The following is an 89,297-nucleotide window of genomic DNA, read 5'->3' as shown; positions in this document are numbered from 1 at the left end:
GTCATGAGAAAGCCCATATAAATGGGTAATGTACAAGTTGCTGTAGAAGCATGTTTAATTCGTCTGATCACAGATACTTTATAAAGTATTTTAATACTTTTTTGAATCCGTCAATGCGTAAGTCCTAACATTATTCCACAACAAGAGCTCAAGCGCCCACGTGTGGATGTTGTGATTCAAGCCACCAGTGTTTATCGAGATCAATTTGATGGTTTTATGCGTCTACTTGCTGGTGCAATGGCAAAACTTTCAGCGCTAAATGAACCCAATAATCAGCTTTATCAAAATTCACAACAGATACAGCAATCATTAATTGCTCAAAAAGTTGATCCTGAACGAGCTAAAGCGTTATCACAACTTAAAATTTTTAGTAATGAACCTGGAGAATATGGCTCAGGTTTAACGAAAAAAACCTTGTCCTATGATGATTGGGAAAATGATCAAGAATTAGCTAATACCTTCTTAAATAATCTGCAATATGCCTATGGCGATAAAACGTGGGGTGAGCAAGCACCAGTCAATCTATTCGCTGAAAATTTAAAAGGCGTTGATGTTGCCATTATGTCACGTTCTTCAAATGTGCATGGCGTGTTATCGACAGATCATCCATTTGAATATTTAGGTGGATTATCTTTGGCAATTCGTTCCGTTCAAGGGAAATCACCGGAATTACTCATTACAGATTTACGCCAAAATAAAGCTGAAGTCACCTCATTGAAAGCTTATTTGTCAGATGAATTACGTACCCGTTATTTAAATCCTGAGTGGATTAAAAGTATGCAAAAGGAGGGTTATGCTGGCACATTGGAAGTAATTAATATGACCAATAATTTATATGGCTGGAATGTGACTGACCCTTCAGTTGTCCGTGCTGATCAATGGAAAGATATGTATGAAACTTACGTTCAAGATAAGCGCGAACTTGGTGTAAATGAATGGTTCAAACAACATAATCCATCTGCGCAACTCCAAGTATTAAATCGTATGGCGGAAGCGATTCGTCAAGATTATTGGCAAGCTGATGATGAGACAAAACGAGAAATTGCAGAAAAAATTCAAGCGTTGCAAGAACAAGTGAATTTGCCTTTAGAGTCTGAAAAGCTTAATGAATTTACCCAAAGTATTTTGAAGCAAAATGACAGTGTACCACTAGAAAAAAATGCACAGATGACTGTAGTAACTGATCAAGTAAATCTTGAAAATTCATCTGAAACAAAACGCACAGCCGATGAGCAAAATACTCAAAATCAGCAAGCTATAGGACAAGGTTTAAACCCAACAACACAGACTTTGAAAGCGGCCGATGCCAATCAGTCTGCTCAAGATCAACATCCATCTTCTATAGAAATACAAACACCCAAAATAGATCAAAAAAATACTCAGAATCAGGCACAACAGAAAGTCAAAGGTCAGGCTTTGGAACAAGTCCAGAAAAAGTCGGAAGTACAAGATTATGCTTGGGTTGGTGCCTTCATACTGAGTTTATTGATTGGATTTGGTTTTTTTAAACAATTTATGCAACAGCGAAAAAAATAAGAGGAAATTTATGCAAATTTTAGAAGTCGAAAGTTTGATTTATCAGGCTTCAAAACTTTTCTTATGGCCTGTGATGTTGCTCATCCTTATCTCATTGATTTTTTCATTGGTTTCTTTGGGTAGCTTTATTATGGAATGCGTGTTCAGAACCTCTAAACGTTATCGATCGATTTTGATGAAATATGCAGAACAAAATCAATTTCAAGCCTCGACTGATGATTTAGAACTTTGGATTATTAAACGTTTGGAATGGCTAAGAATTGTATCCCGAACTGCACCGATGTTGGGACTGATCGCAACTATGATTCCAATGGGTCCTGCATTACTCGCTTTATCTTCAGGTCAAGCTGAACAAGTGGGGCAGAATATGGTGATGGCATTTTCTTCAGTAATTTTATCTTTAGTTTCGGCTTCTATATGTTTTTATATTTTGGTTATCCGACGTCGTTGGTTGCTTGAAGAATTACGTGAGTATGAAAAAGAATTTGAAAGTCTTCATCAAGGGGAAGCTTAATGCGATTTTTGGAACAGGATGAAAGTGATGATCCTATGCTTTCTGTTGTGAATTTGATTGACCTTTTTTTAGTTATTATTGTGATTCTAATGATGTTGGTAGTACAAAACCCGCTAAATCCATTTTCAAATAATAATGTCGTTGTAATTGAAAATCCTGGTGAAAAAAATATGAAAATTTCATTTAAAGAAGGACAAGAACTTAAACAATATGAATCTACAGGTCAAATTGGTGAGGGCGAAGGAAGTAAGGCAGGGGTAACCTATAAACTGAATGATGGCCGAATGATTTACGTGCCTGAATAAAATGTACGTGTGATACAAACTCATCTATTAATCTAAAGTTTAACATTTGATCTATTTTTCTAAATATTAATACATAATTTGCGGACTAAAATCATCAACTGAAAGAAACTTTTTGATACACATTTCAAGCGATACACAGGCATCTTATAGTCAACCATTGATTTAATGGTTGAACTACTAAAAATGCTTGTGCCTGCTAAAGGTAGACTATCCAAGTTAAGTGAAGAAAATCAGGCTTTACTCCGTCTTAGCTATTGGCGTGTCAGAGCCTACTGCTTCACAAATCTTCCACGATGTAGATGATTGCCTGATCAAGTCCAATCTATTTAATTTACCCGAGAGTCTGCCTGAAGGCGAAGGTATCGACTGGAACGTGGTGATCGTAGATGCCACAGCAACTCCAACATAAAGACCTAAAAAAACAGAAGAAAAGCTATAGTGGCAAGAAGAAGGCACATACATTTAAAGTTCAAGCCATTATCTATTATAGAACACAGCAATTTCTGAGTTTATGCACGAGTCGTGGTGCTGTACATGATTTCGAGCTTTTCAAACGCAACTTGAATCCGATTCCTAAAGGTGCTTTTATTCATGCAGATGAAGGCTATCATGGAATCTATGCAATGTATCCAAATAGCTCATTGCCTCTAAAAGCAAAGAGATGCTGCAAACTAGATCCCGAGCTAAAAGTTTACAATTGAGAAATCAATAAAGAAGAATTGGGATTGAACATGTATTCGGCAGTTTGAAAGCCTTCAAAGTCCTTGCGGCGCGATATCGTAATCGAGTCAAAAGACTAGGTTTAAGATTCAATTAAATTGCTGGAATCTATAACATGGAACTGCATAAAAATGAATTATGAAAGAATTCTATTGTTGAATGTCTTTATCTAAAAAATTATATACCAATTTATCAAAGATAGATGTTTTAAATACAACTCAGAGCTTTGCTGTATTCAAAACAGATTCAAAAGAAATCTCAAGTTTTTATGAAAATTAACTACATACCCCACCAGTAATCGGCTGATTCCTATTTTCTAAGTGCTTGACTGAACTTGCAATACTGATTGAAAGTTGATCAATGGCTTTTTGCGAAACAGTGACTAAAGTGTTTAAGTCTTTATTTTTTTGTGGAATTTCTTCATAAAAACTCATCCGACAACTGAGTTGATGACGTTGAGGTAATGTTTGAGCGTTTTTGGGTATGGATAAGGGGCGATTAGGATCATCATATCTTAAAGTCCAAGTCGCATTCATGAGCATAAAGCGTTGCTGATTTGATTTTTCGATGAAATCAAAGTTAGAAAAATCTAAGGCAATTCGATAAGCTGCTTGTCCACCAGTCATACCACTATTATAACGATCCACTGCACCTAATGTTTGCTGTAAACGCGCAGAAACAGCATCTCTCAATTCAGCCGATAAAGTAGATGTCCAACGATCATCGAACAATACTTTAGCCTGCCCATTTTCTTGTTGAATTACCAATGGAATTCGGTTTAAACGATCGGATAATCCAACAGGAAGCACCTCAATCATCCTCACTTTTTGATTTGACGAAGATGATGTTAGCGTTTGAGTGCTCAATGAATAGAACTTAGGCGTAGGGGATGAAGAGCACCCACTGACGATGAGTGCAAACAAACCAACACTCAAGCTTGAAAGGACTTTTAGGTAGCAGCGTTGCTGAGATTTCAATAATTTATTCTCTGTCATCTTTCTTCGGCTCCGCTGTTTTTCCACGAATCAATGACTCAGGATTTTGTTCTATTTGATCTGCCATTAACTGCAATGAAGCTGCGGCACGGGTAATTTGTTGTAAAGCACGACGTAGATCTTGTTGTAATGGTGCATCACTTGCCAAGATGGTTTCAGAAGACTGAACTGTTTTACGAACATCATCCAAAGTGGCTTGTAAATTAGGCGCAACTTTGCCATCCAGTTGATCGACCAAACTTTTTGAAGATTGTATAGTTTTATCTAAGTTTGCCAAGGTTTGACGAACGTCCTGACCAATTTCAACCAATGGAAATTTAGATACATTATCGGCGATTTGGGACACTTGTGCTTGAAGGCCTTTTAATTCTGTAGGAGTTGTTGGAACTTCAACTACACCATCATTTCGACGGATTGCAGTGGCATATTTAGCTTTAGGGAAAAGATCAAAGCTAATGTAGTTTTGACCTGTAAGTAAATTGCCAGTCCGCATTTGAGCTCGCCAACCACGCTCAACAAATTGCTTGAATACTGTACCTTGCGGGTCCAACTCATGACCTCCAGCAATACGTGAAGGATAAACTTCAGCATCAACACGCATTCGAATTTGCGAGTGATTATTGTAGAACTCAGTGTTGATTTTTTTCACAGTACCGACTTCGACACCCATGAAATCAATTGGAGCTCCTACTGATAAACCTCGCAATGACTCATTGAAATACATTACGATCCGTCTTGGATTAAGATCAGGCTCTTTAAGCGCAAGCTTTTCAGAGTCAAATAATTCAAATTTCATTTTATTCGGAGCAGGAGCTGCATCAGAATTTTCAGGATAACCAAATGCGATCCCTCCCGAAATGATGCTTGCCAAAGATTGTGTGTTTAAACTAAAGCCCGAAGCATTCAAATTGACATCTACACCACTGGCTTGCCAGAAACGCGCATCTGTGGTGACAAATTTGTCATAAGGTGACTTAATGAAAGTTTGAAGTTCAACGCTTTTTCCATCATCAGCCAGGTGGTATGAGGTTACTTGTCCAACGTTGATTCTTCGATAATAAATAGGTGAACCGAAATCGAGCGAACCTAAATCTTGTGCCTTTAAGAAAAAGATTTTTCCAGGAACATCGGAAGTCACGACGGGTGGAGTTTCTAGCCCTTTAAATGAAGTGGTTTTGACATCTGATTTACCGCCATCTACTTCAATATATGCGCCAGAAAGTAAAGTATCGATACCTGAAACCCCACTTGCACCAATACGTGGTCTCACTACCCAAAAACGTGAATCTTGCGTGGCAAAATTACTGGCATCTTTCCGAAGTTCAATTTTAGCAATGATATGAGACCGATCTTCCGAAAGGTCAATTTCGCGTACTAGACCCACATTGACTTGACGATAACGAACTGTAGTTTTGCCAGCTTCAATGCCTTCTGCAGTCCTAAAAGAAACCTCAATAACAGGACCAGTATTCAAATACGCCTTGAGAGCTAATGAAAATGCAATGAGTAATGCCACAATTGGAATAATCCAAATGAGAGAAGGTTTCCATTTGCTACGTTTCTTATCAGGTACACCGACCTGACTCAGAACTTGTTCATCATGAGGATGACCATTACTCGATTGGTTTTCTGACATAGTTATTGATCTTATTAAATCGTAATGTGGTTGTTGTTTGTACGCTTCATCATATGAAGATCAAGCAAGAAGTGAAAGGGTTTTATGTAAATCTCAATGTTCTGTAGCGTCATTTTTTTTTCATGCTGACTCAGAATTGAAACGTAATAGTTGTCCCAAATGATTCTAGGATCAAAACTCAGTGAGGCTAACATGGTCAAAACCACAACTGCACCAAAAGCGACTGCACCTGTGCCTGCTAAAATAGTTGCCAATGATTGAATTTGGATTAGTGCTGCTAGCATGGCGACAACGAAAACATCAATCATTGACCAACGGCCAATAAACTCCACGACTCTATACATGATCGAGCAATGCTTCGGTGAGAGGTGAATTTTTTTTGAGGCTTGTAAATGTACAGCACTGAGCAGGAGAGCAAGGATGACCAATTTCAGTAGTGGAATAAATATACTGGCAATAAAAATAACGGACGAAACGAAATAGTCACCACTTTTCCAGAAATAGATGACTCCACTCATAATCGTGTCTTGTTGACGACCAAGAATAGATTCTGTAATCGTCATCGGTAAAACATTGGCTGGTATATAAAGGATACTTGCTGCAATTAAATAAGCTAAAGTTCGTTCTAAACTTCGGGTTTTACGGGTATGTAATGGGCTATCACAACGAGTACAGCGGGATTTTCGTGCTTGTTCGATGGCAGACAAAGATGTCATGCGGTTGAGTGTTCCACAGCAATGACAAAGTGTGAGCTCAAGATCAATTGCACGCGGTGCAAGCGTTTCTAATGAGACAGGTTTCTGCACAGGGTGTGGCGAATGCTTCATCTGATCGGGTTGATTCGTATGAGTTGAAGTGATGGTCATGAGATTTGATTTCCATCAATTGCGCTCCATAGATCTTTGATTTTGATTGATACCAAATAGACCAACAAGACACTTAAAATGGCAAATGCCCATAAGGCAATTCCAGGAATCACAACCACCATACCCACTAATTTCACTAAGGTGACCAAAACGCCGATCAGAAATACTTCAACCATTCCCCAAGCTCTCAATTGAAAAAGTGACCGTAATGCGAGTTTAAGTGATGCATACTGTTGGGTTGCAATAATATTTTTATTGGACATTGCCATCAAAAGAATATATCCCATCAGAAGTAAGTAGGCCAAGGGGACAATAAAAGTGGTCATCAGAATAAGAAAGCCTACAAAAGCACGATCTGCCTCGAACATTGCCCAAGCCGCACCCAATAATGTGGTTTCTGAATAAATGCCTTGGAGTTCAACTTTAACAATTGAAAAACTATTGGCAATCGCAAAGATAATTAACGCAGTACAGACTAAGGCCAACAGTGTGTTAAATGTTGGAATTTTACGATAGAGCTCGGAACCGCAAGCCGAACAATAGGCACGTTCATTCTTATATAAATCGGATTTACGAAAGAGAGTATCGCACTCTTCACAAGCAACATAATTTTGATTGATTTGCACCATTCTTAAATCAGGGGCGCGTTTAGAATCCGATACAGTTTCTACATTCGTTTCAGACATCGTTGTCTCAACTTTTTCATCAATATTCTTGGTTTTTTTTATTTCTCCTTATAGTTTATATCGAGATTCAATAGGTTTGCCTATGATTATTTTGTTGAATCGAGATACATACCTTTTTGGTTTGGCTTATCAGTGTGTAGTCATGTAACTCAACGAGGGTATAAAAGGGGTTGAAGTGCTCATTGATCAGCATTTGTGTAGTCAAAATGAGGGTGAGTTAAGTTTATATGATGAAATTAAATTAATATTAAATTCAATGATTCAGCGTGAAATTCAAGATACAGCGTGTGCTTCACATAAACTTCATATATCAAGAACTACACTTTATTTAAATCATAAAGATCGATTGCTTAGTTTGGGATGACTGTATGTTGAAAAGCCTCATGCAATGGCTGGATAGTTGGTCCGTAAGCGTACCACATGATGCATTGACCTCTGAGAGTAAACAGATTCAATGGCTCAGAATAATTCCTTTTATCCTACTGCATCTTGCTTGTCTGGCAGTGTTTTGGGTCGGGTTTTCTTGGTTTGCTTTTGCATTTATGTTGTTTTTTTATTTTATTCGCATGTTCGCAATCACGGCTTTTTTTCATCGTTATTTGTCACACAAAACTTTTCAAACTTCGAGATGGCTGCAATTTATCTTTATTTTAATTGGCACAATGAGTGCGCAGCGTGGACCATTATGGTGGGCAGCACATCATCGATATCATCATCGTTATACAGATACTCCTCAAGACCCACATTCATCAACGCATGGATTTTGGTATAGCCATGTTGGTTGGTTTTTAAATGAATATAATTTTTCAACGCGTAAAAGTGTCATTAAAGATTGGCTGAAGTTTCCGGAGCTGATTTGGTTAGATCGTTTTAGTTTGATGATCGTCTTAATAACGGCTATCGGAATTTATGGTCTTGGGGAATGGGCTGCTTGGATGTGGCCGCATTGGGGAACCAGTGGTTTACAGTTATTGGTATGGGGAGGCGCAATTTCAACTGTTCTGCTTATTCATGCCACATTGTGCATTAACTCACTGGCTCACCATTATGGAAGCCGAGATTTTGAGACGAATGATCATAGTCGCAACAACTTATTTTTATCTCTAATTACACTTGGTGAAGGCTGGCACAACAATCATCATTTTTATGCAGGAAGTACGCGCCAAGGGTTCTATTGGTGGCAGATCGATGTGACCTATTACATCTTAAAATGTATGTCATGGTTTGGCTTGGTTTGGGGAATGAAACCCATACCAGCTCGAGTCTATGAAGCAAGTAAAATTACGCGTTCGAAAATGGCCAAACGCCAACATTCTCAAGTTCAGTCAAAGGAATCAAGATGAAAATTGCAATTATTGGATCGGGTATTTCAGGACTTTATACAGCTTGGAAGTTGAGTAAGTTGCATGAGGTGACCGTATTTGAAAAGAATAATTATTTTGGGGGACATACTGATACTCATCAATTAAAGATCGATGGTGAGCAAGTTGCAGTGGATAGCGGATTCATTGTTTTTAATGAACACAACTATCCTTTATTTTGTGAGATGTTGAAGGAGCTTGGTGTACAAGCTCAAAGCAGCGATATGGGGTTTTCAGTTAATAATCAGGTCACAGGACTGCAATATAACCCTTCCAAGAAATTCTCATTATTGTTCAAACCACAGAATTTTTTAAAGACCCGCTTTAGAGCGATGCTGTCCGATTTATTCAGATTTTATGCAGCAAATAAAGATCTTGATGTGGATGAGACCGACCCGCATTACACTATTGAGCAATATCTTAACGAGCATGGATACTCGGATGCGTTTAGGCAAGAGCATCTCTATCCGATGTGTGGTGCATTATGGTCATGCCCAGTAGAGCAAGCAGGTCAAATTCCATATAAATTTGTAGTCAGTTTTTTTCAACATCATCGTATGTTGCAACTCAAAGATCGACCACAATGGTTAACTGTAAAAGGTGGGTCTTCTAAATATATTCGTGCAATTCAAACTCAAGCAAAGCACATTCATTTTAAAAAAGTAGAGGTGAAGTCAGTTAAGCGCTCAGCAAATGACGTGAGTATTGAAACGGGACAGGGGATTGAACGGTTTGATTGGGTGGTATTTGCAAGTCATGCAGATGACACATTGAAGTTGCTCGCTGAACCAACGGTTAAAGAATCAGAAATATTAGAAAAGTTTCAGTATCAAGACAATCATATGGTGTTGCATTCAGATACCAGCATTATGCCAAAATCAAGACGTCAGTGGGCAAGTTGGCATGTGCATGTCACACCGAATAGAGCGGGTCAAGTCACTCCATTTCAGCAAAATAGTGTCCATTATGGATTTAGTTATTGGATGAATCAGCTACAAAATTTGAAATGTGAAACTCAGATTTTTGCGACATTAAATCCTAATTTTGATTTAGATCCAAACAAAGTCTGGGTTCAGCGTCACTATCGTCATCCTGTATTTAATGCGGAAGCTATTGCAGCTCAGTCAAGATGGTCTGAAATTAACGGTTTAAATCGGACCTATTTTTGTGGTGCTTATTGGGGATGGGGCTTTCATGAAGATGGTGCAAGAAGTGCGTCATGGGTGGTTGAAGCCTTATTAAATTCATCAAATCAAGCCGCTTAGGAGTACTTATGCAGCTGTATCCACTTGCAATTGCAGTTGCTGACATTCGTCATCGCCGTTACTTGCCTAAGCCTTATGCTTTTCAGAGTCAGCTGACGTATTTGTGGTTTGATCCAGAACAGCTCGAACACTTCGCGCAAACTTCGATACTTTGGTCAACGAAAAAATGGAACTTGCTGAGCCTCAATCCTGATGACTTCTTGGCAAACTATCAAGGCACGATTCGAGAGAAGGTTCTGCATGTATTGGAAGAGCATACCTTAGAAGAACAGATACAGATCGCTGAAATTCGGGTGTTGGCTTTGCCGCGCACGCTTGGCTTCAGATTTAATTCGGTAGTTTTTTATTTTCTATTTAATGCCCAGCAAAAATTACAGTTCATTCTCAGTGAAATCACCAATACACCCTGGTTAGAAAGACAGGTATATGTTCACGATTGTCGCACCGGGGGGGAGCAGCATTCCGAATATACGAGCTTCCACTTCCAGTTTGACAAAGCTTTTCACGTGTCACCCTTCATGCCAATGGATCTGAAGTATCAATGGACGTTTAGTTTGGCTGAAAAACAAAATTATGTGCTTATGCAATTGTTTAAAGAGGAAAAATTACAATTCGATGCATCAATGCGTTTTGAGTTAACCCCCATCACACTTCCTTCACAACTTCATCGCTATGCTGTTTTTAAACTATTTGAGCCGATCAAGATGGTTGCAGGTATTTATTATCATGCCTTTAAGCTTTGGATAAATAGAGTTCCATTTTATCGGCATCCCAATAAAACGAAGGACAAGCTGTGATATGAAATCATTGTTAATGGGAGAGCAATCTTCACTACCGCTGGTGTTACGTCATTTACTGAAATTAAAACACGGCCAAATTCATTTTAAAGGGATTTGGGAGGGTTCAGTCGGTGAGGTGAGTGATTTAGACGCCGTAATTGAGGTCCATGATGCAAAGTTGATGGATCTACTTTTTCGTCATGGGGTTCTTGGTGCAGCAGAAGGTTTCATTCAAGGATATTGGACGACACCAGATTTAGTGAAGATTGTGCGAATTCTTGCGAGAAATCGCGATATTTTAGATCGTATGAACCAAAGTGCCTTAGCAAAGGCAAGTCAACTCTTGCTCAAAACTTGGTATGCATCGCGTAAAAACTCATTGGAAGGTAGTCGCAAAAATATTGCTGAGCATTATGATTTAAGTAATGACTTTTTTAAGTTATTTCTTGATCCAAGCATGATGTACTCCAGCGCGGTATTCAAAGATCAATTCATGACTTTGGAACAAGCATCCGATTATAAAAAAGAAATCATATGCCAAAAATTGAAACTTCAACCCATGGATCATTTGGTTGAAATTGGCAGTGGATGGGGTGGTTTTGCGATCTATGCTGCGCAAAACTATGGTTGTAAAGTGACTACTATTACCATTTCTCAAGCTCAATATGACGAAGCTAAAGCTAGAATTGACGCTGCGGGTCTGTCTCATCGTGTTGAAGTTAAATTAAAAGATTATCGTTTACTTGAAGGTAAATTCGATAAATTGGTTTCAATTGAAATGATTGAAGCCGTTGGTGCTCAATATCTATCGACATATTTTGAAAAGTGTAGACAGCTGTTAAAACCTAATGGTTTGGCGCTTATTCAAGCCATCACCATTGAAGATGCGCGATATGAAAAGGCATTGAGTACGGTCGATTACATCAAAAGATACATTTTCCCAGGTAGTTTTATTCCTTGTATCAGCGTGATGACCAACGTTGCATCAGAACAAAAATTACGTCTAAAGCATCTTGAAGATATTGGTTTAAGTTATGCACAAACGATTCACTGCTGGCGTGAACGTTTTCTACAACAGCGTGAGCAAGTTTTAGCACTGGGCTTTGATGAAAACTTTATTCGCATGTGGGATTTTTATTTATGTTATTGCGAAGGAGGTTTTCTCGAAGGCGTCATTAGTGATGTGCACTTATTGTTTGAAGCAAGTCCATACTAAATCAGTGAGAGGACACCTCGATGTTGCTCAATTTATTTGTGATGAATGTTTTCCTGATGCTTTGTGCATGGATTTGGGTGACATTTAATCATCGTGCAGGTTTAGTCGATGTCATTTGGAGCTTTGGAATAGCTTTAAATGTCCTCATCGCAGCAAATGTAATGAATGAAGCCCCTACATCTGTTCGCATTTTTCTAGCGATCGCGAGTGGTCTTTGGTTCCTCCGTTTAGCATGGCATTTATTCAGACGATATATCCGAGAAGATGCTGAGGACACGCGTTATGCCAATATGCGCCGTGCGATGGGAGACTTTCAACATTTAGGTTTTCTTCTCTTTTTTCTATTTCAGGCTGGGTTGATCTCCTTATTCTCATATCCAATGATCAAATTGCTCAGTATACCTGCGATGCAGTGGAGTAACTCGACAGAACTGCTGCTGATGATTTCAGGATTAATCATGCTGGTTGCATTTATTGGTGAGGCACTCGCAGATCATCAGTTGTATCAATTTAAATTGAACCCGAATAATCGTGGCAAAACGATGGATCAAGGGTTATGGAAATATTCACGCCATCCGAATTACTTTTTTGAATGGATACATTGGTTTGCTTATCCAATCTTAGGTATAGCGGCGGGAACGCCTTGGTTGTGGATCTATCCGGTGTTGATGTGGCTCTTTTTGTACTACATCACGGGTATTCCATTTAGTGAACAGCAAGCGCTCAAAAATCGTGGTGCAAACTACAAGATGTACCAACAAAAAACATCAATGTTTCTTCCTTGGCCACCGAAAAAGTAGGTAATTACATGGATTCAATCGTTCAACAATCGTTAAAACTCATTGAAAGTGGCAAAGTTCCAGATCAAGTTATTCGTCTTGGTATCCAAGCACTTTGCAAAAAACGTCTTGAGCAAGAAGGTCGTTTTGACCCTGTATTCGCTTCACAGCGTTATATGGATGTATTAAGAGACTTGAAAAAAAGTGAAATCGCGATTGATACAGACAAGGCAAATGAACAACATTATGAATTGCCTACAGCATTCTTTCAGGCCGTGTTGGGCAAGCGTTTAAAGTACAGTGCCAGTTTATTCCATGATGCTAAAACCAGTTTAGATCAAGCTGAGGAAAATGCCCTGCAGGTCTACTGTGAACGTGCGCAATTACAAGATGGTCAGGACATCTTAGAAATAGGCTGTGGTTGGGGATCACTCAGTTTGTATATGGCAGAGCATTATCCAAATGCCAACATTACGGTAGTATCAAACTCCAATACTCAACGTCTTCACATTCAACAACAAGCCAAAGAAAAGCAATTTAACAATTTGACAGTCATCACCTGTGATGTAAATCAACTCGAGTTGGAGCAAAACTCTTTTGATCGTGTTGTATCCGTTGAAATGTTTGAGCATGTTCGAAACTATCAGCGATTATTTGCCAATATTAGCCAGTGGCTCAAAGCAGATGGTTTATTGTGGTGTCATATTTTCTGCCATCGATTTATTCACTATCCATTTGAAGTTAAAAATGATTATGACTGGATGTCTAAATATTTTTTTACAGGCGGTTTAATGCCTGCTGTTTCGACTTTCCTGCACTTTCAGGATCATTTACAGTTAGAAAACCAATGGCAATGGTCTGGACAACAGTATGAACATACAGCCAATGCATGGTTAAATAATATGGACCAAAAAAAGGACTTACTTAAACCACTATTTAAGCAAACTTATGGTCAAGATGCGGAAATCTGGTGGCAACGTTGGAGAATCTTTTTCATGGCTTGTGCAGAACTATTTGGTTATGACAAAGGTCGTGAGTGGGTGATTGGCCATTATTTGTTTAAGAAGCGAGCTGTTTGAAGTTCAAACTAAGCTTAGCGATAAGGTGAAGAGGGTACATGTCCATGATGAGGCTATTTAGGGATAAACGCGATCATCCTTTGGGTGAGGTGTTTAACCGCTATTATTGGCTACAAATTGGTCTTATTGCCTTGTCTATTGTGATTGGGATTGGTTGCAGTGCTTGGGTCATTAAAGGAACATTGCTGACCACAGCGCTCGAACAGGAGATGGAGCATTACTGGCAGCGTATGGAGCGTAATCCAGAAGCTGCTTTACCCGACACTAAAAATTTATATGGATATCGTTGGTCCGATGACGAGTTAGCCCCCTCTGAATTTCGTAATTTAAAACTCCAATCGGGTGTACATCGACACTATATCGATGGTAAAGACCGGATGACGGTTTATGGGACACGCAATGGTGAACACGTTTTTTTAGTGTTTGGTGAAAGTAATGTTAATAAGCTTATTTGGCTGTTTGGTTTAGCGCCACTCATGGTCAGCTTATTTTTGCTATACAGTGTGCTGTGGTGGTGGAATCGCCGTGCACGCCGCTTTTTTTCGCCCATCACACGCTTAGCCAATGCACTCGAACATATCGATTGGGAACATCAGAATAATCGAGCATCACCATTTAAAGAAATTAAAACAGATTCTAATTTGGAGGCTGAATATCTCAAGCAAGCACTTGAAAAATATCATCAAGTTTTAAGCGAATTCATTCAGCGTGAAAGAGAGTTTACTGGCGATGTTAGTCATGAACTTCGAACACCGCTCACAATATTGAAGGGAAATGTACAACTTTGTCAGGCCCGTTATGGTGATAACAAATCTTTTACTCGATTGCAAAACACAATCGAAGATATGCAGTTATTGGTCGATACACTTTTGGCGATTGCTCGAAATACCACAAGCAATTTACAAAGTGAAAAAACACGCTTATCAGAACTGCTTCAAGATGTTGTAAGTGACTTGAATAGTGTCAGTTTGGCAAAAGGAATGAGTATCGATTTAAACATCGAAGTTAATGAGGTCAAACGTCATTTATATCCATCGATGACAAAAATGGTGTTTAGCAATATTTTAAGAAATGCATTGAATTACTCTCAAGGTACAAGCATTAATGTCATTCTCGAAAAAAATAAAGTGTTGGTCGCAGATAATGGGATCGGGATTGATTTACCGAATAACTCTAAGGTGCAAGAACTAACGAATCAGCAGCTGCAACTCGATATCAAAGGTCATGGTATCGGGCTACAACTGGTTCAAAAATTATGTAAACAACTTGGCTGGAGAGTAGAGTTATTTGATCGTGAATACTATTTGATGACTCATCCAAAAGTTGACTTGTCACTCAGTTCAGGACTGATTGTGGTCGTTTACTTGAATGATCAGCCTCCAAAATAGTGTATTTGGGGGAATTTGATCTGAAGTGCGAATTCAGTAGTAACTAATTTTATTCAACTGCGATCTTTAGACCTACCCCTGAAACGGTGTGTATTAATTTTTGTTCAAACGGCTTATCGACCATTTTTCTTAAATTATAGATATGGCTTCTGAGTGCATCGCTTTCTGGTTCTTCATCCCCCCATAACTCAAGCATGATCTCCTGTTTAGTGAGCACTTTAGGTGAGTTTCGCATAAGTAATTTTAAAAGTTTGAATTGAATAGGTGGCAGATCGATCATTTGACCTGCACGTGTGATTTGCTGTAAAGCAGGGTCTAATGTAAGATCGTGAATTTTGATTTGGCTGTTAGATACTTCTCCTAATGAGCGTTTGATCAGTGCACGAACACGATAAACCAATTCATTAAAATCAAATGGTTTGACTAAATAATCATCTGTACCTGCTCGGAAACCTTTTAATTTATCATCCAAAGTATCACGAGCAGTCAGCATCAGTACCGGGAGGTCGAGTCCCTGTTCATTGCGAAGCCATTCACACAGGTCATACCCTGTACCGTCAGGTAAATTAATATCTAACAGTAGAATATGATAAGGATGTTGCTTGAGCAGTTGACGTGCCACATCCAAATTACGCGCATGATCAACCACAAAATTATGCTCTTCTAAAAATTCACATAATGTTGAAGCAAGTTCGTAATGATCTTCGACCATTAAAATAAAATGTTTAGTCATGGCGACACGATTAGTCCAATAATTGCTTTTTTAAAGTATCACTAAATGGAGACGAACCCAGCCAAATATTAAAATAATCATTGGCATTCATGTATTGAACTTTACCCAAAATTTTTTGATTTAGACTCAAAGTTAAAGTCTGGGTCGTATGGGTATAGCTTAGACTGTAAATATCACCAGATCGAACGGGTTGATACAATTGTGTGATCTGGTCAAGCTGTTTCAACGTATTGGCTTGTTTGACATTTCGTTTGAGAAAGTGCGTTGCAGCCTTTTTAAAAGCCCATTCTGGAATATTTTGAGTATAAGCAAAGTCCATGCGAATATCTTGATTCTTCCAAGTGCTTTGACAATTTTGAGCGAAATAAGTTGCTTTACCGACATTTTTTTGTCCGACTTTGAGGTCTCCTTGACCACACTCACGCACACTTTGTGCATGCGCGAGTGGTAAGAAGAATAGACTCAAAGCAGAGAGGGTCATTATTGCGATTTTTTGAAAGGTAATAACCATGCGTATAACCCTCCAGCATATGGTAGTGAGCGAAATAAGCCATCAGCTGGGTCCCAAAAGTCTTGTTGGAACACAATTTTGTCTTGCTCATTGATTTTTATTTCACTGATTCCATGTGATTCCATGCTTCGAGTTGTACCGAAGATTTTAAAATCATATGCCATACGCCAATGCACATAGGCTGAGTCGTCAAAATGTGATGTGTTGAGCAATTTGACTGAAACATTACTGACACGGTTGTTCATACCTTTGAAATGTTCGACTAGATTTTCACGCTTACTAAATTGTGAAAGTGTGTCATTGATATATAAACTGTCAGCATACAGATTGCTTGCTCGGTTAGTGAATTCAGGTGTACCTAAGGTATTGAATGCACTGGTAAAACGAACCCCTATATCTTGAGCTTTGGCAGGCGTCATGGTGATGCCTTGAACTGTCGATCTTGCTTGAGCATAATCATCAGAGTAACTTGGGATGCTTGCACAGCCTGATAAAAAGAGTAGAGGAAGGCTCAATGTCGCAGCCACAATTTTTTTGACGTGTTTCATGATCTCAATCCACTAATTTATTCTTATTTTTTAATCTACTGGCAATCTTGTGAAATGGATGTGAAATTAAAATATGAGCTGTGATCGATGAAAGGTATTTGTGTTAAAGGGAGTTCCGTTGAACTCCCTTTAACTTTGTTTTATTTAAATTTCCAAGTGTAATCAATGTTGACACGCATTTCGTCATCCGACTTAAATGCCATACCTACTGGTGGGATATCGTTACGGTAGCGACTATAACGTGTACGAATATTTAAACCTTCGAGTTTACCCGTTGGAACACGATAGCTGAGCTCGAAATCAAGAGCATCTTGTTCAAACGTCTGATTGTCGGTGTTACGAATTTCAATATCATCGCCTTTACTATAACGAGTCATAAACTTTAGACCTTTCAATGAAGTGTCTTTAAAGTCATAGTCATAACGTGCGTGATAGACTTTTTCATTAATGTTGGTGAAATCAGCACTCATACTATCTAAGAACACTGCTGGCTCTGAACCCGCTAAGGTCGGAAGAGCTGTATCACTAAAAGACTGCATATAGCCCAAACTGAAAGTATGATTGTTACGGTTAAGCCCAAAAATACCGCTCAAATGTTGATTTTCAATATGTCCTGCACGAGCTTCACCTGAGTCTTCACTCACAAACAGGCGTACATCCCCTAATAAATGCCCAATACCTATATCATGTTTGCTTTTTGCACCAATGAAATTTTGGTGATAAACATCATGAAGGGTGGCATGAAAGAGTTGCGCACTAATTTGATCGTTAAATTTATATTCAGCACCAAGCATGTGTAAGCCAGATGATTCGGCAGCAGTCTTAAATCGATTATTAGGATTGCCAACTTTAATTTTTTCATAATCTGTTGAATCACGTTGATTCACACGATCCACATACAGGGCATGAATTTTCAAATTATCCACTTCATTGATTTGAAGATGTGTACCTCGATAATTTTGCTGGAATAAACGAGCTGGTGAAGAGAACAAAACAGGGAACATTGGTGCGAGTGTACCCCCATGTAAAGTCGATTTGCCCACTTTCGCTTTTGCCGTCCAGCGAATTTCTCCATACTGATCAGCTTTACCTGATGGACTGGTTGGCAGTAATCCCGAAGCTGCATAATCGTCGGCATCACTGCCTAAAAGATTAAAACCTGCCAGTGCCATAATGTCTAAACCTAGTCCTAAGGTACCTGGTGTATAGCCTGAATTAGCTTTAAAGATAAAACCTTGAGCCCAGTCTTTCTGATCTTTACCTGATGCATCTTGTGTATATGCGCGATCAAAATAAAAATTGCGAGCTGTTAGATTGACTGATGAATCATCTATAAATGAATTTGCTTGCGTTGTTGATAGAAATCCAGACGCAATTACCCCTAAAAAGATTGCAGAAAATCTCATTATTGTCCCTATATGAAAAGTGGAGCTAGACGTCTTGTCTAGCTCTAAAGTATTTAAAAAATGATTATGCAGATGTTGGTTGTTGGAAATGCAATTGTGCAGTTTCTTTATTTTTGAGTTTTGAAATGCTTAATACCATGATAATGGCTGCAACGAATGCCAACGCATAATAACCGTAAAGTACAAGTGATGAGATACCACTGTCGAGGAAAGCACCTGCTACCAGTGGAGACAAAATACCGCCTACACGACCAAAACCAATCGCATAACCTACACCAGTCGCACGAACATCAGCATCATAGATTGCAGGAGACATCGCATATAGACCTGCGACACATCCGTTTGACATCATGCCAAGGAATAAAGCAAGAATGAAAGCGATCATGAGTGAACCAGTACTGTTCACAAATAACCAGATCAAGATTGCAGTTAAGGCAAGGAAAGCCGCTTGAACATAGTAAATACGGATACGTGAACTAATCAGACCTAACAGCGCAGCACCAAACATACCGCCAGCACTAATCAGGACACCTGCTGTTACACCTTGTTCAGTGGTCATCCCATTTGCAGATAAGATTTTTGGTGTCCAACTCATGACGAAGTAGAAACCAAACATAACGAAGAAGAAGCTAAACCAGATACAAATCGTTTGAAGTGCCAATTTAGCGCTGAACAAACGTGCCAAACCACTCTTTGCTTGTTCGCTGGTCATAGTGACCGTAGGAAGTTGCTGTAATGGGGTAATATTGATTTTCTTTGCTAAAACATTAATACGTTCTAGAGCATTTTTTGGCTGTTTAACCAAAAGGTAATCAAGTGATTCTGGTAAGGTGAAATAAGACACGACCAACATGAATAAAGTCGCTAAACCACCTGTTAAGAAGACTGCACGCCATCCGAAATTGCTGATAAGCGCAATTGCAATAATCCCACCAACGGTTGCACCAATCGCGTAACCTGTACATTGTAAGCTGACTGCGAGACTTCTCCAACGCAGAGATGCGTACTCACTTGCAATAACATTACTACTTGCGAGAATACCGCCGATGCCTAAACCAGTCACAAAACGCATCATGCCAAGTTGCATTGCAGTCTGAGCAAATGATGCTGCAACCATACTTACTCCAGAGATAAGTAGGCAAAGTAAGATGAGTGGGCGGCGACCGATTTTGTCAGCCCAAGGTGCAAGAAATAGTGAGCCAGCACCCATACCAAATAAGCCAGCACTCAATAGTGCACCAAGTTCAGCGCCAGTCAGTCCCCACTCGGCAGAAACAGATGCAGCAGTAAAGGCCATGACAAGAACGTCAAAGCCATCAATAACATTTAATAAAATACAGATACCGATAACAAACCACTGAAACCCATTCATGGTCTTGTTATTCATTTCCTCACGCGGGTTCTGAACCATTTACTTTCTCCATGGAATAAGACCTCATTGAAAAGCACTACGTGTGGCATGTGATTACATGTCATAAACGTAGGCAGACTTCAGAAGTCATCCTAGTAATGTTTAAGGTGTTCATCGCAGTCAGAACCCGTCCATATTCTGGTATTGATGAAATAATCAACACGTCTGCAATGTGCATGAATTTAGCATTATTGGATCCAAATTCAAGCAAAAAAATATTAACTTAGATATATTTTAGATTAAATGGATCCATATTTGCGAAGAAGTACTTGAAAAATATACTAAAGTACTAGGGATTAAAAAAATGAACGCCTCAGTTAAAGAAAGGAAAAAAATCTTAAAAGTTCATTCGAATCTTCCGAATTTTATAAAATAGCGCGCAAATCATGAGCTACTTGTTTAAGCTGGGGCAAAATATTTTGGATTAAATATGTTTCTGTAATTCTGTGGCTGGATCCGATACAGTTGAGTGCGGCTACAGTATTACCTTGCATGTTGAGAATAGGGACAGCTAAAGCAATAATTCCCAATTCATGTTCTTCTGTAGAAATGCAATAGTCTTGTTTTTGAACAGTTGCAATAGTGTTTATAAACTTTTGATGATCTATGATGGTAAAAGGCGTTAATCTCTTGAGTGGATATTGTGCAAGCCATTGATTAAGTTCATCATGGCTCAATCTTGAGAGTAGTATTTTACCTGTAGAGGTGGCGTAGGCTGGAAGGCGATTACCTAAATGAATACCCAACGGACTCATTTTAGATGATTCGTTCTGTTGAGGAACACTTTTCGCAACAGGTACGACTTCATGTTCATCGAGTACCGTGACTGAATAGCTCAGTGCAGTTTTGATACTGAGTAAATTCAGCATAGGTTGAGCGACTTTTGGTAAATATGCAGAGCTTAGATAAGCACTTGAAAAGCGTAAAACTTTGTAGGTGAGCCAATAAAAATGTTCATCTGTGTCTAAATAACCTAAAAACTTTAAAGTTCTTAAATATCGTCGTGCTGCGCTGCGACTCAATCCTGTACGTTCAGCAATTTGGGTGACATTTAATTTTTGACGTTCAACACCAAAGCACTCTAATAGATTCAAACCTTTAGCAAGGCCTGCAATATAATCATCATATTGAATTACTTCTTTATTTTTAGCATTTGAAATCAATTCATTGCGCATGATATTGCTCTGATTTACACCCTTGAATTCTGATATCTTGTCCGATGATCGGTCATTTGTCACTAAATTCGGTCGTATTTAGGGCTAAAGTCTAGTACCTCAGTTGGAATTTCATTAGGTTTTACAAAAGGAAAAAAATTGAGGGTGTTTGCAATATGGAAATTTTAAAAACCAAAGTCGCGATTATTGGTTCAGGTCCAGCAGGTTTATTACTCGGTCAACTGCTATATAAAGCGGGTATTGATCATATTTTAATTGAACAGCGTAGTGCTGAATATGTTGCCAGTCGTATCCGTGCTGGGATTTTAGAGCAAGTTTCAGTAGATTTATTGACCGAAGCTGGTGTAGATCAGCAACTGCGTGAAAAAGGGTTACCTCATCAAGGTATTGAAATTCTAACCAATGGTGAAAAGCACCGTGTTGATTTAACGCAGTTGACGGGTGGTAAACAAGTTACGGTATATGGCCAAACTGAAGTCACCAAAGATTTAATGCAGGCTCGCACAGCAGCTCAACTCACTTCATACTACGAATCAGCTAACGTTCAAGTACATGATTTCTACGGTCAACCAAGTGTTACTTTTGAGCATAATGGTCAGCAAGTTAAAGTTGAATGTGATTTTATCGCTGGTTGTGATGGTTACCATGGCGTGTGCCGTGCCAGTGTGCCAGAAGACAAAATTAAAACTTTTGAGAAAGTCTATCCATTTGGCTGGTTGGGGGTATTGGCAGATGTACCTCCTGTTGCGGATGAACTAATTTATGTGCAATCTGATCGTGGATTTGCATTATGCAGTATGCGTTCTAACACGAGAAGTCGCTATTATCTACAAGTACCGTTAACGGATAAAGTTGAAAATTGGTCAGATGAGCAATTTTGGGAAGAGTTAAAAAATCGTCTAGATCCTGAAAGCCGTGAAAAGCTTGTGACTGGTCCATCAATTGAGAAGAGTATTGCGCCATTACGTAGTTTTGTCACTGAACCAATGCGTTTTGGTAAAATGTTCTTGGCGGGTGATGCTGCTCATATTGTACCGCCAACAGGAGCTAAAGGTTTAAACCTCGCTGCATCTGATATTGCGTATCTTTCTCAAGCTCTCATTGAATATTATCAAACGGGTTCTGAGCAGGGGATTGAGCAGTATTCTGAAAATTGCTTAAAACGTGTATGGAAAGCAGAGCGTTTCTCTTGGTGGATGACTCATTTATTACATCGTTTTGAGACAGAAACCGAATTCGAGCATAAAATCAAACAAGCTGAATTAAGTTATATTCTTGGTTCAGAAGCAGGGCAAACTACGCTTGCTGAAAACTATGTTGGACTACCACTCCAAAAAGCGAGTTAATCCTCTACGTTAAGCTTAATCCATTGGCTATTTTTTAGCGCACACCAAATTGCTCCACAATTTGGTGTGTTTTTTTATTAAACAAATTGTCTAAATTCAATCGAGGTTTGCTGTAATAGGGGCAGAATATACTGAATTAAATATTCCTTACTGGTTTTACCTGTCGGTGACACAATGTTCAATGCTGCGACAACATCAGCACGATGATTGTGAATAGGTACAGCCAAAGCATGTACGCCTAACTCATGTTCTTCAGCTGAGTAACAATATTCATCAGCTCTAACTTCTGCTAATAATTTTATAAATTTCTCATTATCGGTATACGTATATTTGGTGAGTGCTTTGAGTGGATATTTTTCCAACCATTCTTGTTGTGCTTCCTTGGATAAATAACTTAATAAAATTTTCCCTGCAGATGTGGCATGAGCGGGTAGTCGGTTACCTAAATGTAATCCATAAGGATTAACACGATCAGTCTGTTGATGCGCTGCACTACGTGCAATCGTAATAGCTTCGTAGCCATCTAATACCATCACGGAATAAATGAGAGAGGTTTGCTGAGTAAGTAAATTCAACAATGGCTGAGCAATTTTAGGCAGCTGTGCACCACTTAAATATGCACCTGAAAATTTTAAAATTTTAGGTGTTAAATAATAGTAATGACCATCAAACTCTAAATAACCTAAATATTCTAAAGTCATTAAATGTCGTCTTGCAGCGGCTCGAGTCAACCCTGTTTTTTCTGCAGCCATGGTCACATTTAAACGGTGACGGTCATTTGCAAAACAATCTAGGATAGCCAGTCCTTTGCTGATACCTGCAATAAAGTCTTCGTGACGAATCCACTTTTTATTATCTGGATTTTGAAGTTGTCTGTTCCTTGAGTCTGATTCTGTAGACACAGCATTTTCCTTGCTATTTTAAAAATTGAATTATTGATGCTGATTTAGAATCTTGAGCAATATACTCAAGATATTGTTCGATCATCGAACAAAAAATCTGTAAATCGTACAAAAACCTTTTTTCAAGGTAGCTCAAGCTTTTTAATTTATCAAGAATGGAGTGACGGAATCCAAGCGATTTAGTTGCATATTTCAATCTCCGTCCAGATTGAAATTGCGCTAATCGTGGATTCCCCAAATATTAAAATATGTTGTACAGAGGGAGTTGTTGGATGATCGATAAATCGTCACAGTCTTTAGTTGAAGCTTTATCCCAAATTAAAGACGGTTCAACCATTATGATTGGTGGGTTTGGTACCGCAGGTCAGCCTGCTGAACTCATCGATGGCTTAATTGAACTCGGTATTAAAGACTTAGTGATCGTCAACAACAACGCAGGTAATGGTGATTACGGCTTGGCTAAACTGTTACAAGCAGGCGCTGTACGTAAAATCATCTGTTCTTTTCCTCGTCAGTCTGACTCTTATGTCTTCGATGAACTCTACCGTGCAGGCAAAATCGAGTTAGAACTTGTACCGCAAGGCAACTTGGCTTGCCGTATTCAAGCGGCGGGTATGGGCTTAGGTCCAATCTACACACCAACAGGTTTTGGTACTTTGCTCGCTGAAGGCAAACCAACCATGAGTTATGAAGGTAAAGACTACGTTTTAGAAAATCCAATCAAAGCTGACTTTGCGTTAATTAAAGCGCATAAGGGCGATCGCTGGGGGAACTTGGTGTACCGTAAATCTGCACGTAACTTTGGTCCAATTATGGCCATGGCAGCAGATATCACCATCGCGCAAGTATCAGAAGTCGTGGAACTCGGTGCCTTAGATCCTGAACACATCATCACCCCTGGGATCTTTGTACAACACGTTGTACAAGTTCAACCTGCGCAGTAATTTGAGATTGGAGAAATAAAATGAGTTATCAAAAATTAACCCGTGATCAAATTGCTGAACGTGTTGCACAAGATATTCCTGATGGTGCTTATGTCAACCTTGGCATTGGTTTACCGACAAAAATCTCGAGTTACTTACCTGCTGACAAAGATGTCTTTTTACATTCTGAAAATGGTTTATTGGCCTTTGGTCCCCCCCCTGCGGAAGAAGACCGTGACCCTGAGTTAATTAACGCGGGTAAAGAGTTTGTGACTTTATTAGAAGGCGGAGCTTTCTTCCATCATGGTGATTCATTTGCAATGATGCGTGGTGGTCACCTAGATATCGCTGTACTCGGTGCTTTCCAAGTGGCAGAAAATGGTGATCTTGCAAACTGGCATACCGGTGCACCTGATGCCATTCCTGCTGTGGGTGGTGCAATGGATTTAGCCGTGGGTGCGAAGAAAGTCTTTATTACCACCGATCATGTCACTAAAAAAGGCGAACCTAAAATCGTTGCTGAGCTGACTTATCCTGCGACAGGTTTGAAATGTGTGGACCGCATTTATACGGACCTTTGTGTGATTGATGTGACGGCAGATGGCATGAAAGTCATTGAGAAAGTTGAAGGCTTATCTTTTGAAGAGCTTCAATCGATGACGGGTGCCAAACTCATTGATGCCACTCAGGCTTAAGACTGGTTTTAGGATCTTATACTATGAAAAACGCATATATCATTGATGCCATCCGTACGCCTTTTGGTCGTTATGCCGGTGGTTTGGCGCCTGTCCGTGCGGATGACTTAGGTGCAGTGCCATTAAAAGCGTTAATGGAACGTAACCCTTCTGTGGATTGGAATGTCGTCGATGACGTTTTATTTGGCTGTGCCAACCAAGCCGGTGAAGATAATCGTAACGTCGGTCGTATGTCGGCGCTTTTAGCAGGGATTCCTTATACAGTACCTGCAACCACAGTCAACCGTTTATGTGGTTCATCACTCGATACTGTAGCAATGGCCGCGCGTGCCATTAAAGCTGGTGAAGCTGACGTGATTGTGGCAGGTGGTGTTGAATCTATGTCACGTGCTCCATTTGTGATGGGTAAATCTGAGAGTGCATTTGGTCGTAGTCAAAAGATTGAAGATACCACCATGGGCTGGCGTTTTATCAACCCGAAGCTTAAAGAAATGTATGGTGTTGAAACCATGCCGCAAACGGCCGAAAACGTGGCTGAACAGTTCAACATTAGCCGCGCTGATCAAGACCAATTTGCTTTAACCAGCCAACAACGTACGGCTGCAGCGCAAGCACGTGGTTTCTTTGATCAAGAAATCGTGCCTGTGACTATTCCACAGCGTAAAGGTGATGCGGTTGTGGTGGCAAAAGATGAACATCCTCGTGCATCAACCACTTTAGAAGCGTTAACTAAGTTAAAACCTGTTGTAAAAGCAGACGGTACAGTAACCGCAGGTAATGCATCAGGGATTAACGATGGTGCTGCTGCGATTCTGATTGCGTCTGATGCAGCTGTAGAAAAATATGGTTTAAAACCTCGTGCCAAAGTGATTGGTGCAACCACCGTTGGGGTTGAACCTCGCATTATGGGCTTTGGTCCTACACCTGCGATTAAAAAACTGTTAGCACAAACCGGTTTAACACTAGAGCAAATGGATGTGATTGAGCTGAACGAAGCGTTTGCAGCACAAGCATTGGCGTGTACACGTGACCTAGGTTTAGCCGACGATGATGCGCGTGTAAACCCAAATGGTGGTGCAATTGCACTGGGTCATCCATTGGGTGCATCAGGTGCGCGTTTGGTGACGACTGCTCTCAACCAACTAGAGGCAACTGGTGGCAAATATGCATTGTGCTCTATGTGTATCGGTGTGGGTCAAGGCATCGCTTTAATTATTGAAAAAGTTTAACAGCAATTTTTGGACAGACGCTTTATGGTGAAACACATGATGAAGCGTAATAGGGATAAGTTATGAGTCAGTTATATGCAAGTTTGTTTTATCAGAATGATGTAAATATCATATTTAGTGATGAAGCACTCGTAAAATATATGTTGCGTGCAGAGGTTGCACTGGCTCAAGCTCAAGCTGAAGTTGGTGTTATTCCCTTAATTGCTGCTGAAACGATTCAACGTGTTGCAGAACAAGAAATTCATTTCATTATTAATTTTGATCATTTGGCACAGTCCAGTGGTCTCGCTGGCAATATTGCAATTCCATTCGTAAAGCAATTCACTGCTGCTGTGAAAAAAATCAATGAAGATGCTTCTCGTTATGTGCATTGGGGTGCGACCAGCCAAGATATCATTGATACGGCCTTTATGCTGCAAGCTCAAGATGCGTTACAGCTGATCGAAAAGCAACTTATTCAAGCTATTCAGGCAACTAAAAAACTGACGATTCAATACCGTGATCAGGTGATGATTGGACGTACATGGTTGCAACAAGGTTTACCACTTACCTTTGGACATAAAACAGCACGGTGGCTCTCTAGTTTAGATCGAGATTTAAAGCGTGTTCAGCAGTTACAGCAACATGTCTTAACAGCACAGTTAGGGGGTGCGGTAGGTACTTTAGCTTCACTAACTGAATATGGTTCGGCTGTAGTGAGTACCTACGCACAAAAACTTGGTTTAAATACGCCCGTATGTACATGGCATGGGGAGCGAGATCGTGTAGCCGACATTGCACATGTACTTGCAACGATTACAGGAAACTTGGGCAAGATGGCCCGTGACTGGTCACTCATGATGCAAACAGAAATTGCAGAAGTGTTTGAACCGAGTGGTACTGGGCGTGGAGGGTCATCGACGATGCCTCATAAGCGTAATCCTGTTGCAGCTGCTTCAATTCTAGCCGCTGCAAATCGCGTCCCTGCATTAATGTCAAGTATCTACCAAAGCTTAGTACAAGAACATGAACGAAGTTTAGGTGCATGGCATGCTGAATGGCTAGCGTTACCAGAGTTATTTCAACTGACGGCGGGCAGTTTAAGTAGAGCAATCGATGTATTTACGGGATTAGAAGTAGATCCTGAAAATATGTTCAGAAATTTAGAGTGCACGCAAGGATTAATCATGGCTGAAGCACTGATGATGTCACTCGCACCTCAGATGGGTCGATTGAATGCACATCATCTTGTGGAAGCTGCTTGTAAGCAAGCAGTTGCCGAACAACGACACTTACTCGATGTTGTACAAAATAATCCAGAAATATTAGCTATTTTTGATCTAGATCAACTCCGTCAGATTTTTAATCCGCAACATTATCTAGGAAATACTCAAGCACAAATAGATGCGGTACTAGAGAGCGTTCAAGGAAGTACACCATAATGACATTAATCAATAATCGTAATGGTCAGCAGCTTGCGGTCTATCGTTTTGGTGACGATACAAAACCAAGCATCATTTTTTCAAACTCACTGGGCACTGATCATGGCATGTGGCAAGCCCAAATTGATTATTTTTCCAAAGATTATGATGTGATTTGCTACGACACACGTGGTCATGGAAGAAGTAGTGTCATTGAAAATACCACAATCATTGATTTAGCCAATGATGTCCTTGATGTACTCAATCATTTCTCTATAGAAAAAGCGCATTTTTGTGGTATCTCCATGGGGGGAGTTACTGGGATACAATTAGGCATAATTGCACCAGAGCGTTTTAACTCTATTACCATTGCAAATTCAGCAGCAAAAATTGGAAATGCCGAGGCATGGTTGAGTCGTGCAGATGCGGTTGAACAAAATGGTTTGGCTGATATCGTCAGTACTACACATACGCGTTGGTTTAGTGAACAATTTGATTATTTACACGATGTGACAGCTCAAAAAACCATTCAGAGTTTGTCTGTCACTCAGCCTAAAGGCTATGCAGCCTCTTGTCGTGCTTTAGCTCAGACGGATTTACGCAATCAACTTGGAAAAATTATTGTGCCTTGTTTGGCATTATGTGGCGGCTTAGATCCTGTGACCACAGTGAATGATGGTGAGTTTTTAAAACAACATATACCTGACTGTCAACTTGCAGTCATAGATGCATCGCATTTATCCAATATTGAGCGACCAGTTGAATTTAACAAAGCATTGCTTGCTTTTATTCAGTCTTAAGCACATCTGAACATCAAATAATTTCAATTTTAAAGAGGAACAACCTCATGAATGATGAAGAACGTTATAAGCAGGGGCTAGAAGTCCGTACTGAAGTCTTGGGTGAAGCCCATGTCGGGCGTTCACTTGAAAATTTAAACGAATTTAATGCTGATTTTCAAAACTTTATTAGTCGTTTTGCATGGGGTGAGGTTTGGTCAAGACCAGGACTGCCAAGACACACACGTAGTTTGGTGACGATTGGAATCTTACTTGCATTGGGGCGTGAAGCAGAGCTCAGAATGCATATTCGTGCTTGTTTCAACAATGGCGTTACCAAAGATGATCTTAAAGAATTATTTTTGCATGCGTCTTTATATGCAGGACTTCCTGCAGCCAATGCTGCAATGCATATGGCAGAAGAAGTATTTGCAGAGTTAGGCATTTCGCCTGAGAAAATTAAATAAACGGACGATATTTTAAATTGAATAAGGAGAGGTTCATGTCTCAAATTCTGATGGGTGCTTATGCACAGCGAAATACAGATGATCATCCGCCAGCATATGCGCCGGGATATAAAACCAGTGTATTACGTTCGCCGAAAAATGCACTGATTTCGATTGCGCAAACATTAACCGAGGTTACTGCACCTCACTTTAGCGCAGACTTATTGGGTCCTAAAGACAATGATTTAATTTTAAATTATGCAAAAGATGGTTTACCTGTTGGTGAACGCGTCATTATTCATGGTTATTTACGTGATCAATTTGGTCGTCCTGTCAAAAATGCTCTGATTGAAGTATGGCAAGCAAATGCCTCAGGACGTTATCGCCATCCAAATGATCAGTATGTGGGAGCTATGGACCCTAACTTTGGTGGTTGCGGTCGAATGCTCACAGATGAAAATGGATTCTTCATTTTTAGAACGATAAAGCCAGGACCTTATCCGTGGCGTAACCGTATCAATGAGTGGCGTCCAGCACATATCCATTTTTCTGTGATGGCAGATGGCTGGGCACAGCGTTTGATTTCCCAGTTTTATTTTGAAGGCGATACATTAATTGATAGCTGTCCAATTTTAAAAACTGTTCCTTCAGAACAACAGCGAAGAGCTTTAATTGCGCTCGAAGACAAGAGCAACTTTATTGAAGCAGATAGTCGTTGCTATCGTTTTGACATTACTTTACGTGGTCGTCGTGCGACATATTTTGAAAATGATTTGACTTGATAGGGAGCATCAGGATGAATGGCTGGAAATTTGAAGAATTACATGAAACACCATCTCAAACAGGTGGTCCATATGTCCATATTGGATTAATGCCTAATCAAGCTGGTATAGAAGTATTTGAGCATAGCTTCAATAATCAAATGGTGAAAGATGGCACTCAAGGTGAACGTATTCGCCTCGAAGGGCAAGTTTTTGACGGTTTGGGTTTACCACTTCGCGATGTACTCGTAGAAATTTGGCAAGCTGATGCCAATGGTGTTTATCCAAGTCAGCAGGATACGCAAGGGAAGCAGCCAGATCCAAACTTTTTAGGTTGGGGTAGAGCGGGTGCAGATTTTGACACTGGTTTTTGGAGCTTTGATACCATCAAACCAGGTGCTGTTCCTGGACGTAAGGGTTCACAGCAAGCACCACATATCGCGCTGGTTATTTTTGCGCGTGGTATCAATTTAGGTTTACATACTCGAGTTTACTTCGAGGATGAAGCTGAAGCGAATGCGAAAGACCCAATTTTGAATGGTATTGAGTGGGCGCCACGTCGTCAAACACTCATTGCTAAGCGTGAAGAGCGTGATGGTCAGATCGTTTATCGTTTCGATATTCGTATTCAAGGTGAAAATGAAACTGTATTCTTTGATATTTAAACTTTGAACAAGAAATTAAAAAGGTCAGTGATTTCACTGACCTTTTGTTGTTTCTATCAATAGATTTTGATGAAACAACTTATCTTAACAATACAAAGTTATATATTCGTGAGCATAAATTATTGAGGCTCTTTTTGTAAAACGACATATGGTGTATTTACTACGGATTTTTGTTTTAACTTATAGATGATGAAAATGGCAATAGCTGCTAAAACAAATGCAAAACCAAAATTTCCGTACAATTCTAAAGGCGAGTTCCCTAGGTCTAAAAAGTATCCCGCAATGATTGGAGAGAAAATACCACCAAAACGACCAACACCAGTTGCAATCCCCACGCCTGTTGATCGTACATCTGCCTCATAGAGCTGTGTAGAAATGGCATAGATTCCAGCTAAACAGCCATTAATAAAGAATCCTAGCGTTGTGGCAACGATGATTAATATATTTAAATTATCTGTATTGTTCACAAACAATACAATACATACGTACGTGAGGATTAAAAAGGCAATTTGATTGATGTATACGCTGACTTTAGAACTAAGAACACCAATGATAAAACTACCTAAAATACCACCCACGCTGATCATCATGGCAGTTTTAATAGATAATGAGTTATCTAGACCAGAACTATTGAGAATTTTAGGTGTCCAGCCCATCACGAAATAAAAACCAAAAAGAATAAAGAATATAGAAACCCATAATACAAGGGATTTAACTAAATACTTGTGGTTAAATATTTCTACGTAAGAAGACTTTTGATTTTCTTTGTATGCTTTAGGGAGTGCGAGAATTGGTTTTTTATGCATTTTAGAGAAAATTTGATTCAATTTTTCCAAAGCATGTTTTGGTTGTTTTATTAATAAATAATCGATCGATTCTGGTAAAAATTTCAATGAGCAAAGAAAAGCAAATGTAGTAACGAATCCACCAATTAGAAATACTTGTCTCCAACCGATACTTTCTAAGCTATATACAGCAAGTAGTGCTCCGCTAATTGCTCCAATCCCATAACCAGCAGATAATATACCAACACTAAAACTTTTATATTTAGTCGGAGAATATTCACTGGCCAAAATCATAGCACTGATTTGAACACCACCAATACCAACACCAGTGAGAAATCTGCACAGAACCAATTGCTTAAAATCGGTGGCAAATGCAGATGCAAACATGCTCAAACCACAGATTAAGAGACAAAGATTAATCAAATTACGTCTACCGATTTTATCTGCGAGAGGTGCAAGTAAAAATGAACAGACGGTCATACCAATTAAACCAGCACTGATTAAAGTTCCTATATTAGTACCAGTTAATGAAAACTCATTGGCAACTGAACTTGCCAAATAAGCCATTATCATGAAATCGAATCCATCGATAATGTATAAAATAAAACAGAAAAAAACGACGAATTTTTGATATGAACTTATTTTGTCATTATCGACACAATCCTTTAATTTTAAGATATCCATTCTTTTTTTAATCCTTATAGAACCATAAATGCAGCACTGGTTTTTGCCACTAACTTTCCATGCTGCCAAGCTTCACTTTCAATGCTTAAAATTTTACGTCCTTCTTTGATGAACCACGCTTTTGCCAATACTTCACCAACTTCACATGGTCTGAAGAAATCAATTGTTAAATTAATTGTGGCAGCTGGTTTTTCTGTTTGATTTAAGGCAGCTAAAATTCCCATTGCATCATCAAGCATGGCGCAGATCATGCCTCCTTCAACACTTCCCCTAGGATTAGTAAAACTTTCAAGAGCAGTATATTGAACTGAAATTTCTCGCTTTTCCTTGTCCCACTGAAGTTGATGACCACCCAATAAATGATGAATAGGGGGTAAATTAGATAAAACTTGTTCGTCCATTGAAAAGTACTCCTTTTAATATTTATTTCACTGCAAATGCATCATAGATCACGGCTTTTCCGAGACGCATTGCACTTCCAACTGCAATTGTCTGATTTAACCATGCATATTTTTCTGAGCTAGTTTCAAACTGCATGGTTAACTTGAAGTAATATTGAGTGGGATTAACATCTTCGCCACGACTTAATTGTTCTAGTACTTGTGGTGAAGCATGGCGATAACCTTTAGTTTGTAAATAAATCAGAGCACCATCATCAGTTTCTAATAAATAGCGCGTATCTATATATGCCAACCCTTTGCTATCGACCTTTTGCCAATCTGCACCATTGTTAAGAATACGCCCCTTCAAACTTGGTCCAGAAAAAGTTCCTCCAGTGATCGGGATAATGCGTCTTTGCCCTAAATCTGAAGTTTTACCGAGTTCCCAAACTGGGGCTGTGAGTTCAACATTGAATGTCGCAAGGGGTTCAAGTTTTATGGGTTGTGGTGAATATTGGGTATTTGCCAAACTTAATGCACTGGTGGTACAGACCAATAAGCCGATTAAATATTTCATACTTATTATCCTTAGAGAGGGTAGGGTTCCTCAGTAAAGAACCCTTTTGTTATTATTTAAATTTCCACGTGTAATCAATATTGATACGAGTTTCATTGGCTGGCTTAATATTGGCGGTAATTGGCATATCATTATCGTAGATCGCATAACGCGCGCGTAAACCTAAATTTTTTAGTGGGCCATTTTGAACTGTGTAAGCTAGATCAAAATCCAATTCATCTTCCGAAAAATCTGTACCACCCAACTGTGGTGCGTAAATATTGCTACCATGGGTATAGCGGGTCATAAAACGAAGACCTGGAATATAGTCTTTAAAATCGTATTCATAACGCAGGCTATAAACACGCTCTTTCGCATTCAAAAACTCACCAGTCCAAGTATCAATTGCTAGTCCAGTTTCTCCTCCAGTTAAGTACGGAAAAGCAGTATCTCCAAAGTGGTGAAATGTAGAAAAGATAAACTTATGGTTTTGGTGTTGAAGTTCTGAATGGCTATGAAGTAAATTATTGTCAACTAAACCCGCTTTAGCAGTCCCATCTTCATCGCTAATGTAGTAACGCAACTGTGTTGTAAAAGTGGATTGATTAGAGATTGGATATTTATAGGTTATGCCTAACAACGATTGGCGATATAAGTCGTTAACATCCATATGAAATGCAGTCAACCGCAATGGATTATGAGTTAAGTCATAATGTCCACCTAAGTAATACAAATAATCTGTTTCTTCAGAAATATAACGACCATTTACTCCAGAGATTTTTATAGCTTCATAATTTGTAGAATCACGTTGATTGACTTCATCAATATAGGATGCTTGGAGATCCAGACCTTGAATATCTTTAGATTGAACTGCAACACCTCGATACGTTTGAGATAAAAGTCGTGCTGGAGAGCCGACTAAAACAGGAGTCATGGGTTGAAGAGTCCCTATACGTACCTCGGTTTCAGAAACTTTAGCTTTTAAAGTGACTCCAACTTCACCATATTGATCTGCAGGCTCATTGGTTTCCAAGGAACGAATTAAGTTTCCTGTACCTCCATATTTAGCATCAGCATCCAGTTTAAAACCTGCAGTCGCTAATAGATCTAAACCAAAACCAATCGTTCCATCGGTGAATCCAGATTGCGCTTTAAAGATAAATCCTTGTGTCCAGTCTCTTAATGCGGGGTATCTATTGTCAACTTTAAAGTCACGGTCAAAGTAGAAGTTACGTGCAGTTAATTCGACTTTACTTTGGTCGATAAAATTATTTGCAAATACTGGAGCGGTACATAATAGAAGTGGTGTGATCCATAATTTTTTCATCTTTATTTCATCCTGAAATAGTATTAATACATAGAGGTAATCTTTGTGTTATTTTCCTAAAAGTTCTCTTGCAACGATTTCTTTCATAATTTCATTGGTTCCCCCATAAATTTTTTGAACACGTGCATCGACATAAAATCGAGATATTGGATATTCCCGCATGTATCCATATCCCCCGAACAATTGCAGAAGTTGATCAATGACTTCACATTGGGTATCAGTGATGAAGCATTTCAATGCCGCAACTTCGCTTACATCCAATACTCGCTGTTGATAAAGCGACTTACATTTTTCGACAAAGGCTTCGGCTGCTAGAGTTTTAATTTTGGCTTGAGCGATTACAAAACGAGTATTTTGAAATTGTGCAATTGATTGTCCAAAAGCTTTACGTTCGAGGACATATTCTTGAGTAATTTCTAAAGCACCTTGCAAAGCACCTAATGCCATGAGAGAAATACTCAAACGCTCACGTGGAAGTTCTTGCATGAGATAGCTAAAGCCTTGACCTTCCTGACCTAATAATTGGTCTTTAGGAACTCTGACTTGGTCAAAAAATAATTCGGCAGTGTCTTGAGATTGAAGTCCAATTTTTTTTAGACCACGACCTTTTTTTACTCCATCTAAATGAGCATCCACCAATAAAATCGAAATACCTTTAGCTCTTGCTTGAGGATCAGTTTTAGCAACTAAAACTATGAGATCTGCATGTTGACCATTCGATATAAACGTTTTTGAGCCATTTACCACATAATGATCGCCATCTAATAAGGCTTGAGTGCGGATGGCTTGTAGGTCTGAACCTGCATTGGCTTCAGTCATTGCAATAGCTGTAACAACTTCACCGGATACCATTTTAGGTAACCAATATTGTTTTTGATCTTCACTTCCAATATTCTGGATATAGGGTGAAACAAGCTCACTCTGACCACCGATTGCAACGGCTAACGCAGAGAAGCCCGCTCGAGCAGTTTCTTGAACGATCATTTGTGAATAATATATCGGTGCGCCGTAACCTCCATATTGTTCAGGCACATCGACGCATAAAAATCCATTTTGTCCAAGTTGATCCCAAACTTGTCGAGGCATGAGTCCTTGCTCTTCCCATGACTCATAATATGGGGCGACAAACTCTGCTAGGAAGCGTCGATAATTGTCCCGAAACAGCTCAAAATCACTATCTTTCTGCATAGCGTTATCCTAATTTTGAATGCAACTGTCTAAGCAGCGTTTGACTAAACGCTGCTGAATAAAAAAGTTGAGTTAATTTCTAAGGGTTGGAATGCGAATAATGAGTGGATTATTGATGTTTTTTTCGTATAACTCTTCCACCATTGCTATGCGACGTTTCAAGATACCACTTTGATTGAGATTGCCTTTATCAGTGGTTTCTCCTGCATCAAGAAGTGGAGGTTCAATCATGAGATAAAGCATCGAAACGGTATTTGAACTACCTGTCGCATCTTTGTTGAAATCAATTAAAAACTGCTTGAACCACTGTTGAACTTTAGGGTGTAGAAGCACCTCTTTAGCACCAACTAGACTTAAATCTAATCCTGCATACTCAGCGCAATCTGCAATTTTGGGAAATATTAAAAATCCAATCGCACTTAAATTAGAACCAGTAATACAAACATCTTGAATAAATCGATTACCTGTAATGAGAACTTTATTGCGTAAAGTTCCAACATTGACAAAGGTACCTGTATTTAACTTAAAATCTTCAGCTATACGGCCATCATACATGAGTCCCTGACTCGGGTCGGATGGATCCACTAATTTCACTGCATCCCCGGTGCGATAAAAGCCTTCATCATCAAAGATATTAGCTTGTTGTTCCATAGGTAGACGCCAGTAATGTTTCATGACATTTTTACCACGAACACAAAACTCAAGTTTGTCACCATAGGGAACTAATTTAACTTCGCAACCTGGAGCTGGATATCCAATGAACCCAGCCATTACTTTGGGACCAGTTGTAAACACACATGATGGTGCAGTCTCAGTCATCCCCAAACCGCTCATGATACGAATACGTTCTCCACAGTGTGACTGCGCGATTTGGTCAAGTCTGTTCCAACCAGCTTCTGATAGTGCAGCACCAGCAAAAAACAAAATTTTAACTCGACTAAAAAATTTTTCACGTAACTCAGCATCTTGTTCAAGTGCTACGGTTATTTCTTCCCATCCTTTAGGAACGTTTAAATACACAGTAGGTGCAATTTCCTTAAGATTTCTGATGGTTTCTTCCATCTTTCCTGGAACTGGCTTGCCGTCATCAATATAAATTGTGCCGCCGTTATATAATGCGATTCCTACATTATGACTACCACCAAAAGTATGATGCCATGCTAACCAATCAACCAATACTGGGGGGGTCTCTTCAAATTCAGGGAAGGTCTGAAGCAGCATTTGTTGATTGGTACATAGCATCAAATGAGTTGTAGGTACCGCTTTCGGCATTTTAGTTGAGCCAGATGTAAATAGAAATTTCGCTATTTGATGTTCATCAATGGTCTCATAATGATCTTTAATATCACTAATTTCAGAGGAGAGGAGTGAAGAGAAAGCAAGGCAATTTTTCTCACCAAATTTTCCAGAATTCGTAACGATCACAATATCATCTGTATCACAGCAATGTTCAATCGCTTTAGCAAAAGCTTGACCATCATTAGCAAAAACCAAACCTGGTGTTAGAACATCAAACACATGTTTGAGCTTGCCAAAATCCTTAGAAATAAGTGAATAGGCAGGAGAAATTGCAGAGAATGGAATTCCTGCAAGCATTGCTCCCATTGACAAAGTAAGATGCTCTAGATCATTTCCAGATAGAATGACAATAGGACGTTCAGTTGAAAGATGTGAATATTGTTTCAAACTTTGTGCAATACGCCATGCTCGATCTAATGTTTCTGCGTATGTAAGCTTAATCCATTCATCATCATGACCACGTTTTGCTGCGAATACACGATCGGGATGTGTTTGAGCATATTGAATTAAACGGTCAGTAATTTTTTGTGGGTATGGTTTAAGTTGTTCTTTTGGGGAAATATACAAAGTGCCATTTTTAGATTGAAACTTAATCTCGTGACTGCCTAATTTAACAAATCGTTCAGGATATTTATGCGTATGAACCGTCATATTCGACATTGTTTTCACTCCATGTATTTTTAGCTATTCTTTTCCAACGAAAAGAGCTGACTTCATGTCAACTCTTTGAAATATTCGTTAAATAGGGTAGTGACGAGTTTTGGTTTGCATGGTGATCCAACGCAGCTCAGTGAACTCTGCAACTGAGACTTTACTCCCAAATCGTCCATAACCACTTTGTTTCACGCCACCAAAAGGCATTTGCGCTTCATCATGAACGGTTGCACCATTAATATGACAAATACCTGATTCGATACGTTTAGCTACATCTAGAGCTAGGGATAAATCTTGACTAAAAACTGCTGCAGATAATCCAAATTCTGAGTCATTTGCTAAATCGATTGCTTCATCAACAGTTTTAAAACGTTGAACGGTGCACACAGGACCAAAAGACTCTTCGGCATAAATCTGCATATCTTTAGTGACGTCAACTACGATAGTAGGTTGCATCATAGCACCATCAATGCTTAAACCTAGTGGTAAATATGCACCTTTTTCACGTGCATCTTCAATTAAATTTTTGATTCTTGTTGCAGCTTTTAAACTTTCTAGAACGCCCAGGGGTTCTTGACTCTCAAGTGGATTTCCTGCTCTGATATTCTGAACTTTATTGATCAATTTTTCGATGAATTGGTCTGCAATTTTTTCATCCACAAGAACACGCTCTGTCGACATACAGATCTGTCCCTGATTGAAAAAAGCGCCGAAACTGATGGCATTAACGGCTTCGTCCAGGTCCGCTTGCTCCAATACAATGACCGGTGCTTTGCCACCAAGTTCCAGCAACACTGGTTTGAGGTATTTCGCTGCAGTTTGTGCAATTATTCGTCCTACATGCGTTGAACCTGTAAAATTAATTCTTTTAGTCAATGGATGACTGATTAAACGCTCTACAATCTGTGGAGCATCTTGCGGAGCATGAGTAATGACATTGACAACACCATCGCCAATACCTGCTTCATGAAGTACTTCCCCAATTAATCGATGTGTTGCAGGGCAAGCTTCAGATGCTTTAAGTACGACTGTATTCCCACAAGCCAGAGGCATCGCTAAGGCACGAGTGGCTAAGATAACAGGAGCATTCCACGGCGCCATACCAACGATGACACCACATGGAACGCGAACACCCATAGCGATATTGCCAGGAACATCTGATGGAATAATATTTCCATCAATTTGTGTAGTCATGGCTGCCGCTTCTCTCAGCATATTGGCAGCAAGATGGACATTAAAGCCATACCACGTCGCAGTTGAACCTATTTCATGTATTGCAGTTTGAATAAACTGTTCACTTTTTTGATCCATCAAATCTGCAGCTTTAAGCAATTTTAAACGTCGGTCTGTTGGTGATAGAGCAGACCAAGTTTTGAATGCTTCATGCGCTGACTCAATTGCACGATCAACATCGCTTAAAGTCGCTGCTGCACTCGTTGATGCGATTGAGCCATTAATTGGACTGATTCTTTCAAAAGTTTGTCCTGAACTTGCTGCAACAGATTGGCCGTGAATAAGTAACTGTACGTTTTGCATGGTGAATGTTTCCTTACATGTCCATCATGACGAAAAAAGTAGATTCTGCTTAAGCAGGACGTTTATAAGTTTGAAGACCTGGTTTGATTGTTTTGTCATCCAAGAATTGCTTCATACCTTGTGCACGACCACCTTCATCATCACGGTAGTTGCATTGATCCAGTTTGGCGTATAAGTAATCTTCGTTTTGCTCCCAAGTCAGCTCACGACAGCGTTTAAAACCATTCTTCGCAGTACGCAGTACAACTGGATTCTTTTCAAGCAAATTATTTGCCAATTCAGTTACTTCTGCACGTAATTGTGCAAGTGGAACGCTCTTGTTTACTAAGCCCATATTTGCAGCTTCAACACCAGAGAAGGTTTTGCCTGTCATGATGTAGTACATAGAAGCACGATGACCAACTGTATCAGCCATAGCTTTGCTCACTAAGTTACCTGGAGGAATTCCCCAATTCACTTCAGACAAGCCAAATGTAGCTTCATCTGCTGCAATGGCTAGATCACATGCGACTAGTGGTGAGAATCCACCACCGAAGCACCAGCCGTTTACCATTGCAATCGTTGGTTTTGAATAAAAACGAAGTAAATGCCATTGCCAACGTGATGCATCACGACGAATTCGTTCTTGGAAAATTTCTGGCTGGCTGTCAACCTCACGGAAGTACTCTTTCAAGTCCATACCTGCTGTCCAAGAATCCCCAGCACCAGTGAGTACCAAAACACCTGCTTCTGGATCGAGTTCAAGCGTTTCAAGTACATCAATCATTTCTTTATTTAAGGTTGGACTCATCGCATTTTTCTTTTCTGGGCGATTTAAAGTGACCCAAGCAATGCCAGCTTCAACTTTTACATCTACAGTGGACCAGCGATTTTGATAAGACATGATAAGCTCCTTAGTGTTTGTTTTATGTCCTGATGAAATTAAGATAATATCAGTTAAACTTACATACAAGTGTTTTTTTGAATTTTTTATAAAATTTTTATAATAAATTGATATATAAGAAAATAATATTTTAAATGAATTTTATTTAAAAAAAAATATTGATTATTTTATAAGTTTAGGTGATATTTTTTGAGTTGCCTGGACGGAGGCAATACATAGGATGTGTATTTTTTTTAAAGTATTTTAAAAGCTCTAAAAGGGACAATAAAAAATGGAACAAAGTGTAAGTAGTAAGACTAAAGCTACGCTTACACTCGTACTGTGTTTCGCTATCGCTGTATTTGAAGGTTTCGATCTTCAATCAATGGGCGTAGCAGCACCACGGATGCGAGCAGAGTTTGGCTTAGATAATACTCAAATGGCATGGGCGTTTAGCGCGGCAATCTTGGGTACTTTACCTGGTGCATTATTAGGAGGTCGTTACGCTGATAAAATTGGGCGTAAGGCAGTTCTATTGACCAGTATTTTAATTTTTGGAGTGATGTCAGTTCTAACGGCATATGCTTCTGATTACACACTGCTTTTAATCATTCGTTTCTTAACTGGGTTAGGGATGGGTGGTGCTTTACCAATGATGATCACCATGGCATCTGAGGCAGTGTCAGAGAAACATAAAGGCATTGCAGTCAGTATTATGTATAGCGGTATTCCATTTGGTGGAATGTTGACATCATTCGTGGCAATGGGTTTAGCTGGTGATGCGCAATGGAGACATATCTTCTACATTGGTGGCTTCGCTCCAATTCTTTTAATTCCTTTGCTAATGAAGTATTTGCCAGAGTCCAAAGACTATTTAACAGCGACGAAGAATAAAACTTCTACTCCATTCTTTGAAGTGTTGTTTGCAAAAGAACGGCGTTTTTCCACGATTCAAATTTGGATCAGTTTTTTCTTTACGTTAGTTGTTTTATATTTTTTACTCAACTGGTTGCCACTATTGATGGGTGCACAAGGTTTAGGAAAAACAGAAGCGAACTATGTTCAAATTGGTTACAACATCGGTGGTATCTTCGGGTCGATTCTCATGGGAACTTTACTTGATAAGATTCGCATGAGTACTGTAATTAAATTTATATATATTGGCATCTTGTTATCACTGTGCTGTCTTGCAATATCTCCAACTGTTGCTTTACTTGTATTGTCTGCTGTGGGTTGTGGTCTATTTATTGTAGGTGGCCAATCAGCGCTCTATGGATTGGCAGCGATGTTCTATCCAACAGAAATGCGTGGCACGGGCGTAGGAGCTGCAGTCGCAGTAGGGCGTATAGGATCTTTTGCAGGGCCACTATTTGCTGGCATGCTACTGTCGTTAGGTTCTAGTTCAGCAATGGTCATTGGTGCAAGTATTCCACTGATTTTATTTGCAGCTATAGCGGCATTAATGCTTGTACGCAAGCCACGGGCAGAGCAGTCTGATCCAGTGCTAAATATAACTACACGTTAAACATATGTTAAAAGTATGATTACGACAGTAGTCATACTTTTGTTCATCTATTAAGGATTATAAAATGTCAGAAGTTAATCATTCGATTCCGACACTGAGCTATATAATTGCAAGGGTTGATCGTATTGTGAGTAAACTTTTAACTGAACGTTTAAAAGACTTAGATATCACCTTATCTCAGTTTACAGCATTGTCAGTTATCGCTGCGAAAGGCAATCTATCTAATGCAAAACTTGCAGAACGTTCATTTATTAAACCGCAATCTACCAATAAAATTCTACAAGATTTACAAAACCACGATTGGATCAGTAGAGCTTCAGATCCCTCACATGGACGAAGAATTTTAATTAATGTAACGCCTAAAGGATTTGAAAAACTCGAACAATGTCGAAACATTGTTAATGAGATAGAACAAAAAATGTTAGATGGGGTAGATATCCATTTAGCTTATTTAATTCGAAACAATCTAGAGTTAATGGCAACCAATCTTCAAAAAATAAATATTGATGATACGAACTCATAATCACCTCAGTTATCAAAAATAGAATAGTGAATTTCCGGCCTAAAAGAGTCCTTTAAGTCAACAGAGATTGATATTCCAAATCTGACTCGTTAGGATCAATCATGATCAAAAAAATTGAGTAGTTATATGTCTTCAGGGCAGCAAGTGTTAATTGAACTTCGCAAAATGATTATTTCTGGGGAGATTGCAGGAGGTTCTCGTTTGGCTGAAATTCCGACTGCTGAAATGCTAGGTGTATCACGTCAACCCATTCGAATGGCTTTTCGGCTTTTAGAGCAAGAAGGCTTACTCGTTAAAAATCCAACTCGAGGCTATACTGTTCGAGAAATTTCATCCAAATTAGTTCATGATGCGTTGCATGTACGTGGCGTTTTAGAAGGTCTAGCTGCAAAAACGCTTGCTGAAAAAGGCATGACGATAGATCAACATCAAACACTTTTGAATTGTATTACGCAAATTGATTCCATATTCAATAAACCAGAATTAACAAGCGATGATTTAGAAACCTACCATCATTACAACACTATTTTTCACAATACTATTATTCAAGGCTCGGATAATATTGCAATTGTGCAAGCACTTAGTAAAAACAATCAGTTACCTATGGCATCTGCACAAGCACTGACTTATGATAAAAATAATGCGCTGTCTGAAATTCGTCGTTTGCAATATGCGCATATCCAACACTGCTCAATATTCAATGCATTAAAGCAACAAGACTCAGCACGCGCTGAAAGTTTAATGCGTGAGCATAGTCATGTGGTTACTTTAGGGGAGACTATGCGTTCAATATTTCACACAGATGGGTCTATATAAGAAACCCTTCAATTAATGAAGGGCTACACTTGAAAATCTATCGATCCAAATTAAACATCAATGATAATTCGTTGAGATTTGGCTCTTGAGCAACAAGGTGTGAATTGATCATTTGCAGCTTGTTCCTCTTCAGTTAAATACATATCTCTGTGATCAATTTCACCTTCAACTACATTTACTAAGCAAGTGCCACAAATACCTTGTTCACAAGATAAAGGGATACAGATTCCAGCATGTTCTAAAGCTTGTGCTGCAGATTGATCAGCTGCGACATGAATACGTTGCCCTGTTTTTAAAATCTCAATTTCAAAACTGCCATCTTGACTGGTATCAATAGCTTGTGCGCTGAAATGCTCTTTATGTACTTGATGACTAGGCCAAGAGAGCGTATCTGCGGTATGGATCACATAGTTCATAAAACCATCTGGGCCACATACATAAATATGATGATCGATATGAGGAGAGGCAAAGACTGTATTCAAAAGAATATGTGTTTCAGGTTCATCATCAATATGGATGTGGACGGAATCTCCTAGAGCCTCTAAATCTTGTTGGAATGCAATAGAAGCTCTCGTTTTCACAAAATACAGTAATTGGAAGGACTGATTATTGCGTTTAAGCTCTTTAGCCATTGCTAAGATAGGAGTGATACCGATTCCACCTGCACACAAATATGCATATTCTGTCTCAGGAACCAAGGCAAACAAATTTCGTGGTTCACTAATCTTGAGCTGCTGACCCTCACGAAGTTGTTCATGAATAAATTTAGAACCACCACGTGATAAAGGATCATTCAGGACACCAATGACGTAACGGTGCTGCTCTGAACTACAATTTGCCAAAGAATACTGTCTAATTAATTGATTACCTAAGTGCACATCAATATGTGCACCGGCTTGAAAAGCTGGTAATAATTCACCATGGGTGTTTACCAGTTCGAAAGATAAAATGTGTTCATTATGACGATAAATCTTCTGAATAGTCACATCCATGTGAGTATCGCTCCTTGGTAAAATGAAAAACTGATAAAATGTGGGTTTACTTTAAACAACATTCAAAGTTGTAATTTTCTGCTCATCATTCGTTTGCTCTAAGCTGATCAAGCGGTCTATTACTTTTCGAGATTGAACACCGCCTGCATCAATATTCAGCATCAGCAATTTACGATCAGGATGTCTCAATAAATTCTGTTGCTGTTGTTCAAGCATATCTAAATCTTCCGAGAAAATTTTGCCCTGTCCCTCACGAATTTGGTTAGTTAATTCGATGTTGTCAGGTTGGAAGTGTCGAGCCATTCCCCAGAAATACCAGTGAGACGTTTCCGTTTCAGGGGTAATAAAATCTACAACGATTGAAGACACTTTTTTATTTTCCGGTGCGTTGTAACCACCATGTCCTGCGTGGGCAACACCAACTTCAATATGAACATTGCTAGGTGCATGAAAGTGACAAATTTGCCAACGGTCTACTAGAACATCTGCAGCGAGATTATTACCTTTTAGAGCCATTTGCCAAAATGGAGGTGCATAAATGTTTTCCATATGACGTTCAGTCACAACGTGGTCACCATCAACACGAGTGGTTGGTGCAGCTTCATCAATTTCTTTTTGACCAATGCTGTTTGCATGAACATATGTTTCATGGGTGAGATCCATTAAGTTATCAATCATCAAGCGGTAATCACAGTTGATGTGGAATAGTCCACCACCATAGGCCCATTCTGGATTTTCAGCCCACTCTAAAGTTGGGAGTTGATCTTCACTTGCAAGCGATTGGTCTCCTGGCCATACCCAAATAAAGCCAAATTTTTCAATTGCGCGATAGCTTTTATTGCAAGGAAAGCCACGTACACGTTGCCCAGGCATTGAAACCGTTTTGCCGTCACATCCCATCACTAACCCATGATAACCACAGACCAGTTGACCATCTTCAACAAAGCCTAATGACAAAGGTGCACCGCGATGTGGGCAAAAATCTTCAACGGCATGTATTTGGTTTTCTTTTCCACGATAAAAAACCATTTTTTCACCGCAAATTTGTCTTCCTAGAGGCTTATCTTGTACTTCTTCAGGTCGTGCCGCCACATACCAAGCATTTTTTACAAACATGAGTTGATCTCCTTATCAATTGGATCCAATAATTCTATTTTTTAGATAGAAAGTCAATAATAATCTTTAAAAATAAATATTTTGGATCCATTTTTGAGAGAGCATTTAAATAATAATTATTTTTGAGCAAAAATGATGGCAAATCACCATCCAAGAATATGGCGAAATTGATTCATTGTCAGAGAGGGCACGAGGGTTAATTTATTAAACAAAAAATGCTTAAACTTGATCGATTATTGGGATTTAATTTTTAGCTTCATTAGAAAATTAAAATTGACCTAATTTTTTCATTTGACGACGACGTCTCGTGAGCCCCAAGATTTCTTGGCGATCTTGAATTTCTTGAGCAGAATAAGGAAGCGTCTGTTGCAATGCTTCGAGTTGAAGATGACTGTTTTCAATGAGGAAGCAATCGTGCTCAACTGGCCATGCACTGGTAATGGGTTTGCGTTTACGGGAATAGTTCATGGTTAAATTATAAAATTTGAGAAAAGAATAGTGTAGATGCGTATCAAGTTAAACGACAAAACATGTCGTAATGATTTAGAACACTAAGATTTTAAACCCTATTTTAATGAGAATCTTTCAACGTACTTTTAAGTCATATTAATTGAATAAAATTACCTAGATTTACACGGTTTACATAACATGTGGATTTTGAAATGAGTTGTTACGTTTCGTGCCATCCCTCTACTGGTTTTTAAGTTAATATTTTAAAAGTTAAAACTTAATAACACCAAGAAAATTAACAATAAAAATAAAGAAATAATCATTTCTGTAATGAACGATTCAATGAATAATCATCGGAATGAGTAAAAAATATGATGCTAATCGTGGTGTGTTTTGCTTTGGTCAGTTGCTATGCCGTATGGCGACTATTATTACAACCTAAATTGATTATGGGGAATACGCAGAGGCACTTTGATTTAACAAAACTCCTCAAGCCTACTGATCTCAGCCAGCCGGCGCGCTTGGTGTATGATACGGATTCTGTCGAAGATATTCGTATGTTTGATGAGGTTGCTAAATTACTGTTTGAGAAACGTGTAAATCATCGTGATATCAAGTTTGCTCAGCAAATTCAATATGAGTTTTTGAACAAGATGCCATCACGAACTTTATGTCAGATCAATCAATTTGATTTAGGTGAGTGGTCGATTTTATGGGAATATCGTAATCAATCCCTTGAATACTATGTGAGTCAATATGGCATCATGTATCGACATACTGACGCACAAGGGGTAGAGCATCAATCTGAATTTATTCAGTAATTTAGAATTTAATCATCAACTAAATTGAGATAATTTTGGAGCATGTCATCCCAAATTTTTTCTGCGCCTTTTTTGAAATATCCCATGTGTCCAATTGCAGGCATTTGATACTGTTTGGCTGTGATATCAATGTAGCGCATATCAGCAGAACGATAATGTTGCATAAAGGCTTGCCTCGAATTTGGGAGAGCCCAATCATCATCTAATGCTGAAACAGCATAAATTTTGGTTTTAACACTTGCATATTGTGCTTTTAAATCTTGTTGCTCGGGGTCAGCGAAAAAATATAACGGATTTTTGCACCAACGACGCCACTGTTGATATACCCCTAAAGGCAGATCAGAGCCCATATTGAATTTACTCCAAGGTAAATAACCTGTGACTGCGACAATGGGTGGAAACACAATACTCCACATCACGGATACTTTGAATCTTTCTGTGAACGGCATATATCCTGCCCAACCTGCACCTGTACCGTAGCAACACATAGCACTGACTTGATGATGATTAGGGGTAAGTCCCAAGGCTTGACCACCATAAGAGTGTGCAGTCACAAATAAGGGGAAAGTATCGCTAGAAAAGTATTCAATGGCACCAGCGAGATCAAGTTTCCCCCAATCCAAATAACTCATTTTAAAACCTTTGAGTTGTGCTGGAGATGATGCCCCCACACCACGATAATCAAAGGTTAGCACTTCAAAACCACGTTCTGCAGCATACTCTGCAAATCTGCGATAAAAAGGTTGGGGAACCGCTGTCGCTGAAGCCACAATAATACGTGCAACAGTCTTCACACCAGATGATAGGTAGCGAGTGCCAGTGAGCATATAGTTATCTAAGGCAGGAAACTGAACTTGAGTTTTATTGATGCTTCTTGGCATCTGGTTCACATTTGGAATGGCTTGCATGTCTATATTTCCCGATATTGAACTATTGACCTTTAAAGCGAGGTTGACGTTTTTCGCTCATTGCTCGCATACCTTCGATTGCATCTTCAGATTGTATTAGTGGAAGAAGATGAGTCTTTAACTGATTAAAAGCGTACTGCTCATCATGTGAAATCGCTTCATGAGCAGCCGTCAATGTGGCTTGAACAGCGAGTGGAGCAGCTGAAGCGATGGATTCGGCGAGTTCAATGGCACGGTCAAGCGGATCTTGTTCTGTTACTTCAGTAATCAAATGAAGTCGAAATGCAGTTGCAGCATCAAAAAAATCCCCCGTCAATAAGTAGCGCATTGCATTAGACCAACCTGCAGTTTTAACGAAGCGTGAAGTTGCTCCGCCAAAGGGGAGGATGCCACGTTGCACTTCAAGTTGAGTAAATTGGGTATTTTGATGGGCAATACAGATATCGGCATTCAACATCAGTTCGATTCCAGCAGTAAAACAATACCCCTTCACAGCGACAACGACTGGTTTTTTTCGTTTACGACCAGTCGTGCCCCATGGGTTAATCAAGTTCATATCTTCCGAAAATATACCATCTGACATACGCGGCTGAAGCTCAACCAGATCTAATCCTGCCGTAAAGTGCTCTCCATGTGCATAAATCACAGCACAGCGTAAATCAGACTGGTCTTCATAGGTGGTAAGTGCTTGTGAAAGTTCATCAATCATAGGACTGTCGAATGCATTGCGCTTCGCAGCACGGTTTAAACCAATCAACATCAGATGATTGCGAATTTCAATGGTTATTCTGGTCGTTTGAGTTGTATTCATCATTATTATTTTCCATTGAGGATATTCTATTTTTAGAGGAGTTTAATGGTTAGGTCAAAACTGTGCAGTTCAAATTGAACAGCGCTAAGTCGTGTTCGTTAAGAATCATGTATGGTGCCATTCAATATGCGTTAGGATAGGCGTATCAAATAAACCACGATCATTTTACGTAGTGTATGAGCCTTTTAGAAATTATTTCAGTATTGATGAGTGTATTGGGTGTAACCCTCACGATTCGCCGTAATATTTGGTGTTGGCCTGTGAATCTCGTGGCTTATGGCTTATATGCAAAGTTATTTTATGACTATCAACTCTATGGTGAAACGATATTGCAATGCGTGTTTATCGGTTTAGGAGTGTATGGTTGGTGGATATGGAAAGCTCAGTTTAAACAGCAAGAGCAACTTGCCATCAATCGTATTCAAGGGTTGAGAATTATCAAACATGTGTTTTTTACAATGTTGGCAGGATTTATTTTTGGTTTAGGTTTGGATTATTTTACGGATGCTTCCATTCCTTATTTAGATGCTCAATTGGCGAGTTTGAGTCTGCTCATTACATATTGGACGTCTAAACGATATTTGGAAATTTGGCCTGCTTGGATCGCAGTGGATATCATCTATGTCATGATGTTTATGTATAAAGATCTATACTTGACGGCTGGTCTTTATGGCGCATTTATTGTTTTAGCCTTATTAGGTTATCTTCAGTGGAAGAAAAAATATCAAGTTCAACAGCAAACCGTCTACTCACTCTGAAAAATTTACATCCTTGGACATTGATTTGAATGATTCGATCTGCAAAATAAAGCAGATCGACGTAACAATAAAATTGAATTTAACCAGTAGACTTTAAATGTATGATTATCCACTTTTGGGAAGCTCGATTTCTGCAATTTGTAAAATCATTACAACAGCATCCTCATCGTTATCTTAATTTTGAATCCGTTGCCGATTTTTATCAAAGTCAGTGGTTAAAAACGCTTCCTCCTCATACTGAATATTTTTGTACTGGATTAGACGATGGTGCAGAGCAATTTGATATTTTGATTCAATATTTGCATCATCAAGTCAGTATTCACATTGCACAAGAAATTAAAGTAATTTATCGAGAACTCGATCTCTAAGAGTTAGGAGTGTGCTTAGCAATTTTTAGCTGAGTCAAATTAAAATGCTTGAGCGTATCGTTAGCTGGATTTAAGCAAAAAAAGCTTTAAAAAAAAATAGAATAAATGGTAAAAAAACCTTGATAAATCCTAATCTTAAGGTTAGATTGTGATAATAAGTGCAATTATAATAAAAAATATGTGATTTTATTCACTATATTTTGTAGGGGTGAAATAGATTTAATGATTACAGAGTTAAATGAAAATATAGTTTATTTTGATGAGCTGTTTCAATTGAGTTAGTTCATTATGTTAAGACTATTCAATCGAATTTTTCGCCCCTATACACTTCATTCATTTATGAATCAAAGTGTGTTGATGAATTGGAGTAACTTAAATAAATGTATTCTGGTCATGGTATTGGGCGGACTTGCACATATCACCTGGATTGCATGGTATTTATTTTCATTTCATCATCCTGCATTACATCATTGGCTCAATCCTGATTATTATTATTTTCACCTATCACGGATGTTGCTGTGCTGTGTATTACAGTTCTTACTGATTATTCCTTGTGTCATATGGCGTCATAAAGAGTGGGTGAGACAATATTTACCTTACTTTATTATTTTGGTATTTTCCGTAAGCTTTATTTATGGTGGCTATTCGGTTGGTATCAGTAGTCCTGCTACAGTTGCGGGATTTATCAGTATTTTAACAGTTGGTCTGGTTTTATTTGAACGCAAGATTGTATATCTGCTTTTTTTACCAGTCATTGTATATATGCTCATTGCAATTGTCAGTAGTGCATTGGGTTATATGACCTACGCACCGGTCTTTAGTGATCAGCTCAATTATTCAGTCATGGTATTTAATGAATTCTGGGTTTATTCACAACTTTATTTTTACGTGCCTATTTTTTTTGCGACTTTTGTATTGTTTGAGATTTTGTTGACGCAATGGAGAAATCGAGAAAAACAAATTAATTTAATGAGTCAAATGGACCCGCTGACGGGGATTTATAACCGTCGAAAAATAGGTTTAGAACTCAATGAAATTCAATTACAAGAACGAAAATTTGCTCTCATTCTGTTAGATCTTGATCATTTTAAGAGTATTAATGATAACTATGGTCATGATATCGGAGACAACGTCTTAAAGCGTGTTGCCAATGTACTACGTCAAAATATACGTGATACAGATATTGTCGGGCGATTTGGTGGTGAAGAGTTTGTGATGCTGTTGCAGAATAAAAACCTCAGAGCTGCGATGGAGGTCGCAGAGCGGTGTCGCAAAGAAATTGAAAATGAGCTCTTTTATATCGATGAACGTACGACGATCAGAGTGACAGCAAGCTTTGGTATAGCCATTTCTGAATTTAATTTAAATAAAGAAGCGGTGATTCGTCATGCAGATCAAGCATTATATCTAGCAAAAAAACGTGGTCGTAATCAGGTTAGACACTACTACGAACTTCAGGATGCTGATGTCATACAAAAAAGTGAAACTTGAGCCGTAAAATTATCAGGTCACAAATTCGTCATTTAAATCAGTTTTACTTCATCTTGAAATGCTTTAAGATTGGTTGACTATTAATCAAATATTTGATTTAAAATTTAAAAAATTATGAAGATCAAATTCTTATCATAATTGAGATGAACGTATTATGACGATACTACCCGTTGCTCAAAAAGGTGAAGTGATCCTTGAATTGGTTGCATCGCCGGTAAGTGAACTTGAGTTTAGTAGTAGCTGGTTAACGCATCTGGTTGAAGCAATGAATTTTACGATGCAACAGCGCAATGGTGTCGGAATTGCTGCACCACAAGTTTATGTCTCTAAAAGGATTATTATCGTCGCTTCAAAACCCAATATACGGTATCCCGATGCGCCTGAGATGGAGCCTATTTACATGATTAATCCTGAAATATTGGAGCGTTCTGATCATGTTGTTTCAGGAGAAGAGGGATGTTTAAGTGTAGAGAATCGACGTGCGGAAGTAGCTCGAGCTTCATCAATCCGTGTCCGTTATCGTAATATGCAAGGACAGGAAATTACTAAGACTTTTTCAGGATTCCCTGCACGAATTATTCAACACGAAATTGACCATCTTGATGGGATCTTGTTTGTAGAGCGAGTTCACGCTGCTTAAAAAGACAATATAAAAGATAAAAGGACAGAATGAAGTTAATCAGGAAGATTCAACATATGATTAAGCGATTGTATCGTATGGCCAATACGTACATCCTTGATCCTCAAAATATGCTGATCAATTGGAGTGATTTTAAAAAGGGACGGCTTATCCTCTTTTTTGGAATTCTAAGCCAACTTGAGGTCGCTCGCTGGTTAATTGTGGCTTTTTATACCCCTGAAAAAGCACAGTGGTTAAATCCTGACTATTTTGAATTACGTGTTACCCAATTGTTGGTGACCTCCGTGATTTATCTTGTCCTGTTTTGGAGTTGTTTCAAGTTTCAGCATATCGCTAAGTTTCAAACCTTCATTGCTTACTTTGCCCCTAGTTTCTTTGGAATGACCATGATTTATTCAGGGTATTCGATTGGAATTTATAGTCCTGCAACAATGGCAGGGTTCATTAGTATTGTATTGGTCGGGTTGGTATTTTATAGCCGTAAAATTATTTATGGGATTGCAATTCCAATTACGATATACACGTTATTAACGTGTTACTTGACGCATATCGATCGAATTCGTTATGCACCTATGTTTAGTGATGAGTTGAATAAAAGTATCGTTTACCAAAATGATTTTTGGGTCATGAGCATGGTACAGCTCTACGTGCCCATTTTACTTATGAGTGTTTTATTCTTTGAGATTTTACTCACCCAATGGCGCAGTCGTGAAAAACAATTCGAAACCAGCAGTAAATTTGATGCGCTGACGAACGTTTATAACCGTCGTCAGATCAATGAAGTGTTATCACATTTTCAGCAGGATCGTGCTGATTATGCTGTGATCTTATTGGATTTGGATCATTTCAAACAAATTAATGATCAATATGGTCATGCAGCAGGAGATGAAGTCCTGAAACAGGTGGCGACGCGTTTGGAATATCATGTTCGTATTGGTGATACGGTTGGACGTTATGGCGGTGAAGAATTTATATTAATTCTGGACAATCTCAGTCGTGATCAAGCGGTTGATATCGCAGAACGTTGCCGTAACGCAATTGCACAGCAGCCGATTGTGCTGGATGATGGAACCTCGTTAAATGTGACGGCAAGCTTTGGTATTGCACTATCCCATGAGTTATCTGATCAAGACGTCATTACGCATTGTGCAGATCACGCTTTATATATTGCCAAAGAAAGCGGACGAAATCAGGTACAGTTATATCAGCCAGCTTAGTTGAATGATTAAATTTCGGTTTTGGTACTACTAACTATAGAGAAACATACGCTTAGGTTTTTTTTATAGCAATGCTTTTGTTTTGGTCAGTGATCATCAAATCCATACCATAAATTGATCTGAACGATAAAGCAGTCTTTTTAATGCTTAAAGCGCATTGACATGATCGCTGAATACATCCAAATTTTAATAAAAATAAATATGAATATTCGATAATACAATTAGATGATGACTCGAGAGAATGAAGTACAACAACAGCGCAGTTTATTGCAAGCTATCAAATATGTCTTGTTAGAATCTGATCGTTCTATTATTAACTGGTCCAACTTTAATAAAGGGATTCTGTTACTTATATTTGGGCTGTTGATGCTCATCGGTCATTGGTTGTGGTACTACCTAACTTTCCATTCAGAATATCAAATTTGGTTAGATCCAGAATATTATCCACATCGGACATGGACCACATGTTTACAAGTGATTTTGACCATGTGTTTTCTGATAATCGCTTTAATGCTTCGTAAAAATGCTACTGCTCGCCGAATCTTGGGCTATTTAATCCCCTTATTTTATGGATTGATTGTCATTTTTTCAGGATACACGGTTGGGATTTATAGTCCTGCGGTGATGGCGGGAACGGTCAATATTGTATTAATTGGTTTTGTGTTATATGAACAGCACATCATCTATAGCGTCTCTTTTATTATTGCTTGTATTATCTTGTGGTTGGCAGTACTGACGGCCAATGGTCAACTGACTTATGCACCATTATTTAGTGATGCACTGAATCAATCTAATTTGTATGCCAATCCTTTTTGGCTGAAAAGTATGGCGGTACTATATTTACCCATACTGTTGTGCTCAGCAGTTTTTTTTGAGTTGATCTTGTCGCAGTGGAGACGACGTGAGCGTAAGATTGAAATACTAAGTCAGAAAGATGCGTTAACCAACCTCTATAACCGTCGTTACATCAATCAGTTTACTAGTAAGTTAATTCAACAAAATCGCAGCTTTGCTTTCATCATCTTAGATCTCGATTTCTTCAAGCAGATTAATGACAATTATGGTCATGATGTTGGTGATCTTGTACTCAAACGTATTGCTCTCATTTTAAAACAGCAAACACGAGAAGAGGATATAGTGGGACGACTCGGTGGTGAAGAGTTTGTTCTAGTACTGACAGATGGTGATATCGACGAAGCATTAATCATCGCAGAACGCTGCCGTCGAACGATCGAAAGTGAAAAAATTGAGATTAGCCCAGCGACTTTTATTCAAGTGACCGCAAGCTTTGGTGTGGCGATGTCACAAAATTTACCACATCTACACACAGACGAAGTAAAGCAAAGGATTTATAGTGCAGCGGATAAAGCACTATATCTTGCAAAGCAGAATGGTCGTAATCAAGTCAAATGTGACACGATATCGACAGCTGAATTTAACATTTGAGATCTTATTTTGGGTCTCCATTGATCACCAAGAGAATAAAAATGAAGACACCTGTACCTGATTATCTTGCCCATGTATTGGACCAATGTCATGCGAATACCGAAGGAGCATTGGCTGACTATATTCCAGAACTGGCAGCTGCCAATCCAAATCGTATCGCTTTAGCACTTTCAACCATTGATGGTACGATTTATTCCTCAGGGGATGATGAAGTTGAGTTCACGATTCAATCAATGTCTAAACCATTTGCTTATGCGTTAGCGATTCAAGAACATGGTTTGGCTCAGGTATTAGAAAAAGTTGGTGTTGAACCTTCGGGGGAAGCATTTAATCAAATCTCATTAGAAAAAGAACGATCGATTCCTAAGAACCCAATGATTAACTCGGGTGCGATTACGACACATTCTTTATTACCTCATAAAAAGACTGTTTCTCGTGCAGAACATTTACGACGTTTCTTGAGTGAACTGTGTGGGCGTAAGTTAACCTTTGATGAGCAAGTCTATCAATCTGAGCTGAAAGCAGCATTTCGTAATCTTTCGATTGGATATATGTTGCGTACCGTTGGCGTGCTAGAAGAAGACCCAGAACATATTGTTCATGGTTATATTCAACAGTGTGCGATTAAAGTCACCGTGAAAGATTTAGCACGAATGGGCAGTGTTTTGGCGAATGGCGGAAAAGACCCTGTTACGGGAAAATGTATTTTAGATCGTCAGGTATGTCGTCAGGTACTTAGCGTTATGATGACGTGCGGTATGTACGATGCAGCTGGAGATTGGTTGACCACGGTTGGTATTCCTGCCAAAAGTGGGGTGGCAGGGGGGATTATTGGTGTCTTACCAGGTCAGGTCGGGATTGCGGTTTTTTCGCCTAAATTAGACAGCCATGGCAACAGTGTTCGAGGTGTGGAAATCTTTGAACGTCTATCAAGTGATATGGGATTACATTTGATGGAGGGAACCCCTTCAGCACAAACCATTATCCAAAGTCGCCGTGAGTATGATGATGGCATGGTGGTATATGAGCTACGTGGTGTCTTACAATTTACAGAGACTGAAATGTTCTTGCGTGAGTTACAGAATGAGCCTGTAGGTAAAAATAAAGTAGTGCTTGATCTTACACATCTGACTTTAATCCATGATGTCGGTGCTCGAATGTTATTTGAAGGTGTGAAACGTCTACAGGATGATGGTCACAGAGTGGTGGTCTTAGATGCGGAATCATTGTTATCGGAACAACAAAGTAAAGGACACAAACGCGTCATTGTCCAACAGCATTTGCATGATTATTTAAAGTGATCAGCAAAGATGATGCACTTTAAGATGCGTGTATAATATTGAAAATTGTATACCGTTTTTTGGGAATGTTATGAAGTCTGAAGTCCAGCAAGGCAAAATTAAAATTTATCATGCCGATAAAGGTTTTGGTTTTATTGGTGGTTCAGGTGAGGATATTTTTTTCCACATTTCTGACTTTCCTGCAGATGAAGGTGAGCCAAAACGCAATGACCGAGTCAAATTTCAGGTTGTTGAAAATCAAGGTAAATTAAAAGCAGTCAAAATTCAACGTGTAGCTGACCAGTCAGCGAAAGCGAAGAAGTCTCGTGTGGCATCACATAATCAGGCGATTACCAGCGCATTATTATCAAGTTTTAAAAAATAAAAAGCAAAAAAAGCCCTGAATCATCAGGGCTTTTTTACATAACTAATCAATCATTTATGTCATGTTTAGATGTTATTTTAGATGATCGGCAATATCGGTAAAAATCACGCCTAAACCATATGCACCTGCATCAGGATAGCCTAAGCTACGATCCCCGACAGTACCTGCACGACCCATTCGTGCAACAATCTCTTTGGTCGATTCTGCGCCTTGAACAGCAGCTTGAGCACCTAAGATAAAGTTTTCCTTAAAGCTTTTGTCTGTGTTGGCAGACCATGAATCTGCGCATGGCACGAGCGCATCAATGAGAGTTTTATCTCCCACTACCGCGCCACGTCCAAATGAACGTTCGCCTGTGGTTTGAATACCTTTTACTGCGGCCTGCAGCATATCGGCAAAATCCGCCACGCTTAACGTGGTTTTACCTTGAATGGCTTTACTTGCGGCACGGAATGCTGAACCCCAGATTGGACCTGATGCACCGCCACAATATTCCATAATGATCATGGAGCTATTGAGCAAGAATTCATCCATCTGCTGTGCTTGGATCAAGCTTTGCCATTCTTTCTTGAGTTGTTTAAAGCCTTTAGCCACACTCATGCCGAAGTCACCATCGCCTGCGTGTGCGTCTAACTCACAAAATGGCACTTCATTTTTAATAATACAGGCAGCCATGACATCGACCACATAGCGCATGTTTTCAATGGTGAATTGCTCATTTTGAATTTCAGCATGTTCTGCTGCAGTTTCAACTTCGCTATTGCCTTGATGTTGGGTAGCCGTATCTTTTATCGCAAACTCAATGGCTAAAGCAGGTGAACCATCAAGTTTAAAGGCAGGGGTGTTAGCTTCTGCATCTAAGTATGTTTGGAGTTCATCATCTAATTCAAGTAATGAAATGGATGCGCCATTCATGTCGATACTGGTCATGTAGTTGCCGACAAAGGTACGGTAAATTTTGATGCCCTTATGTGCAAGGTGTGCGCATACATCATGGTTAAACAGATACAGTTCTTGCATTGGGGTAGAACCAAAGCCATTGATCAATACTGCAACTTCTTTCATGTCTGGACGATCTAAAAACAGGTCATCGACCATACGTTGTGCCAGTTCTTTTGCTGGCAAGATTTTCTCACGACGGATGCCTGGTTCACCATGAATACCGACGCCGTATTCCATTTCATCATCGGCAAGGGTAAAAGTTGGTGTACCTTTGGCGGGAACAGTACATGAGCTATAAGCAAAACCTAAACTGATGACATTGTCAGCCGCTTTCTGTGCCACCGCTTTAACTTCACTCAGCTCTAAGCCTTTTGATGCGGCAGCCCCTGCAATCTTATGAACAAAGATTGTGCCTGCGACACCACGACGTCCGACGGTATATAAACTATCTTTGACTGCAATATCATCTGCCACTTTGACGTAGTCAACCTTGATGCCATCTTCAGTTGCTAAAGCTGCACCGTTCTGGAAATTCATCATATCACCAGAATAGTTTTTGATGATCATCAACACGCCTTTGTCGGTTGCGACGTGTTGTAATGCTTTATAAACCTGAATTTGTGAAGGTGATGCAAAGACATCGCCACATACCGCAGCGTCTAACATGCCTTGACCGACAAAGCCTGCATGTGCAGGTTCGTGGCCGCTACCACCACCACTGATCAGGGCAACATTGTTGTGTTTTTCTTTTCTTGAAATGATTTTGTGTGATTCAGTGAATGCAAGTTCTGGGTGTGCCAAGACAAAGCCTTTGCACATGTCGACAACCAAGTTTTCAGGGTGGTTGATGAGTTTTTTCATTGAAACACCAGGATATATTAATTTGGGAGAATATTAATTTCGTATTATAAGATGTAATGGTATTTGAAGTATGTAAATGAAAGATATTTGAACTATAAATTTTTTACAGCCTACACTCATATTTTATAGATACAGATAATGATTTAGAGAAAAAATTATGCCTTCTGAGGATCATTTTAGTAAAGAACTATTTGATGTTTTAGCTCAGCAATATATCGATTTGAATTTAACGATTGAGATAGCTCGAAACAAAGAAATTATTATTAGGGAATTTAATGGAAAAAGATTTCATGTTGATTTCAACTTAGTGATCGAAATAGGTCAAAACAATGAGATCATTATTCTGGTATTCAGTGGTGAAAAGTTTCTTTTGAGGGTGAAATATGTTTATGGATCTTTTGATTTTGGTACGGAGGTTCATGAGTATCATTATCATAAACAATATTTAAGACAATGGAGGTGTGCCTCAAGCCGAGAAACTATTTATGAGCATTTAGACCGATTTGGAAATTTATATGAAAAATTTTTTTGAAGTTTTAATTGCTTAATAATAAGCAAATATTGGGTTTGCAATTTTATCGGCAGAAACCTTTATTAAATTACATTGTGGATTTTTACTATCCTGCTGCCAATTTGGTGATTGAGTGTGATGGCAGCCAGCACTTCACAAAAGAAGGATTGGAAGCAGATCGGATTAGGGATGAAGCTTTGGCTCAGTTGGGGTTGAAAGTTTCAAGATTTGACAATGGGCAGGTGATAGGGAGGATTGATGATATGTTGGAGGTTTGTTTGCAATTTTATTGATTAAAGGAGTAAAATTTTATATTTTAGATATATATGATTTTTTTAATTTTAAAAACTTATAGAGCTTTAAGAATTATCGCTCTAATAGTGAAATTATAATTATGAAGATATTAGAAATAAGAGAAAATATTAGGGCTAAGTAATGATATTTAAAGGGTTAAGCGAAGCCGAAATCAGACAGATATGCAAAGAACGTATTGAAACGTTAGAGTTTTGGATGAGAAGGTTAATTGATGAGGAGCTTCTGAAGGTTAATCATGATTATTTTAACTATATGGATGATAAAAATAATAGGTTAATTAAAAAAAGTATTAGAGATAAAGCGCAAGAACGCATGGTTGCAGAACCTAATAGATATAGTCGTTATGTCGATGCAACTTTAATGGATGATTTAATAACAATCATCTGTAATCCAGTAATTTACAAATCTTATTTCGAGAATTTTTTTATTCATAATTTCCCATCAGGTAATGAGGTCTTGAGATATTATTTAAATAAAATTTATGAACCTCGTAATAATTTAGCACATGCAAACCCTATTTCCCTTAGACAGGCTGAGCAAATAATTTGCTATACAAATGATATTTTGGAGAGCATAAAATTTAATTATAGACAGTTAGGTAAAGAAAAGATGTTTAACGTTCCGCAAATTATTAGAGTAAATGATTCATTAGGGCACGTTTATGAGAGAAGTCATATACCAAGCGTCGGATCTAGTTTAATATTAAATTTAAAAAAACCTGAATATTTTCATAACGTAAATGATTTTTTAACATTTGAATTGGAAATAGATTCAACTTATGATGCAGAGGAATATTCAATTAATTGGGCTATTGAATCCGCTAATGGTTATGATCATATTCACAATTCTAAAAAGTTAGAAATTTCTCTGGAAGAAAAACACATAAGAGAAACTTTGCATATACAAGCAAAACTTGTTTCTAATAAAACTTGGCATAAGCATGGTGATCACGATGATCATTTAATAATTGTCGTAACAGTTTTACCTCCCATATAAAAAATCCCCCTCACTTGAGGGGGATTTTTAATTAGATATGAGAATGGAATCTTCCCCCTTTGGAAAAGGGGGATCGAGGGGGGATTAAACGATAGAATCATCCAAATTCGGTGCTAACCAACGTTTCGCCTCATCTAACGTCCAACCTTTACGCTTCGCATAATCTTCCAACTGATCGCCAGAGATTTTACCCACGTTAAAGTATTCAGTCTCAGGGTTGGCGTAGTAGAAACCGCTGACTGATGAAGGCGGCCACATTGCAAAGCTACTGGTTAAGTAAGTTCCGATCTTATCAGTCGTACCTAACCAGTCAAACAATGGCGCTTTTTCAGAATGTTCAGGACAAGCAGGGTAGCCCGGTGCAGGACGAATACCCACATACTTCTCTTTGATCAACTCTTCATTCGAAAGCTGTTCATCGGCTTGGTAGCCCCAGAACTCTTTACGAATACGTTGGTGCAAGTGTTCAGCAAATGCTTCTGCAAAACGGTCACCCAAGGCTTGAACCATAATCGCGTTATAGTCATCACCTTTGGCTTTGTATTCTTGCGAAAGTTCTTCCGCACCAAAGATCGATACAGTGAAACCACCCAAATAATCTTGCGCCACGTCTTTCGGCGCTACAAAGTCAGCCAGTGAGAAATTCGCTTTGCCTGTCACTTTGTCAGACTGCTGACGAATATGCTCAAAGGTATGCGTCACATTGCCATTTTCATCAGTTACCGCAACAGTGTCTGCTGCAACACGGTTGGCAGGGTAAAGACTGAAAGTAGCGCGCGCATCGAAACGTTTATTTTCGATGATGTCTTTGAGCATCGCTTGTGCTTGTTCAAACAAATCACGTGCAGCTTCACCCACAACTTCATCTTCAAGGATTTTCGGGTATTTACCCGCCAAACTCCAAGAAATAAAGAATGGTGTCCAGTCGAAGTATTCCACCAAAGTTTCTAAAGGATAGTTGGTGAATGTTTCAGAACCAATAAAGTTTGGTTTTACAGGTGCATGCTTTTCAAAGTCAATTTTGAAGCCATTTTCAACTGATTCAGCATAAGACAGTTTTGCGGCTTTCGGTTGCTTATTCGCTAGACGTGTACGGATTTTTTCATAATCCGCTGCATAGTCCGCTGCCAATTGAGGCTTCATATCAGCAGATAAAAGTTGCGTTGCAACACCGACTGCACGAGAGGCATCAGCAGTGTAGTACACGCCATCATTGTGATATTGCGGCGCAATTTTCACGGCAGTATGCGCTTTCGATGTTGTCGCACCACCAATCATGAGTGGAATGTTAAAGCCTTTACGTTGCATTTCTTTGGCAACAAAAACCATTTCATCCAATGACGGTGTAATCAAACCTGATAAACCGATGATGTCAACTTTTTCATCAATCGCTGTTTGTAAGATTTTCTCACACGGTACCATCACGCCAAGGTCAACGATGTCATAACCGTTACAGCCAAGTACCACACCCACGATGTTTTTACCGATGTCGTGTACGTCGCCTTTAACAGTAGCAAGCAAGATTTTACCTTTGGCTTCGCCTTGGGTTTTTTCTGCTTCAATAAATGGGTTCAACCAAGCCACGGCTTGTTTCATCACACGTGCAGATTTCACCACTTGTGGTAAGAACATTTTGCCGGCACCGAACAGGTCACCCACCACGTTCATCCCTGCCATGAGTGGACCTTCGATCACATCAAGTGGACGAGCTGATTTTAAACGTGCTTCTTCAGTATCTTCATCGATATAAGTCGTAATACCTTTAACTAACGCGTATTCAAGACGTTTTTCTACAGGTTCATTGCGCCATTCAAGGTTTTCTTCAGCCTTTTGCGCACCCGCTTGACCACGATATTTTTCCGCAACAGCGAGCAATTTTTCAGTCGCTTCTTGACCGCTTGCGCCTTGGTTACGGTTCAGTACCACATCTTCAACAGCTTCTTTTAGCTCAGCATCGATATCATCATAAATTGCAAGCTGACCTGCGTTGACGATCCCCATGGTTAAGCCTTGTTGAATGCCGTGATACAAGAACACCGCATGGATCGCTTCACGAACAGGCTCATTACCACGGAATGAGAACGATACGTTTGAGATCCCGCCTGACACCATCGCATTTGGAAGGTTTTGTTTAATCCAACCGGTTGCTTCAATGAAGTCCACACCGTAGTTGTTGTGTTCTTCAATACCTGTTGCGACCGCAAACACGTTCGGGTCAAAAATAATATCTTCAGAAGGGAAGCCCACTTCATTGACTAAGACATCATAAGAACGTTTACAGATTTCTTTTTTACGTTCAGCAGTATCCGCCTGACCATTTTCATCAAACGCCATGACAATGACTGCCGCACCGTACTGACGGCAGAGGCGAGCACGTTCGACAAACTCGTCATAACCTTCTTTTAAGGAGATTGAGTTGACAACTGCTTTACCTTGGACGCATTTCAAACCTGCTTCAATGATCTCCCATTTAGAAGAGTCAAGCATGATTGGCACACGTGAAATATCAGGCTCAGACGCGATCAGATTCAGGAAATGCACCATCGCTTCTTGCGAATCCAGCATCCCTTCATCCATGTTGATGTCGATGATTTGCGCACCGGCTTCAACTTGTTGACGTGCCACATCTAAAGCTTCGGTGAAGTTACCTTCTTTAATTAAACGAAGGAATTTTTTAGAACCTGTCACGTTGGTACGTTCACCCACGTTCACAAACAAAGAATCTTTAGTAATGTTAAATGGTTCTAAACCACTTAAACGACATGCAGGTTCAATTTCAGGGATTTGACGCGGCGCAATACCTTCAACTGCTTGCGCAATCGCACGAATATGATCCGGCGTCGTACCACAACAACCACCCGTAATGTTAATTAAGCCACTTTCAGCAAATTCTTTAATAAATGCTGCAGTTTCTTCAGGAGTTTCATCATAACCACCGAAGGCATTTGGTAAGCCTGCGTTTGGATGCGCTGAAACAAAAGTATCCGCAACGTCAGACACGGTTTTGACGTGTGGACGCATCGCATCTGCACCCAGTGCACAGTTAAAGCCAATCGATAAAGGCTCTGCATGGCGCATTGAGTTCCAGAATGCTTCTGCGGTTTGACCTGTGAGTGTACGGCCAGATGCATCGGTAATGGTGCCCGAAATCATAATTGGCAGTTCGTAACCAATTTCTTTAAACACTTCTTTCACTGCAAAGATCGCAGCTTTGGCATTTAGGGTATCGAAGACCGTTTCAATCAAGATGATGTCTGCACCACCTTCAATCAATGCCTTAGTCGCTTCTATATAGTTAACTTTTAACTCATCAAAGGTGATGTTACGGAATGCCGGATCATTTACATTTGGTGAAATTGAAGTGGTACGTGACGTTGGTCCTAATACGCCCGCGACAAAACGTGGTTTTTCAGGTGTTGAGTATTTTTTACATGCTTCTTTGGCAATTCGAGCTGCTTCACGGTTAATCTCAGGTACCAAATCTTCCATATGGTAGTCAGACATTGAAACACGGGTTCCATTGAACGAGTTGGTTTCAATAATATCTGCACCAGCTTCAAGATAAGCTTCATGAATGCCTTGAATAATCTGTGGCTGAGTTAGAACCAATAAGTCGTTATTACCCTTAAGGTCGTAGGCCCAATCCTCAAAACGTTCACCACGGTAATCAGCTTCTTCCAATTTGTGGCGTTGGATCATGGTACCCATTGCACCATCAATAATCAGGATACGTTTGGCAAGAAGCGCTTTTAAGGTGGCGAGGGTAGACATCAAATGACTCTCACAAAAATCTGCACAAATAATGGTGCAATATTTTAGCAGAGTTACGTCCACTTTTCTGATAAATAAAAATTTATGAACCTATTCCCAAAAAATTAAGGGTGAATTTCATCCATCGACTACGATGATCAACCTATCAAAACTGAAACTGTCTATATTTCATCATGTTGTCATAATCTAATGTAATAATAACTGCCGTTGTAACAAATGTGACAGTGATGTCATCTTTATTTCATCTATTTAATTACCGATTGAAATAAAGATTAAAGGCGAGGGTTTTGTATTAACTATCTGATTATTATTGTTAAATTTTGAATATTGGTTGTTTTTAAAGTTTAATTTTCTTAAATAAGTGTCGTTTGGATGACTTATATGACAGCTCTTTGTCATATAATTGTAATAATTAAATTGAACAATAGAGGGGATATTTATCCTCTTTCTCTGCTTGCATGAATTCTAATCAAACTCCAGTTTCAGATTCAGCACAATCGTCAACGCCTATGCAGTCGACGAATGTTCACGTGCCAACGCCGAAATTCTTTATGCCAGTGTTCCTTACACTGATTGTTTCAACCTTGATTTACATTGGTTTTCAGTTGGCTGCTGATTTATCTCATGTGCCTGCTTTAAATCTTTATGCTGTGATCATGTTGGCCACGGCATTGTTTATCGCATTGGGTTTCGAGTTCGTTAACGGTTTCCATGACACGGCCAATGCTGTGGCAACAGTTATTTATACCAACGCTTTATCTGCACCTGTCGCTGTAATGTGGGCGGGCTTCTGTAACTTCCTTGGCGTAATGGTCGCAAGTGGTGCAGTTGCCTACGGTATTATCGCGCTATTGCCTGTTGAATTGATTATGAACGTCGGTTCAGGTGCTGGTTTTGCCATGGTCTTTGCCATGTTGATTGCCGCAATCGTATGGAACTTAGGAACTTGGTTCCTCGGTATCCCTGCTTCTAGCTCGCATACACTGATCGGTTCAATTTTAGGTGTGGGCATCATGAACTACATCTTAAACGCAGGTAATGGTGCGTCAGGTGTAGACATGGAACAGGTGATGAAAGTGGGTAAAGCACTTTTATTCTCACCATTAATCGGTTTTGCATTTGCGGCTGTATTGTTCTTATTGGTTAAAAAAATCTTTAAGAAACAAGTGGAATTATTCCAACCACCAGAAGGGAATAAACCGCCGCCGCCACTTATTCGTGCCATTTTGATTTTCACGTGTACCGGTGTAAGTTTTGCACACGGCTCAAATGATGGTCAAAAAGGTATGGGTCTGATTATGTTGATTCTGATCGGGATCGTGCCATTGGCTTACTCTTTAAACAAGAGTCTAGATCAACAACATATCCAAACGTTTGGTCAGTTATCTGCTCAAACTGCTGATTTGATTTATCCAAATCACCAAGATATTCCAGATGAAAAAGCACGTCAAATTATCACGTCATATATCCAAACCAAAGAAATCACACCTGAAGTTGTGCCAGCTTTGGCAAGCTTGACGGATCATTTAGGTGAAAAAGTAGGAAGCTACACATCCATTAAAGATGTTCCTGAAGATCAAGTGGCTGAATTCCGTAATGATATGTACCTCAGCACGACTGCATTCAAGCGTTTAGATAAAGCAGAAGCTTTACCTGCCATGACTGAAGCGCAAGAAAAAACAGTGGACAACTACCGTGATAACTTAGATTCATTCCTTCAATACATTCCAACATGGGTGAAAGTTGCGACTGCATTGGCATTAGGTCTAGGGACGATGGTAGGCTGGAAACGTATTGTTGTTACCGTTGGTGAGCGTATTGGTAAACAACACATGACTTATGGTCAGGGGATGTCTGCAGAGTTAGTTGCAATGTCAACGATTGCTGCTGCTGATGGCTTTGGTATGCCAGTGTCAACAACACACGTTTTAAACTCTGCTGTAGCAGGTACGATGGTTGCGAATAAGTCGGGCTTAAACTTCCAAATGGTTCGCACAATCTTATCAGCGTGGATTTTCACACTGCCAGCAACAATCTGTTTGTCAGGTGGTTTATTCTGGTTGTTCCTTCAGTTCACCTGATTGAATTCAATACTTAAAGACTAAAAAAGCGCTGAACAATCAGCGCTTTTTTTATGATCAATTGTTTATGACACTTATTTTTGGAATTTAGACCAAAGTTTTTTCAAGGGGAGTTTTTCCTCAGCAAAACCATATAATGCGGCAAATGGTAGGGCGGTGCGTGCGAGATATGCTACACGCCATAATCCACCATGATTAGCACCATGCATGATTAAGTCTAATGGATGATTGAGGGCGATGTCAGGATTGGCAACCGACTGTGGGTTTCTCAAATCATGAATCCACAACGCAGCCATAATCGCATTGGTCGTCGCGGGTTCAAATGCTTCAACATCAAACAAATTGGCACCATTGAAAGCAGCTTTTAATAATGGGTTTTTGGTTACCGAATGTGTAGTGGTCGATGGAGCAATATTGATGCTGACACGTTGACCTTGTGACCGTGCTAACGTAGCGCGCCATTGTTGAATCCTTTTCGCCAACGCATAATTTGGACCTTGTTCAACCACAAGACAGTCGCAGATCCCATACTGTTTATCATGACATGGGAATAAGCGTTCTTCGTTTTGTTTGAAAAAATAGTCACGAGAGACAGTCGAAATACTCTTGGACAGAATATTTTCAAGTTTAGAGCGTGATTTAAACTTATCTAATCCACCTTGAATAACTTCCTGTGGTACAGCGTAGACGTCAGTGGGCGTACACATATACATTAAACTGGTATTGGATTTTTGTTGGCTGACATGTTGCATAATGGCGTCCATCGCCATAGAAACACGAACATGCTTTTCGCCATCTAAATACGCAATCGCGGCAAGATCTAAGTCTTGATCAAACTGGGTGAGCCAATGTGCAATCTCAGGGGTATCTGTTAATAAGTTAACGCCTAAACGCTCTGCAGCTTCACGTATAGATGCAGATGAATCTATTGATTCGACACTTGGAGCGTATAAGGTCGCATTGCCTTGCAGAACAGTATTCAAAATCTTTGTCCATACTCGCTCATGATTTAAATCAAGCGCCACGATATTGGCTTTCCATTTCGCCAGCCAAGGTAAAGGTCCTGCTTCAGAAGCTGCACCAAACAGCACCATTGTTCGATCCGAAAGGTCAAACCACTCTGGATGCTGCACACACGCTTGTAGTGCCTGAGCATGTGATGCTTCTATAATACCTCGGTCTAACCAGAGTTGAATTTGGTCGAGTAGGGCTTGACCTTCTAAATTTTTACCCTGATAAGGTACAAACCATTGCGGCTCAGCAGTAGAGTTTCCTTGAAGTGTGTAGGTATTTAAATCTGTTGATTTAAGATTCATCACTTCATTCAATGCATGTGTATGTTGATCACGTTGAAAACTAAACTCTTCATAAGCTTGTTGAAGTCCATCTTGAGCGATGCGCAGCGCAGCTTCAGGTGATGAGAGCCCACATTCTACCAACCGTTTAAAATGAATCGGATAGGATTTTCGCCAATTCTTTTCATTGATAACTGCATCAGCGTATTCTGGCTGAATCTGTTGTAATGCAGCACTGACGATGCGTTGGCCTGATTTTGAACTGCTGGGTTTAGAGGACGTGTTAGAGGAAAATTGTAAACCATCAGGTTGATTAGACATGCAAAAAATCTCAAAAAAAAATGAATAAATTCGCGGATGCCTACATTATCCTGACAAAATTAATGATCTAGGTGGCATTAATTACCAGATATTGATTGAATTATTACGAGATATTTCTAAAAAAAGGAAGCCGAAGACTTCCTTTATAAATAAAATCAATTATTTAGTATTTTTTATACCATTGATCAATTCTTCTAACATAAATGCAGTGTTATCTAAGCCAGCGCCCGTTAAATACCAGGCATCGGCATCAACAAAGATGACACGATTCTCTTTGACTGCTTGACTATTCTTGAGTAATGGATGTGATTGAATATGTTGTTTCGCAGCATAGTTTTGCGTGTTTACAGCACCACGGTCTAACACAATGATGAAATCAGGATTTTGTTTTATTGCTTGTACTAGACGCTCTAAATTGCGTTGCGCGGCAGCAAGAGCTTCTGGTGAGTTTGGAGCAGGTCGAGTACTTGAGGCTTGAGGTGCTGCAGTCGGCACCACTGACTTTAAGCCAGAAATATCATAGGCAAATCCAAATCTTTCATTCTTTGCATGCGGTATAAAATTATCACCCATGGCAAAAAGCATCAGGCCGGATTTGCCTTTAGTGAGTTGTTTAAGTTGTGCTTGAAGGGCATAGACATGATCTAATTTAGATTGTGCGAGTTGTTCCTTATTAAACATTTTTGCTAAAAAAAGTGTGCGATTTTTCAGGTCTTGATTGAAGTTTTGAGTATCAGGCCAGAGGTTGATTGCAGGTGCAATTTTTTTGACCTCATTTAATTTTGCAGCAGAACGCCCGCCGACAATGATGAGATCTGGCTTTTGTTCTTTTAATAAGGTTTGGTTGGGTTCAAATAAAGATCCAGCTTTTACATATTGTTTGTCATTAAATTTTTTCAAAGCACCAACAAAAGTAGTTTCAGGTACGATTGATGCTTGAATACCTAAAGCATTCAGTGTATCCAACGCGGATAATTCGTAAACAGCCAGCTTCTGTGGTGTATTTTGAAGTTGAATAGTTTGATCTTGATAAGTGAATTGAACAGGTTGAGCATATGAAACAAAGGCGCTGAATGAAAGAATGAGTGCCAATGGAAGTTTATTGTAAGTCATATCAATACCTCGAGGTTTGATAAAAGATTAACATGAATATATAAATGATAATCATTATCATTGTTGAATTTGTGTTTTTGATTTATTTACCAGCATCAACTTTGAATTTAAAGGTATTTGTGCGGAGTGTTTTAACCCTCCGCAATGATCAAAGGATTAGAAAGGTAGTTGAAGCAACTTGCTGAAGAAGTGTGGGATAATTTGAGGTTCAATCAATATCGTTACCACGACACCGTAGGCTGCACCCCATAAATGTGCGCTGTGGTTGATGTTACTGTTTCCACGTTTACCTGACCAAATACTATAAGCAACATAAAGCACGGCAAAAATAATGGCTGGAACTGGAATAAAGAAGACAAATATCAGTTTCCATGGCTGAAATAAAATATAAGCAAACAAGACTGCTGATACTGCTCCAGAAGCGCCTAGACTTGCCCAGCGGTGATCATTTTTATGTTTTAAATAGCTTGGAATAATTGCCGCGATTAAACCGCCTAAATAGAACAGAACAAATCCGAGTTCATATAAGTATTGTCGATAAAAACTCTCAATTACACTTCCAAAGAAAAAGAGTGTGATCATATTGAACAGTAGATGTGTTCCATCTGCATGTATAAAACCATGCGTGATAAATCGATCGTATTGACCTTTCTGCATGGCTGGAGGCCAAAAAATCAAACGATTCATAATATTTTGATTGGAAAATGCAACCAGTGAAATGGCAACCGTAATTAAAACGATGGTGACAGTATGATTAAAAGGTAAATCAAGCATATAGATAAGATTGAATAAATTGCTTTAATTCTATTCATCATGCCATTTTTTTAAATTTAATTGTTATTAATATAATAATTCTGACAAATTTAGTTGAATTTTAAATATTATCCCCGATCTTCAGTTAAAATAGAGTCTTCAGCTTGAGGAAAAATTGTTATGTCGACTGAGAACACCAGCACTGCAGTTGCTGAAGAAATTCCAAATTTATTAATTACACCAACTGCGCAAGAGTATTTGTTTGAACTTTTAGAGAAGCAAAATACTCCTGGTATCGCGGTACGTGTTTTCGTAGAACATCCGGGTACACCACGTGCTGAATGCTGCATGGCATATAGTGCACCAGATGAAGTCGTTCCAACCGACTATAAACAAGAATATCCAAAATTTGCTGCATATATTGATACACCATCAATCCCATACTTATTGGATGCAGTGATTGATTACAACAAAGATCGCTTTGGTGGTCAGTTGACTTTCCGTGCACCTAACTCGAAAGTGCCACGTGTAGGTCCAGATGCATCCATTGAAGAACGTATAACCTATGTATTACAGTCAGAAATTAACCCTGGTTTAGCAGGGCATGGTGGAAACTGTGCATTGGTTGAAGTGGTTGAAGATGCTGAGCATGGTTTAACAGCGGTCTTGAAATTTGGTGGTGGCTGTCAAGGGTGTTCAGCGATTGATGTGACACTTAAACAAGGTGTTGAAGTTACGCTAAAACAGCATATCCCAGAGTTACAACGTGTTGTGGACCAGACAGACCACAGCCAATCAGAAGGCGCTTATATGAAATAAGTTGCCTTTAAATTTACAAAAGTTGATTTGAAAAGCTCCCATTAAAAGGGGGCTTTTTTTTATGAAAACTGAACAAAATGAGTAATATCAATAAAATTGAAATGTAAAAACAAAACTATAAATGAGAATAGTTATCATAATCTATTGCAAAGTGATTATCATTTGTTACAATGCGACACAATTCGAACAAGATCTCTCCACACATTCTTTGGTAATTACACAATGCAAAAGACATTTTTAAAATCTAAGTTAGCGTTTGCTGTCTTAACCACTATGTCGGTTTCAAGTTTTGCACAAGAGCAAATTGGTCAAGATATTAATGCAAAACAAGATACAACTAAGTTAAAAACAATTGTCGTAACTTCAGCGAGTGGTTATGAGCAAAATATAGCGGATGCTGCTGCTACGATTTCAGTGATTACTGCCGAAGAATTAGAAAAAAAATCTTATAGTGATGTAACTGATGCATTGAAAAATGTTCCAGGTGTATTTGTACAAGGCGGTGGAACGAACCAGACGATCTCCATTCGGGGTATGGGATCAGCTTATACCTTATTTTTAGTAGATGGACGTCCAATGAATGATGGTAGTCTTTTAACAACAAATGGGGGGGTTCAAGGAGCATCAGTAAACTTCTTACCGCCAATAGAATCAATTGAACGTATTGAAGTGATTCGAGGCCCGTCATCCTCTCTATATGGTTCTGATGCTATGGGTGGTGTAATTAATATCATTACTAAAAAGCATCAAGATCGTTTGACTGCAAGTATTCGAACAGAATATATCAAAGCTGGTAAATCGAATGACGTTAACAACGACGCAACCAATACCAGCTTGTATGTAAATGCACCATTAATTGATAAGCTTCTTTCGGTTCAAGTTACAGCTGGTCTTCAAACGATTGAAGAAAGTTCATTACAAAAAAATACAGCCGAAACAGGTGAGAGTGAACCAGATTTTCAAAAAACAAATCTAGGTACAAAGTTTGTTTTTACACCAGATGAAAAAAACACACTCACTGCTGAATATGTAAGAACTCAACAAGAGCGTACACACAACCCAGGTAAAAGTTATACCCAGTATGTTTCAGTAACGGGTCCTAAAGTTGATATTGATGGTAAAGATTTCGTTCTATCTAATGGAAATTATTATCCAGCATATAATACGAATAATCGTAATGATGATGGTGAGCTAATCTATCGTTCAGATGTCGTACCGAATACAGGGACTTACTCAGAATTAGAAAAAAATAATTTTAGCCTTACTCATGATGGTGAGTACGACAATCTAAAACTCACTTCTTACTTGCAATATGATAAAGATAAAAATAATGCAATTACAGGGCGTACTGTGGGTAAAGTTCAAAATCCGGGGGGGATTTTATTTGAGACTATCACAGCCAATACCCAAGGAACGTACTTTTTCGAAGATCATAGTCTGACCATTGGCGGGCGATATTTAAAAGAAAATCTTGAGGATGGTACAAGTAACCAAAATGCAGCGATGGCTGGTAAAGTCACTAAAATGGATCGATATCAATGGTCTATTTTTGCAGAAGATACTTGGAATTTCAGTGATAAGTTAGCACTAACCTTAAGTGGTCGTTTCGATGAAAATGAGTTTTTTGGTGATAATTTCAGTCCAAAGGCATATGCAGTTTATAAAGCTACAGACAACGTGACTTTAAAAGGAGGTGTAATTTCAGGCTATAAAGCGCCGAGCTTACGTAATTCTTCTCCAGATTACATGCTGAACTCAATGGGCGGGGCAATTATGCCAAACCCAAATTTAAAGCCAGAAACCAGTTTAACGTATGAAACAGGTTTTGCATTCACTCATCCTGAATTGGGTTTATCTGCAAGTCTTATGGTCTATCAAACTGACTTTAACGATAAAATTACTCGATCTGGTCGTTTAGATGGTAGTCGACTTCCCCCAAAAAATGACGGTGAGCCGCCTTACACTCAATCTGAAATTAATGATTTCGTTGATAGCAGTGCTTTCTATCAGTCCAACCCTAATCTGCCATATAACGCAAATGGTTATACACTCAACTATAACATTGATAAGGCCGAAATTAGAGGGCTTGAACTGACCACAGATTACAACATCACAGATTACTTAAAATATAGACACTCTTATACATTCACAGATAGTGAGCAAAAATCTGGACAGTATGAAGGTAAACCATTGAATAATTTGCCTAAACATATGTTTAATGCAGGCTTAGATTGGGACTTTAATGATCAATTGTATTTATGGACTCAATTGAATTATCGTGGCAAAACAGTGGGTGATACCGATGGAGATAAAACACCAGCTTATACATTTGTAGATGTTGGAGCTGTGTATAAGTATAGTGACCAATTCCAGCTATCTACTGGTGTATATAATGTTGCAAACAAAAATGTACTGAAAGATGGAAATGATTGGGTGCTTGATGGCCGACGTTACAGCTTTGCCTTGAATTATAAGTTTTAATGTCTTGTGCTTGGAGTGAGAGCGAGAATCTCACTCCAAGCTTTGAATAGTCGAGTTTAGAAGGAAAATAATGAAGCGCGTCGATGGCTATGTGGTTGACACCATCTATCCTATGTTTTTTTATCCAGAGATGCAGCCAATTTGGCTGAGTACAATCAGCCAATTTCAAGGTTATATAGCGCCAGATATATCTCAAAATTTTCGATATTTAGAGTTAGGTTGTGGTTGTGGTCTTAACTTGATTGTGGCAGCAATGGCAAATCCGCACGCTGAGTTTGTCGGAGTGGATTTTAATGACAAACACATACAACGAGCTACAGAGCTTGCTCAATCCTTACAATTAAGCAATATAAGATTCTTAAATATAGACTTTGAAAAATTTAACAAAAATAATAATGAAGTGTTTGATTTCATTGTCTGTCATGGAGTGTATTCTTGGGTTTCTGAACACAATCAATATTTTATTAGGCAGATTCTAGATAAATCTTTAAAGGACCAAGGGCTATTCTATTTACACTATATGTGCTTTCCTGGATCCGCTACTTTACAGCCTATTCAAAAAATCTTTAACTTGGTTGATAAAAATACGTCTCAGCAATCTGCTCAAAGTATTGAATTGTCTACAGCACTAGTGAGTGAATTAAATCGGAGAGGCGCTTTTATTGGATATGACAAAATACAAGGAATTGTGAATACATTAAAAAATGATACCAATTATCTCGCTCACGAACTTTTAACTAATTATTGGCAACCCCTTTATAGTGTAGATGTACATGAGATTTTAAAGATCGAAGCTGATCTATCATATATTGGGAGTGCAGTTCCAACTGAAAACTTAGATTCTCTTAGCATTCCAGTCGACTTGCAACAGTTGATATCAGATGTGAATATTTCGAATACAAAAGAGTATCTAAAAGATATTGCTCGGGATTCAAAGCAGCGTATGGATTTGTTTCAAAAAAAATCAGTGAATTACCGTTTTGAAGACCATTTAGGAATTTTACATAAGATTAGATTAGATCTTATTCTTAACAATGAGCGATTGGATAATATTAATTTAAAAACATCAATTGGCCCAATTCAAGCTCCGAAGGAGGTGATCAGTGCAATTATTGAAAGTTTAAGAACAGGTTCTAAAACTTTTCAACAGTTACATCACCTTCCTTGTTTTCAGCAAAATTTAAAACTACTTGTTGAGAGTATATTTTTATTGATGAATTGCCATTATATCTACCCTATAAGCGAGCATAGAAAATCAAAGGACCTACGTAAAATAGAACGTCTCAATTCATTGCTGAGTGAGCATCAAATTGAGATTCAAATACCGACGACATATTTCTAATAAACCGCTCTAAGGAGCGGTTTTCTAATTAAGATGTGAGAATACTTAGTGCTGGTTCAGAATAGTAGAATTTTTCAAGATATACACGTGCACGGTGTTTAAGGTGTTCACTAGAAATCATATGCTTGATTACGGGGCAGAGTAGAGCACTTAATTCATTTTGAACAAGGCTTTCGTTGATATTGATATCTTGCATGATCAGATCAAAAGAGCGGTCTTGATTATGGCAATACCACGTGTAAATACCATCGTGTACTTGTTGCTTTAGATATTCAGTTTGACGGAGGTTGTCCCAAATATCATGTCCCATTGCCACAGTATTTGGTAGATCATTGATTTCAACATAGTTTTTAACAGCAGAGAGTGGGACTTGCTTTATTTTGTGCCAAAGATTGGCTTGAAAGTGGTATAGCTTATTATCATCAAAGTGTTGGTTAATCACTTGTTCGCTAATTTGACTGATCTTGATAATATTTTTTTGCAGATAATGTTTGACCGTATCATCAAGATTTGAATCAGTGACACTTTCAAGAACTGATTTCCCCATTTTCATAAAGCGGCCGACACCGGGTACTTTTTTATTCATCACTGAATTATCAATATAATCCTGAATAGAATGATGGATTAACTCGGTGAGCATACTCGAAAATGCGGGATTGTTCACAATACGTTTAATTAGAGCTTGGCGGTGAGCACTTTTAGATGAAATATAAAGTGCAATTCGATCAATGGTGTGAACCGAGATAATATCTTCGATTTGAGTCGTTTCATTAAGCGGATGAACCAACGCAAATCGAATATGCTCCGCAATCTGTTGAACGAGAGAATCAGTTGTAGGTGTATTTAGAATTTGTTTTTGAAGCAGTGCACTAATCGCCTCGAAAGACCAAATTTGCTTTAAAGGTTGTTTTCGAAACCATTGATAAAAATATAAAAATTCATTTTCAATGGTGTCATCTTGAGAAAATTCATGATCAAGAAATGCCAAATGTGCCTCAATCAACTGTTCGATTTTAGGATTTTTTTCCATGAAAATTCTCAATATCCTTAATTTGACGATGACGTTTTAACGGTATTCATCTTATTTAAAAAACTTAAGTAATGTTGCGCCACAAGATCAGGTGTTTCTACGATAGGTGTATGACCAATTTGATCTAATAAAATAGGGGGATGTGCTTTTTTTAAGGCGGTCCCTAATTCATGTGCAACTTCAACATTTACTATCTGATCTTGTTTTCCCCACAAAATCAATGTTTCAACCTCAATATTTTTTAACAATTGAGCAAATGATTCAACGGTGTACTGTTGATTGAGTTTAACAAGCTGATGAATCAACTCAGATGTATCCGCCGCGCGTTGAATAAGTGCTTGCTCTTGTTGTTTCTTGATTAAACTGGGTACGAAGGGAGCTTTATGCATGACTCTCCTAGAAACATAATTCAAGTCTCCAGGTTGTGAGATTAAAAGCTGCTTTAAATAAATTGGGTTATTGAGGAAGAATGTTTTGTTACTTCTGAATAATCCACCGGCACTGATCAGAAATAAACTTTTCATTTCTTGAGGATATTTAGCAGCATACATCAGTCCGATTGATCCACCGACAGAGTGACCCGCTAGATTAAGCTGGTTTTCAATGCGTAATGCTTCTGCAAAACGACGTAACTGTTCAGTCAGATGAGGAAGTGATAAGTCAAATCCCTTTGGTGTTAGCGTTTGTCCACTTCCAGGCAAGTCAACAATAATGACACGATATTGCTGTGTGAGATTCCGAGCGACATGATTCCAACTGTCTCGATTCATGCCTATACCATGAATGAGTAATAAGGCAGGTCGATCAGTAGGACCACCTTCGCTATAAGACCACACAACATCACCGACGCGAATTGTTTTATTGGATAGTCCTGCCCAAGCACGCTCTTCATTTAAAACTTTTTGATAGTCGATTAATTCAACAGTATTTGCTCGGGTAGATGAGATACCGAGGCTGAGCATTAACGCGAGTAAAATGGAAAATAAATGTTGATGCTTTAATATGGGTAAAGGAAAATGAACAAACATGCAGGTGAAATCCCTTAAAACAGGGCGACATTATAATCAAGTGACTTTTATAAAGTAGTAGTTAAAAGTAAAAAAATAAATCCTATTTTTGTGATAATTGGTTCTCTATTTAAATAAGTTTTACTTCATAAACATAAATTTAAGCGCTGAATCAGCTGCTAAAGTGTTTCAGTAAGGAATGATCATAATCATCAGATTTGAAGAAATTGAAGATATTTTTAGCAATTAACAAAAATTGTAACAGAGTTTAAATTTTGTCAGTGACAATCAAAAAGCACAGTATTAAAATTACCTCAAACCTTGATAAACCATGGATACAAGATGCTAACTGCACAAGAAGCTTTAGAACGTTTAAAAATTGGTAATCAACGTTTTGTTGAAGGTCAAACCAAGCATCAACGATTATTGACGCATCATGAGCGTGCTCAGATGGCTGAAACTCAAGAGCCATTTGCGATTGTATTAGGATGTTCTGATTCACGTGTTCCAGCTGAAATGGTTTTTGATCAGGGCTTAGGTGATTTATTTGTTATTCGTGTAGCAGGCAATATCGTAGCTCCATCTCAAGTTGGAAGTGTGGAGTTTGCAGCCGAAAGTTTTAATTGTCCTTTAGTGATTGTATTGGGTCATACACATTGCGGCGCAATCGACTCAACGATTGAAGCATTACGTAATCCTCAACAACCGCCTTCTGTTAATTTGATGTCTATTGTCAATCGCGTACGTCCATCAGTCGAAATTTTAATGCAAACTGAGTTAAAAGATGATTTGAAAAAGCTTTCAGTACACGCGGTTCGCTCAAATGTTTTTGCTTCAGTTAACCAGTTGCGCCATGGTTCTGCGGTGTTGGAAAACTTGATTGCACAAGGTAAATTAAAAGTTGTAGGTGCAGAATACTCACTTGAAACAGGTGAAGTTACATTCTTTGACTTCTAATATCAGCATTTTAAAAAAGCCAGCTTAAGCTGGCTTTTTTATTGATTGGGATTTATGGATCTCTATGTCTATAACTTTATAGAGCGCCTTTAATGTAAGGATATGCATTATTTAAGAGTTTAGGTTGAGCTTGTTCATTAGGATGAATCAGATCTTTTTGCATGAGTTTATTATTTCCAGCAACACCTTCTAGAAAAAAAGGGAGCAACTTCACATTAAATTGCTGGCTCACAACCCTATAATTATTTTCAAAGGCTTTGCTATAGGCTGAGCCATAGTTTGGAGGAATCTTCATGCCAAATATGAGTACTTTGGCATTAGATTTTTGGCTCAATTGAACTAATCGAGTTAGGTTTTGTTGAATCATTTTTGGAGGTTGACCTCGTAAACCGTCATTACCTCCCAATTCAATTACGACAATATCTGGTTTGTGTGTTTGAAGCAATTTGGGCAAACGTGCTAATGCACCACTGGTTGTTTCACCGCTGACACTTGCATTGACCACTCGATGTTGTTTCGGATACTGTTGATTAAGACGTTTTTGCAAAAGATTGACCCAACCTTTCTCTGTGGGTACGCCGTAACCAGCACTTAAACTATCACCAAGAATAAGGATAGTTTTTGCAAAGCTATTGATCGGTAAAAGAAACAGACAACTGCAGATAAATAAAAAGGCAGTTTTTCTCAATGTAACAATATTTAAACTTTGACTGATTTGCATAAAGGCTTTCTATGGTTCGTAATGACTCAACTTCTTCAATCATGCCACAAGCGTTAATTTCTGCACAGCAATTGACACAAACAATACAGATCCAACAAAAAAAGTTGACGATTTTTGAGAATCTAAATCTACAAATTTATCCTGGCGAGCAAGTCGCAATCACAGGTAGATCGGGTTCTGGAAAATCTACACTGTTGGGAATTCTGGCGACATTAGATCAGCCAAGTTCAGGAACATTGTCGATTAATGGTATAGCAGTTGAGCAATTAAGCGAAGAGCAACGCGCTCAAATTAGACTTGAAAATATTGGTTTTGTATTTCAATCCTTTCAGCTTTTACCTTCTTTATCTGCGCTTGAAAATGTTATGTTGCCGCTGAGAATTCAAAAGAATTTTGATTATGCCAAAGCAGAACAACAAGCCCTTTATTGGTTGAACAAAGTGGGTTTAGATCGTCAAAGTACTCAAACACCTAAAGTACTGTCTGGGGGAGAACAACAACGCGTAGCAATTGCACGCGCTTTAATTGCTGAGCCCAAAATTGTATTTGCGGATGAACCAACGGGAAATTTAGATGGGACGACAGCCCAGGAGATTGAACAGCTTTTATTTGATTTGAATCGGGAGCTGGGCACTACATTGGTTTTAGTCACCCATGATCAAAAGCTAGCACAAAAATGTGAGACGCATTATGAATTGATCGATGGTCAATTAGAAAAAGTGCAAGGCGCTTCAGCTTCTGGAGAGCGTGTATGAGTGCGCTATTCAAACCTTTGTTGAAGCAAAGTTTTGCTAGCACAGGGATTTATTTGCTCATTTTTGCATTGAGTCTCGCGATTAGTGCGACAACCGCTTTAAAGTTCAGTAATGATCAGATTCAACAAGCTGTTTCATTGCAGGCTGCTAAGCTTCAAGCTGCAGATCTAGTGTTGAGTGATCAATATCCGCTCAATGAAAAATTTAAACAGAAGGCGAACCAACTCAATCTACAACAGTCCCAAGTGACGGTTTTTGGTTCAATGGCACATACTGATGAACAATTTGTCATGGTGAATGTCAAAGCGATTGAGTCCAATTTTCCGCTACGTGGTGAACTCATTATTCAACCTGATCAAACTGCTATTCGGTCAGAAGAGGTATGGCTGAGTCAACGTGCTTTAGATTTATTAAATGTCAAAATAGGGGAGAGGGTTCAAATCGCAGATGCGAGTTTTACAGTTACAGGAGTCATTGAAAAGGATTCTAACCAAGAACTCGGATTTTCAGCCTTTTCACCTACAGTGATCATTTCACAATCTGATGTTGCGGCAACCAATGCGATTCAGCCTGGAAGTCGTATCGAATATCGTCTGCTTATGTCTGGTGAGCCGAATAGACTTAATGAGTTTACGACTTATTTTGATCAGCTCTATCCTAAAAAAATGATTGAACCAAATGCAGATGATCAGCAAGCAATGGAAACCCAAAGCTCAATTCGCTTGAGAACTGCGGACGAGGCGAATACCCGCTTGATGCGTCCAATTGAAAATCTAGATACTTTTTTACAGCTCGCAAACATTCTTACAATTTTACTGTGCGGTATTGCAATTGCGTTGACCAGTCAGCGGTACGTTCAACAAAATCAAGATCATGTCGCTTTGATGAGATGTATGGGGGCTGCAAAGTTCCAAATTCTTAAGAACTATATTGCATTGCTTATGATTGTCGTCGTAGTTGCGATGTTCATCGGTACTGGATTAGGGATTGGTCTAGGCTATATTTTATTGCAGTTTATGTTGCAACTAATTCCGCATTTAGACATCCAATTTAGCTTGTTTGATTTGGTTTTGGGTCCTTTGCCAATTGCAATATTCACCAGTGTCATTGTGATGTTTGGATTTATTGTCCCAAGTTTGATGCAGCTCTTAAATACGCCTCCAATTCGTGTTATCCGTGAGGATGTTAAATCTACGCGTTCTCTCTTGACCTTATTGGGATCGGGAGCTGTAAGTCTTATTTTATTTTGTATTTTGCTCACTCAAAATATACAGCTCTCATTGCTCGTTATCGGTACGATCCTCGCATTGTGTGCAAGTATGTTCAGCATAGTTTGGTTGCTATTAAAGATGATCAAATCTTTGAAAAATAGATGGTCAGCCTATGTACGTGTACCTAATCAAACAGCACTTCAAATTACTGCACTTGCATTAGGTCTGAGCCTGATTACAGTTCTTGTAGTATTAAGGACGGATCTATTAGATCGTTGGCAGCAACAGTTACCTGAAGGTACGCCAAATCAATTTATTTATGGTCTTCCTCCATTTGAAGTTGAGCAATTTAAAGCTCAGATCGAAAAAGAAGGTTGGCCAAGTACACCCTTGTATCCGAATATCCGCGGACGCCTAATTAAACATAATGGTCAGCCATTTTCGGAATCATTAAGAGCGCAAAATAACTCACTCAGACGAGAGTTGAATTTGACTCAAGTTCAAGGCTATCCAGAAGATAATGTCATTGTCAGTGGACAGCCGCAATTGCAGCAGGTGGGAGATGTTTCTGTTGAGGCAAATCTTGCTGAAGAGTTAGGAATAAAAGTGGGTGATCAACTCAGTTTTAGCTTGCCAGAAGGCGAACTTCAAGCCAATGTTGTAAATTTAAGAACAGTCGAGTGGGAAAGCTTCAGTCCAAACTTTTTCTTCATTTTTGCACCGAATACGATGGATGAAAATGCTGGAAGTTATTTAGGAAGTTTTTTTGTACCTCAAGATGAAAAATCCAAGTTGGTCAATCTAATTCAGCAGTTCTCAAATACTGTATTTATCGATGTTTCCTTAATTTTAGATGAAATTAAGAATTTAGTATCTGTTTTAGTTCAAATTATTACCATTCTTGCGCTTCTCGTCAGTGTTTCAGGTTTTTTGGTGTTGATTGCTTGCATTAATTTATTGATGGATGAGCGAAAGCGAGAAGTCGCGATTTTAAGATCATTTGGCAGCTCAAAACCCAATTTGAAAAATATGCTGTGTTTAGAAATTGGATTTATCGGCTTTATGGCTGGCTTAGTATCGTGTTTTTTTGCTGAGGTCATCAGTGCGATCGCCAGTTATAAAATGGATCTCGCTATACAACCGCATTGGGAAATCTGGGTGATTCTACCCATGAGCATGATGATTTTATGTGCGCTGATTGGTCGTTATCGTTTAAGCTACTTAACTGAGATTCCTCCATTAAAAAGCTTGCGTGAACTTAATCAATCATAAAATTTATGAGATCTAAAAAATGCAATTGGAATTAGTATGCCAATTGCATTTTCATTTGCTGCAACATTTCAGCCCAAATGGGTTGTATTCCGCTCACTAAGCCTAAGTTATATTGATACATGAGCCAACATAAGAAGATGCCTAGAGGAAGTACCACGATGGTAGTGATGAAGCCTAGTCTAAATCGTTGACCAATGTACCAACATAAAGCCATGACTGCACCCATCAACATTCCACCAATATGCGCTGCATTATTTATTCCAGGGATCATGAATCCCATAGCAATATTTAATGCCAAGATGATCAGTAGCGATTTACGATCAAAGAGAAATTGTTGTTGTGGTAAAGGGGGAAAAAGAGATAAGAGCGTTAAAGCACCACCTAAACCCATAACGGCACCTGATGCACCTGCGGATACACGTGGAAATAAATCATGATTGATATGCTCCAATAGCTCGTAACTATTCCTTATGTCAATCAGCCCACTGACCAAGCTTCCCATAATGCCTGCTAATAGATACAAGCCTAGAAAATAAACATGCCCAAGCGTTTTCTCAGCGACATTGCCAAAGAGATACAATGCCCACATATTGAGCATTAAATGAATAAGACCAAAATGAAAAAATGTACTGCTGAAGATTCGGAGGGGTTCCTCTAGATAAGTCAGCGGTGCATAATCAGCACCCCAGCGTAAAGCATCTATTGCTGCTGGGTTTGATACATCCACCCCGCTAAAGATTTGCCAGATAAAAAGTCCAACATTCAGTGTAATGAGTAAAAACGTAATCTGACTTAAGGGTAGACGTGATTGGTTTTGAAAATGGGGTGGTTGCATTTCAGTCATGTCATTGTATTCTGTGATAATGATATGGATTAAGGTCTAGCATGCACTACGCTAACAAAAGGAGCAACACACTGACATGAAAGCATTTATTGTTCGAACTTTATTGGTCATTGTCAGTATCATCCTTGTAATTCAACTATGGATTTTTTCAAGTCTTGCATGGTGGAGAACCAATGCTGTTGATACAACGATGCTCATGCGTTGGACATATTGGACCGACAGTTCGAAGCCTATTCAGCATCAATGGCGTGATTATGAGAATATCAGTGATCATCTGAAACGTGCGATTATTGCAGCTGAAGATGCTAAATTTATGCAACATCATGGCTTTGATTTTGACGGCATAAAACATGCTTTGGAAAGAAATAAAGAAAAAGAACAAGTGGTTGCGGGTGGATCTACCATTTCCCAACAATTATCCAAAAATCTATTTTTATTTAATAAGCGTTCTTTTTTACGTAAAGGACAAGAGGCTGTCGCTACTGTCATGATGGAGCGTATGTGGTCAAAACAACGCATTCTTGAGGTATACATGAACTCCATTGAATTTGGAGATCATATTTTTGGTGTGGAAGCTGCAGCACGTCATTATTTTGGAAAATCGGCAAGCAGTCTAACACGTGAGCAAGCCGCATTTTTGGCAGCGATCTTGCCGAATCCGCGTTATTATCAACACCACCGTCAAGATCGTAAACTCAAAAATAAACAGCGAATTATTTTGCGTTACATGAATGCTTCAAGAATTCCGTGAGATGTAATTGTCTAAAAAACTTTCGTGAGATCAAAAATGCACAGTGATCATGTGCATTTTTTATGAAATTGTCATAAATTTGAAGCATACTTAAGACAGATCTTTAGCATGCAGGTTTTGTGGTATGAATACCGCGATGACAAATACTCCAACTGAATATACTTATAATGAACGATATATCAATCGTGAACTTTCAATTTTAGATTTTCATCTTCGTGTTTTAGAACAAGCGGTTGATCCATTGCATCCATTGCTTGAGCGAATGAATTTCTTATTGATTTTTTCAAGAAATATGGACGAATTCTTTGAAATTCGTGTTGCGGGTGTTATGGAGCAATTGGAGCTCGGTAATGAAAGCCGTAGTCCAGATGGGTTAACACCAAAGCAAGTTCTTGAGAAAATTTCACAGACTGCGCATGCTGCAATAGAGCGTCAATATCGTATTTTGAATGATGAAATTTTTCCAAAATTACGTGAAGAAGATATCTGCTTCTTACGTCGAGGAGAGTTGACACCTGCTCAATCCCAATGGATTAAAAAATATTTTCAGGAACAAGTTGCGCCAGTACTTACTCCAATTAGTTTAGATCCAGCACATCCATTCCCGCGTTTAGTCAACAAATCACTCAACTTTATCGTCACGCTAGAAGGCAAAGATGCTTTTGGACGACAGATTGATTTAGCCGTTGTCCCTGCGCCACGTTCTTTACCACGTGTGGTTCGTTTACCTGACGAGTTAACCGATGGTAAAGAACACCATGTGATGCTGTCAGCGATTATTCATGAGCATGTCTCTGATTTATTCCCAGGAATGACTGCGACAGGTTGCTATCAATTCCGTGTGACGCGAAATGCGGATTTAGCCCTTAATGAAGATGTCGAAGATTTGGCAAAAGCATTAAAAGGGGAGTTAAACTCTCGTCGATTTGGACGTGCTGTCCGTTTAGAAGTGACAGAAAATTGCCCAAAACATATTTATGATTACCTTCTCAACGAATTCGACTTGCATGAAGAACAATTATATAAAGTTGATGGACCTGTGAACTTGGCACGTTTAGTGTCTAATTTTAAACGTCCGCATTTGAGATATGACTCACATACGCCGGTCATTCCTAAAGTATTAAAGAAGTCTGAAAATGTTTTTTCTGCGATGAAGAAACAGGACATTCTTTTACATCATCCATTCGAATCATTTGCTCCAGTTATTAATTTATTACGTGAGGCAGCACGAGATCCACAAGTTTTAGCGATTAAGCAAACATTATATCGAAGTGGGCCTGATTCTGAGATTGTTCAAGTGTTGGCTGAAGCTGCACGTAATGGTAAAGAAGTCACAGCTGTCATTGAACTTCGAGCGCGATTCGATGAAGAGTCAAATATTGCGGTAGCAAATGTTTTGCAAGAGGCTGGTGCTGTGGTGGTTTATGGCATTGTAGGCTATAAAACACATGCAAAAATGATTCTCGTTGTGCGCCGTGAAAATAATAAATTGGTTCGTTATGTGCACTTAGGTACAGGGAATTATCATGCAACCAATGCCCGGATCTATACCGATTACGGATTGATGACAACGGACAAAGAGCTTTGTGAAGATGTGCATCGTATATTCCAAGAGTTGACTGGAATGGGCAAAATGGCAAAATTGAAGAAATTACTTCATGCGCCATTTACGTTGCATACACAGTTAATTAGTTATATTGATGAAGAGATTGCTCACGCCAAAGCGGGTAAGCCAGCTCAGATTATTGTGAAAGTGAATGCGCTGACTGAAGTGCAACTGATTAATAAACTTTATGAAGCATCACAAGCTGGTGTGCAGATTGATTTAATCATACGTTCAATTTGTTGTTTAAGACCAGGTTTGCCAGGGCTTTCTGAGAATATCCGTGTGCGCTCTATCGTTGGACGATTCTTAGAGCACACACGTGTGTATTATTTTGGAAATGCAGGGCAACCACGACTGTATTGTTCAAGCGCAGACTGGATGGATCGTAATTTATTTAATCGTGTTGAAGTTTGTTTCCCTGTTGAGGATCCAACTTTGAGAAAGCACATTTATCAACATGGTTTATTAAATTATATGAAAGATAATCAACAAGCTTGGTTGTTAAATGGTGATGGAACTTGGTCACGTGCGCAATGCGATGAAGGTGAGACTCCTCATAATGCGCAACATAAATTGCTTGAACTCTTTAAATCTTAAATGATTTTTATAAAAAAAGGAGCCAAATGGCTCCTTTTTTGTGATGACTTATTAGCAAATATCAGCAGTAATGCGCTGTAGAATTTGTAAAAGGACATCAAATTCGCTTTGCAATGGCGTACTTTTACGCGTCACTAATGACAGAATGCGTGAAGGGGCATTCTCAATTGGTCGGATCACCAATTGATCATTATTTTTCAGCATATGTGTATTTACCGCAATCTGAGGTAGTAATGTAAAGCCCAGATTAGAACTCACCATTTCAACCAAGGTTGGTAATGAGCTCGCTTTAAGGCGATGATCATTCTTGCGTTCACCGATAGGGCATACACTTAAAGTATGGTCTCTTAAGCAATGACCTTCTTCAAGCAACATGAGGTGTGTCAAATCAAGGTCTTCTAGAGATTTAGCTTGCGCCGTTTTGTGGTCAGCTTTGTTTGCAACTAAGTACAAACTCTCTTTCGCAACTTCAGCGACTTTTAAGCCACGTGTGTCGAATGGGAGCGCTAACATGATCATGTCTAAATTGCCATGTTCTAGCTTTTCAACCAAATGTTCACTCTGTGCTTCATGAAGATGTAGTTGAATTTTAGGCAGCTCTTTATGAACTTCTTCTAACAGTTGCGACAAAATAAATGGTGCAATCGTTGGAATAATTCCTAAATGAAGATCACCAGTAAGTGGTTCGCTCATCTCACGGCTCAGTCGCATGAGATCTTGAGCATCAGCAAGAAGGACACGTGCTCGTGCAACCACTTGCTCACCGAGAGGGGTTAAACGTACATTTTGGCGATCACGTTCAACGAGAACGCCACCCAATAAACGCTCGAGCTCCATAATCCCGCCAGAAAGCGTAGACTGAGTAACGAATGAGCGACGTGCTGCTTCTGTAAAATGCAACGTCTCAGACAGAGTCACGAGATATGACAGCTGTCTTAGGGATGGTAATGCAGCCATAGTGTCCTAGTGTTTATCATTTAAAATGTTTTGCAAACAAACCACTCAGTTGTGGGATGAAATGCGCAGGAATATCATGCCCCATTCCTTCGATTAATTCAAACTTTGCGCCTGATATTGCTTTTGATACTGCCTTGCCGTGGCTAAAAGGGAGTAGACGATCCTTTGAGCCATGTACAACCAGTGTTGGCTTTTGAATTTGCTTATCGATAGAAACTAATGAGCCTGTACATAATATTGCTAAAAACTGTTGAAGTACACCCGCTGGATGATAACTACGCTTATATAATTTACGCGCGTTTTGAATAACTTCCAATTGATTGACGTAACCAGGTGAACCAATCGTCTGAATGACTTTAATACTATGATTTACAATACCATCTTCATCATTCGATGCAGGGCGACCAATAAGACTAAATAATTGTTTTGGAAATGGTGGCGGAAGAAATGGCTGATTATTACTGGTAAATAATAATCCTAGTTTATCCACTTTTTCTGGATATTTTGCTGCCAATATCTGAGCGATCATTCCCCCCATTGATGCACCAATAATATGCGCTTTTTCAAGACCTAATCGTTCAATGAGTAACGCTACATCTTCAGCCATATCAAATAAATTGTAAGGAGAGCCTTGATTTCCTAGACCAAAAGCAAATCGACCCATAAGTTTAAATGTATTGAGGCGAGGTCCCTTGTGCTTAATTTTTGTTGAGAGGCCAATATCTCGGTTATCGAAACGAACGACTCTGAAACCTTGGTCTATTAAAGATTTGCAAAAAAAATCTGGCCAAAAAAGCATCTGCGCACCCAGTCCCATGATGAGAATAATCGTAGGATGTTCAGCCTTGCCCCCAACTTCAATATGAAGGTCGATCCCATTGCCTAGACTCACTTTACTTTCTTGCATGAATGGAGCATAAGGTGAAACTTGATATTCTAGTGCGTTATTCATTTTTATTTTGTCCAAACTAAAAGGGTACTTTCATTTGAAAATACCCTAAATCTTTGAATAATTAAACGGCAGCTGGAATTAAATCTGGGACCAGTTTGGTCAATGTTAAACGTTGCTTCGCTGCTGTTGGTCCAAGTAGCACAAATCCACGAAGCGTTGATTCTTGGTCAAGTGCTTTAGCAATCATTCCGTCATCGAGTTCTTCAGTTTCCCAAGTTGCCTCTACACCTTGAGGTACAGGTAATACAGTCAGTGGTGCAGCAGGAGTTTTCACTGCAACTGGCATCGCTGGATAATGAACTTGTGTATTTTCACCAGACAATGTTTTAGCTAAAGCACGTGCTTGTTGCATAATTGGCATGACATACGGAAGCAGTAAACCATTTACTTCTGCACAATCACCTAATGCATAAATATCGGTTTTATTGGTTTCCATTAAAGTGTTAGTCACAATCCCACGGCTGGTATGGATTCCTGCTTCTTGTGCAACTGATGTATTGGGTTGCAGGCCAATAGCGGAAAGAACAACGTCAGCTGTAAAGCTCTGTCCATTTGCAAGCGTTACGGTATAGCTTTCGTCTGAGTTTTTACTTACCCGATCTACGGTGGTGCTTAATGCAAACTGAATACCTGTTTCTTCAAGATTTTGCTGGAAAGCATGTGCAACGTGTTCTGGTAGAAGGCGACCCAAAGGTTGTGGGGCAAGATCAATCACAGTCGCTTGATGACCAGTGTTCTGTAAATCGTTGGCAAACTCACACCCAATGAGGCCTGCACCTAAAATGACAACACGCTTGTCTTGTTTAAGGTCGAGCTTAGAGCGAAATTCACGATAATCAATCAGTGAGTTAACTACATGAATATCATCAGCACCATCACCTGAAATGGCTAAACGAATAGGGTTAGCACCTACAGCTAATATTAATTTGCTGTATATAAGGTTTTCAACTTGTCCATTTTTTGTGTAGGTCAATTGATGTTGATCTGCAGAAATTGAAGTTACAGTCGCATGATGAATAATTTGCATATTCAATTGCGCAGACATTTTCTCAGCATCACCTAAGGCAATTTGCTCTGGCGCTTTTTTACCTACAAGTGCATTAGATAAAGTTGGTTTTGCATAGTTCACCGCATCATCTGAGCAAATCATAACAAGTGCTTGTTCAGCATTCAGTTTGCGAAACTCTCGCGCTAATGTGTAACCTGCCATGCCAGAGCCAACAATGATGATCGGTTGCATAGTACTCTCCAATACTGATAATTTTTTTAGTAAATAAGAAAAAAGACCATATCAAAATGGTCTTTAAAGGAAATCTGTATTAGATTTCAATCATTTCAAAATCTGCTTTTGATACGCCGCAATCTGGGCAAGTCCAATCATCTGGAATATCTTCCCATTTAGTGCCTGCAGCAATGCCATCTTGTGGCCAGCCTTCTGCTTCGTCATAAATCCATCCACAAACGATGCATTGATATTTTTTCATTTGATTCTCCAAAAATACTGACAATTCCATTTATTGGTGTCAGCCAAAATCTTTCTCACACCTAGACTCAAGTGATATGAATTTTTATCGTTCATATTCAAGCAAATTTTTACGCAGTTCGAGGTGGAAAGTAAAGTAAATAACGGAGTTTAGCTGACTAAAAGAGAAGCTGAATGGCAGATTAGGACAAAACGCATGCTAATTATGCTAATGCATGATAGGGCTGAGCATTAAATCTTTGAAATATCTGACAAAATTATATGTATTATGATTTAAAAAAAATTGTCAGACTTTTGTCGCGTATTGATTTACCAGCTATTCATATAAAATTTATACTGCTTGTGTTTTATACTTGTCATTTAATTAAAAAATGGTTTATTAAAAATCAATAAGTTATATTGGTTGGTATTTTTTCTTAGTTCATGTTTGCTATATTTTTTGTCAATAATTCGTTAAAATTTACGCATTCTTTTGTCTAATTTTTATCTCCTATGTCTAATTCTTTGTCTACATCATTGTGGTCACACATTCGTACGGTCCAAGATTTTCCCAAACCAGGAATTTGTTTCTTTGATTTAACTCCTTTGTTCATGCAGAGCATTACACCTTTAACTGATGCCTTAATCGAAAGTATTCCTGCGGAACAATTGGCAGAAGTAGAGAGTTTCGTTGCTGTTGAAGCACGTGGGTTTGTTTTGGCGAGTTTGTTGGCGCAACGTACTGGCAAGGGTTTGTTGTTGGTTCGTAAAGCTGGAAAATTACCACCACCAGTCATTGGTGTGGGTTATAGCCTTGAGTATGGCATGGACCGTTTAGAAATGTCTGCGGATGTACAGGCTCAAAAAGTGATTATTGTTGATGATGTATTGGCCACAGGTGGTACATTAAAAGCAGTTAAGCAATTGATGGATAAATGTCAGCACACTGTTTTAGGGGCGAGTATTTTCCTTGATTTACCAGACTTACACGCGGATTTAGGAATGAATATTTGGTCAGTTTTGGACGATAAATCAAAACCTCAAATTTAAGTCGAAAAGCCTTGTGATTCACAAGGCTTTTTTAATGTGATTGATGATTTGAGTGGCTGACTAATCCGATCAGGTAATTCAGGCGATCAGGGTTTTCCAGTTGATGACGGCCACCAATAATACTTTCAACGTACATGTATGGCTCTAATAAGTCAGAGGTACTATGCATATCAATCAGTTCATCACCAAGTTCGATATAAGCGATTTGAGATGAGGTTTTGGATTGAAGCTCCTCAATTGTAATCGCTGGATAATCTGGATCGAAAGATGGCATTAGGCTCGGATTTGCAATCACAGCAGGAAGTTGAAATCGATTTGACATCTTTAATGCCCAGTAACCACCTAGACTATGTCCTACTAAAATGTCTGGTTTAATTTTCTCGATCATATCGATATAAAAACGTTCAACAGCAGCGTATTTTAAATTTCGATAATCAACATTAATGCAATATTTATTTTTAGAAAGAATTGCCTGAAACTTGGTAGATTCTCTTGAAGAATCTAATCCATGCATAAACAATACTTTAGGCTCTTGAGTGTTCATAAGTCATCATTAAATCCATTCTATTTTTTATGATTGTTGAAAGTATACTTTTCCACAATTTATAGGATGATTGTAGAGTGCTGTATTCAAAGTACAACTTAGCTTTTGGTCTAAGAAATGTTCAGACCTAGACTTTAGTGGATGAAATTAAGCGTTTTTCAAATGGCTGATTATTTTTCTAATGCTCAAGTACTTTGAATTCTGCTATGCTATGCAACTTCTTTTTTAAATAAAATTACGAGGCAGAGATGACGCAACAAAACGCTCAATCGACTTCTGAACAAGCCATTTCCGAAAACGATTTAATCGCACAGCGTCATGCCAAGTTAAAACAGATTCAAGATAAGGCTCAAGAGCAGGGCACTAGCCCTTGGCCAAACACGTTTAAGCGTGAACATTATGCACAAGACCTTCAGGATCAGTTTGCTGATAAATCAAAAGAAGAAATTGAAGGCAGTGAAAAAGTTTATGTCAAAGTTGCGGGTCGGGTGATGTTGAACCGCGGTTCGTTCATGGTGATCCAAGACATGACCGGCCGTATTCAGCTTTATGTTGCACGTAAAGAATTATCTGCAGAGACTTTAGACACCATTAAAGGTCTTGATCTAGGTGATATTATTGCCGTTGAAGGTTACATTGGACGTTCAGGCAAAGGTGATCTTTATGTGCATATTGAACATTTTGAACTCCTCACTAAATCACTCCGTCCTCTTCCAGATAAGTTCCACGGTCTTACAGATACAGAAGTTAAATACCGTAAACGTTATCTTGATCTGATCGTGAACGAAGAAACGCGTAAGACTTTTGAAATTCGAGCAAAAGTAGTTGCTGGTATTCGTAACTTCTTGACTGAAAAACGTTATATGGAAGTTGAAACGCCAATGATGCATGTGATTCCAGGTGGTGCTTCTGCGCGTCCATTTGAAACGCATCACAATGCCTTAGACATGCCATTATTCTTACGTATTGCACCAGAACTTTACTTAAAGCGTTTGGTTGTAGGTGGTTTTGAACGTGTGTTTGAGATTAACCGTAACTTCCGTAATGAAGGTGTGTCTACACGTCACAACCCAGAATTCACCATGATCGAATTCTACCAAGCTTATG

General features: G+C 38.9%; 84 protein-coding genes and 1 pseudogene (1 of these 85 cut by a window edge). 47 read left to right on the top strand and 38 right to left on the bottom strand.

Translation table 11 applies throughout. The features are described 5' to 3' along the window. The first annotated feature begins 105 nt into the window (after positions 1-105). The 5 genes from FTV32_RS04360 to FTV32_RS04340 all read left to right on the top strand — a co-directional run bounded on the left by FTV32_RS04360 (position 106) and on the right by FTV32_RS04340 (position 3,056). Positions 106-1,536, top strand: a complete 1,431-nt coding sequence (locus FTV32_RS04360; protein WP_180028043.1) for a cobaltochelatase subunit CobN — start codon at positions 106-108, stop codon at positions 1,534-1,536. A 10-nt stretch (positions 1,537-1,546) separates the two neighbouring features. Further along, on the top strand, positions 1,547-2,050 hold the full coding sequence (locus FTV32_RS04355; protein ID WP_092768924.1) for a MotA/TolQ/ExbB proton channel family protein: 504 nt from the start codon (positions 1,547-1,549) through the stop codon (positions 2,048-2,050). Continuing rightward, positions 2,050-2,355: a DUF2149 domain-containing protein gene (locus tag FTV32_RS04350; protein WP_092768927.1), complete on the top strand. Its 306-nt coding sequence runs from the start codon at positions 2,050-2,052 to the stop codon at positions 2,353-2,355. Before FTV32_RS04355 ends, FTV32_RS04350 begins: the two co-directional genes overlap by 1 nt. 259 nt (positions 2,356-2,614) lie before the next feature. After that, a complete protein-coding gene (locus FTV32_RS04345; protein ID WP_180028031.1) occupies positions 2,615-2,764 on the top strand; it encodes a hypothetical protein in 150 nt (49 codons plus the stop codon). After that, on the top strand, positions 2,742-3,056 hold the full coding sequence (locus tag FTV32_RS04340; RefSeq protein WP_180028030.1) for a transposase: 315 nt from the start codon (positions 2,742-2,744) through the stop codon (positions 3,054-3,056). Before FTV32_RS04345 ends, FTV32_RS04340 begins: the two co-directional genes overlap by 23 nt. A gap of 294 nt (positions 3,057-3,350) precedes the next feature. Here FTV32_RS04340 and FTV32_RS04335 read toward each other — a convergent pair whose 3' ends face one another. The 4 genes from FTV32_RS04335 to FTV32_RS04320 are packed head-to-tail and all read right to left on the bottom strand — an operon-like array spanning position 3,351 to position 7,201. Beyond that, a complete protein-coding gene (locus tag FTV32_RS04335; protein WP_180028029.1) occupies positions 3,351-4,070 on the bottom strand; it encodes a membrane integrity-associated transporter subunit PqiC in 720 nt (239 codons plus the stop codon). After that, positions 4,057-5,706 (bottom strand): intermembrane transport protein PqiB, encoded by a 1,650-nt coding sequence (locus FTV32_RS04330; RefSeq protein WP_180028028.1) that lies wholly within the window; start codon positions 5,704-5,706, stop codon positions 4,057-4,059. Before FTV32_RS04330 ends, FTV32_RS04335 begins: the two co-directional genes overlap by 14 nt. 14 nt (positions 5,707-5,720) lie before the next feature. Further along, positions 5,721-6,533, bottom strand: a complete 813-nt coding sequence (locus FTV32_RS04325; RefSeq protein ID WP_180028042.1) for a paraquat-inducible protein A — start codon at positions 6,531-6,533, stop codon at positions 5,721-5,723. A gap of 35 nt (positions 6,534-6,568) precedes the next feature. Then, positions 6,569-7,201, bottom strand: a complete 633-nt coding sequence (locus FTV32_RS04320) for a paraquat-inducible protein A (protein WP_180028041.1) — start codon at positions 7,199-7,201, stop codon at positions 6,569-6,571. A gap of 425 nt (positions 7,202-7,626) precedes the next feature. Here FTV32_RS04320 and FTV32_RS04315 point away from each other — a divergent pair, with 425 nt between their 5' ends. The 7 genes from FTV32_RS04315 to FTV32_RS04285 are packed head-to-tail and all read left to right on the top strand — an operon-like array spanning position 7,627 to position 15,125. After that, positions 7,627-8,601 (top strand): acyl-CoA desaturase, encoded by a 975-nt coding sequence (locus FTV32_RS04315; protein WP_180028027.1) that lies wholly within the window; start codon positions 7,627-7,629, stop codon positions 8,599-8,601. Next, entirely contained in the window at positions 8,598-9,884 is a 1,287-nt protein-coding gene (locus FTV32_RS04310; RefSeq protein WP_180028026.1) for an NAD(P)/FAD-dependent oxidoreductase, read from the top strand. The genes FTV32_RS04315 and FTV32_RS04310 overlap by 4 nt, the downstream gene beginning before the upstream one ends. 8 nt (positions 9,885-9,892) lie before the next feature. Continuing rightward, the gene (locus tag FTV32_RS04305; protein ID WP_180028025.1) at positions 9,893-10,681 is read left to right on the top strand and encodes a DUF1365 domain-containing protein; all 789 of its coding nucleotides are present in this window, start codon (positions 9,893-9,895) and stop codon (positions 10,679-10,681) included. Position 10,682: 1 nt separating this feature from the next. Beyond that, the gene (locus FTV32_RS04300; protein ID WP_180028024.1) at positions 10,683-11,879 is read left to right on the top strand and encodes a cyclopropane-fatty-acyl-phospholipid synthase family protein; all 1,197 of its coding nucleotides are present in this window, start codon (positions 10,683-10,685) and stop codon (positions 11,877-11,879) included. A 20-nt stretch (positions 11,880-11,899) separates the two neighbouring features. Continuing rightward, entirely contained in the window at positions 11,900-12,679 is a 780-nt protein-coding gene (locus FTV32_RS04295) for a DUF1295 domain-containing protein (RefSeq protein ID WP_180028023.1), read from the top strand. Positions 12,680-12,687: 8 nt separating this feature from the next. Then, positions 12,688-13,737, top strand: coding sequence for a cyclopropane-fatty-acyl-phospholipid synthase family protein (locus tag FTV32_RS04290; RefSeq protein WP_180028022.1), 1,050 nt, complete (start codon positions 12,688-12,690; stop codon positions 13,735-13,737). 44 nt (positions 13,738-13,781) lie between these two features. Then, positions 13,782-15,125 carry a HAMP domain-containing sensor histidine kinase gene (locus tag FTV32_RS04285; RefSeq protein WP_180028021.1) on the top strand — a complete coding sequence of 448 codons (1,344 nt, stop codon included), beginning with the start codon at positions 13,782-13,784 and terminating at the stop codon, positions 15,123-15,125. A gap of 49 nt (positions 15,126-15,174) precedes the next feature. Here FTV32_RS04285 and FTV32_RS04280 read toward each other — a convergent pair whose 3' ends face one another. The 6 genes from FTV32_RS04280 to FTV32_RS04255 all read right to left on the bottom strand — a co-directional run bounded on the left by FTV32_RS04280 (position 15,175) and on the right by FTV32_RS04255 (position 20,909). Continuing rightward, positions 15,175-15,858, bottom strand: a complete 684-nt coding sequence (locus FTV32_RS04280; protein ID WP_180028020.1) for a response regulator transcription factor — start codon at positions 15,856-15,858, stop codon at positions 15,175-15,177. Between the two features lie 10 nt (positions 15,859-15,868). After that, positions 15,869-16,369, bottom strand: a complete 501-nt coding sequence (locus FTV32_RS04275) for a chalcone isomerase family protein (protein ID WP_180028019.1) — start codon at positions 16,367-16,369, stop codon at positions 15,869-15,871. Beyond that, positions 16,339-16,917 carry a nuclear transport factor 2 family protein gene (locus FTV32_RS04270; protein ID WP_180028018.1) on the bottom strand — a complete coding sequence of 193 codons (579 nt, stop codon included), beginning with the start codon at positions 16,915-16,917 and terminating at the stop codon, positions 16,339-16,341. The genes FTV32_RS04275 and FTV32_RS04270 overlap by 31 nt, the downstream gene beginning before the upstream one ends. A gap of 140 nt (positions 16,918-17,057) precedes the next feature. Beyond that, a complete protein-coding gene (locus tag FTV32_RS04265; RefSeq protein ID WP_180028017.1) occupies positions 17,058-18,323 on the bottom strand; it encodes an OprD family outer membrane porin in 1,266 nt (421 codons plus the stop codon). 64 nt (positions 18,324-18,387) lie between these two features. Beyond that, positions 18,388-19,734 (bottom strand): MFS transporter, encoded by a 1,347-nt coding sequence (locus FTV32_RS04260; protein WP_035269629.1) that lies wholly within the window; start codon positions 19,732-19,734, stop codon positions 18,388-18,390. Between the two features lie 365 nt (positions 19,735-20,099). Next, the gene (locus FTV32_RS04255; RefSeq protein WP_035269632.1) at positions 20,100-20,909 is read right to left on the bottom strand and encodes an IclR family transcriptional regulator C-terminal domain-containing protein; all 810 of its coding nucleotides are present in this window, start codon (positions 20,907-20,909) and stop codon (positions 20,100-20,102) included. Between the two features lie 155 nt (positions 20,910-21,064). On the opposite strand from FTV32_RS04255, the gene pobA reads away from it, so the two are divergent. After that, complete coding sequence (pobA, locus tag FTV32_RS04250; protein WP_035269635.1) at positions 21,065-22,255, top strand: 4-hydroxybenzoate 3-monooxygenase; 1,191 nt, start codon at positions 21,065-21,067, stop codon at positions 22,253-22,255. 77 nt (positions 22,256-22,332) lie between these two features. On the opposite strand, the gene pcaU is transcribed toward pobA, so the two are convergent. Next, entirely contained in the window at positions 22,333-23,157 is an 825-nt protein-coding gene (pcaU, locus tag FTV32_RS04245) for an IclR family transcriptional regulator PcaU (RefSeq protein ID WP_180028016.1), read from the bottom strand. A gap of 272 nt (positions 23,158-23,429) precedes the next feature. Between pcaU and FTV32_RS04240 the strand changes: the two genes are divergently transcribed. The 8 genes from FTV32_RS04240 to pcaG all read left to right on the top strand — a co-directional run bounded on the left by FTV32_RS04240 (position 23,430) and on the right by pcaG (position 30,055). Then, entirely contained in the window at positions 23,430-24,101 is a 672-nt protein-coding gene (locus FTV32_RS04240) for a 3-oxoacid CoA-transferase subunit A (RefSeq protein WP_180028015.1), read from the top strand. Between the two features lie 20 nt (positions 24,102-24,121). Further along, positions 24,122-24,775: a 3-oxoacid CoA-transferase subunit B gene (locus FTV32_RS04235; protein WP_180028014.1), complete on the top strand. Its 654-nt coding sequence runs from the start codon at positions 24,122-24,124 to the stop codon at positions 24,773-24,775. Positions 24,776-24,798: 23 nt separating this feature from the next. Further along, positions 24,799-26,004 (top strand): 3-oxoadipyl-CoA thiolase, encoded by a 1,206-nt coding sequence (pcaF, locus tag FTV32_RS04230; RefSeq protein WP_180028013.1) that lies wholly within the window; start codon positions 24,799-24,801, stop codon positions 26,002-26,004. A 62-nt stretch (positions 26,005-26,066) separates the two neighbouring features. After that, a complete protein-coding gene (gene pcaB, locus FTV32_RS04225) occupies positions 26,067-27,425 on the top strand; it encodes a 3-carboxy-cis,cis-muconate cycloisomerase (RefSeq protein WP_180028012.1) in 1,359 nt (452 codons plus the stop codon). Then, positions 27,422-28,204 (top strand): alpha/beta fold hydrolase, encoded by a 783-nt coding sequence (locus FTV32_RS04220; protein WP_180028040.1) that lies wholly within the window; start codon positions 27,422-27,424, stop codon positions 28,202-28,204. The genes pcaB and FTV32_RS04220 overlap by 4 nt, the downstream gene beginning before the upstream one ends. 47 nt (positions 28,205-28,251) lie before the next feature. Next, positions 28,252-28,650 (top strand): 4-carboxymuconolactone decarboxylase, encoded by a 399-nt coding sequence (gene pcaC, locus FTV32_RS04215; RefSeq protein ID WP_035269644.1) that lies wholly within the window; start codon positions 28,252-28,254, stop codon positions 28,648-28,650. 35 nt (positions 28,651-28,685) lie between these two features. Next, positions 28,686-29,411, top strand: coding sequence for a protocatechuate 3,4-dioxygenase subunit beta (gene pcaH / locus FTV32_RS04210; protein ID WP_092766916.1), 726 nt, complete (start codon positions 28,686-28,688; stop codon positions 29,409-29,411). Between the two features lie 14 nt (positions 29,412-29,425). After that, complete coding sequence (pcaG, locus tag FTV32_RS04205) at positions 29,426-30,055, top strand: protocatechuate 3,4-dioxygenase subunit alpha (RefSeq protein WP_092766915.1); 630 nt, start codon at positions 29,426-29,428, stop codon at positions 30,053-30,055. 119 nt (positions 30,056-30,174) lie between these two features. Here the strand turns inward: pcaG and FTV32_RS04200 are convergent, their stop codons facing one another. The 8 genes from FTV32_RS04200 to FTV32_RS04165 form a co-directional block, all read right to left on the bottom strand. Continuing rightward, the gene (locus tag FTV32_RS04200; RefSeq protein WP_180028011.1) at positions 30,175-31,524 is read right to left on the bottom strand and encodes an MFS transporter; all 1,350 of its coding nucleotides are present in this window, start codon (positions 31,522-31,524) and stop codon (positions 30,175-30,177) included. Positions 31,525-31,538: 14 nt separating this feature from the next. After that, on the bottom strand, positions 31,539-31,925 hold the full coding sequence (locus FTV32_RS04195; RefSeq protein WP_180028010.1) for a PaaI family thioesterase: 387 nt from the start codon (positions 31,923-31,925) through the stop codon (positions 31,539-31,541). A 22-nt stretch (positions 31,926-31,947) separates the two neighbouring features. Next, positions 31,948-32,481, bottom strand: coding sequence for a DUF3237 domain-containing protein (locus tag FTV32_RS04190; RefSeq protein WP_180028009.1), 534 nt, complete (start codon positions 32,479-32,481; stop codon positions 31,948-31,950). Between the two features lie 52 nt (positions 32,482-32,533). Beyond that, positions 32,534-33,787 carry an OprD family outer membrane porin gene (locus FTV32_RS04185; protein WP_180028008.1) on the bottom strand — a complete coding sequence of 418 codons (1,254 nt, stop codon included), beginning with the start codon at positions 33,785-33,787 and terminating at the stop codon, positions 32,534-32,536. 48 nt (positions 33,788-33,835) lie between these two features. After that, positions 33,836-34,975, bottom strand: coding sequence for an acyl-CoA dehydrogenase family protein (locus FTV32_RS04180; protein WP_180028007.1), 1,140 nt, complete (start codon positions 34,973-34,975; stop codon positions 33,836-33,838). 72 nt (positions 34,976-35,047) lie between these two features. After that, positions 35,048-36,934 (bottom strand): feruloyl-CoA synthase, encoded by a 1,887-nt coding sequence (locus FTV32_RS04175; protein WP_180028006.1) that lies wholly within the window; start codon positions 36,932-36,934, stop codon positions 35,048-35,050. A 78-nt stretch (positions 36,935-37,012) separates the two neighbouring features. After that, positions 37,013-38,464, bottom strand: a complete 1,452-nt coding sequence (locus FTV32_RS04170) for an aldehyde dehydrogenase (RefSeq protein WP_180028005.1) — start codon at positions 38,462-38,464, stop codon at positions 37,013-37,015. Positions 38,465-38,513: 49 nt separating this feature from the next. Then, a complete protein-coding gene (locus FTV32_RS04165; RefSeq protein ID WP_035270071.1) occupies positions 38,514-39,347 on the bottom strand; it encodes a p-hydroxycinnamoyl CoA hydratase/lyase in 834 nt (277 codons plus the stop codon). 271 nt (positions 39,348-39,618) lie between these two features. Here FTV32_RS04165 and mhpT point away from each other — a divergent pair, with 271 nt between their 5' ends. From mhpT to FTV32_RS04150, 3 genes are all read left to right on the top strand, one after another. Next, positions 39,619-40,851, top strand: coding sequence for a 3-(3-hydroxy-phenyl)propionate transporter MhpT (gene mhpT / locus FTV32_RS04160; RefSeq protein ID WP_180028004.1), 1,233 nt, complete (start codon positions 39,619-39,621; stop codon positions 40,849-40,851). 64 nt (positions 40,852-40,915) lie between these two features. Continuing rightward, positions 40,916-41,374: a MarR family winged helix-turn-helix transcriptional regulator gene (locus FTV32_RS04155; RefSeq protein ID WP_179997673.1), complete on the top strand. Its 459-nt coding sequence runs from the start codon at positions 40,916-40,918 to the stop codon at positions 41,372-41,374. A 126-nt stretch (positions 41,375-41,500) separates the two neighbouring features. Continuing rightward, entirely contained in the window at positions 41,501-42,190 is a 690-nt protein-coding gene (locus FTV32_RS04150; RefSeq protein ID WP_180028003.1) for a GntR family transcriptional regulator, read from the top strand. A 50-nt stretch (positions 42,191-42,240) separates the two neighbouring features. Here FTV32_RS04150 and FTV32_RS04145 read toward each other — a convergent pair whose 3' ends face one another. From FTV32_RS04145 to FTV32_RS04135, 3 genes are all read right to left on the bottom strand, one after another. Continuing rightward, positions 42,241-43,182 (bottom strand): PDR/VanB family oxidoreductase, encoded by a 942-nt coding sequence (locus FTV32_RS04145; protein WP_180028002.1) that lies wholly within the window; start codon positions 43,180-43,182, stop codon positions 42,241-42,243. A 51-nt stretch (positions 43,183-43,233) separates the two neighbouring features. Beyond that, the gene (locus tag FTV32_RS04140) at positions 43,234-44,298 is read right to left on the bottom strand and encodes an aromatic ring-hydroxylating dioxygenase subunit alpha (RefSeq protein ID WP_035269112.1); all 1,065 of its coding nucleotides are present in this window, start codon (positions 44,296-44,298) and stop codon (positions 43,234-43,236) included. 267 nt (positions 44,299-44,565) lie between these two features. After that, positions 44,566-44,766: a hypothetical protein gene (locus FTV32_RS04135; RefSeq protein ID WP_035269110.1), complete on the bottom strand. Its 201-nt coding sequence runs from the start codon at positions 44,764-44,766 to the stop codon at positions 44,566-44,568. A gap of 353 nt (positions 44,767-45,119) precedes the next feature. Here FTV32_RS04135 and FTV32_RS04130 point away from each other — a divergent pair, with 353 nt between their 5' ends. Continuing rightward, positions 45,120-45,569 carry a hypothetical protein gene (locus FTV32_RS04130; RefSeq protein ID WP_180028001.1) on the top strand — a complete coding sequence of 150 codons (450 nt, stop codon included), beginning with the start codon at positions 45,120-45,122 and terminating at the stop codon, positions 45,567-45,569. 8 nt (positions 45,570-45,577) lie between these two features. Here FTV32_RS04130 and FTV32_RS04125 read toward each other — a convergent pair whose 3' ends face one another. Together FTV32_RS04125 and FTV32_RS04120 are read right to left on the bottom strand one after the other, a co-directional pair. Then, positions 45,578-46,477, bottom strand: coding sequence for an alpha/beta fold hydrolase (locus FTV32_RS04125; protein WP_180028000.1), 900 nt, complete (start codon positions 46,475-46,477; stop codon positions 45,578-45,580). A 22-nt stretch (positions 46,478-46,499) separates the two neighbouring features. Further along, positions 46,500-47,291, bottom strand: coding sequence for a crotonase/enoyl-CoA hydratase family protein (locus FTV32_RS04120; protein ID WP_373683291.1), 792 nt, complete (start codon positions 47,289-47,291; stop codon positions 46,500-46,502). Positions 47,292-47,464: 173 nt separating this feature from the next. Here FTV32_RS04120 and pnuC point away from each other — a divergent pair, with 173 nt between their 5' ends. The 8 genes from pnuC (at position 47,465) to FTV32_RS04080 (ending at position 54,873) form a co-directional block, all read left to right on the top strand. Continuing rightward, complete coding sequence (gene pnuC / locus FTV32_RS04115) at positions 47,465-48,046, top strand: nicotinamide riboside transporter PnuC (RefSeq protein WP_180027999.1); 582 nt, start codon at positions 47,465-47,467, stop codon at positions 48,044-48,046. A 101-nt stretch (positions 48,047-48,147) separates the two neighbouring features. Then, complete coding sequence (locus tag FTV32_RS04110; protein WP_092766902.1) at positions 48,148-48,414, top strand: hypothetical protein; 267 nt, start codon at positions 48,148-48,150, stop codon at positions 48,412-48,414. A 357-nt stretch (positions 48,415-48,771) separates the two neighbouring features. Next, entirely contained in the window at positions 48,772-49,905 is a 1,134-nt protein-coding gene (locus FTV32_RS04105) for a GGDEF domain-containing protein (protein ID WP_035269141.1), read from the top strand. Positions 49,906-50,056: 151 nt separating this feature from the next. Then, positions 50,057-50,545, top strand: coding sequence for a peptide deformylase (def, locus tag FTV32_RS04100; RefSeq protein ID WP_180028039.1), 489 nt, complete (start codon positions 50,057-50,059; stop codon positions 50,543-50,545). Positions 50,546-50,601: 56 nt separating this feature from the next. Then, positions 50,602-51,762: a GGDEF domain-containing protein gene (locus FTV32_RS04095; protein WP_171076794.1), complete on the top strand. Its 1,161-nt coding sequence runs from the start codon at positions 50,602-50,604 to the stop codon at positions 51,760-51,762. A gap of 225 nt (positions 51,763-51,987) precedes the next feature. Further along, the gene (locus FTV32_RS04090; RefSeq protein ID WP_180027998.1) at positions 51,988-53,208 is read left to right on the top strand and encodes a GGDEF domain-containing protein; all 1,221 of its coding nucleotides are present in this window, start codon (positions 51,988-51,990) and stop codon (positions 53,206-53,208) included. A 41-nt stretch (positions 53,209-53,249) separates the two neighbouring features. Beyond that, positions 53,250-54,509 (top strand): glutaminase, encoded by a 1,260-nt coding sequence (locus FTV32_RS04085; protein WP_180027997.1) that lies wholly within the window; start codon positions 53,250-53,252, stop codon positions 54,507-54,509. 70 nt (positions 54,510-54,579) lie between these two features. After that, positions 54,580-54,873, top strand: coding sequence for a cold shock domain-containing protein (locus FTV32_RS04080; protein WP_180027996.1), 294 nt, complete (start codon positions 54,580-54,582; stop codon positions 54,871-54,873). 72 nt (positions 54,874-54,945) lie between these two features. On the opposite strand, the gene dhaK is transcribed toward FTV32_RS04080, so the two are convergent. Further along, complete coding sequence (dhaK, locus tag FTV32_RS04075; RefSeq protein ID WP_180027995.1) at positions 54,946-56,676, bottom strand: dihydroxyacetone kinase subunit DhaK; 1,731 nt, start codon at positions 56,674-56,676, stop codon at positions 54,946-54,948. A 157-nt stretch (positions 56,677-56,833) separates the two neighbouring features. Between dhaK and FTV32_RS04070 the strand changes: the two genes are divergently transcribed. The 3 genes and pseudogenes from FTV32_RS04070 to FTV32_RS04060 all read left to right on the top strand — a co-directional run bounded on the left by FTV32_RS04070 (position 56,834) and on the right by FTV32_RS04060 (position 58,498). Beyond that, a complete protein-coding gene (locus tag FTV32_RS04070) occupies positions 56,834-57,208 on the top strand; it encodes a hypothetical protein (protein WP_180027994.1) in 375 nt (124 codons plus the stop codon). Between the two features lie 11 nt (positions 57,209-57,219). Beyond that, positions 57,220-57,480 (top strand): annotated as a pseudogene (locus FTV32_RS04065) (endonuclease domain-containing protein); the annotation flags it as partial. A gap of 142 nt (positions 57,481-57,622) precedes the next feature. Beyond that, positions 57,623-58,498 (top strand): hypothetical protein, encoded by an 876-nt coding sequence (locus FTV32_RS04060; protein ID WP_180027992.1) that lies wholly within the window; start codon positions 57,623-57,625, stop codon positions 58,496-58,498. A gap of 84 nt (positions 58,499-58,582) precedes the next feature. Here the strand turns inward: FTV32_RS04060 and metH are convergent, their stop codons facing one another. After that, the gene (metH, locus tag FTV32_RS04055; protein ID WP_180027991.1) at positions 58,583-62,269 is read right to left on the bottom strand and encodes a methionine synthase; all 3,687 of its coding nucleotides are present in this window, start codon (positions 62,267-62,269) and stop codon (positions 58,583-58,585) included. Positions 62,270-62,727: 458 nt separating this feature from the next. Here metH and FTV32_RS04050 point away from each other — a divergent pair, with 458 nt between their 5' ends. Next, positions 62,728-64,350 carry an inorganic phosphate transporter gene (locus FTV32_RS04050; protein ID WP_180027990.1) on the top strand — a complete coding sequence of 541 codons (1,623 nt, stop codon included), beginning with the start codon at positions 62,728-62,730 and terminating at the stop codon, positions 64,348-64,350. A 74-nt stretch (positions 64,351-64,424) separates the two neighbouring features. On the opposite strand, the gene FTV32_RS04045 is transcribed toward FTV32_RS04050, so the two are convergent. The 3 genes from FTV32_RS04045 to FTV32_RS04035 form a co-directional block, all read right to left on the bottom strand. Then, positions 64,425-65,966, bottom strand: coding sequence for a hypothetical protein (locus FTV32_RS04045; protein WP_180027989.1), 1,542 nt, complete (start codon positions 65,964-65,966; stop codon positions 64,425-64,427). A 159-nt stretch (positions 65,967-66,125) separates the two neighbouring features. Then, positions 66,126-67,079, bottom strand: coding sequence for an ABC transporter substrate-binding protein (locus tag FTV32_RS04040; protein ID WP_180027988.1), 954 nt, complete (start codon positions 67,077-67,079; stop codon positions 66,126-66,128). Between the two features lie 156 nt (positions 67,080-67,235). Further along, positions 67,236-67,853 (bottom strand): rhomboid family intramembrane serine protease, encoded by a 618-nt coding sequence (locus FTV32_RS04035; RefSeq protein ID WP_179997692.1) that lies wholly within the window; start codon positions 67,851-67,853, stop codon positions 67,236-67,238. A 159-nt stretch (positions 67,854-68,012) separates the two neighbouring features. Here FTV32_RS04035 and nfuA point away from each other — a divergent pair, with 159 nt between their 5' ends. The 3 genes from nfuA to FTV32_RS04020 all read left to right on the top strand — a co-directional run bounded on the left by nfuA (position 68,013) and on the right by FTV32_RS04020 (position 72,474). Continuing rightward, entirely contained in the window at positions 68,013-68,651 is a 639-nt protein-coding gene (gene nfuA, locus FTV32_RS04030; protein ID WP_035269609.1) for a Fe-S biogenesis protein NfuA, read from the top strand. A gap of 222 nt (positions 68,652-68,873) precedes the next feature. Next, positions 68,874-71,132 (top strand): TonB-dependent receptor domain-containing protein, encoded by a 2,259-nt coding sequence (locus tag FTV32_RS17415; protein ID WP_180027987.1) that lies wholly within the window; start codon positions 68,874-68,876, stop codon positions 71,130-71,132. A 70-nt stretch (positions 71,133-71,202) separates the two neighbouring features. Then, complete coding sequence (locus FTV32_RS04020) at positions 71,203-72,474, top strand: class I SAM-dependent methyltransferase (RefSeq protein WP_180027986.1); 1,272 nt, start codon at positions 71,203-71,205, stop codon at positions 72,472-72,474. A gap of 28 nt (positions 72,475-72,502) precedes the next feature. On the opposite strand, the gene FTV32_RS04015 is transcribed toward FTV32_RS04020, so the two are convergent. Together FTV32_RS04015 and FTV32_RS04010 are read right to left on the bottom strand one after the other, a co-directional pair. Continuing rightward, the gene (locus tag FTV32_RS04015; protein ID WP_180027985.1) at positions 72,503-73,504 is read right to left on the bottom strand and encodes a hypothetical protein; all 1,002 of its coding nucleotides are present in this window, start codon (positions 73,502-73,504) and stop codon (positions 72,503-72,505) included. 17 nt (positions 73,505-73,521) lie between these two features. After that, a complete protein-coding gene (locus FTV32_RS04010) occupies positions 73,522-74,532 on the bottom strand; it encodes an alpha/beta fold hydrolase (protein ID WP_180027984.1) in 1,011 nt (336 codons plus the stop codon). A gap of 321 nt (positions 74,533-74,853) precedes the next feature. Between FTV32_RS04010 and FTV32_RS04005 the strand changes: the two genes are divergently transcribed. Next, the gene (locus FTV32_RS04005) at positions 74,854-75,468 is read left to right on the top strand and encodes a carbonic anhydrase (protein ID WP_035266649.1); all 615 of its coding nucleotides are present in this window, start codon (positions 74,854-74,856) and stop codon (positions 75,466-75,468) included. Between the two features lie 76 nt (positions 75,469-75,544). Here FTV32_RS04005 and FTV32_RS04000 read toward each other — a convergent pair whose 3' ends face one another. Next, positions 75,545-76,189 (bottom strand): arylesterase, encoded by a 645-nt coding sequence (locus tag FTV32_RS04000; RefSeq protein WP_180027983.1) that lies wholly within the window; start codon positions 76,187-76,189, stop codon positions 75,545-75,547. A gap of 41 nt (positions 76,190-76,230) precedes the next feature. Between FTV32_RS04000 and FTV32_RS03995 the strand changes: the two genes are divergently transcribed. Beyond that, positions 76,231-76,944 (top strand): ABC transporter ATP-binding protein, encoded by a 714-nt coding sequence (locus FTV32_RS03995; protein WP_373683294.1) that lies wholly within the window; start codon positions 76,231-76,233, stop codon positions 76,942-76,944. Then, entirely contained in the window at positions 76,941-79,427 is a 2,487-nt protein-coding gene (locus FTV32_RS03990) for an ABC transporter permease (protein WP_180027981.1), read from the top strand. Before FTV32_RS03995 ends, FTV32_RS03990 begins: the two co-directional genes overlap by 4 nt. A 31-nt stretch (positions 79,428-79,458) precedes the next feature. Here FTV32_RS03990 and FTV32_RS03985 read toward each other — a convergent pair whose 3' ends face one another. Further along, positions 79,459-80,271 (bottom strand): rhomboid family intramembrane serine protease, encoded by an 813-nt coding sequence (locus FTV32_RS03985; RefSeq protein ID WP_180027980.1) that lies wholly within the window; start codon positions 80,269-80,271, stop codon positions 79,459-79,461. Positions 80,272-80,347: 76 nt separating this feature from the next. Between FTV32_RS03985 and mtgA the strand changes: the two genes are divergently transcribed. Both mtgA and ppk1 read left to right on the top strand, forming a co-directional pair. Beyond that, positions 80,348-81,022, top strand: coding sequence for a monofunctional biosynthetic peptidoglycan transglycosylase (gene mtgA / locus FTV32_RS03980; protein ID WP_035266660.1), 675 nt, complete (start codon positions 80,348-80,350; stop codon positions 81,020-81,022). 124 nt (positions 81,023-81,146) lie between these two features. Further along, positions 81,147-83,225: a polyphosphate kinase 1 gene (gene ppk1, locus FTV32_RS03975; protein WP_035266707.1), complete on the top strand. Its 2,079-nt coding sequence runs from the start codon at positions 81,147-81,149 to the stop codon at positions 83,223-83,225. A 51-nt stretch (positions 83,226-83,276) separates the two neighbouring features. Here the strand turns inward: ppk1 and oxyR are convergent, their stop codons facing one another. From oxyR to rubA, 4 genes are all read right to left on the bottom strand, one after another. Then, positions 83,277-84,182 (bottom strand): LysR family transcriptional regulator OxyR, encoded by a 906-nt coding sequence (gene oxyR, locus FTV32_RS03970; RefSeq protein ID WP_035266662.1) that lies wholly within the window; start codon positions 84,180-84,182, stop codon positions 83,277-83,279. A 16-nt stretch (positions 84,183-84,198) separates the two neighbouring features. Continuing rightward, positions 84,199-85,134, bottom strand: a complete 936-nt coding sequence (locus FTV32_RS03965) for an alpha/beta fold hydrolase (RefSeq protein WP_218947334.1) — start codon at positions 85,132-85,134, stop codon at positions 84,199-84,201. Positions 85,135-85,195: 61 nt separating this feature from the next. After that, on the bottom strand, positions 85,196-86,374 hold the full coding sequence (locus FTV32_RS03960; protein ID WP_180027979.1) for an NAD(P)/FAD-dependent oxidoreductase: 1,179 nt from the start codon (positions 86,372-86,374) through the stop codon (positions 85,196-85,198). Between the two features lie 79 nt (positions 86,375-86,453). Further along, positions 86,454-86,618, bottom strand: coding sequence for a rubredoxin RubA (gene rubA / locus FTV32_RS03955; RefSeq protein WP_000760495.1), 165 nt, complete (start codon positions 86,616-86,618; stop codon positions 86,454-86,456). Between the two features lie 491 nt (positions 86,619-87,109). Between rubA and FTV32_RS03950 the strand changes: the two genes are divergently transcribed. Then, the gene (locus FTV32_RS03950; RefSeq protein WP_180027978.1) at positions 87,110-87,646 is read left to right on the top strand and encodes an adenine phosphoribosyltransferase; all 537 of its coding nucleotides are present in this window, start codon (positions 87,110-87,112) and stop codon (positions 87,644-87,646) included. A gap of 31 nt (positions 87,647-87,677) precedes the next feature. Here FTV32_RS03950 and FTV32_RS03945 read toward each other — a convergent pair whose 3' ends face one another. Continuing rightward, positions 87,678-88,190 carry a YqiA/YcfP family alpha/beta fold hydrolase gene (locus tag FTV32_RS03945; RefSeq protein ID WP_179997703.1) on the bottom strand — a complete coding sequence of 171 codons (513 nt, stop codon included), beginning with the start codon at positions 88,188-88,190 and terminating at the stop codon, positions 87,678-87,680. A gap of 248 nt (positions 88,191-88,438) precedes the next feature. Between FTV32_RS03945 and lysS the strand changes: the two genes are divergently transcribed. Beyond that, positions 88,439-89,297, top strand: the 5' portion of a protein-coding gene (gene lysS, locus FTV32_RS03940; RefSeq protein ID WP_092766879.1) for a lysine--tRNA ligase. 671 nt of this gene lie beyond the right edge of the window; the window shows 859 of its 1,530 coding nt (coding positions 1-859); its start codon is at positions 88,439-88,441; the stop codon falls past the right edge of the window.

Source organism: Acinetobacter sp. YH16032 (assembly GCF_013417345.1).
Taxonomy (GTDB): domain Bacteria; phylum Pseudomonadota; class Gammaproteobacteria; order Pseudomonadales; family Moraxellaceae; genus Acinetobacter.
The sequence above is the reverse complement of the archived record's forward strand: the minus strand, read 5'-3'. Positions and strand labels throughout refer to the sequence as shown.

What these genes read in the sequence shown, in the direction of transcription:
- FTV32_RS04180 (WP_180028007.1), bottom strand. Translation starts at nt 34,975, where the DNA reads ATGCAGAAAGATAGTGATTTTGAGCTGTTTCGGGACAATTATCGACGC.
- FTV32_RS04150 (WP_180028003.1), top strand. Translation starts at nt 41,501, where the DNA reads ATGTCTTCAGGGCAGCAAGTGTTAATTGAACTTCGCAAAATGATTATT.
- FTV32_RS04290 (WP_180028022.1), top strand. Translation starts at nt 12,688, where the DNA reads ATGGATTCAATCGTTCAACAATCGTTAAAACTCATTGAAAGTGGCAAA.
- FTV32_RS04015 (WP_180027985.1), bottom strand. Translation starts at nt 73,504, where the DNA reads ATGGAAAAAAATCCTAAAATCGAACAGTTGATTGAGGCACATTTGGCA.
- FTV32_RS04050 (WP_180027990.1), top strand. Translation starts at nt 62,728, where the DNA reads ATGAATTCTAATCAAACTCCAGTTTCAGATTCAGCACAATCGTCAACG.
- FTV32_RS04070 (WP_180027994.1), top strand. Translation starts at nt 56,834, where the DNA reads ATGCCTTCTGAGGATCATTTTAGTAAAGAACTATTTGATGTTTTAGCT.
- mtgA (WP_035266660.1), top strand. Translation starts at nt 80,348, where the DNA reads ATGAAAGCATTTATTGTTCGAACTTTATTGGTCATTGTCAGTATCATC.
- FTV32_RS04165 (WP_035270071.1), bottom strand. Translation starts at nt 39,347, where the DNA reads ATGTCTTATCAAAATCGCTGGTCCACTGTAGATGTAAAAGTTGAAGCT.
- FTV32_RS04350 (WP_092768927.1), top strand. Translation starts at nt 2,050, where the DNA reads ATGCGATTTTTGGAACAGGATGAAAGTGATGATCCTATGCTTTCTGTT.
- FTV32_RS04265 (WP_180028017.1), bottom strand. Translation starts at nt 18,323, where the DNA reads ATGAGATTTTCTGCAATCTTTTTAGGGGTAATTGCGTCTGGATTTCTA.
- FTV32_RS04105 (WP_035269141.1), top strand. Translation starts at nt 48,772, where the DNA reads ATGAATTGGAGTAACTTAAATAAATGTATTCTGGTCATGGTATTGGGC.
- mhpT (WP_180028004.1), top strand. Translation starts at nt 39,619, where the DNA reads ATGGAACAAAGTGTAAGTAGTAAGACTAAAGCTACGCTTACACTCGTA.
- FTV32_RS04355 (WP_092768924.1), top strand. Translation starts at nt 1,547, where the DNA reads ATGCAAATTTTAGAAGTCGAAAGTTTGATTTATCAGGCTTCAAAACTT.
- FTV32_RS04295 (WP_180028023.1), top strand. Translation starts at nt 11,900, where the DNA reads ATGTTGCTCAATTTATTTGTGATGAATGTTTTCCTGATGCTTTGTGCA.
- pcaG (WP_092766915.1), top strand. Translation starts at nt 29,426, where the DNA reads ATGAATGGCTGGAAATTTGAAGAATTACATGAAACACCATCTCAAACA.
- FTV32_RS03950 (WP_180027978.1), top strand. Translation starts at nt 87,110, where the DNA reads ATGTCTAATTCTTTGTCTACATCATTGTGGTCACACATTCGTACGGTC.
- ppk1 (WP_035266707.1), top strand. Translation starts at nt 81,147, where the DNA reads ATGAATACCGCGATGACAAATACTCCAACTGAATATACTTATAATGAA.
- FTV32_RS04005 (WP_035266649.1), top strand. Translation starts at nt 74,854, where the DNA reads ATGCTAACTGCACAAGAAGCTTTAGAACGTTTAAAAATTGGTAATCAA.
- FTV32_RS04090 (WP_180027998.1), top strand. Translation starts at nt 51,988, where the DNA reads ATGATGACTCGAGAGAATGAAGTACAACAACAGCGCAGTTTATTGCAA.
- FTV32_RS04325 (WP_180028042.1), bottom strand. Translation starts at nt 6,533, where the DNA reads ATGAAGCATTCGCCACACCCTGTGCAGAAACCTGTCTCATTAGAAACG.
- pnuC (WP_180027999.1), top strand. Translation starts at nt 47,465, where the DNA reads ATGAGCCTTTTAGAAATTATTTCAGTATTGATGAGTGTATTGGGTGTA.
- FTV32_RS03990 (WP_180027981.1), top strand. Translation starts at nt 76,941, where the DNA reads ATGAGTGCGCTATTCAAACCTTTGTTGAAGCAAAGTTTTGCTAGCACA.
- FTV32_RS04185 (WP_180028008.1), bottom strand. Translation starts at nt 33,787, where the DNA reads ATGAAAAAATTATGGATCACACCACTTCTATTATGTACCGCTCCAGTA.
- FTV32_RS04335 (WP_180028029.1), bottom strand. Translation starts at nt 4,070, where the DNA reads ATGACAGAGAATAAATTATTGAAATCTCAGCAACGCTGCTACCTAAAA.
- FTV32_RS04255 (WP_035269632.1), bottom strand. Translation starts at nt 20,909, where the DNA reads ATGCGCAATGAATTGATTTCAAATGCTAAAAATAAAGAAGTAATTCAA.
- FTV32_RS04200 (WP_180028011.1), bottom strand. Translation starts at nt 31,524, where the DNA reads ATGGATATCTTAAAATTAAAGGATTGTGTCGATAATGACAAAATAAGT.
- FTV32_RS04190 (WP_180028009.1), bottom strand. Translation starts at nt 32,481, where the DNA reads ATGAAATATTTAATCGGCTTATTGGTCTGTACCACCAGTGCATTAAGT.
- nfuA (WP_035269609.1), top strand. Translation starts at nt 68,013, where the DNA reads ATGTCGACTGAGAACACCAGCACTGCAGTTGCTGAAGAAATTCCAAAT.
- FTV32_RS04010 (WP_180027984.1), bottom strand. Translation starts at nt 74,532, where the DNA reads ATGTTTGTTCATTTTCCTTTACCCATATTAAAGCATCAACATTTATTT.
- FTV32_RS03995 (WP_373683294.1), top strand. Translation starts at nt 76,231, where the DNA reads ATGCCACAAGCGTTAATTTCTGCACAGCAATTGACACAAACAATACAG.
- FTV32_RS17415 (WP_180027987.1), top strand. Translation starts at nt 68,874, where the DNA reads ATGCAAAAGACATTTTTAAAATCTAAGTTAGCGTTTGCTGTCTTAACC.
- FTV32_RS04060 (WP_180027992.1), top strand. Translation starts at nt 57,623, where the DNA reads ATGATATTTAAAGGGTTAAGCGAAGCCGAAATCAGACAGATATGCAAA.
- FTV32_RS04300 (WP_180028024.1), top strand. Translation starts at nt 10,683, where the DNA reads ATGAAATCATTGTTAATGGGAGAGCAATCTTCACTACCGCTGGTGTTA.
- FTV32_RS04270 (WP_180028018.1), bottom strand. Translation starts at nt 16,917, where the DNA reads ATGAAACACGTCAAAAAAATTGTGGCTGCGACATTGAGCCTTCCTCTA.
- FTV32_RS04020 (WP_180027986.1), top strand. Translation starts at nt 71,203, where the DNA reads ATGAAGCGCGTCGATGGCTATGTGGTTGACACCATCTATCCTATGTTT.
- FTV32_RS03945 (WP_179997703.1), bottom strand. Translation starts at nt 88,190, where the DNA reads ATGAACACTCAAGAGCCTAAAGTATTGTTTATGCATGGATTAGATTCT.
- FTV32_RS04035 (WP_179997692.1), bottom strand. Translation starts at nt 67,853, where the DNA reads ATGCTTGATTTACCTTTTAATCATACTGTCACCATCGTTTTAATTACG.
- FTV32_RS03985 (WP_180027980.1), bottom strand. Translation starts at nt 80,271, where the DNA reads ATGACTGAAATGCAACCACCCCATTTTCAAAACCAATCACGTCTACCC.
- FTV32_RS04305 (WP_180028025.1), top strand. Translation starts at nt 9,893, where the DNA reads ATGCAGCTGTATCCACTTGCAATTGCAGTTGCTGACATTCGTCATCGC.
- dhaK (WP_180027995.1), bottom strand. Translation starts at nt 56,676, where the DNA reads ATGAAAAAACTCATCAACCACCCTGAAAACTTGGTTGTCGACATGTGC.
- FTV32_RS04145 (WP_180028002.1), bottom strand. Translation starts at nt 43,182, where the DNA reads ATGGATGTGACTATTCAGAAGATTTATCGTCATAATGAACACATTTTA.
- pcaB (WP_180028012.1), top strand. Translation starts at nt 26,067, where the DNA reads ATGAGTCAGTTATATGCAAGTTTGTTTTATCAGAATGATGTAAATATC.
- FTV32_RS04095 (WP_171076794.1), top strand. Translation starts at nt 50,602, where the DNA reads ATGATTAAGCGATTGTATCGTATGGCCAATACGTACATCCTTGATCCT.
- rubA (WP_000760495.1), bottom strand. Translation starts at nt 86,618, where the DNA reads ATGAAAAAATATCAATGCATCGTTTGTGGATGGATTTATGACGAAGCA.
- FTV32_RS04320 (WP_180028041.1), bottom strand. Translation starts at nt 7,201, where the DNA reads ATGGTGCAAATCAATCAAAATTATGTTGCTTGTGAAGAGTGCGATACT.
- FTV32_RS04260 (WP_035269629.1), bottom strand. Translation starts at nt 19,734, where the DNA reads ATGGTTCAGAACCCGCGTGAGGAAATGAATAACAAGACCATGAATGGG.
- FTV32_RS04085 (WP_180027997.1), top strand. Translation starts at nt 53,250, where the DNA reads ATGAAGACACCTGTACCTGATTATCTTGCCCATGTATTGGACCAATGT.
- FTV32_RS04045 (WP_180027989.1), bottom strand. Translation starts at nt 65,966, where the DNA reads ATGTCTAATCAACCTGATGGTTTACAATTTTCCTCTAACACGTCCTCT.
- pcaC (WP_035269644.1), top strand. Translation starts at nt 28,252, where the DNA reads ATGAATGATGAAGAACGTTATAAGCAGGGGCTAGAAGTCCGTACTGAA.
- FTV32_RS04275 (WP_180028019.1), bottom strand. Translation starts at nt 16,369, where the DNA reads ATGGTTATTACCTTTCAAAAAATCGCAATAATGACCCTCTCTGCTTTG.
- FTV32_RS04315 (WP_180028027.1), top strand. Translation starts at nt 7,627, where the DNA reads ATGTTGAAAAGCCTCATGCAATGGCTGGATAGTTGGTCCGTAAGCGTA.
- FTV32_RS04280 (WP_180028020.1), bottom strand. Translation starts at nt 15,858, where the DNA reads ATGACTAAACATTTTATTTTAATGGTCGAAGATCATTACGAACTTGCT.
- pcaF (WP_180028013.1), top strand. Translation starts at nt 24,799, where the DNA reads ATGAAAAACGCATATATCATTGATGCCATCCGTACGCCTTTTGGTCGT.
- FTV32_RS04310 (WP_180028026.1), top strand. Translation starts at nt 8,598, where the DNA reads ATGAAAATTGCAATTATTGGATCGGGTATTTCAGGACTTTATACAGCT.
- FTV32_RS04125 (WP_180028000.1), bottom strand. Translation starts at nt 46,477, where the DNA reads ATGCAAGCCATTCCAAATGTGAACCAGATGCCAAGAAGCATCAATAAA.
- FTV32_RS04155 (WP_179997673.1), top strand. Translation starts at nt 40,916, where the DNA reads ATGTCAGAAGTTAATCATTCGATTCCGACACTGAGCTATATAATTGCA.
- FTV32_RS04080 (WP_180027996.1), top strand. Translation starts at nt 54,580, where the DNA reads ATGAAGTCTGAAGTCCAGCAAGGCAAAATTAAAATTTATCATGCCGAT.
- oxyR (WP_035266662.1), bottom strand. Translation starts at nt 84,182, where the DNA reads ATGGCTGCATTACCATCCCTAAGACAGCTGTCATATCTCGTGACTCTG.
- FTV32_RS03960 (WP_180027979.1), bottom strand. Translation starts at nt 86,374, where the DNA reads ATGCAACCGATCATCATTGTTGGCTCTGGCATGGCAGGTTACACATTA.
- FTV32_RS04240 (WP_180028015.1), top strand. Translation starts at nt 23,430, where the DNA reads ATGATCGATAAATCGTCACAGTCTTTAGTTGAAGCTTTATCCCAAATT.
- FTV32_RS04170 (WP_180028005.1), bottom strand. Translation starts at nt 38,464, where the DNA reads ATGCAAAACGTACAGTTACTTATTCACGGCCAATCTGTTGCAGCAAGT.
- FTV32_RS04000 (WP_180027983.1), bottom strand. Translation starts at nt 76,189, where the DNA reads ATGCAAATCAGTCAAAGTTTAAATATTGTTACATTGAGAAAAACTGCC.
- FTV32_RS04340 (WP_180028030.1), top strand. Translation starts at nt 2,742, where the DNA reads ATGCCACAGCAACTCCAACATAAAGACCTAAAAAAACAGAAGAAAAGC.
- FTV32_RS04285 (WP_180028021.1), top strand. Translation starts at nt 13,782, where the DNA reads ATGATGAGGCTATTTAGGGATAAACGCGATCATCCTTTGGGTGAGGTG.
- FTV32_RS03965 (WP_218947334.1), bottom strand. Translation starts at nt 85,134, where the DNA reads ATGAATAACGCACTAGAATATCAAGTTTCACCTTATGCTCCATTCATG.
- FTV32_RS04110 (WP_092766902.1), top strand. Translation starts at nt 48,148, where the DNA reads ATGATTATCCACTTTTGGGAAGCTCGATTTCTGCAATTTGTAAAATCA.
- FTV32_RS04120 (WP_373683291.1), bottom strand. Translation starts at nt 47,291, where the DNA reads ATGATGAATACAACTCAAACGACCAGAATAACCATTGAAATTCGCAAT.
- FTV32_RS04130 (WP_180028001.1), top strand. Translation starts at nt 45,120, where the DNA reads ATGATGCTAATCGTGGTGTGTTTTGCTTTGGTCAGTTGCTATGCCGTA.
- pcaH (WP_092766916.1), top strand. Translation starts at nt 28,686, where the DNA reads ATGTCTCAAATTCTGATGGGTGCTTATGCACAGCGAAATACAGATGAT.
- FTV32_RS04135 (WP_035269110.1), bottom strand. Translation starts at nt 44,766, where the DNA reads ATGAACTATTCCCGTAAACGCAAACCCATTACCAGTGCATGGCCAGTT.
- metH (WP_180027991.1), bottom strand. Translation starts at nt 62,269, where the DNA reads ATGTCTACCCTCGCCACCTTAAAAGCGCTTCTTGCCAAACGTATCCTG.
- FTV32_RS04195 (WP_180028010.1), bottom strand. Translation starts at nt 31,925, where the DNA reads ATGGACGAACAAGTTTTATCTAATTTACCCCCTATTCATCATTTATTG.
- pobA (WP_035269635.1), top strand. Translation starts at nt 21,065, where the DNA reads ATGGAAATTTTAAAAACCAAAGTCGCGATTATTGGTTCAGGTCCAGCA.
- FTV32_RS04140 (WP_035269112.1), bottom strand. Translation starts at nt 44,298, where the DNA reads ATGTTTGTAAAAAATGCTTGGTATGTGGCGGCACGACCTGAAGAAGTA.
- FTV32_RS04175 (WP_180028006.1), bottom strand. Translation starts at nt 36,934, where the DNA reads ATGTCGAATATGACGGTTCATACGCATAAATATCCTGAACGATTTGTT.
- FTV32_RS04040 (WP_180027988.1), bottom strand. Translation starts at nt 67,079, where the DNA reads ATGACTTACAATAAACTTCCATTGGCACTCATTCTTTCATTCAGCGCC.
- FTV32_RS04330 (WP_180028028.1), bottom strand. Translation starts at nt 5,706, where the DNA reads ATGTCAGAAAACCAATCGAGTAATGGTCATCCTCATGATGAACAAGTT.
- FTV32_RS04235 (WP_180028014.1), top strand. Translation starts at nt 24,122, where the DNA reads ATGAGTTATCAAAAATTAACCCGTGATCAAATTGCTGAACGTGTTGCA.